General features: G+C 75.2%; 100 protein-coding genes, 1 pseudogene and 1 riboswitch (2 of these 102 running past the window's edge). Of the genes and pseudogenes, 49 read left to right on the forward strand and 52 right to left on the reverse strand.

Going from position 1 to position 114,211, the window contains the following annotated elements; translation table 11 throughout:
• Both K353_RS02275 and K353_RS33610 read left to right on the forward strand, forming a co-directional pair.
• Positions 1–1,351: RHS repeat domain-containing protein (locus K353_RS02275; RefSeq protein WP_305000279.1), on the forward strand; the 1,351-nt coding region annotated here is incomplete at its 5' end.
• Positions 1,352–1,483: 132 nt separating this feature from the next.
• The gene (locus K353_RS33610; RefSeq protein ID WP_146616374.1) at positions 1,484–2,140 is read left to right on the forward strand and encodes a hypothetical protein; all 657 of its coding nucleotides are present in this window, start codon (positions 1,484–1,486) and stop codon (positions 2,138–2,140) included.
• Here the strand turns inward: K353_RS33610 and K353_RS02280 are convergent.
• The 5 genes from K353_RS02280 to K353_RS02300 form a co-directional block, all read right to left on the reverse strand.
• A complete protein-coding gene (locus K353_RS02280) occupies positions 2,049–3,257 on the reverse strand; it encodes an XdhC family protein (RefSeq protein WP_111551875.1) in 1,209 nt (402 codons plus the stop codon). The two genes, K353_RS33610 and K353_RS02280, sit on opposite strands and share 92 nt — an antisense overlap.
• A gap of 297 nt (positions 3,258–3,554) precedes the next feature.
• Positions 3,555–5,015 carry an NCS2 family permease gene (locus K353_RS02285; protein ID WP_111551876.1) on the reverse strand — a complete coding sequence of 487 codons (1,461 nt, stop codon included), beginning with the start codon at positions 5,013–5,015 and terminating at the stop codon, positions 3,555–3,557.
• 186 nt (positions 5,016–5,201) lie between these two features.
• Positions 5,202–7,562 (reverse strand): xanthine dehydrogenase subunit D, encoded by a 2,361-nt coding sequence (gene pucD / locus K353_RS02290; RefSeq protein WP_199527959.1) that lies wholly within the window; start codon positions 7,560–7,562, stop codon positions 5,202–5,204.
• On the reverse strand, positions 7,559–8,053 hold the full coding sequence (locus K353_RS02295; RefSeq protein ID WP_111551877.1) for a (2Fe-2S)-binding protein: 495 nt from the start codon (positions 8,051–8,053) through the stop codon (positions 7,559–7,561). Before K353_RS02295 ends, pucD begins: the two co-directional genes overlap by 4 nt.
• The gene (locus tag K353_RS02300) at positions 8,050–8,937 is read right to left on the reverse strand and encodes a xanthine dehydrogenase family protein subunit M (RefSeq protein WP_111551878.1); all 888 of its coding nucleotides are present in this window, start codon (positions 8,935–8,937) and stop codon (positions 8,050–8,052) included. The genes K353_RS02295 and K353_RS02300 overlap by 4 nt, the downstream gene beginning before the upstream one ends.
• Before the next feature lie 301 nt (positions 8,938–9,238).
• On the opposite strand from K353_RS02300, the gene K353_RS02305 reads away from it, so the two are divergent.
• Positions 9,239–10,831 (forward strand): PucR family transcriptional regulator ligand-binding domain-containing protein, encoded by a 1,593-nt coding sequence (locus tag K353_RS02305; RefSeq protein WP_111551879.1) that lies wholly within the window; start codon positions 9,239–9,241, stop codon positions 10,829–10,831.
• Between the two features lie 52 nt (positions 10,832–10,883).
• Here K353_RS02305 and K353_RS02310 read toward each other — a convergent pair whose 3' ends face one another.
• The 3 genes from K353_RS02310 to K353_RS34150 form a co-directional block, all read right to left on the reverse strand.
• Complete coding sequence (locus K353_RS02310; protein WP_233533311.1) at positions 10,884–12,191, reverse strand: acyltransferase; 1,308 nt, start codon at positions 12,189–12,191, stop codon at positions 10,884–10,886.
• A gap of 1 nt (position 12,192) precedes the next feature.
• A complete protein-coding gene (locus K353_RS02315; RefSeq protein WP_370447554.1) occupies positions 12,193–14,280 on the reverse strand; it encodes a bifunctional polysaccharide deacetylase/glycosyltransferase family 2 protein in 2,088 nt (695 codons plus the stop codon).
• Positions 14,281–14,374: 94 nt separating this feature from the next.
• Positions 14,375–14,962 carry a hypothetical protein gene (locus tag K353_RS34150; protein ID WP_158585312.1) on the reverse strand — a complete coding sequence of 196 codons (588 nt, stop codon included), beginning with the start codon at positions 14,960–14,962 and terminating at the stop codon, positions 14,375–14,377.
• A 352-nt stretch (positions 14,963–15,314) separates the two neighbouring features.
• Here K353_RS34150 and K353_RS02325 point away from each other — a divergent pair, with 352 nt between their 5' ends.
• On the forward strand, positions 15,315–16,286 hold the full coding sequence (locus K353_RS02325; protein ID WP_111551880.1) for a glycoside hydrolase family 16 protein: 972 nt from the start codon (positions 15,315–15,317) through the stop codon (positions 16,284–16,286).
• 49 nt (positions 16,287–16,335) lie between these two features.
• Here K353_RS02325 and K353_RS02330 read toward each other — a convergent pair whose 3' ends face one another.
• Positions 16,336–17,457, reverse strand: a complete 1,122-nt coding sequence (locus K353_RS02330) for an esterase family protein (RefSeq protein WP_111551881.1) — start codon at positions 17,455–17,457, stop codon at positions 16,336–16,338.
• 237 nt (positions 17,458–17,694) lie between these two features.
• On the opposite strand from K353_RS02330, the gene K353_RS02335 reads away from it, so the two are divergent.
• Entirely contained in the window at positions 17,695–18,798 is a 1,104-nt protein-coding gene (locus K353_RS02335) for an ROK family glucokinase (RefSeq protein ID WP_111551882.1), read from the forward strand.
• Between the two features lie 37 nt (positions 18,799–18,835).
• Here the strand turns inward: K353_RS02335 and K353_RS02340 are convergent, their stop codons facing one another.
• The 6 genes from K353_RS02340 to K353_RS02365 all read right to left on the reverse strand — a co-directional run bounded on the left by K353_RS02340 (position 18,836) and on the right by K353_RS02365 (position 26,793).
• On the reverse strand, positions 18,836–21,196 hold the full coding sequence (locus K353_RS02340) for a family 43 glycosylhydrolase (RefSeq protein WP_111551883.1): 2,361 nt from the start codon (positions 21,194–21,196) through the stop codon (positions 18,836–18,838).
• The gene (locus tag K353_RS02345; RefSeq protein ID WP_111551884.1) at positions 21,193–22,704 is read right to left on the reverse strand and encodes a sulfatase-like hydrolase/transferase; all 1,512 of its coding nucleotides are present in this window, start codon (positions 22,702–22,704) and stop codon (positions 21,193–21,195) included. Before K353_RS02345 ends, K353_RS02340 begins: the two co-directional genes overlap by 4 nt.
• Complete coding sequence (locus tag K353_RS02350; RefSeq protein ID WP_111551885.1) at positions 22,701–23,717, reverse strand: aliphatic sulfonate ABC transporter substrate-binding protein; 1,017 nt, start codon at positions 23,715–23,717, stop codon at positions 22,701–22,703. The genes K353_RS02345 and K353_RS02350 overlap by 4 nt, the downstream gene beginning before the upstream one ends.
• A 34-nt stretch (positions 23,718–23,751) precedes the next feature.
• Positions 23,752–24,549, reverse strand: a complete 798-nt coding sequence (locus tag K353_RS02355; RefSeq protein ID WP_111551886.1) for an ABC transporter ATP-binding protein — start codon at positions 24,547–24,549, stop codon at positions 23,752–23,754.
• Positions 24,546–25,376 (reverse strand): ABC transporter permease, encoded by an 831-nt coding sequence (locus K353_RS02360; protein WP_111551887.1) that lies wholly within the window; start codon positions 25,374–25,376, stop codon positions 24,546–24,548. The genes K353_RS02355 and K353_RS02360 overlap by 4 nt, the downstream gene beginning before the upstream one ends.
• Positions 25,377–25,476: 100 nt before the next feature.
• Complete coding sequence (locus tag K353_RS02365) at positions 25,477–26,793, reverse strand: ROK family transcriptional regulator (RefSeq protein ID WP_111551888.1); 1,317 nt, start codon at positions 26,791–26,793, stop codon at positions 25,477–25,479.
• 292 nt (positions 26,794–27,085) lie between these two features.
• Here K353_RS02365 and ggt point away from each other — a divergent pair, with 292 nt between their 5' ends.
• Positions 27,086–28,891 (forward strand): gamma-glutamyltransferase, encoded by a 1,806-nt coding sequence (gene ggt / locus K353_RS02370; protein WP_111551889.1) that lies wholly within the window; start codon positions 27,086–27,088, stop codon positions 28,889–28,891.
• A 126-nt stretch (positions 28,892–29,017) separates the two neighbouring features.
• On the forward strand, positions 29,018–29,821 hold the full coding sequence (locus K353_RS02375) for an exodeoxyribonuclease III (protein ID WP_111551890.1): 804 nt from the start codon (positions 29,018–29,020) through the stop codon (positions 29,819–29,821).
• 7 nt (positions 29,822–29,828) lie between these two features.
• Here K353_RS02375 and K353_RS02380 read toward each other — a convergent pair whose 3' ends face one another.
• Positions 29,829–30,356 (reverse strand): hypothetical protein, encoded by a 528-nt coding sequence (locus K353_RS02380; RefSeq protein ID WP_111551891.1) that lies wholly within the window; start codon positions 30,354–30,356, stop codon positions 29,829–29,831.
• Between the two features lie 112 nt (positions 30,357–30,468).
• On the opposite strand from K353_RS02380, the gene K353_RS02385 reads away from it, so the two are divergent.
• From K353_RS02385 to K353_RS02400, 4 genes are all read left to right on the forward strand, one after another.
• Entirely contained in the window at positions 30,469–30,996 is a 528-nt protein-coding gene (locus K353_RS02385) for a PadR family transcriptional regulator (RefSeq protein WP_111551892.1), read from the forward strand.
• Complete coding sequence (locus K353_RS02390; protein ID WP_111551893.1) at positions 30,993–31,679, forward strand: ABC transporter ATP-binding protein; 687 nt, start codon at positions 30,993–30,995, stop codon at positions 31,677–31,679. The genes K353_RS02385 and K353_RS02390 overlap by 4 nt, the downstream gene beginning before the upstream one ends.
• Entirely contained in the window at positions 31,676–34,048 is a 2,373-nt protein-coding gene (locus tag K353_RS02395; protein WP_111552157.1) for an FtsX-like permease family protein, read from the forward strand. Before K353_RS02390 ends, K353_RS02395 begins: the two co-directional genes overlap by 4 nt.
• Positions 34,049–34,226: 178 nt before the next feature.
• Positions 34,227–34,817: a hypothetical protein gene (locus tag K353_RS02400; protein ID WP_111551894.1), complete on the forward strand. Its 591-nt coding sequence runs from the start codon at positions 34,227–34,229 to the stop codon at positions 34,815–34,817.
• A 108-nt stretch (positions 34,818–34,925) separates the two neighbouring features.
• On the opposite strand, the gene K353_RS02405 is transcribed toward K353_RS02400, so the two are convergent.
• The gene (locus K353_RS02405; RefSeq protein ID WP_111551895.1) at positions 34,926–35,588 is read right to left on the reverse strand and encodes a lysoplasmalogenase; all 663 of its coding nucleotides are present in this window, start codon (positions 35,586–35,588) and stop codon (positions 34,926–34,928) included.
• A complete protein-coding gene (locus tag K353_RS02410) occupies positions 35,585–36,487 on the reverse strand; it encodes a sterol desaturase family protein (RefSeq protein WP_111551896.1) in 903 nt (300 codons plus the stop codon). The genes K353_RS02405 and K353_RS02410 overlap by 4 nt, the downstream gene beginning before the upstream one ends.
• Positions 36,488–36,576: 89 nt before the next feature.
• Between K353_RS02410 and K353_RS36460 the strand changes: the two genes are divergently transcribed.
• Positions 36,577–38,079 (forward strand): DUF2398 family protein, encoded by a 1,503-nt coding sequence (locus K353_RS36460; RefSeq protein WP_111551897.1) that lies wholly within the window; start codon positions 36,577–36,579, stop codon positions 38,077–38,079.
• 43 nt (positions 38,080–38,122) lie between these two features.
• Here K353_RS36460 and K353_RS02420 read toward each other — a convergent pair whose 3' ends face one another.
• The 8 genes from K353_RS02420 to K353_RS02455 all read right to left on the reverse strand — a co-directional run bounded on the left by K353_RS02420 (position 38,123) and on the right by K353_RS02455 (position 44,270).
• Positions 38,123–38,338, reverse strand: coding sequence for a cold-shock protein (locus tag K353_RS02420; RefSeq protein WP_100839466.1), 216 nt, complete (start codon positions 38,336–38,338; stop codon positions 38,123–38,125).
• 69 nt (positions 38,339–38,407) lie between these two features.
• Positions 38,408–38,593, reverse strand: coding sequence for a hypothetical protein (locus K353_RS02425; protein ID WP_100839465.1), 186 nt, complete (start codon positions 38,591–38,593; stop codon positions 38,408–38,410).
• A 414-nt stretch (positions 38,594–39,007) separates the two neighbouring features.
• Complete coding sequence (locus K353_RS02430) at positions 39,008–39,637, reverse strand: TetR/AcrR family transcriptional regulator (RefSeq protein WP_158585313.1); 630 nt, start codon at positions 39,635–39,637, stop codon at positions 39,008–39,010.
• A 175-nt stretch (positions 39,638–39,812) separates the two neighbouring features.
• A complete protein-coding gene (locus tag K353_RS02435; protein ID WP_111551899.1) occupies positions 39,813–40,754 on the reverse strand; it encodes an acyl-CoA thioesterase II in 942 nt (313 codons plus the stop codon).
• Positions 40,755–40,812: 58 nt separating this feature from the next.
• Entirely contained in the window at positions 40,813–41,232 is a 420-nt protein-coding gene (locus tag K353_RS02440) for a hypothetical protein (protein WP_111551900.1), read from the reverse strand.
• A 288-nt stretch (positions 41,233–41,520) separates the two neighbouring features.
• Positions 41,521–42,804 (reverse strand): MBL fold metallo-hydrolase, encoded by a 1,284-nt coding sequence (locus K353_RS02445; RefSeq protein WP_370447547.1) that lies wholly within the window; start codon positions 42,802–42,804, stop codon positions 41,521–41,523.
• Positions 42,805–43,159: 355 nt separating this feature from the next.
• On the reverse strand, positions 43,160–43,618 hold the full coding sequence (locus K353_RS02450; RefSeq protein ID WP_199527960.1) for a MaoC family dehydratase: 459 nt from the start codon (positions 43,616–43,618) through the stop codon (positions 43,160–43,162).
• Positions 43,619–43,760: 142 nt separating this feature from the next.
• Positions 43,761–44,270, reverse strand: a complete 510-nt coding sequence (locus K353_RS02455) for a pyridoxamine 5'-phosphate oxidase family protein (RefSeq protein WP_111551902.1) — start codon at positions 44,268–44,270, stop codon at positions 43,761–43,763.
• 219 nt (positions 44,271–44,489) lie between these two features.
• On the opposite strand from K353_RS02455, the gene K353_RS02460 reads away from it, so the two are divergent.
• The 13 genes from K353_RS02460 (at position 44,490) to K353_RS36740 (ending at position 58,453) form a co-directional block, all read left to right on the forward strand.
• On the forward strand, positions 44,490–45,326 hold the full coding sequence (locus K353_RS02460) for a hypothetical protein (protein WP_111551903.1): 837 nt from the start codon (positions 44,490–44,492) through the stop codon (positions 45,324–45,326).
• A gap of 142 nt (positions 45,327–45,468) precedes the next feature.
• Entirely contained in the window at positions 45,469–46,089 is a 621-nt protein-coding gene (locus tag K353_RS34155; protein WP_158585314.1) for a hypothetical protein, read from the forward strand.
• Positions 46,083–47,015 carry a hypothetical protein gene (locus K353_RS02470; protein ID WP_146616375.1) on the forward strand — a complete coding sequence of 311 codons (933 nt, stop codon included), beginning with the start codon at positions 46,083–46,085 and terminating at the stop codon, positions 47,013–47,015. The genes K353_RS34155 and K353_RS02470 overlap by 7 nt, the downstream gene beginning before the upstream one ends.
• Before the next feature lie 99 nt (positions 47,016–47,114).
• Entirely contained in the window at positions 47,115–47,747 is a 633-nt protein-coding gene (locus tag K353_RS02475) for an SAF domain-containing protein (RefSeq protein WP_233533312.1), read from the forward strand.
• Positions 47,747–49,057, forward strand: coding sequence for a hypothetical protein (locus K353_RS34760; protein ID WP_199527961.1), 1,311 nt, complete (start codon positions 47,747–47,749; stop codon positions 49,055–49,057). The genes K353_RS02475 and K353_RS34760 overlap by 1 nt, the downstream gene beginning before the upstream one ends.
• Positions 49,047–50,606, forward strand: a complete 1,560-nt coding sequence (locus tag K353_RS02485; RefSeq protein ID WP_233533313.1) for a CpaF family protein — start codon at positions 49,047–49,049, stop codon at positions 50,604–50,606. The genes K353_RS34760 and K353_RS02485 overlap by 11 nt, the downstream gene beginning before the upstream one ends.
• Complete coding sequence (locus K353_RS02490; RefSeq protein ID WP_111551906.1) at positions 50,606–51,571, forward strand: type II secretion system F family protein; 966 nt, start codon at positions 50,606–50,608, stop codon at positions 51,569–51,571. The genes K353_RS02485 and K353_RS02490 overlap by 1 nt, the downstream gene beginning before the upstream one ends.
• Positions 51,568–52,455 (forward strand): hypothetical protein, encoded by an 888-nt coding sequence (locus tag K353_RS02495; RefSeq protein ID WP_111551907.1) that lies wholly within the window; start codon positions 51,568–51,570, stop codon positions 52,453–52,455. Before K353_RS02490 ends, K353_RS02495 begins: the two co-directional genes overlap by 4 nt.
• A 134-nt stretch (positions 52,456–52,589) precedes the next feature.
• Positions 52,590–52,853: a hypothetical protein gene (locus K353_RS02500; protein ID WP_111551908.1), complete on the forward strand. Its 264-nt coding sequence runs from the start codon at positions 52,590–52,592 to the stop codon at positions 52,851–52,853.
• An 80-nt stretch (positions 52,854–52,933) separates the two neighbouring features.
• Positions 52,934–53,296, forward strand: coding sequence for a TadE/TadG family type IV pilus assembly protein (locus tag K353_RS02505; protein WP_146616376.1), 363 nt, complete (start codon positions 52,934–52,936; stop codon positions 53,294–53,296).
• Positions 53,293–53,754 (forward strand): TadE/TadG family type IV pilus assembly protein, encoded by a 462-nt coding sequence (locus K353_RS02510; protein ID WP_111551910.1) that lies wholly within the window; start codon positions 53,293–53,295, stop codon positions 53,752–53,754. The genes K353_RS02505 and K353_RS02510 overlap by 4 nt, the downstream gene beginning before the upstream one ends.
• A gap of 80 nt (positions 53,755–53,834) precedes the next feature.
• Positions 53,835–54,230 (forward strand): hypothetical protein, encoded by a 396-nt coding sequence (locus tag K353_RS02515; RefSeq protein ID WP_146616377.1) that lies wholly within the window; start codon positions 53,835–53,837, stop codon positions 54,228–54,230.
• The gene (locus tag K353_RS36740; RefSeq protein ID WP_111551912.1) at positions 54,230–58,453 is read left to right on the forward strand and encodes a LysM peptidoglycan-binding domain-containing protein; all 4,224 of its coding nucleotides are present in this window, start codon (positions 54,230–54,232) and stop codon (positions 58,451–58,453) included. The genes K353_RS02515 and K353_RS36740 overlap by 1 nt, the downstream gene beginning before the upstream one ends.
• Positions 58,454–58,522: 69 nt before the next feature.
• On the opposite strand, the gene K353_RS02525 is transcribed toward K353_RS36740, so the two are convergent.
• Positions 58,523–59,002 (reverse strand): VOC family protein, encoded by a 480-nt coding sequence (locus K353_RS02525; protein ID WP_111551913.1) that lies wholly within the window; start codon positions 59,000–59,002, stop codon positions 58,523–58,525.
• A gap of 177 nt (positions 59,003–59,179) precedes the next feature.
• On the opposite strand from K353_RS02525, the gene K353_RS02530 reads away from it, so the two are divergent.
• Positions 59,180–59,971: a nucleotidyltransferase domain-containing protein gene (locus K353_RS02530; protein ID WP_199527962.1), complete on the forward strand. Its 792-nt coding sequence runs from the start codon at positions 59,180–59,182 to the stop codon at positions 59,969–59,971.
• 37 nt (positions 59,972–60,008) lie between these two features.
• Here the strand turns inward: K353_RS02530 and K353_RS02535 are convergent, their stop codons facing one another.
• Positions 60,009–60,572, reverse strand: coding sequence for a DUF4240 domain-containing protein (locus K353_RS02535; protein WP_158585315.1), 564 nt, complete (start codon positions 60,570–60,572; stop codon positions 60,009–60,011).
• A 188-nt stretch (positions 60,573–60,760) separates the two neighbouring features.
• Between K353_RS02535 and K353_RS02540 the strand changes: the two genes are divergently transcribed.
• Positions 60,761–61,708, forward strand: a complete 948-nt coding sequence (locus K353_RS02540) for a zinc-binding dehydrogenase (RefSeq protein WP_111551915.1) — start codon at positions 60,761–60,763, stop codon at positions 61,706–61,708.
• Positions 61,709–61,800: 92 nt separating this feature from the next.
• Positions 61,801–62,844, forward strand: a complete 1,044-nt coding sequence (locus K353_RS02545; protein WP_111551916.1) for a S66 peptidase family protein — start codon at positions 61,801–61,803, stop codon at positions 62,842–62,844.
• Between the two features lie 55 nt (positions 62,845–62,899).
• Here the strand turns inward: K353_RS02545 and K353_RS33615 are convergent, their stop codons facing one another.
• Positions 62,900–63,169: a hypothetical protein gene (locus K353_RS33615; protein WP_146616378.1), complete on the reverse strand. Its 270-nt coding sequence runs from the start codon at positions 63,167–63,169 to the stop codon at positions 62,900–62,902.
• 255 nt (positions 63,170–63,424) lie between these two features.
• On the opposite strand from K353_RS33615, the gene K353_RS34160 reads away from it, so the two are divergent.
• The gene (locus K353_RS34160; protein WP_158585316.1) at positions 63,425–65,542 is read left to right on the forward strand and encodes a hypothetical protein; all 2,118 of its coding nucleotides are present in this window, start codon (positions 63,425–63,427) and stop codon (positions 65,540–65,542) included.
• Between the two features lie 124 nt (positions 65,543–65,666).
• Positions 65,667–66,182, forward strand: coding sequence for a DinB family protein (locus tag K353_RS02560; RefSeq protein ID WP_111551918.1), 516 nt, complete (start codon positions 65,667–65,669; stop codon positions 66,180–66,182).
• Positions 66,183–66,203: 21 nt separating this feature from the next.
• Here K353_RS02560 and K353_RS34765 read toward each other — a convergent pair.
• The 4 genes and pseudogenes from K353_RS34765 to K353_RS02580 all read right to left on the reverse strand — a co-directional run.
• Positions 66,204–66,446: pseudogene (locus tag K353_RS34765) on the reverse strand (IS5/IS1182 family transposase); the annotation flags it as partial.
• A gap of 47 nt (positions 66,447–66,493) precedes the next feature.
• On the reverse strand, positions 66,494–67,252 hold the full coding sequence (gene fabG, locus K353_RS02570; protein ID WP_111551919.1) for a 3-oxoacyl-ACP reductase FabG: 759 nt from the start codon (positions 67,250–67,252) through the stop codon (positions 66,494–66,496).
• Between the two features lie 52 nt (positions 67,253–67,304).
• Positions 67,305–68,492: an acetyl-CoA C-acyltransferase gene (locus K353_RS02575; protein WP_111551920.1), complete on the reverse strand. Its 1,188-nt coding sequence runs from the start codon at positions 68,490–68,492 to the stop codon at positions 67,305–67,307.
• 95 nt (positions 68,493–68,587) lie between these two features.
• Positions 68,588–69,736 carry an acyl-CoA dehydrogenase family protein gene (locus K353_RS02580; protein ID WP_111551921.1) on the reverse strand — a complete coding sequence of 383 codons (1,149 nt, stop codon included), beginning with the start codon at positions 69,734–69,736 and terminating at the stop codon, positions 68,588–68,590.
• Positions 69,737–69,929: 193 nt separating this feature from the next.
• On the opposite strand from K353_RS02580, the gene K353_RS02585 reads away from it, so the two are divergent.
• Positions 69,930–70,562, forward strand: a complete 633-nt coding sequence (locus K353_RS02585) for a TetR/AcrR family transcriptional regulator (RefSeq protein ID WP_111551922.1) — start codon at positions 69,930–69,932, stop codon at positions 70,560–70,562.
• Positions 70,563–70,630: 68 nt separating this feature from the next.
• Here the strand turns inward: K353_RS02585 and K353_RS34770 are convergent, their stop codons facing one another.
• From K353_RS34770 to K353_RS02615, 6 genes are all read right to left on the reverse strand, one after another.
• A complete protein-coding gene (locus tag K353_RS34770) occupies positions 70,631–72,754 on the reverse strand; it encodes an aminoglycoside phosphotransferase family protein (protein WP_233533315.1) in 2,124 nt (707 codons plus the stop codon).
• Positions 72,755–72,840: 86 nt separating this feature from the next.
• The gene (gene egtD, locus K353_RS02595; RefSeq protein WP_111551924.1) at positions 72,841–73,827 is read right to left on the reverse strand and encodes an L-histidine N(alpha)-methyltransferase; all 987 of its coding nucleotides are present in this window, start codon (positions 73,825–73,827) and stop codon (positions 72,841–72,843) included.
• Positions 73,824–74,600, reverse strand: coding sequence for an ergothioneine biosynthesis protein EgtC (gene egtC / locus K353_RS02600; RefSeq protein ID WP_111551925.1), 777 nt, complete (start codon positions 74,598–74,600; stop codon positions 73,824–73,826). Before egtC ends, egtD begins: the two co-directional genes overlap by 4 nt.
• Entirely contained in the window at positions 74,600–76,006 is a 1,407-nt protein-coding gene (gene egtB / locus K353_RS02605; RefSeq protein WP_370447548.1) for an ergothioneine biosynthesis protein EgtB, read from the reverse strand. The genes egtC and egtB overlap by 1 nt, the downstream gene beginning before the upstream one ends.
• A 34-nt stretch (positions 76,007–76,040) precedes the next feature.
• Positions 76,041–77,312, reverse strand: a complete 1,272-nt coding sequence (gene egtA / locus K353_RS02610) for an ergothioneine biosynthesis glutamate--cysteine ligase EgtA (protein WP_233533316.1) — start codon at positions 77,310–77,312, stop codon at positions 76,041–76,043.
• Positions 77,313–77,362: 50 nt separating this feature from the next.
• The gene (locus K353_RS02615) at positions 77,363–78,562 is read right to left on the reverse strand and encodes an aminotransferase class I/II-fold pyridoxal phosphate-dependent enzyme (protein WP_146616380.1); all 1,200 of its coding nucleotides are present in this window, start codon (positions 78,560–78,562) and stop codon (positions 77,363–77,365) included.
• A gap of 374 nt (positions 78,563–78,936) precedes the next feature.
• Between K353_RS02615 and K353_RS02620 the strand changes: the two genes are divergently transcribed.
• The 3 genes from K353_RS02620 to crcB are packed head-to-tail and all read left to right on the forward strand — an operon-like array spanning position 78,937 to position 80,149.
• Positions 78,937–79,431: a CrcB family protein gene (locus K353_RS02620; protein WP_111551928.1), complete on the forward strand. Its 495-nt coding sequence runs from the start codon at positions 78,937–78,939 to the stop codon at positions 79,429–79,431.
• Positions 79,428–79,778, forward strand: coding sequence for a DUF190 domain-containing protein (locus tag K353_RS02625; protein WP_111551929.1), 351 nt, complete (start codon positions 79,428–79,430; stop codon positions 79,776–79,778). The genes K353_RS02620 and K353_RS02625 overlap by 4 nt, the downstream gene beginning before the upstream one ends.
• Positions 79,775–80,149, forward strand: coding sequence for a fluoride efflux transporter CrcB (gene crcB / locus K353_RS02630; RefSeq protein ID WP_100839432.1), 375 nt, complete (start codon positions 79,775–79,777; stop codon positions 80,147–80,149). Before K353_RS02625 ends, crcB begins: the two co-directional genes overlap by 4 nt.
• Positions 80,150–80,234: 85 nt before the next feature.
• Here crcB and K353_RS02635 read toward each other — a convergent pair whose 3' ends face one another.
• Positions 80,235–81,428, reverse strand: a complete 1,194-nt coding sequence (locus K353_RS02635) for a winged helix DNA-binding domain-containing protein (protein WP_111551930.1) — start codon at positions 81,426–81,428, stop codon at positions 80,235–80,237.
• 460 nt (positions 81,429–81,888) lie between these two features.
• On the opposite strand from K353_RS02635, the gene K353_RS02640 reads away from it, so the two are divergent.
• The 3 genes from K353_RS02640 to K353_RS02650 all read left to right on the forward strand — a co-directional run bounded on the left by K353_RS02640 (position 81,889) and on the right by K353_RS02650 (position 87,603).
• Entirely contained in the window at positions 81,889–84,120 is a 2,232-nt protein-coding gene (locus K353_RS02640; protein WP_370447555.1) for a glycoside hydrolase family 6 protein, read from the forward strand.
• Positions 84,121–84,508: 388 nt separating this feature from the next.
• Positions 84,509–85,315, forward strand: coding sequence for an SAM-dependent methyltransferase (locus K353_RS02645; protein WP_111551932.1), 807 nt, complete (start codon positions 84,509–84,511; stop codon positions 85,313–85,315).
• Positions 85,312–87,603 carry a bifunctional diguanylate cyclase/phosphodiesterase gene (locus K353_RS02650; protein ID WP_233533318.1) on the forward strand — a complete coding sequence of 764 codons (2,292 nt, stop codon included), beginning with the start codon at positions 85,312–85,314 and terminating at the stop codon, positions 87,601–87,603. The genes K353_RS02645 and K353_RS02650 overlap by 4 nt, the downstream gene beginning before the upstream one ends.
• 138 nt (positions 87,604–87,741) lie before the next feature.
• Here K353_RS02650 and K353_RS02655 read toward each other — a convergent pair whose 3' ends face one another.
• The gene (locus K353_RS02655) at positions 87,742–88,683 is read right to left on the reverse strand and encodes a phosphotransferase (RefSeq protein ID WP_146616381.1); all 942 of its coding nucleotides are present in this window, start codon (positions 88,681–88,683) and stop codon (positions 87,742–87,744) included.
• 478 nt (positions 88,684–89,161) lie between these two features.
• Between K353_RS02655 and K353_RS02660 the strand changes: the two genes are divergently transcribed.
• A complete protein-coding gene (locus tag K353_RS02660; RefSeq protein WP_111551934.1) occupies positions 89,162–89,560 on the forward strand; it encodes a hypothetical protein in 399 nt (132 codons plus the stop codon).
• Positions 89,561–89,691: 131 nt separating this feature from the next.
• Complete coding sequence (locus K353_RS02665) at positions 89,692–90,144, forward strand: DoxX family protein (RefSeq protein ID WP_111551935.1); 453 nt, start codon at positions 89,692–89,694, stop codon at positions 90,142–90,144.
• A 159-nt stretch (positions 90,145–90,303) separates the two neighbouring features.
• On the opposite strand, the gene ribA is transcribed toward K353_RS02665, so the two are convergent.
• On the reverse strand, positions 90,304–90,960 hold the full coding sequence (gene ribA, locus K353_RS02670) for a GTP cyclohydrolase II (RefSeq protein WP_111551936.1): 657 nt from the start codon (positions 90,958–90,960) through the stop codon (positions 90,304–90,306).
• 350 nt (positions 90,961–91,310) lie between these two features.
• Here ribA and K353_RS02675 point away from each other — a divergent pair, with 350 nt between their 5' ends.
• On the forward strand, positions 91,311–92,081 hold the full coding sequence (locus tag K353_RS02675; protein ID WP_111551937.1) for a VOC family protein: 771 nt from the start codon (positions 91,311–91,313) through the stop codon (positions 92,079–92,081).
• Positions 92,082–92,097: 16 nt separating this feature from the next.
• Here K353_RS02675 and lnt read toward each other — a convergent pair whose 3' ends face one another.
• On the reverse strand, positions 92,098–93,657 hold the full coding sequence (gene lnt / locus K353_RS02680) for an apolipoprotein N-acyltransferase (RefSeq protein WP_111551938.1): 1,560 nt from the start codon (positions 93,655–93,657) through the stop codon (positions 92,098–92,100).
• 92 nt (positions 93,658–93,749) lie between these two features.
• Positions 93,750–97,358, reverse strand: coding sequence for a cobaltochelatase subunit CobN (gene cobN / locus K353_RS02685; protein ID WP_111551939.1), 3,609 nt, complete (start codon positions 97,356–97,358; stop codon positions 93,750–93,752).
• A 186-nt stretch (positions 97,359–97,544) separates the two neighbouring features.
• Positions 97,545–97,609: riboswitch (cobalamin riboswitch) on the reverse strand.
• A 259-nt stretch (positions 97,610–97,868) separates the two neighbouring features.
• On the opposite strand from cobN, the gene K353_RS02690 reads away from it, so the two are divergent.
• The 3 genes from K353_RS02690 to K353_RS02700 are packed head-to-tail and all read left to right on the forward strand — an operon-like array spanning position 97,869 to position 101,382.
• Positions 97,869–99,158 (forward strand): hypothetical protein, encoded by a 1,290-nt coding sequence (locus K353_RS02690; protein ID WP_233533319.1) that lies wholly within the window; start codon positions 97,869–97,871, stop codon positions 99,156–99,158.
• Entirely contained in the window at positions 99,155–99,781 is a 627-nt protein-coding gene (locus K353_RS02695; RefSeq protein ID WP_111551940.1) for a precorrin-8X methylmutase, read from the forward strand. The genes K353_RS02690 and K353_RS02695 overlap by 4 nt, the downstream gene beginning before the upstream one ends.
• On the forward strand, positions 99,778–101,382 hold the full coding sequence (locus K353_RS02700; protein WP_111551941.1) for a precorrin-2 C(20)-methyltransferase: 1,605 nt from the start codon (positions 99,778–99,780) through the stop codon (positions 101,380–101,382). The genes K353_RS02695 and K353_RS02700 overlap by 4 nt, the downstream gene beginning before the upstream one ends.
• Before the next feature lie 19 nt (positions 101,383–101,401).
• Here K353_RS02700 and K353_RS02705 read toward each other — a convergent pair whose 3' ends face one another.
• Positions 101,402–102,160, reverse strand: a complete 759-nt coding sequence (locus K353_RS02705) for a cobalt-precorrin-6A reductase (RefSeq protein WP_111551942.1) — start codon at positions 102,158–102,160, stop codon at positions 101,402–101,404.
• Between the two features lie 125 nt (positions 102,161–102,285).
• Between K353_RS02705 and K353_RS02710 the strand changes: the two genes are divergently transcribed.
• Complete coding sequence (locus K353_RS02710) at positions 102,286–103,446, forward strand: cobalt-precorrin-5B (C(1))-methyltransferase (protein ID WP_199527964.1); 1,161 nt, start codon at positions 102,286–102,288, stop codon at positions 103,444–103,446.
• Between the two features lie 107 nt (positions 103,447–103,553).
• Here K353_RS02710 and K353_RS02715 read toward each other — a convergent pair whose 3' ends face one another.
• The 3 genes from K353_RS02715 to K353_RS02725 form a co-directional block, all read right to left on the reverse strand.
• Positions 103,554–103,964 carry a RidA family protein gene (locus K353_RS02715; protein WP_111551943.1) on the reverse strand — a complete coding sequence of 137 codons (411 nt, stop codon included), beginning with the start codon at positions 103,962–103,964 and terminating at the stop codon, positions 103,554–103,556.
• Between the two features lie 32 nt (positions 103,965–103,996).
• Positions 103,997–104,755 carry an IclR family transcriptional regulator gene (locus tag K353_RS02720; RefSeq protein ID WP_100839413.1) on the reverse strand — a complete coding sequence of 253 codons (759 nt, stop codon included), beginning with the start codon at positions 104,753–104,755 and terminating at the stop codon, positions 103,997–103,999.
• Positions 104,756–104,843: 88 nt separating this feature from the next.
• Positions 104,844–105,920: a sugar kinase gene (locus K353_RS02725; RefSeq protein WP_111551944.1), complete on the reverse strand. Its 1,077-nt coding sequence runs from the start codon at positions 105,918–105,920 to the stop codon at positions 104,844–104,846.
• 246 nt (positions 105,921–106,166) lie between these two features.
• Between K353_RS02725 and K353_RS02730 the strand changes: the two genes are divergently transcribed.
• The 3 genes from K353_RS02730 (at position 106,167) to K353_RS02740 (ending at position 109,910) form a co-directional block, all read left to right on the forward strand.
• Positions 106,167–107,576, forward strand: a complete 1,410-nt coding sequence (locus K353_RS02730; protein WP_111551945.1) for an alanine racemase — start codon at positions 106,167–106,169, stop codon at positions 107,574–107,576.
• The gene (locus tag K353_RS02735; RefSeq protein ID WP_111551946.1) at positions 107,576–109,198 is read left to right on the forward strand and encodes an amidohydrolase family protein; all 1,623 of its coding nucleotides are present in this window, start codon (positions 107,576–107,578) and stop codon (positions 109,196–109,198) included. The genes K353_RS02730 and K353_RS02735 overlap by 1 nt, the downstream gene beginning before the upstream one ends.
• Before the next feature lie 82 nt (positions 109,199–109,280).
• Complete coding sequence (locus K353_RS02740) at positions 109,281–109,910, forward strand: bifunctional 4-hydroxy-2-oxoglutarate aldolase/2-dehydro-3-deoxy-phosphogluconate aldolase (protein ID WP_111551947.1); 630 nt, start codon at positions 109,281–109,283, stop codon at positions 109,908–109,910.
• 16 nt (positions 109,911–109,926) lie between these two features.
• Here K353_RS02740 and K353_RS02745 read toward each other — a convergent pair whose 3' ends face one another.
• Positions 109,927–110,589 carry a peroxiredoxin-like family protein gene (locus tag K353_RS02745; protein WP_233533320.1) on the reverse strand — a complete coding sequence of 221 codons (663 nt, stop codon included), beginning with the start codon at positions 110,587–110,589 and terminating at the stop codon, positions 109,927–109,929.
• A gap of 65 nt (positions 110,590–110,654) precedes the next feature.
• On the opposite strand from K353_RS02745, the gene K353_RS02750 reads away from it, so the two are divergent.
• Positions 110,655–111,311 carry a TetR/AcrR family transcriptional regulator gene (locus tag K353_RS02750; RefSeq protein WP_111551948.1) on the forward strand — a complete coding sequence of 219 codons (657 nt, stop codon included), beginning with the start codon at positions 110,655–110,657 and terminating at the stop codon, positions 111,309–111,311.
• A 42-nt stretch (positions 111,312–111,353) separates the two neighbouring features.
• On the opposite strand, the gene K353_RS02755 is transcribed toward K353_RS02750, so the two are convergent.
• Positions 111,354–112,022, reverse strand: coding sequence for a TetR/AcrR family transcriptional regulator (locus K353_RS02755; RefSeq protein ID WP_111551949.1), 669 nt, complete (start codon positions 112,020–112,022; stop codon positions 111,354–111,356).
• Between the two features lie 174 nt (positions 112,023–112,196).
• On the opposite strand from K353_RS02755, the gene K353_RS02760 reads away from it, so the two are divergent.
• Positions 112,197–113,444 (forward strand): NAD(P)/FAD-dependent oxidoreductase, encoded by a 1,248-nt coding sequence (locus K353_RS02760; protein WP_111551950.1) that lies wholly within the window; start codon positions 112,197–112,199, stop codon positions 113,442–113,444.
• A gap of 28 nt (positions 113,445–113,472) precedes the next feature.
• On the opposite strand, the gene cobM is transcribed toward K353_RS02760, so the two are convergent.
• A protein-coding gene (gene cobM / locus K353_RS02765; RefSeq protein WP_111551951.1) for a precorrin-4 C(11)-methyltransferase crosses the window boundary here: on the reverse strand, positions 113,473–114,211 show its 3' portion. It continues 2 nt past the right edge of the window; the window shows 739 of its 741 coding nt (coding positions 3–741); only part of the start codon is in view: it crosses the right edge, with 1 base visible at position 114,211; it ends in the stop codon at positions 113,473–113,475.
• Positions 114,210–114,211: a 2-nt sliver of a precorrin-6y C5,15-methyltransferase (decarboxylating) subunit CbiE gene (cbiE, locus tag K353_RS02770; RefSeq protein WP_111551952.1), read on the reverse strand. It continues 1,354 nt past the right edge of the window; only 2 of the gene's 1,356 nt are visible here; the start codon falls outside the window, past its right edge — the gene reads right to left on this strand; only part of the stop codon is in view: it crosses the right edge, with 2 bases visible at positions 114,210–114,211. The genes cobM and cbiE overlap by 4 nt, the downstream gene beginning before the upstream one ends.

Consider the following 114,211-nt stretch of genomic DNA (forward strand, 5'->3'; position numbering starts at 1 on the left):
GACCCTCACCTGGGACAACGCCCATCGTCTCAGCAAGGTCAGCGGCCCGGCGGGCGACACGAAGTACGTCTACGACGCCGACGGCCAGGTCCTGCTCCAGAAGGACCCCACCTCCACCGTCCTCTACCTGCCCGGCCAACAACTCACCCTCACCGGAACGAGCGTGACCGGCACCCGCTACACCCCCCTGCCCGGCGGCGGCACCGTCGTGCGCACCGGCCTCGGCACCAACTACCGCTTCGAGATCACCGACCCCCACGGCACCGCCGGCCTGAGCCTGGACAACACCTGCCAGACCCCGACCTGGCGCCAGTTCACCCCCTACGGCACCCCCCGCGGCACCACCGTCAGCTGGTTCGACAACCGCGGCTTCCTCAACAAGCCCACCAACACCACCACCGGACTCACCACCCTCGGCGTCCGTCAATACGACCCCGGCACCGGACGCTTCATCAGCCCCGACCCACTCTTCGAATCGACTGACTCGCAGCAACTCGGCGGTTACAACTATGCCGGTGGCAATCCTGTGGTGCATAGCGACCCCACCGGCCTCAGCCGTAACTGCTACCAGGATGACGGAAACCTCTGCGGTGGGGTGTCGACCCCGCCCATCAGTACTCCGAGTGGCAACACGGGCACTCCGTCGACGCCAGGAAGCACTAACTCTACAGACGGCAAGGGGAAGTCCGGCAACAATAGGCCGCCGACAGACCCGCTCGCTCACTGTGTGACTAACACGTGCGCTGCCCAGGTGCAGGGACGAGAGGTCAAAGAATATTACAATATGACCGCACCTGCGATTCTCGGATCATGCGACAACGGCGTTCATCCTGAGTGGTGTGCGATCACTGAATTCAAGAGCGATGAGTATGGAGAAAAGCCGTACGAGGACTGGTCTCACGGGATCGTCGTCCTGAGTAATGAGTCGGTCGGCAGTGATGTCCAGTTCAATATCTCTGACAGCGTTCAGCAAGCGATTGCGGCAAAAGTCAGCGCTTCGATCGGAGTGAAGGTCGAAACCGGCGGTATTGAGCGGCTCATGATCGGCAAGATGGAGATCAATGCTCAGGTCTCTGGCGAACTTTCGAAGACCAATACGACCGGATGGGCATCGGCCACGAACCGGAGCCTAAAGGTCACCCCAGAAGAGGAAGGAAAGATGTGGGTCTGGGTGCCAATGGTCCAGAAGGTCACCACGATCCAGACGATCCGCTTCGCGAATCACACAGTTACCAATACTGAGGTCAGCTTCAACATTGTGGGCAGCGCTAAGCACTGGTGGTCGCCCAGTCAGATACCGAACGGAATGGTGCTAGTTCCGGGCGGCACCAAGTCTAGTGATTCCAAGTAAGGGAAGTGAAGGAGTAGGGGGATTGTAAGGTGGGTCCGCCCGGCCTCAGGGTCGGGCGGACCCACTCTCTGTATTTTTCGTCGGATCCCCGCAGTAGATGCGAGTGGCAAGATTTTCTATGGAGTTTACCCGGTGAAGCCAAGAGTTCAGATTGCTGCGGTGGCATCGGTATTGGTTGCCGCTGCGTTGAGTCTGGTGGAATTTTCGGAGAAAAGTGATGGGGGTAGTCGGCATCAAGGGGCGGGTATGGCGGTGGATGTAAGGGTGAGTTCTACCCCGCCGACTACCGAGAAGCCGACAGGTCTCGATAAAATCATCCAAAGGATGTCCGAGTCGGAATCGTCGATGATCAGCATCTATCCGCCCGATGGGGAAGTCCAAACCATTCGCGAGATGCAAAAATCGTGGCTTGTCGGATGGTTCTCGAAAGGGGGAAAGTATTGCTCCGGTTCAATCTCTCCGGATGTGCAGAAGGTTATTTGCAATGATCTCCCTTCGGGCAACCTGCTAGTGGGTGGAGCAGTACTCCCTGAGGCTGCCGGATATGTCATTACCGGTTATTTCCGGGCGCCTTTTTCTGTGCTGAAGGTGGTTGGCTCGTCAAAAATCTCGCTTGACATTTCATCGGAACCGGAGGGCGGGGCTAGGGGTACGTTCTTCTCTCTGCTAGTGCCGTACGGCGAATCCGTGGTCGGCGTCACCGTTGATGCCGAGGTTCCCGGGCAGGGATTTCAGGACAGCCGGCCGGTTCCTTTCCCCGGACCGTCGCTCTCGCCGGGAGAGGGCTGAGGTCGTGGTGGATCGGGCCGCCGGTGGCGGAGAGCGGGAGGCAGGAGCCGCCGCGGGTGAGGGAGACGAGTTGGGCGGCGATGGAGACGGCGGTCTCCTCGGGGGTGCGGGCGCCGAGGTCGAGGCCGATGGGGGAGTGCAGGCGGGAGAGTTCGGCCTTGGTGAGGCCGGCTTCGCGCAGGCGGGTCTCGCGGTCGCGGTGGGTGCGGCGGGAGCCCATCGCGCCGACGTAGCCGACGGGCAGGCGCAGGGCGCGTTCGAGGAGCGGGATGTCGAACTTGGCGTCGTGGGTGAGGACGCACAGCACGCTGCGGCCGTCGAGCCGGTCGAGCTGGGTGTCGAGGTAGCGGTGCGGCCAGTCGACGACGAGTTCGTCGGCCTCGGGGAAGCGCCGCGCGGTGGCGAAGACCGGCCGGGCGTCGCAGACGGTGACGTGGTAGCCGAGGAACTTGCCGATCCGGACCACCGCCGAGGCGAAGTCGATCGCGCCGAAGACCAGCATCCGCGGCGGCGGCACGTACGCCTCGACGAAGACGGTGACGGTGTGTTCGGCGGACGGGTCGCAGGGCCGTCCGTCCAGCCCGAGGACCAGGCGTCCGGTGCGGCCGGCGGAGAGCATCGCGCGGGCTTCGGCGACGGTGGCGCGCTCCAGCCGGAAGGAGGCGAAGGAGCCGTGGTGGGCGTCGGCGGTGACGGCGAGGGCGCCGCCGAGCAGGGCGGGCGGGCCGTCGACGATCCGGGCCACCGCGACGGGGGTGCCGGAGGCGGTGTAGGCGACGGCGGCGTCCAGGCCGGGGTCGGCGCCGGGGACGACCGGCTGGACGAAGACGTCGAGCAGGCCGCCGCAGGTCAGGCCGACGGCGAAGGCGTCCTCGTCGCTGTAGCCGAAGCGTTCCAGGGCGGGCGTGCCGGTGCGCAGCGCCTCCCGGCACAGCTCGTACACCGCGCCCTCCACGCAGCCGCCGGAGACCGAGCCGACCGCCTCGCCGTCCGCGTCGACGGCCAGGGCCGCGCCGGGGTCGCGCGGTGCGGAGCCGGAGACGCCGACCACGGTGGCCACCGCGAAGGGGCGTCCGGCGGCGTGCCAGGTGTGCAGCTGGGTGGCGATGTCGTGCACGGGGTTACTCCTCACGGACTCACGGACTCACGGGCTCACGAGCTCGAGGACTCACGGGCTCACGGGTTCACGGACGGCGGGTGCCGCCCCGCCGGAGGGTGCGGCGGGGCGGCGGGGAGGACCGGGCGGCGCCTAGGCCCGGTCCGGCCGGTCTTGCCGGGCGCGCGACGCCGGATCATCCCGGCTGGAAGCACCGGCGAAACACCCGAGTACACCCAGTACGAGGGCGTTCCGCCGGCACTCCCAGCCGGGCGCCCGACGCCGCGCGCCGATCCGACAAGACCGACCGGACAGGGCCTAGTGCACGCCCAGCCAGGATTTGATCGGAACGATCGTGAAGTACACGACGAACACGCCGGTCAGCACCCACATCAGCGGGCCGGGCTCCCGCCACTTGCCGGTGCCGGCCTTGATCGCGGTGTACGAGACGACGCCGGCCGCGACGCCCGCGGTGATGCTGTAGGTGAAGGGCATGACCACGCAGGTGAGGAACGCCGGGATGGCGGTCTCGCGGTCCGACCAGTCGATGTGCCGGGCCTGGCTCATCATCATCGAGCCGATCACCACCAGCGCGGCGGAGGCGACCTGCACCGGCACCACGGCGGCCACCGGGGAGAAGAACAGCATCAGCGCGAACACGCCGCCGGTGACGGTGGAGGCCAGGCCGGTGCGGGCGCCGTCGCCGACGCCGGTGGCCGACTCGACGAACACGGTCTGCCCGGACGCCCCGGCCAGGCCGCCGATCGCGCCGCCGGCGCCGTCGATGAACAGCGCCTTGGACAGGCCGGGCATCCGGCCCCTGTCGTCGGCCAGCCCGGCCTCGGTGCCGACGCCGATGATGGTGGCCATCGCGTCGAAGAACCCGGCGAGGACGAGGGTGAACACGGCGACCGAGGCGCTGATCGCGCCCAGCCCGTGCGAGCCGAACGCGCCGAACAGGTCGACGTGCCCGAACAGCCCGAAGTCGGGGGCGGAGACCGGCGAGCCGGGCCAGGTCGGCGCCGAGCCGCCCCAGTCCTGGTCGGTCAGCCCGGCGGCCTTGTCGACGACCAGGGCGACGACGGTGCCCGCCGCGATGCCGATCAGGATCGCGCCCCGGACGTTGCGGGCCAGCAGCACGAAGACGGTCAGCAGGGTGAGCGCGAAGATCAGCACCGGCCAGCCCTGGAGCTCGCCGAACGGGCCGAGCGAGAGCGGGGTGGGGCCGCCGGTGTGCACGAACCCGGCCTTGTAGAAGCCGATGATCGCGACGAACAGGCCGATGCCGATGGTGATGGCGTGCTTGAGCGGCAGCGGGATGCCGTTCATGATCTTCTCGCGCAGTCCGGAGACCACCAGCAGCACGATCAGCAGGCCGTAGATCACGCACAGGCCCATCGCCTGCGCCCAGGTGGTGTGCGGCGCGACCAGCGCCGATATCGCGCCGGAGACGGACAGCCCGGCCGCGACCGCCAGCGGCACGTTGCCGACCACGCCCATCAGGACCGTGGTGACGGCGGCGGCCAGCGCGGTGGCGGTGGTCAGCTGGGCGTGGTCCAGCTTGGCGCCGGTGACGTCCGCGCCGCTCAGGATGATCGGGTTGAGCAGGACGATGTAGGCCATCGCCATGAAGGTGGTGAGTCCGCCGCGGATCTCGTTGCCCAGGGTGGAGCCGCGCGCGGAGATCTTGAAGTAGGTGTCGAGGGCGCCGCGCGGGGGTGTGTCGGGCGCGGTGGGGGCCGCGTCGGTGGGGCCGGGCTCCGTGGAGGTCCGGTTCATGTCCACTCCCAAGGTTCATAGGGGGTTGGGGTGGGCGAGCCGACCTGAATGCCCGTCAGGGGGGTACGCAGGGGGACTGGTTCGACTCACGGGTGGGGGTGCTGCGGGGCCCGGCGAGACTCCGGCAGCGCCCCGGGGCCGGGGGAAGACTGGACACCGGCCCCGGGGACGTTCTCGAACGGGCCGTCAGAGCGTGTCGGTCAGGTGCTCGGGCCGCACCGGGATGCGGGTGAGCGCCTTGCCGGTGGCCTGGCGGATGGCCGCGACGATCGACGGGGTGGCGGAGACGGTGGGGGCCTCGCCGACGCCCCGCAGCCCGTACGGGGCGTGCGGGTCGGGCAGTTCGAGGATCTGCACCGGGATCGGCGGGGTGTCCAGGATGGTGGGGATCAGGTAGTCGGTGAAGGAGGCGTTGCGCACCTTGCCGTCCTTGACCACGATCTCCTCCATCACGGCCAGCCCCAGCGCCTGGGTGCAGCCGCCCTGGATCTGGCCGACCACCGAGAGCGGGTTGAGCGCCTTGCCGACGTCCTGCACGGCCGTCAGCTCGACCACCTTGACCAGGCCCAGCTCCACGTCCACGTCCACCACCGCGCGGTTGGCGCAGAAGGTGTACTGGACGTGGCCGAAGCCCTGCCCGGTCTCCTTGTCGAACGGGACGGTGGGCCGGTGGTGGTGCTCCCGGGTCTGCTCGATGGCGTCGTCCCCGAGCAGGTCGACCATCGGGATCAGCACGCCCGCCGAGGCCGAGACCACCTTGCCGCCGGCCAGCGACAGGTCGGTCTGCTTCCAGCCGTAGCGGTGGCGGCCCCGCTCCAGCAGCTCGTGCCGCACTGCCTCGGCGGCGAGCTTCACCGCGCCGCCGGTCATGTACGTCTGCCGGGAGGCGGAGGTGGAACCGGCCGAGCCGACCTCGGTGTTGGCCGGGTGGATGGTGACCTGCTCGACGCCCAGCTCGGTGCGGGCGATCTGGGCGTGCACGGTGACGCCGCCCTGGCCGACCTCGGCCATCGCGGTGTGCACCATGGCCACCGGCTCGCCGCCGATCACCTCCAGCCGGACCCGGGCGGTCGAGTAGTCGTCGAAGCCCTCGGAGAAGCCGACGTTCTTGATGCCCACCGAGTAGCCGACGCCGCGCACGATGCCCTCGCCGTGCGAGGTGTTGGACAGCGCGCCCGGCAGGGTGCGGACGTCCAGGTGCTCCAGGTCCAGCGGCGGCGGCAGCGGCATGTCCTTGACGCGCTGGAGCAGTTCGGCGACCGGCGCGGGCGCGTCGATCGGCTGCCCGGTCGGCATCAGGTCGCCCTGGGTGACGGCGTTCAGCTGCCGCAGCTCCACCGGGTCCATGCCGAGCGCCTCGGCCAGCCTGTCCATCTGCGACTCGTAGCCGAACGCGGCCTGCACCGCGCCGAAGCCGCGCATCGCCCCGCAGGACGGGTTGTTGGAGTACAGCGCGATCGCGTGCATCCGCACGTTCGGGATGACGTACGGGCCGTGGCCCAGCGAGGCGGCGTTGCCGACCACCGCGGGGGAGGCGGAGGCGTACGCGCCGCCGTCCAGCACGATCCGGCAGTCCGCGAAGACCAGTTTCCCGTCGCGGGTCGCGCCGTGCTCGTAGCGCATCCGGGCCGGGTGCCGGTGCACGTGCCCGAAGAAGGACTCGTCCCGGGCGTAGACGATCTTGACCGGCTTGCCGGTGTGCAGCGCCAGCAGGCAGGCGTGGATCTGCATCGACAGGTCCTCGCGCCCGCCGAACGCCCCGCCCACCCCGGCCAGCGTCAGCCGGACCTTCTCCTGCGGCAGGTCGAGGACGGGCGCCATCTGCTGGCGGTCCACGTGCAGCCACTGGGTGGCGATGTACAGGTCGACGCCGCCGTCCTCGGCGGGCACCGCCAGGCCGGACTCCGGGCCCAGGAACGCCTGGTCCTGCATGCCGACCTCGTACTCGCCGGACACGACCACGTCCGCCAGCGCCCGCACCTCGTCGGTCACGCCCAGGCCGGAGACCAGCTTCTGCTCGTGGCAGACGTTGCCGTACGCGTGCGACTTGTACTCGTGCGGCTCGTGCACGTAGCCGTGGGTCTCCGGGTCCAGGCACTGCTCCTCGGTGGTGATCGGGGTGAGCACCTCGTACTCGACCACGATCTTCCGCACCGCCCGGCGGGCCGTCTCCGGGTGGTCGGCGGCGACCAGGGCGATCGCCTCGCCGTGGTAGCGGACCTTGTCGATCGCCAGGGCCGGCTGGTCGGCGATCTCCAGGCCGTAGTACTTCTCGCCCGGGATGTCCTCGTGGGTGAGCACCGCGTACACCCCGGGCACCTTCAGCGCCTCCGAGACGTCCACGGACAGGATGTTCGCCCGCGGGTGCGGGGAGCGCAGCGCGGTGCCCCAGAGCATGTCCTCGTGCCACAGGTCGGAGGAGTAGGCGAACTCGCCGCGCACCTTCAGGTTGCCGTCCGGGCGCAGCGGGGAGCCGCCGATGCCGTCCTTGGACGCCTGGTTGATCTTCTGCAGGTTCTTCTGGCCCTGGATCGTCCGACCGGTCACTTCTCCAGCCCCTCGGCCGAGGCGGCGCACGTCCGGGCCGAGGCCAGCCGCACCGCGTCCATGATCTTCTCGTAGCCGGTGCACCGGCACAGGTTGCCCGACAGCGCCTCGCGGATGTCCGTGTCGGACGGCTGCGGGTCGGCGGCCAGCAGTGCGTCGGTCTGCACCAGCAGGCCCGGGGTGCAGAAGCCGCACTGCACGGCGCCCGCGTCCACGAACGCCTGCTGCACCACGCCCAGTTCGCCGTCCGGGCCGGCCAGGCCCTCCACGGTGCGCACCTCGCGGCCCTGCACCTGGCCCGCCGCCACCAGGCAGGAGCACACCGGCACCCCGTCCAGGTAGACCGTGCACGAGCCGCACTCGCCCTGCTCGCAGGCGTTCTTCGAACCCGGGAGGCCGACCCGCTCGCGCAGGACGTACAGCAGGGACTCGCCCTCCCACACGTCGTCGGCCTCCACCGGCTTGCCGTTCGCGCTGAACGTGACCCTCATGCCGCGCTCCTGATCTGCTTGCGATAGTCGTTCCAACACCACGTCAGGGTGCGCCGGGCCATCACGGCCAGCGCGTGCCGCCGGTAGTCGGCGGTGCCCCGGACGTCGTCGATCGGGGAGGCCGCGCCCTTCACCAGCTCGCCGAAGCGCTGCACCACCTCCGGGCCCAGCAGCCCGCCCGACTCCCACAGGCCGCGCCCGGCCAGCTCCCCGGCCAGGTACTCCTCGGCCGCCACCGCCCGGCGCGGCGTCGGCGCGGCCGAGCCGATGCCGGTGCCGACCGTGCCGTCCTTCGGGTGCAGCGCGAAGCCGAACGCGCAGACCGCGATCACCATCGCGTTGCGGGTGCCGATCTTCGAGAACTGCTGCGGCCCGTCCGCGACCGGGATGCGCACCGCGCGGATCAGCTCGTCCGGCTCCAGGCTGTTGCGCTTCACCCCGAGGTAGAAGTCGTCGATCGGGATCAGCCGCACCCCGCGCACCGAGTGCGCCTCGACCAGGACGTCCCGGCCGGCCGCCAGCAGCGCCGGGTGCGAGTCGCCGGCCGGCGAGGCCGCGCCCAGGTTGCCGCCGACGCTGCCCCGGTTGCGGATCTGCGGCGAGCCGACGGTGTGCGCGGCCAGCGCCAGGCCCGGCAGCGGACCGGACAGCTCCTCGATGATCCGGGCGTACGGCACCGCCGCGCCCAGCCGGACGGCGGCGCCGTCGCCGCTCCACTCGGTGAGCTCGGTGATGCGGTTCAGGTCGAGGATCGCGGATGGCCGGTGCACGTCGAAGTTCATCTCGACCATGACGTCCGTGCCGCCCGAGATGGGCAGCGCGGTGGGGTGCTCGGCCTTCGCCGCGAGTGCCTCGTCCCAGGTGGCGGGCCGAAGGAACTCCATGCGGGTAACTCCTCAAGTCGTCGCCGGCGGACGCGGGCACTGCGCCCTTGCCGGTGCCGGCGGGGCCCGCGGGCCCGACCGGTCACCGCGGTGCAGCCCGGCGGCGTGTTGGCAAGTGAACCGCTGTGACGGGGGCCACTGGCAGTCACCGATGGCATGAGGCCCGGCGGTGACCCGCAGCACCGTCCTGTACGTTCCTCTAAGGTGCACGATCCCCCCGCTCACCTCGTGCACACTGGGCCGTTCCGGCCCACCGCTCCCACCCTCACAGACCAACTCCCAGACCGAGAAGGGCCCGCCCATGCGCGTCCGTGACCTGCTCGCCCCCGGCGCCCCCCGACTGCGCCTGCTCGCCGGCGAGGACGAGCTCGACCGGCAGGTCACCGGAGTCATGACCACCGACCTCCAGGACCCGGGCCGCTACCTGCACGGCGGCGAACTCGTCCTGACCGGCATGCTCTGGCGCGCCGCCCCCGCCGACTCCGAGCGCTTCGTGCGCACCATCGTCGCGGCCGGTGCCGCCGCCCTCGGCGCCGGCGAGGTCGAGGTCGGCCCCGTCCCCGACGACCTCGCCGACGCCTGCCGCCGCCACCGGCTGCCGCTGCTCGCCGTCCCCGACGACGTGGCCTTCGGCGCCGTCACCGAGTACGTCGGCCGCCAGGTCTCCGCCGACCGGGCCGCCGACCTCGCCGCCCTGGTCGACCGGCACCGCCTGCTGGTCTCCGCCGCCGGGGCGGGCGGCCTGGACGCCGTCCTCGACCTGCTCGGCGGCGACCTCGACCTCGACTGCTGGGTGCTCACCCCCACCGGCCGCGTCGTCGCCGGGCCCGCCGACCACCTGCCGCCCGCCGACCGCGACCAGCTCGCCCGCGCCCACCTCGCCGCCCAGCGCCAGCGCCGCCGCCCCCCGCACCGGGCCCGCCTCGCCACCGGCACCTACTCGCTGCTGCCCGCCGCCGCCGACCCGGACGCCGACAGCCCGCTCGCCGACTGGATCCTCGCCGTCGCCGGCGACGTCACCGAGTGGACGCCCAAGCGCCAGCAGCTCGCCGAGAACCTGGCCCGCCTGGTCGCCGCCGAACGCACCCGCCGCGACGAGGGCCGCCGGCTGCGCCGCCGGATCGCCGACGAGGTCCTCGCCCTGCTCCGGCGCGACGCCGACCCGGCCGAGATCGGCCGCGCCCTCCAGGCATCCACCACCATGGCCACCCGCTACGAGGGCTCCACCGAGACCTCCGGCGACCAGCCGCAGTGGCTGGTGCTCTCCGCCGACGCCACCGGACTGCCCGACGGCGCGCTGCGCCCGATCCTGGAGGAGGCGCTGGCCGCCGCCACCGACCGGGCCCTGGTCGCCGCCACCGGCCCCACCGGCGCCGTCGTCGTGCTGCCCGCCCTGGACACCGCCGTCCCGGCCGACGCCGTCCGCGCGCTGCTCGCCCCGCTGGAGGCCGGCCTCGGCTCCGAGGGCCGGATCACCGTCGGCGTCTGCGCCCCCGCCGCCGAGTCCGGCGGCCTGCGCGGCGCCCTGGAGGAGGCCCGGCACGCCCGCCGGATCGCCGCCGCCCGGGTCGGCCGGGTCTGCGTCGCGGGCCCCGAGGAACTCGCCTCGCACGTCCTGCTGCTGGCCGCCGTCCCCGACGAGGTCCGCCGGGCCTTCCGCAGCCGCCTGCTCGACCGGGTCATCGCCTACGACCTGGAGCACCAGGCCGACCTGGTCCGCACCCTGGAGGTCTTCCTGCGCTCCGACGGCTCCTGGACCCGCTGCGCCGCCCAGCTGCACGTCCACGTCAACACGCTGCGCTACCGGATCGGCCGGATCGAGGAGCTCACCGGCCGCGACCTGTCCCGGCTGGAGGACCGGGTCGACTTCTACCTCGCCCTGGAACTCTCCTGAGACGCGGCCGGGGGCCCGCCGTCCGGCGGGCCCCCGGCGCGGGGCCCCCGCGTCACACGGCGCCGCGGCGCTTGCCCCGCTGCCGGCGCGGGTACGGGAACAGCCGCGGCGAGCGCTTGGCGGCCACGTCCTCGACCCAGCCGAAGACCAGCACCAGCAGGCCCAGCACCGGGACGCCCACCAGCAGGGTGAGCCACTGGCTGGTCAGCAGCCACCGCATGTGCGCGTAGAAGAAGTCGACGTCCCACAGGTGGTCGATCAGCGGGACGGCCAGCACCAGCGCGGTCACGTGCCACAGGTAGACGCTGACGGCCCGCGAGTTCAGCAGGCCGACCAGGCCGTTCCAGCGTTCCAGCGGGGCGGGCCAGCGCTCCCAGGACGGGCTGAGGTGCAGCAGCATGGCGACGAAGCCGAAGGACCACACCGCCTGGGCGATCGGCCAGGCCTCGATGTCGGTGGGCTGGCTCGGGTCGACCGGCCGGGTCTGCAGGTACCAGAACCCGACCACCATCACCAGCGGCGCGAGCGACGGCAGGACGTACTGCGGCAGCCGCTTGAGCAGCCCCTCCTGGTGCGCCATGCCGAGGATCCAGCAGGAGCCGAAGGTGGCGAAGTCGTTGACCGTCTCCCAGACCCGCTGGTAGACGAAGTCGTGCTCGAAGGCGAACCCGTTCATGGCGATCACCAGCGCCAGCGGGGCGCACAGCGTCAGCACCGGGAAGCGCCGCAGCATCCGCAGCATCAGCGGCGAGAGCAGCACGTACCAGAGGTAGGCCCGCAGGTACCACAGCGGCACCACGAGCTGGGTGGCCCAGCTGGACTCCAGGTGCAGGTGCAGGCCGTGCAGCCCGTCCTCCGCGTACGGGGGCGTGCTCAGCGGCAGCAGCCAGAACGCCAGCTTGCCCCACCACCAGCCGGGGTGGCCGTCCGCGTCCGGGCCGCCGCCGTCGACCACCTGGAGGGTGACCACGATCGCGCCGAACAGCCACATCGGCGGCAGCAGGCGGCGCAGCCGGCCGCGGATCACGCCGAGCGCGGGGCGGCCCAGCGAACGGGCCATCAGCGAGCCCGCCAGCGCGAACATCACGCCCATCGACGGGAACAGCAGCGGCAGCCAGAACCAGCCGAAGTTGTGGTAGAGCACCACGCGGACCAGGGCCAGCGCGCGCAGCAGGTCGAGGTAGCGGTCCCGGCCGCCCCTGCGGACCGGCGGCTCGGGCTCCGCGTGCTCCTCCAGCTGGCGGCGCATCTGCTCGGGGATGCGCAGCGCCATGGTGTCGTCGTGGCGGACGAAGTCGGCGGGGACGCGCAGCGCGATGGTGTCCTCGTGGCGTCCGCGCCGTTCGGCGGGGGAAGTCATGTCAGCCCTCCACCGGTGCCGCGGCGACCTCGCCGGTGCGCCGGAGCTTCTGCCAGCGCAGCCGGCCACCGGTGAACGCGGTGATCGTGGACTGCAACAGGACGATGTACATCAACTGCCGGTAGACCACTTGCTGGAGCGGCAGGCTGATCAGGTGCCAGGGCTTCTCCCGGTCGAGCCGGAAGGCGTACCAGGACAGCGCCGCCTGGAGCAGGATGAAGCCGCCCCAGCTGGCCAGGGTGATCGGGGCGTCGGTGAACAGGATGCCGTACAGCAGGAACAGGTCGACCAGCGGGGCCAGCAGCGGGGCGACCACGCCGAACAGCACGACCAGCGGCAGGCCGATCCGGCCGAACCGGCCGGCCGGGCCGCGGGCGGTCACCGCCCGGCGGTGCTTCCACATCGCCTGCATGGAGCCGTAGCTCCAGCGGTAGCGCTGCGACCAGAGCTGCTGGAGGCTGGCGGGGGCCTCGGTCCAGGCGCGGGCGCGCTCGGCGTAGACGATCCGCCAGCCCGCGGAGAGCACCGCCATGGTGATGTCGGTGTCCTCGGCGAGGGTGTCGTCGCTCATCCCGCCGACCGCCCGCAGCGCCTCCTTGCGGAAGGCGCCGACCGCGCCGGGGATGGTCGGGATGACGTTGAGCACGTCGTACATCCGGCGGTCCAGGTTGTGGCCCAGGACGTACTCGATGTGCTGCCAGGCGCCGATCAGGCTGTCCCGGTTGCCGACCTTGGCGTTGCCCGCCACCGCGCCGATCCGCGGGTCGGCGAAGGGCTGCACCAGCTCGCGCACGGTGGACGGCTCGAAGACGGTGTCGCCGTCCATCATCACGACGATGTCGTAGGAGGCGGCCGCGACCCCGGCGTTCAGCGCGCTGGGCTTGCCGCCGTTGACCTTGCGGATCAGCCGGACGAACGGCAGGGCCATCTCCTCGACGATGTCCGCGGTGCCGTCGGTGGAGCCGTCGTCGATGACGATCACTTCGATCGGGTAGTCGCTGGCGGCGAGCGAGTTGAGCGTGTTGGCGATGCACTCGCGCTCGTTGTACGCCGGGACGAGGACGGTGACCGGTTCGGTGACCGGCTCGCCCCAGGCGCCCTGCCGCTTGGAGCGGCGGGCGTGCACCGGCGCCAGGACGATCATCAGCGCGAACCGGCCGAAGTTCAGGAAGCCGACCAGGGCGAGCAGCCCGACCAGCACCGGCAGGGTGACCACGGCGAACTGGCTGGCCCAGATGAACACCTTGCCCGCCCACAGCTGGTAGCCGTGCACCGGCACCATGGCGGCGGGCGCGCCGAGCGCGTCGGAGATGGTGGTGAAGCGGTAGCCCTCGCCCTGGAGCTTGACGATGATCTGCTCCAGCGCCTCGACGGTCTCCGAGCGGTCGCCGCCCGCGTCGTGCAGCAGGACCAGCTCGCCCGCGCCGGGCTTGGCGGGCATCGCGGCCTTGACGATCTCCTCGACGCCGGGGCGCTTCCAGTCGTCGGTGTCGCGGTCGATGAACGCGGTCAGGTAGCCGTGCGCGCCCACGTACTTGATGACCGGGTAGTTCCAGTCGTCCATCGCGGAGGCGTCGGAGGAGTACGGCGGCCGGAACAGCGAGCTGTGCACGCCCGCGACGCCGGCCAGCGCGAGCTGGGTCTGCGCCAGCTCCCAGCTGATCCGGGCGTGCGACTGGAAGGCCAGGTCGGGGTGGGTGAAGGTGTGCAGGCCGATCTCGTGGCCGTCCGCGACGATCCGCCGGATCAGGTCGGGGTTGCGAGTGGTCATCGAGCCGGTGACGAAGAAGTCGGCCCGGACGCCGTGGTCCTCCAGCACCTTGAGGATCTTCGGGGTCCACTCCGGGGAGGGGCCGTCGTCGAAGCTCAGCACCACGGTCTTGTCCGGGATGCGGTAGCTGACCGGCTCGGCCTTCTTGTCGCGCGCGTCGATGACCGGGCCGCCCTTGAGCAGGTCCTCGGGCACGGTGGTCTTGTCGACCGACTGCGCGATCCGGGTGTCGTGGAACACCTCGTTGGTGGCCAGGCCGCGCAGCACGAGGAGCGCGAGCAGGCACGCCAGCAGGGACAGCGGCATGAAGAACCGCAGCGGCGGCGCGGCCAGTCGGCGCGGCCTCAGCAGGGACTGCCGGCGGCGCTGGTGGCGGGACAAGGGCGCTCCTGGAGATGGGCGGTGCGGAGGATCAGGGCTGCTTGGACGGGGAGGTGCCCGTCGGCGTCGAACCGTGCTGCCCGGAGGTGGACTTCGTCCCGGCGGAGGTGGCGGCCGTGCCCGCGGGGGTGGACCTGGTGCCGGCCGGGGTGGACTTCGTGCCGGTGGGGGAGGACTTCGTCCCGGTGGCCGCGCCCTTGGACGGGGTGGTGCCGGGCTTGGCGGTGCTCCGGGCCGACGGGGACGCCGACGGCGAGGGCGAGGCGCTGGGGGAGGGAGACACCGGGGCCGTCGCGGCCGGGGCCTGCGCGGGCTGCGGGGGGATCTCCAGCGCCGGGGCGTCGGCCTGCATGCCGATCAGGCTGCCGCCCATGGTGACCGCCAGGACCGCGCCGACCAGCGAGACCGGCCAGCCCAGTCCGCGCAGCAGCCGGCCGCGCAGGCCCGACTGGTCGACGAACACCGGTTCGGGCGGCAGTTCCTCGAACTCGTCGGACTCGTCGGACTCGTCGGGCCGGTCGAACTCCTCGAAGGCGTCAGGCCCTTCGAACTCCTCGAAGTCGTCGTCGGGGGCGGCGGATCGTGCCGGATGCGCCGGTCCGGGACCGGAGGGAGTCATGGCAGGGCGCACCTTGCGGGGCCCCTTTCAGTGCAGGGTGACGGGATACGCGGGAGCGTAGGCCGAACGCTAGTCCACCGGTCCGAACCGAATCTGCACTGATGTCCGTATTTGGTGCGTTCTGGCGCGGTGTTGTAATCGGATCGAGATCACCGGAGAGGTGTACTCGTGCGTACAGGTGTGCGGACCGTTGACCTTGGCTCATGTCCTTCAGGAACCGGCCCCCGTCCGGCGGGCCGCCCTTGCGGGCCTCGTTAGGATGACCGCCTCATATGATCGGCCGTTCGACCCCCGTGCTGCGCAGCCGCCGGACGTTCTGCCGCCGGACCGCCGCCACGCCCAAGGAGCCCGTGTGAGCCAGCCCCGCCGCGTCCCCCGTTCCCGCGCGTGGAGGGTGCTCGCGCTGCCGGCCCTGGTGTGCGTGCTCGCCGCCTGCTCCAGCACCCCCGCGCCCGGCGGCGGCGGCGGGACGGCCGCCGGCCCCGGGGCGTCCGCCGCCGGCGCCGCGCCGTCCCCGACGCCGACCGGCCCGCCCGGCACCCTGTTCGACACCTTCCACTACACCGGGGCCGACGACCCGGCGCTGGCCGCGCACGGCTGGGAGGTCCGGGACGGCGCGGGCGGCCCCGGCATCAAGGACACCTGGTCCGCCGCCGGCGCTGCCTTCCCCGAGGACGCCGACGCCCAGGGCGGCCGGGTGCTGCGGCTGCGCTCGACCACCGACGGCACCAAGCAGGGCACCGGGCAGGTCGAGGTCTACAGCACCGGGAACAACCTCTTCAACGGCACCTTCGCCGCCCGGGTCCACCTCGCCGACAAGCCCGCCGGCGGCCGCACCGGCGACCACGTCGTGCAGACCTTCTTCCCGATCTCCGCCGAGGACTCCTCGGCGGACTACAGCGAACTCGACTACGAGTACCTGCCCAACGGCGGCTGGGGCTCGGTCGGCCCGCAGCTGGACACCACCAGCTGGTTCAAGGCCGACCCGCCGGACCGGGTCACCCACGCGCTCAAGAAGAGCCTCGGCGGCTGGCACCTGATGATGATCACCGCCCTGGACGGCAAGGTCACCTACTCGCTGGACGGCAAGGAGCTGTTCACCAGCTCCGGCAAGTACGTCCCGCGCGAGAAGATGGACATCCACTTCAGCAACTGGTTCATCGACCTGCTGCCCTCCGTCGCCGGACCGCGCAGCTGGGACATGAAGGTCAACTGGTTCTACTACAAGGCCGACCAGGTGCTCTCCCAGACCGACGTGCAGCAGGCCGTCGACGGCTTCTACGCCGCGGGCACCGACTACGTCAACACCGTCCCGAAGTCCTGACCCGCGGCCGGACCGAGGGGACGCGGGCCGACCCGCGCCCCCGGCGGCGTCAGTGCCCGGCGGCCGGGATGACCGAGGTCAGCCAGGTGAACACGCCCGGGACCATCGGCTTCCAGACGTCGCTGCTGTGCGCGCCCGCGGTCTCCTGCACGGTGACCGTGGTCGGGGCCTTGGCCGCGGCCTTCAGCGCCTCGCCCGCCTCCAGGCCGTCGCCCTTGTTGCCGCTGACGTACAGCGCGGTCCTCGGCGGGGTCTTGGCGGCCTTCAGGATGTTCAGCGGATTGGAGACCTCGCGCAGGTGCGGGTCCTTGGCGGTCAGCGACTTGTCCTCGGTGCCCGGGTCGTTGTACCCGGACAGGCTGACCCCGGCCCGGTAGCGGTCCGGGTGCTCCAGGGCGAGCTTGGCCGCGCAGTGCGCGCCCGCCGAGTAGCCGGCCACCGCCCAGCGGTCGGCGGCCGGGTCGGCGCGGAAGTTGTCCAGCACCATCTGCGGCACGTCCCGGGCCAGCCAGGTGTCCGCGTTGACCTTGCCCGGGACGTCGGCGCAGCCGGTGTCGGTGTTGTCGCCCAGCAGGTTGGTGCGCGGCGAGACCAGGATGAACGGGGCGACCTGCCCGCTCAGCATCATCGGCTTCAGCTGCTCGGACACCCGCAGGGTGCCGAACCAGGTCTTCGAGGAGCCCGGCCAGCCCGGCAGCAGCTCCACCACCGGGAAGGTCCGGTCCTTGTACGCCGGGTCGTCGTACTGCGGCGGCAGCCAGACCAGCACCTCGCCGTCCACCCCGGAGACCTGCCCCTTGAGGTCGGTGGTCCGCACGTCGTCCGGCACCTTCCCGTCGCCGACCGGCTCGAACTTCTGGATCACCTTGGGGCGCTGCGCGTCGTTGCCCGGCCCGCCGTCGGTCTGCGCCTGCACGTTCGGCACCGCGCGGACGTGGTTGCCGGTGCCCAGCAGGTCGTCCCAGCCGCCGTAGATCAGGTTGGCGTTGTTCACCATGACGAACACCATCAGGACGGCTGTGAGCTGACAGAACAGCAGCATCACGATCCTGGACAGCGCCTGGAAGGGCTTCGGGCCGCGCACCCGGCCCCACAGCAGCAGGGCCACCGCGATCGAGACCGGCACCAGGACGATCGTGAGGAGGAGGAACGGGGTGCCTGTCAGCTGCATCGGGGTCTCTCGAATCGGGTCGTCCGGCCGTCCGGGGCAGGGTCCCCCGGTACGCGCATCACACTTGTCAGACTGCGTCATACGCACGGTCAGTTGCCGTCGACACTCGCGAGAACCTGAGAGGAACATCACGTTCTCATGAGAATCCGCTGTGTGATCCGGCCCCAGTCTGCCAGTTCGCCCACAGCCTTCCGCCCGCGGACCGTAACCTTTACCCGATCAAGGAGCATTCGTTCCGTGACCCGTACCAACGGCCCCGCCCGTCCCGTCCGCCCCGTCCTGCCCAGCCTGCTGGGCCTCGGCCCACGTGCCGAGCGCCGCCGCCGCACCCTGCCCGCCGGGGTGCTCAGGCTCCCCACCATCGGGGTGGACATCGGCGGCACCAAGGTGGTCGCGGGCGTCGTCGACGGCGAGGGGAACGTCGTGGACCGGCTGCGCACCGAGACCCCCGACAAGAGCAAGAGCCCCAAGGTGGTCGAGGACGTCATCGTCGACCTGGTCCTCCGGCTCGCCGACCGGCACGACGTCCACGCGGTGGGCGTCGGCGCGGCCGGCTGGGTGGACGCCGAGCGCTCCACCGTGCTGTTCGCCCCGCACCTGAACTGGCGCGGCGAACCGCTCCAGCAGGCGCTCAGCTCCCGGCTGCGCTTCCCGGTGGTGGTGGAGAACGACGCCAACGCCGCCGCCTGGGCCGAGTGGCGCTTCGGCGCCGGGCGCGACGAGGACCACATGGTGATGATCACCCTCGGCACCGGGATCGGCGGCGCGGTCGTCCGCGACGGCCGGGTCGACCGGGGCAAGTACGGCCTGGCCGGCGAGTTCGGCCACATGCAGGTGGTGCCCGGCGGCCACCGCTGCCCGTGCGGCAACCGCGGCTGCTGGGAGCAGTACTCCTCCGGCAACGCGCTGGTCCGCGAGGCCCGCGGGCTCGTGGCCGAGGAGTCCCCGGTGGTCCAGCCGCTGCTGGCCCGGGCCGGCGGCACCCCGCTGGGCATCACCGGCCCGCTGGTCACCGAGGCCGCCCGGGACGGCGACGCGGTCGCCGTCGAACTGCTCTACGAGGTCGGCCGCTGGCTCGGCGTCGGCCTCGCCAACCTGGCCGCCGCGCTCGACCCCGGGCGCTTCGTCGTCGGCGGCGGCGTCAGCGACGCCGGCGACCTGCTGCTCGGCCCCGCCCGGGACGCCTTCCGCCGCACCCTCACCGGCCGCGGCTTCCGCCCCGAGGCGGGCATCGTGCACGCCGCCCTCGGCAACGAGGCGGGCCTGGTCGGCGCCGCCGACCTGGCCCGCCAGGTGGCCCGCCGCTTCCGCACCGTCAAGCGCCGCCGGGTGGACGGCTGAGGACGCCCGACGGGGCGGGAGCGGCGGAGGGCGGTGCTCAGCCCGCGTAGGTGCGGACGTAGTCGAAGCGCGCCGTCGCCCCCGACTTGTTCATCGACACCAGGCCGATCTTCAGCGGGCCCTTCACCGGCAGCGTCCACACCCCGGCGTACGTCCAGGTCACGCCGTCGCGGCTGGTGACGGCCCGCACCTCGTGCTCGCCGTGCGCCGCGTCCAGGTGGTGCACCAGGCGCAGCCACATCGTGTCGGCCGTCGGGCCGCCGAACATCGGGCCGTTGGCCACCGCCGTCGGCGGGGTGGCGGTCGGCCGCTCGCCCTCCTTGCCGAACTCGCTGACCTGGAGCACCGCCCCGCCGCCGTTGTTCAGCGCCAGCACCGAGTGCACCAGCTTGAACCACCGGTCGTCGTTCTCGTACAGCACCAGGCCGGCCTGCTGCGAGGTCTGGCCCGGCGCGAAGACCAGCTTCGTCTCCACCGTGAAGTCCCCGTCCGGGGCCGGGCGCTGGAGCACCGAGGCGCTGTTGTCGCCCAGGTACAGCTCCGCGTTCTGGGTCGGCCAGGAGAGCGAGCCGCCGCCCGCCGCCACCCCGGCGGCGGGGCCGCGCACCCAGCTCCACGGCGAGCCGGCGGTGGTGCCCGGCACCGCCGCCGCGTCGAACTCGTCGCTGTAGCCGGGCAGGAGCGCGCCCGGCGCCGGGTCCGCCACCCGGGCGGTCACCGGGGTGTACAGCGCGGTGGCGCTCACGTTGTCGCCCGCCGCGCCCGGGCCCCGGGCGGCCAGCGCGACCGCGCCGGAACGGGCCGCCCCGGCGGGGACGGTGCGCTGCTGCACGGCCACCGGGTCGTGCAGCCGGTCGTGGCTGACCTCCACCGTCAGCGCGGTGCCGCGCAGTCCGGCGGTGACGGCGTGCCAGGTGTTCCAGGTGAACCCGGCGGGCAGCGCGGTCAGCTGCTCCCCGGCCGGGGTCCCGCCGACCACCGCCTCGGTGACCAGGGCGTTCCGGCTCCGGTCCAGCCAGGCGGTGATCCGGTCGCCCGGCCCGGCGTAGGCCAGTGCCAGCCCGGCCCGGCCGCCCGCCGCGGTGACCCGCAGGTCGGCCTCGGCGCGGACGTCCGCCGGGGCGGTGCCCGGGCCGACCGCGAACGCGGGCGCGTCCCCGCTGTCGGCGTGCGCCGCGTACCCGCCGGAGTCGGTCTCCACCGGCGCCGACCAGCCGCCGGTGCCGGCGCCCTCGGTGCGCCAGCCGGTCAGCGTCCCGCCGTCGAACGCGCCGCCGGCCGCCGGGGCGGTGACCGGCGCGCTCTGCGCGGTGTCGGACGGGCCCGCCCCGGCGCGCAGCACCGGCCAGCCGTCGATCCAGTCCAGCCGGTCGATCAGCAGCGGGCGGCGGGTCAGGTTCAGGGTGCCCCCGGCGGCGGGCGCCAGGTCGGGCGCCTCGGCCGGGATGCCGTGGTAGACCAGCCAGTCCTGCCCGGACAGGTCGGTCTGCACCGCGTTGTGGCCCGGGCCGATCCAGCGGTTCCCGTTCGCCCCGGCCACGATCCCGGCCTTGCTGGTGAGCGCCGTCAGGTCGGTGCCCAGCTCGTCGCGGAACGGCCCGGTCGGGCTGGTGGCCCGGCCGACCTTGACCTGGTAGCCGCTGAACGCCCCCGAGCAGCAGCCGCCGTCCGAGTAGAACAGGTAGTAGAAGGCGTCCCGGTGCACCACGAAGCCGCCCTCGACCCGCCGCCCCTTGGCGACCTGGGTCACCGCGCCCTGGGTGCGGGTGCGGTCCGGGGTCAGCTGGGCGACGCAGATGGTGTCGTAGCTGCCCCAGTACAGGTACGCCTGGCCGCCGGTGTCGGTGAACTGGGCCTGGTCGATGTTGCCGCTCGGGCAGCCGCTGGGGGAGGGCAGCACCGAACCCCGGTCGGTCCACGGGCCGGTGGGGGTGGGCGCGGTGGCCAGCGCGACGGTGCCCGCGCCCGGCACCGAGTAGTACAGGCTGTAGCGGCCGTCGAAGTAGCGGATGTCCGGCGCCCACAGCCGGGAGCCGTTCTCCCAGGCGGGCTGGGTGGCGGGCGTGAACACCTGGCCCGCGTACGTCCAGTGCACCAGGTCCGCCGAGCGCAGGATCGGCAGGATGCGCTCGCCGTCCTCGCCCCGGCTCTGGAAGACCGGGTTCTGAGTGCCGTAGGCGTACCAGAGGCCGTCCTTGCCGCGGATCGTCGACGGGTCGGGGAAGGTGTCCACCACCCCGGCGGAGACCGGGTTGGTGTAGGTCGCGGCCTGCGCGTCGGCGGCCTGCGCGCCGTCCGCGGTCGCGGCCGGCGGGACGGCCAGCAGCCCCCAGGCGAGCGCGCAGGCGGCCAGCAGGCGCGGGAGCAGTCTTCGGTGGCGCGGGGTGCGGGGGGTCATGCCGTCTCCCTGCTCGGGGTGGTGCCGGCGGTCGGCGCGGCGGGTGCCGTGCCGTCGGGTTCGAAGGCGCTGAGGGTGGAGTCCTCCAGGTGGGTGCCGATGTCGTACATCGGCGCCATCCAGTGGTGGAAGTTGTCGCCGCGCTCGCGCAGCAGGTCGTACAGCCGCCGGGTCAGCCGGGCCCGGACGTCCGCGTACGCCGCCTCGCCGTGCCGGTTGACCAGCTCGTGCGGGTCCTCGACCAGGTCGTACAGCTCGTTGACGGACTCCGGGTTGACCACCAGCTTGTACCGGTCGTCGCGGACCATCCGCTGCGGGTACGGGAAGTGGTGGCCGTGGAACTCGGCGACCAGCTCCTGCGGCCAGTCCGGCCGTTCGCCGCGCACCAGGGGCAGCAGGCTGCGGCTGTCGACCGCCGGCGCCGGGTCGGCGCCGGCCAGTTCGAGGATCGTCGCGGTGCAGTCGGTGAGCGAGACCAGCTCCTCGCGCACCTGCGGCGGCGCGCCCGGCACCCGGACGATGCCGGGGATGCGGTAGATGTCCTCGTACATCGCCGGGCCCTTGTCGTGCAGCCGGTGCGCGCCGGTGAACTCGCCGTGGTCGGCGGTGAAGAACACCGAGGTGGCGTCGGTCAGGCCGAGTTCATCGAGCCGGGTGAGGATGCGGCCGATCTGCTCGTCGATCAGGGTGACGTACCCCCAGTAGACGGCGATCAGCTTGCGGCTCACCTCGGCGGGCATCGTGTCGAACGCCCAGTGGTCGCAGTAGTTGCGCTGGACGGGCGGCTTGCCCTCGAAGGTCTCGGCCACCGAGGGCGGCAGCTCGACCAGCGCCGGGTCGTAGCGGTCGTAGTAGGCGTCGGGCAGCAGGTAGGGCAGGTGCGGCCCGAAGAAGTGCGCGGCCAGGAAGAACGGCCGCCCGTCCGCCGCGTACCGCTCCAGCTGCTCGATCGTCCGGGTGGCCAGGTAGTGCTCGAAGGTGGCCTCCACCGGCTGTTGGAGCCGGGCCGCCAGCAGGTTGCCCGGGTTGCCGTTGGGCGAGGTGCCGCGTACCGGATCGGTGATCCGGTACGGCGGCAGGCCGCGTTCGGCCAGGTAGGCCAGGTAGTCGGGGTGGTCGACCGGGTTGTGCCAGCCCGGCAGGTCGGGCCCCTCGAAGCCGTACGAGGCGGCGTTGCGCTCGGTGCCGCCGTGCCACTTGCCGACCAGGCCCATCCGGTAGCCGCGCTCCCGGAGCGCCTGCGGGAAGGTGAAGACGTCCGGCCGCAGGTCCTCCAGGTAGCCGACGTTGCGCTCCCGGTTGGCCAGCAGCCGGTGCCGGAACGGGTTCTGACCGGTCAGCAGGCTGGCCCGGGCCGGGGTGCAGATCGCCGTCGGGGTGTAGAACCGGTCGAAGCGGGTGCCGGACGCGGCCAGCCGGTCCAGGTGCGGGGTCGCCACGTGCGGGTTGCCGTACGCGCCGAGGGTATCCACCCGGTGCTGGTCGGTCATCAGGAACAGCAGGTTCACTTCCCGTACGCCTTCGCGTAGGCGTCGCCCGCGTAGTACTCGGACGGGGCCGGGGAGTTCTTCAACTGGCCGGTGGAGACGAAGAAGTCGCCCAGGCCCTTCAGCCAGCCGTCTACCGTGCCGTCCTTCGTCCTGGCCACCAGGTCCGCGGTGGACAGGGTCTGCACGTTGGCGGCGTCCGCCTTGACCTTGGCCGGGTCGAGCTTGAGCAGCGCGGCGGCCTCGGTGACCGACTCGTCCGGGTGCGCGGCCCGCCAGTCGTTGGCCGCCTGGAGCACCTTGACCACCTTCTCGGACAGCCCCGCGTCGGTCTTCGGGCCGGAGACGAACGCGGTCGGGAAGGCCCGGCCGGTGAAGTCCTTCGTCCCGGCGATCTCCACCAGGTCCGGCTTCTTCGCCTTGATGCTGTCGATCAGCGGGTACCAGATCCCGGCCGCGTCGATCTGCCCGCCCACGAACGCGGACACCACCGTCGCCGGGTCCATCGGCACCTTCTGCACGTCGCTGGGCGACAGCCCGGCCTGCTGGAGCGCCAGGTTGAGCACCATCTCGCCGGAGGTGCCGGCCGGCACGCCGACCTTCTTGCCCTTCAGGTCCTTGACCGAGGCGATGCCCGGCTGGGCGATCACGTGGTCGGCGTAGGTCAGGGTGTCGATCGCGACCACCTTGGCCTTGCCGGAGGCGGGCAGCCAGAGCGCGCCGGGGCCGATGTAGCCGAAGTCCAGGTCGCCCGCGCCGAGCGCCTGCACCTGGAGCGGGCCGTTGGTGAACACCTTCAGCTCCGGGTCGAGGCCCTGCTGCTTCCACAGGCCCTGCCGGTCGGCGATGGCCAGCAGGCTGGCGCCGTTGTAGTCGCTGATGTAGCCGAACCGCACCTTCACCGTCTTTCCCGCGGCGCCGGACGGGCCCGACGGGGCGGAGGAGGCGGAGGAGGCGGACGAGCAGGCGGTGGCGGAGAGCGACAGGACGGTCACGGCGGAGACGGCGAGGAGGGCGCGACGGAGTATGCGCATGGCGATGCGGTCCTTGGGGAGAGGTGACGGAACGTCAGGAAGCGGAAGGGGACTGGTGGTACACGGCGTGCCAGACCTCGTTGCGGAGGCGGGCGAACTCGGGGGAGAGCCGGATCTCCTCGGTGCGCGGGTAGGGCAGGTCGACCTCCACCACCCGGTGGATCCGGCCCGGGCGGGAGGCCATCACGACCACCCGGCGGGCCAGGTAGACCGCCTCGTCCACGTCGTGGGTGACGAACAGCACGGTGCGCCGCTCCCGGCTCCAGGTGTCCAGCAGCTGGTCCTGGAGCTGGATGCGGGTCAGGGCGTCCAGCGCCCCGAACGGCTCGTCCATCAGCAGCACCCGCGGGTCCACCGCGTACGCCCGGGCGATCGCGCAGCGCTGCCGCATCCCGCCGGAGAGCGTCTTGGGCAGCGCGTCGGCGAAGTCGCCCAGGCCCACCAGCCCGATCGCGTGCTCGGCCCGGCGGCGGCGCTCGGCGGCCGGCACCTTCGCCAGCCGCAACCCGAACTCGACGTTGCGGCGCACCGTCAGCCACGGGAACAGCGCGTACTGCTGGAAGATCACGCCCCGGTCGGGGCCCGGCCCGGTGACCGGCTCCCCGTCCACCAGCACCTCCCCGCCGGTCGGGGCGACCAGCCCGGCGGCCATCCCCAGCAGGGTGCTCTTGCCGCAGCCGGACGGGCCGACCACGGTGACGAACTCGTTGTCCGCGACGTCGAGCGAGACGCCGTCCAGGGCGGTGAACCGGCCGCCCTTCACCGGGTAGCTGCGCGAGACGGCGCGGAAGGAGATCTTGCTGAGGGAGGTGGAGGGCTCGTTGCTGGTCATCGGCGTTCCTGCCATCGGGTGAGGCGGCGCTCGGCGAGCTGGAGCAGCCGGTCCATGACCAGGCCCAGCACGCCGATGGTGATCAGCCCCACGAAGATCGTCGGGAGGTCGTAGTAGAGCTCGGCCTGCTGCATCCGGAAGCCCAGGCCCTCCTGGGCGGCGATCAGCTCGGCGGCGACCAGGGTGCCCCAGGCCGAGCCCAGGCCGATCCGCATGCCGACCAGGATGAACGGCGCCGCCGCCGGGACGACCACCCGCAGGAAGATCGCCCGGTCGTTCGCCCCCAGCACCCGGGCGGCGTTCACCAGCGTCGCGTCCACGTCCAGCACGCCCTGGAAGGCCGCCACCACGCTGGACAGGAAGGCCGCCAGGAAGATCACCACGACCTTCGGCACCTCGCCGATGCCCAGCAGCACCACCGCCAGCGGGATCAGCGCCAGCGGCGGGATGGTCCGGAAGAACTGCACGTACGGTTCCAGCAGGGCCCGGGCCGTCGGGTACCAGCCCATCAGGAAGCCGACCGGCACGGCCGCAAGGGTGCCGAGGGCGAAGCCGAGCAGCACCCGGCGCAGGCTGGCCAGCGCGTCGTCCAGCAGGGTGCCGTCGGCGATCAGCTCGCCCGCCCGGTCGGCGACCTCGCCGGGGCCGGGCAGGCCCTGGACGCCCGCCGCGGCCAGCAGCGACCAGGCGGTCAGGCCGACGGCGACCGCCAGCAGGTTCAGGGCGAGGGTGCGGGCCACCCGGCGGACGCCCGAACGGGACGCCGCCGCGGCGGGTCCGGTGGCGGACCCGGTGGGGGACTCGGTGGGGGGAGCGGTCACGGCCATGGCGTGACCGGTCTGCGACTGCCGTGCACGGGGACGTCCTCGGGGATGCGGGTACGGGTACGGGGGCGGAGGGGGGGCGGGAACGGGGGCGGTGCGGGGGTCACGGCGCCTCCTCGGGGTCGGGCCGCCGGTAGTGCGAGAGCAGCGGGGTGGTCTGGAGCACCAGGGCGATGCCGCCCAGCGCGCCGCCGTACTCGCCGAGCGCGGCCCGGCGCAGGTCCAGCCGGCTGCGGGCCAGCGGCAGCACCTGCGCGGCCAGCGCCTCCTGCACCGGGTCGAGCAGCAGCGGCCCGGCCCCGGCCAGTTCGCCGCCGACCACGACCACGCCCGGCCCGACCGCGTTGCACACGGCGGCCAGCACCGTGCCGACGTGGCCGCCGACCGTGCGCATCACGCCGAGCGCGGCCGGCTCGCCGCCGCTGGCCGCGGCCAGGAACTCCGCGAGGTCCGCGGACCGGCCGCCCGCCTCCCGGTGCGCGTCCAGCACCGCGCCGACGGAGGCCACCGTCTCCAGGCAGCCCCGGCCGCCGCAGTCGCAGGGCGGGCCCGCCGGGTCGACCGTGATGTGGCCGAGCTCGCCGGACAGCCCGTGCGCCCCGGCGTGCAGGGCGCCCCGGATCACCAGGCCGCCGCCGACGCCGTGCGACAGGCGCAGGTACAGCACGTCGCGCGCGCCGGTCGCCGAACCCCACACCGACTCGGCGAGCGCCGCCAGCCGGGTGTTGTTGTCCACCAGCACCGGCACGCCGAACGCCGCGCCGAGCAGCTCGCGCACCGCCCCCGCGCCGTCCGGCCGACCGCCCGGCGCGGCTGGCCCCGGGGCTGATCCTGCGTCGGTCGGCGGGTCGGACGGCGGGGCTGATCCTGCGTCGGACGGCGGGTCGGACGGCCGGGCCGACGACTCGTCAGCCGGTGCGTCGACCGCTCCGACCGGCCCGACCACGCCCACCCCGATGCCGGTGACCGAGCCCAGGCCGAACGCGCCGTCCGCGAGCCCGTCCACCAGCTGCCGGGCGAGGGCGATCCGCTCCGGCCACGGCAGGCCCGCCGGGTGCGCCCGGCTGGCCGAACCGACCACCTCGTGCGCCACGTTGACCGCCGCGACGTGCACCGCGCGCCGGGCGAAGTCGATCCCGACGGCCTGCCCGGCCGCCGGGTTCAGGCTCAGCGTCTCCACCGGCCGCCCGCGCCGCCCGGTGCCCGCCGCGGGCGCCGACGCCACCACCGCGCCGGCCGTGACCAGGCCGCCGACGATGTCGTACAGCGTGGTCCGGGACAGCCCGGTGTGGCTGCCGAGCCCGGCCCGGCTGAGCGGGCCGTGCCGCCGCAGCAGGTCCAGGACCAGCTTCTCGTGGCCCCGGCGCAGGCGGGCCAGCGGTCCGTCGTGGGGGTGCGGGGAGTGCATGGCCCCCAGCATGGAGAGCGGCCCGGATTTACGTCAATGAGCCGGATTAAATGTCATGCCGCCGCAACGCGCGGCAACACTGCGGCCCGCCGCGGCACCCGGACGGGTGGTCGGCGGGCCCCGCCCCGCGCCCCCCGCCGGACCGGCGGCCCGGCCCGTGAACGCCCGAACGGGCCTGTTGTTGCGGCGACTTGGCGCCCTGTCACGTATTCGACTTGTTTTCGGCCCAGCCCGGGGCGGCGCCTTGTCGCGTGCGCGACGGGTGTGGGAGAACGGGGGACCGACGCCGACCCAGGGAGGCCGCATGCGCGCCCGCGCCCGTCTCGTCCCCGCCCTCGCGCTCCTCACCGCCACCGGCCTGCTGGGCGCCGCCGCCCCCGCACGGGCCGATCAGGCCGGGCAGGCCCCGCCGGGCAAGCAGCCGGTCGCGGCCGGCTGGGGCGGGGCGGTGGCCAGCGTGGACGCCGACGCGACCGCCGCCGGGCTGGAGGTGCTGCGGCGCGGCGGCAACGCGGTGGACGCCGCCGTCGCGACCGCCGCCGCGCTCGGCGTCACCGAGCCCTACTCGGCCGGGATCGGCGGCGGCGGGTACTTCGTCCACTACGACGCCCGCACCGGCGAGGTGGAGACGATCGACGGCCGGGAGACCGCCTCCCGGCACGCCGACAGCTCGCTGTTCCTGGAGAACGGCACCCCGCTGCCCTTCGACGACGCCGTCACCAGCGGCCTGTCCGTCGGCGTGCCCGGCACCGCCGCGACCTGGGAGCAGGCGCTGCGCCGCTGGGGCAGCCGGAGCCTGGACCAGGTGCTGGAGCCCGCCGAGCGGATCGCCGAGCGCGGCTTCACCGTCGACCGGACCTTCCAGGACCAGACCGCCGCCAACCGGGCCAGGTTCCAGGACTTCCCGGCCAGCCGCGCGCTGTTCCTGCCGCACGGTCAGCTCCCGGCGGTCGGCTCCACCCTGCGCAACCCCGACCTGGCCGCCACCTACCGGGAACTGGGCCGCCGGGGCACCGACGCGCTCTACCGGGGCCCGATCGGGGCCGACGTCGTCCGCACCCTCCAGCACCCGCCGGTCGACCCCGCCTCCGGCCGCGACGCCCGCCCCGGCCGGGTCGACGCCGCCGACCTGGCCGCCTACCGGGTCCGCGTCCAGGACCCGACCCACGTGACCTACCGGGGCCTGGACGTGTACGGCATCGCGCCGTCCTCCTCCGGCGGGACGACCGTCGGCGAGGCGCTCAACATCCTGTCCGGCAGCAGCCCGGCCGACCTCGCCGACCCGGTCCGGTACGACCACCGCTACCTGGAGGCCAGCCGGATCGCCTTCGCCGACCGCAACCGCTGGGTCGGCGACCCGAGCGCCGTCCAGGTGCCGACCCGCCAACTGCTCTCCCCGTCCTACGCCGCCGCCCGGGCCTGCCTGATCCGCCCGGACCGCGCGCTGACCAGCCCGCTCGCCCCCGGCGACCCGTACCACCCGGCGGCCTGCGGCGGCAGCGGGCAGCCGGCCGCCGAACCGTACGAGGGGCAGAGCACCACCCACCTGACGGTCGCCGACCGCTGGGGGAACGTGGTCGCGTACACGCTGACCATCGAGCAGACTGGCGGCAGCGGCATCACCGTGCCCGGCCGCGGCTTCCTGCTCAACAACGAGCTGACCGACTTCGACTTCGCACCGCTCACCCCGGGCGTCCCCGACCCCAACCTGCCCGGCCCGGGCAAGCGGCCGCGCTCCTCGATCTCGCCGACCGTCGTGCTCAAGGGCGGCAAGCCGTACCTGGCGCTCGGCTCGCCCGGCGGCGCGACCATCATCACCACCGTGCTCCAGGTCCTCACCGGCCGGGTCGACCGCGGGCTGACGCTGGAACAGGCCATCGCCGCGCCCCGGGCCAGCCAGCGCAACACCGCCGCCACCCAGGCCGAACCGGCCTTCCTGGCCTCGCCCGAGGCGGCGCGGCTCCAGGCGCTGGGCCACGTGTTCGCCTCCACCCCGGAGATCGGCGCGGCCACCGGCGTCGAACGGCTCCCGGACGGCCGCTGGCTGGCCGCCGCCGAGCCGGTCCGGCGCGGCGGCGGCGCGGCGGGGGTGGTGCGGCCGGCGCGCTGAGCCCCCGTCAGTCCCCGTCGGCCGTCGGCTGCCGGACGCCGTCGGCGGCGGACGGTATGTTCGGACGGGGTGTCCGGCCCGCGCGCCGGGTGCCCCGTCCGTCCGCACCGCCGAGGGAAGGCCGCCGTGACCGTCCGCATCGCCACCTGGAACATCAACTCCGTCACCGCCCGGCTGCCCAAGCTGCTGGAGTGGCTGGAGTCCGCCGCGCCGGACGTGCTCTGCCTCCAGGAGCTCAAGTGCGCCACCGACGCGTTCCCCGCCGAGGCGGTCGCCGAGCTGGGCTACGCCTCCGCCGCGCACGGCGACGGCCGGTGGAACGGCGTGGCCCTGCTGTCGCGGATCGGCCTGGAGGACGTGGTCCGCGACCTGCCCGGCCAGCCCGGCTACCTCGCCGAGGACGCGCCGCTCCCGGTGGTCGAGCCGCGCGCCGTCGCCGCGACCTGCGGCCCGGTCCGGGTCTGGTCGGTGTACGTGCCCAACGGCCGCGAGGTCGACCACGCGCACTACCGCTACAAGCTGGAGTGGCTGGCCGCGCTGCGCGACGCCGTCCGCGAGGACGCCGCGGGCGGGCGCCCGTTCGCCGTGCTCGGCGACTTCAACGTCGCCCCCACCGACGAGGACGTCTTCGACGTCGCCGTCTTCGAGGGCCTCACCCACGTCACCGCCCCCGAGCGCGCCGCCCTCACCGCCCTCCGGGAGACCGGCCTGCGGGACGTCGTCCCACGCCCCCTCAAGTACGACCGCCCGTACACCTTCTGGGACTACCGGGCGCTGGCCTTCCCGAAGAACCGCGGCATGCGGATCGACCTGACGTACGCCAACGGGCCGTTCGCGGACGCCGTCACCGACACCTACGTCGACCGCGAGGCCCGCAAGGGCAAGGGCGCGTCGGACCACGCGCCGGTGGTGGTCGACCTCGACCTCTGAGCCCGGGTCAGCAGAGCAGCCCGCCGAGGACGGCCGACAGGAAGCCGCACAGCACCGGATTGGCGTTGGCGCGGTCCAGCCCCGCCCAGGTGTACACCGCCAGCGCGAGCACCCGCAGCGGGTCGGCCCCCTCCTGCTCCCACCCCCGGAAGGAACTGCGGGCCACCGTCCGCCCGTCCTCCAGCAGTTCGGCGCGGGCCAGCCCCCGGCGGACGAAGCACAGGGTGCGCCCGCCGCCGTGGAACTCCACCCGGCGGCGGGAGCGCCGGAGGCCGCCGCGCACGGCGATCCGCAGTTCGTCGCCCTCGAAGCTGCCCACCGCGCCCCGGCGCAGCTCGGCGCCCCGCCCCGTGTGCAGCGCGAACCCGGGCAGTTCGGCCAGCGGTCGGCCGGCCAGGTCCAGCGACCACGCCTCCGGGCCGTTGACCGCCGGCAGGCCGAAGGCGTCCTTCTTCAACTGCCGCCGGTGCAGCAGCAGTTCGCCGAGCGGCGTGTCCGCCTTCGTCGTGAGGTGTTCCAGTGGTCCGAACCGCACCGTGCCCCCTCATCGGTGAAACCCCAGGTGGAGGCTAGTGGGTCGAAGGTCCGTGCGTCAGTATTCTCCGAGTGTATAGACGCGGAGTGTACGCGCGGCGTACGCTCCGGCCATGAGCGTTCCCCTCACCCTGCTCGGGCTCCTCGAACGCGAGCCCAGCCACGGCTACGACCTCAAGCGCGACTACGACGCCTTCTTCGGGCGCGGGAAGCCGCTGCCCTTCGGCCAGGTGTACGCGACCCTCGGGCGGCTCGCCCGGGACGGGAAGGTGGTGGTCGGCGAGCCCGAGGCCGGCGACGGGCCGGACCGGAAGCGGTACGTGATCACCGAGGCCGGGGCCACCGAGTTCGAGGACTGGCTGCGCGAGCCGGTCGCCGCCGAACCCCACCTGCAGACCGTGCTGTTCAGCAAGGTCGTGCTCGCCCTGATGCTCGGCCGCGACGCCGAGCACTACCTCGACGCCCAGCGCGCCGCCCACCTGAAGCGGATGCGCGAACTCACCGAGGTCAAGCGCTCCGGCAGCCTGGTCGACGCCCTGCTCGCCGACCACGGCCTCTTCCACCTGGAGTCCGACCTGCGCTGGATCGACCTCACCGCCGCCCGGCTCGACGCCCTCGCCGCGGAGGTGGCCCGGCGATGACCGCCCCGCTGATCGAAGCCCGCGACGTCACCCTCTCCTTCGGCGAGACCCCCGCCCTGCGCGGCGCGAACCTGGCCGTCGGGGCGGGCGAGATCCTCGCCGTGATGGGCCCCTCCGGCTCCGGCAAGTCCACCCTGCTGCACTGCCTGGCCGGCATCCTCACCCCCGACGCCGGCGAGGTCCACTTCGACGGCCGCCGGATCGACCGCCTCGGCGAACAGCGGCGCAGCGCGCTGCGCCGCGAGAGCTTCGGCTTCGTCTTCCAGTTCGGCCAGCTGGTACCGGAGTTGACGGCGGAGGAGAACGTCGCCCTGCCGCTGCTGCTCGGCGGCGCCAAGCGTGCCGACGCCCTGGCCCGGGCCCGCGCCTGGTTCCCCCGGCTCGGCCTGGACGGCCTCGGCGGGCGCCGCTCCGGCGAGCTCTCCGGCGGCCAGGCGCAGCGCGTCGCGCTCGCCCGCGGACTCGTCGCCGAGCTGCGCGTCCTGTTCGCCGACGAACCCACCGGCGCGCTCGACTCGCTCACCGGCGAACACGTGATGGACCTGCTGGTCGACGCCGCCCGCGCCCAGGGCACCACCGTCGTCCTGGTCACCCACGAGGCCCGGACCGCCGCCTACGCCGACCGCGAGGCCGTCGTCCGCGACGGTCGCGCCACCTCGCCGACCGGGTGGGCCGCCGCGTGATCCGACTCGGCCTGCGCCTCGCCGTCAGCGGCGGGCGCGAAGCACTGACCCGCCTGCTGGTCACCGCCGCCGCCGTCGCCGTCGGCGTCGGACTGCTGCTCACCACCCTCGCGGCCGTCAACGCCGTGCACGCCCAGAACGACCGCTACGCCTGGCTCAACACCGGTCTCCCGGCCGCCCCCGCCGACCGGGAGGCGGCGGGGACGGCGGGGACGGCGGGGACGGCGGGGACGGCGGACGCCGACAGGGGCACGACGGGCCCGGGCACGGCGGTCGCGGGCACGGGCACGGCGGTCGCGGTCGCGGACGCGGACGGGGACCCGGGCCGGAACGCGCCGATGTGGTGGCTGACCCGGCGCGACAGCTTCCAGGGCCGGGAGATCGGCCGGGTCGACGTCGCGCTCACCGGCGCCTCGGCCGCGCTCGCGCCCGGCGTGGACCGGATGCCCGCCGACGGCGAGTACTACCTGTCGCCCGCGCTGGCGCAGCTGGTCGACGCCACGCCCCCCGAGCAGCTCGGCGACCGCTTCCCCGGCCGCCGGATCGGCGTCCTCGGCAAGGACGCGCTGCCCGCCCCCGACAGCCTGGTCGCCCTGGTCGGCCGGAGCCCGGACGCCCTGCGCGCCGTCCCCGGCGCGGTGCCGGTGGACCGGGTCGCCACCACCGCGCCGGACCGGTGCGACGACTGCGCGGTCGGCATCGAGTCCGACGGCATCGCGCTGGTCCTGACCGTCGCCACCGGCGCCCTGGTGTTCCCCGTGCTGGTCCTGATCGGCACCGCCACCCGCCTGACCGCCACCCGGCGCGAACGCCGCTTCGCCGCGATGCGCCTGGTCGGGGCCACCCCCCGGCAGGTCTCGGCGGTCTCCGCCGTCGAAGCGGTGATCGCGGCCGCCGGCGGCGTGCTGCTCGGCTTCCTGCCGTTCCTCGCGCTGCGCGGCCCGATCGCCGGGGCGTCGCTGACCGGCCGGCGGTTCTTCACCTCCGACCTCGCCCTGACCCCGCTCCAGGTCGTCGCCGTCGCCCTCGCCGTCCCGCTGGCCGCCGCCGTCTCCGCCCGGATCGCGCTGCGCCGGGTGCGGATCTCCCCGCTCGGGGTGAGCCGCCGGGCCACCCCGAAGCCGCCCCGGGCCTGGCGGGTGCTGCCGCTGCTGGCCGGGCTCGCCGAACTGGCGGTCTTCCTGCTCCGGCACCCCTCCTCGGTCGAGGGCCAGACCCGCGGCTACCTCTCCGCGTTCGCCCTGGTCATGCTGGGCCTGGTGCTCTCCGGTCCCTGGCTGACCGGGCGGGCCGCCGCCCTGCTGGCCCGGCGCACCCGGCGCCCGGCCGCCCTGATCGCGGCCCGCCGCCTCGCCGACGACCCGACCGCCGGGTTCCGGGCCGTCAGCGGCCTGGTGCTGGCCCTGCTGGTGATGACCGCGACGGTCGGGATCATCACCGCGATGACCGCCGAACGCGGCCGGGTCGAGGGCGGCCCGCAGTTCGACGGCGTGCTCACCAACAGCCTCGGCGACGGCTACACCGACGAGGGCGTCCCCGTGGGCTCCGGCCCGCCCGTGCCGTCCGGGCTGCTCGACCGGCTGCGGGCCGTCCCCGGCGTGCGCGGCGCCCTGCTGGTGCACCCGCTCGACGCGGCGGTGCCGGTCGACGCCGGCGGCGAGACCCGGGCCGCCACGGTGGTGGACTGCCGGGGCCTGGACGACGTGGCGGTGTTCGGCCACTGCGCGCCCGACGCGACCGCCGCCTACCTGCCCTCCGTGCTGGCCGGCGTCCGGGACTACTCCGCCACCGCGTGGCCCACCGCCCCCCATACCGCCGAGCAGCTCGCGGCGCTCCCGGTGGTGAACGTGGTGGTCGGCACCGACGGCTCGGCGTCCGCCGTCGAGCGGGCCCGGACGCTGGTGGACGCCGCGTACCCGGCGGTCCGGCAGGCGCTGACCCTGGCGGAGGGGCGGAAGCTGTCCGGCAGCGAGCTGGCGTCCTACCGGCAGCTCGCCGACGTGGTGATCCTGGCGACCTTCCCGATCGCGGGCTGCAGCCTGGCGGTCGGCGCCGCCGGGGCGCTCGGCGAGCGCAAGCGGCCGTTCAGCCTGCTGCGGCTGAGCGGAGTACCGCTGCCGATGCTGCGCCGGGTGGTGCTGATGGAGTCCGCGGTGCCGCTGCTGGCGGTCTCGGCGGTGGCGATCGGCGTCGGCCTGCTGGCCGCCGACCTGTTCCTGCGCTCGCAGCTGGGGTACACCCTGCACGCCCTCGACGCGGGCTACTACCTGGTGGTGGCGGCCGGGCTGGGCGCCGCGCTGGCGGTCATCGGCGCCACCCTGCCGCTGCTGCGCCGGATCACCGGGCCGGAGGCCGCCCGCAACGAGTAGCGCGCCCGCCGGGCCACCCGTCCCGAGCGGCCCGCGGGCCCCTGGCGGACGGGGGACGGACTCGAACGGCTGCACGGGTTCGCCGGGCCGGGTGGCACTGCCTAGCGTGGGCGGCAACTAGGAGTAGCGGGACGGACACCCGCCCGCTGCCCCCACTCCGACCCCCTGGAGGTACGGCATGCGCCCGACGCGCACCGCCGCCGCCGCACTGCTCGGCACCACCGTCCTGCTCGGCCTGGCCGGCACCGCTCCCGCGTCCGCGAAGGGCGGCGAACCCGCCTGGGTCAGCCCGGCGCAGGCCCAGCCCGGGCAGTCGGTCTCGGTCAGTGTCACGTGCGCGAGCAGCACGGAGAAGACCGTCACCGCGACCTCGCTGGCCTTCGCCGGCGGTTCCACCACGCTCAGCGTCGGCCCCGACGGCAAGTACTCGGGCAGCGCCACCGTCATCTCCGAACAGGAGATGGCCGCGGCCGCCGCCAAGCGCACCACCACCGACTCGTCCTGGGGCATCGACGGCAAGTGCCCCAACGGTGACGGCTTCGCCGGCGCGGTGGCCATCGCGGCCGCCGCCGCCAGCAGCGGCTCGGCCGCCGGGGCCGGGGTCTGGGAGGGCGCCCGGCTCCCGCACGGCGGGGTGGAGACCGGCCTGGGCGGCTCGGTCGGCGTGGACGGCGCCCGGCTGGCCGTCGGCGCGGGCCTGGTGGCCTCCGGCATCGGCGGGTTCTGGCTGCTGCGCCGCCGGGGCGCGGCCTCCGGCCGGGCCTCCTGAGCGGCCGTCCGGTACGAGCCCACCGTACCCGGCAGGCCGCGCGTCCCCCGCGGCCGACGGCACGGGGAAGGGCGGCACCCGCAGCGGGTGCCGCCCTTCCGCGCGCGTTCAGTCCGTCCGGGTGGTGCGCTCCAGCGTCCCGAGGGTCAGCAGGTACTGGCCGACCAGGTAGGTCAGCATGATCAGGAAGCCGTGCGCGGGCAGGTGCCGCCAGCCCGCCAGGTCGGTGGCGATCAGGGTGTCGGAGAACAGGAACAGCGCCCCGCCCAGCCCCGCCCGCAGGTTGACCTGCGAGGCGGTCACCGCGGTGGCGGCCAGCAGCAGGCTGTAGCACGCCACCGGGACGCGCATCCCGGCGTCCAGGCCGGGCCAGAGCAGCACGATCAGCGCCGCCCAGACCACCGCGTAGCAGCCCGCCACGACCAGCGCCCGGCGGCGGTCGGCCAGCGCGCCGAGCTTCACGAACATCGTCACGTAGCAGACGTGGCCGGCAGCGAACGAGCCCATCCCGGCCAGGAACGCCACCGTCCCGCCGATCTCCAGCAGGATGTCGCCGCCCGCGCCGAACAGCAGCGCCGGCACCAGCAGCCGCGGCGTGCCGGGCTTCGCGGCGGCCCAGACCCAGCCCGCCAGCAGCGGCATCAGCAGCGGCTTGGTGGCGTACTGCAGGGGCGTCAGGTGGACGGCGATCGCCAGCAGGTGCGCCACCGAGACGGCGGCGAAGGCGAACAGCAGGGCCCGCGCGGTGCGCGGGTCACGGGCGGGGGTCATGCGGTGGCACTCTCCGGTCCGGCGGCGGCGGCGGTGGCGGCGGCGGTGACGGCGCCGGGTTCGGTGCGCGGCCCGGGCTGCCAGCCCGGGCCCTTGGCCAGGTGGCGCAGCCGGTCCCCCCAGGTGGTCGCGGCGCGGACGTCCCGGGCGATCGAGGCGTACTCGTGGGTGGCGACCCGCAGCGGGTTGAAGGTGCCGATGTTCTTGGTCAGGCCGAACACCGGGCGCTCGGCCTCCGCCGCGAAGGAGCCGAACAGCCGGTCGAAGACGATCAGGATGCCGCCGAAGTTGCGGTCCAGGTAGCCGCCCTGCGAGGCGTGGTGCACCCGGTGGTGCGAGGGGGTGTTGAAGACGTACTCGACCGGGCGGGGCAGCTTCCCGATCCGCTCGGTGTGGATCCAGAACTGGTACACCAGGTTCGCCGAGGAGCAGAACGCCAGCGCCGCCGGGTGCACGCCCGCCAGCACCATCGGGACGAAGAACACCCAGCTGGTGGCCGAGGTCCAGGGCTGGCGCAGCGCGGTGGACAGGTTGTAGTGCCGGCTGGAGTGGTGCACCACGTGGCAGGCCCACAGCACCCGGATCACGTGGTGGCCCCGGTGCGACCAGTAGTAGAGGAAGTCCTGGGCGAGCAGCATCAGCGGCACCGTCCACCACAGCACCGGCACCCGCAGCGGCGTCAACTCGTAGAGGAACGAGTAGATCGCCACGATCGGGATCTTCCACCCCGCGTCGAACAGCAGCGAGCCCAGACCCATGGTCAGACTCGCCGCGGTGTCCTTCGCGGCGTAGCCCTGCTCGTCCTCGTCCGGATGGAACCGGTACGAGACGATCTCCAGGACCGTGAGCAGCACGAAGGCCGGTATCGACCAGAGCACGACATTGGGCAGGTGTGGCATGCCCGGAACCCTAGGCGACGGCGGCGGCCGGCGGAAGAGGTTGTTACCGGCGCGTAGCGAGCGGTGCGGCGTCTAGGCTTGGCACCGACATGGAGCGGCACGAAGCAGCCGCCGGCCTCGCCACGGCGACCGGCGGGACGGGGACGCGACGCACGGGCGGGGCAGGGCGGCTCGCCGCCCAGGCGCGCCCCGAGGCAGTCGTGGCCGTCCCGGCGCAGGCCGGGCCGGACGGTCGGCGGGTCGGCCGGCCGGCCGCCGAACCCGCCGCCGCGGCCGAGGAGTTGGCCGCCCGGTTCGCCGCCGCCGGACCCGCCGAGGCCGACCTGCTGGCCACCGCCGTGTTCGGCGCGTACGGGGCCCGGCACCTGGGCGGCGCACCCCAGCAGGCCGAACCCGCGCCCGGCACCAGCTGGTGGCACGGCCCCACCGTCCACCACAGCACCTCGCCGCTGTTCCGGCCGCTCGGCTACCGCCGGATACGCCGCGAGGCGCCCGCCCAGGCCGGCGCCCTCCCCACCGGCGGCGGCCGGCACCGCAAACCCGAACGCCCCGCCGCCGGCGCCCTCGCCGCCACCGCCGAACTGCGCACCGCCGCCCGGCTGCTGATGGCCCACCCGCTGGTCACCGCCGACGGGCCGCACGGCGCGGCGCTCCCGCTGATCCGGCGTCACGCCGAGGCGCTCGCCGAACACTTCCACGCCCTGCTCGGCTACCGGCTCACCCTCGGCCCCGCCCACGCCCGCCTGCACAAGGCCCCGCTGCCCGGCCGCGACCTGGCCGGACTCGACCCCGCCGGGTACGCGGCCCTCGCCCGCGCCCTGGCCGGTGGCTCCGCCGCCCCCGCCGCCTACGCCCCGGTCCCCGCCCCGGTCCGCGCCCTGCTCGACGCGTGGCGCCCGCCCGCCGAACTCGCCGCCGACCTGCTCACCGCGTCCCCGCTGCCCGCCACCGCCGGACCCGAGGTGACCGTCCGCCGCCTGCTCGCCGAGACCCCCGTCGTCCACTACGACGCACTCGCCCCCGCCGAACGCGCCCACCTGCTCGCGGCGGCCCCCGCCGAGACGGAACGATTCGCCGACTTCCTCGGTCTCACCGCCGAGATCCGCGCCGAGGGCGTCGCCCTGCTCGACCCCGCCGACGAACTCACCGACCTCGCCCTGCCCGGCCCCGGCACCCTCGCCCAGGCCGCCCTGCTGCTCGCCGAACGCCTGGTCGAGGAACTCTGCCCGGCCGCCACCGAGAACGCCCCGCCCGCCGTCCTCGTCCCCGACGCCCTGATCGATGGCGCCCTCGGCGACATCACCGACGACTACGGCATGAGCGCCGGCTGGGACGCGGGCTACCTGGCCGACCTCGCCGCCTTCCGCCGCGACGCACTCGACCTGCTCCACCGGATGGGCCTCGCCGCCCCGGCCGGCCGCACCTGGCTGCTGCTCGCCCCCGCCGCCCGCTACGCCCCCCGCGCCGAACCCGAGCCCCCCACCGGCACTGGCCGCCACTCCCGCCCGGCGACCGCCCCGGCCTCTGGCTCGGCATCTAGCTCGGCCTCTGCCTCGTCGGCCGGGCGGGGGCGGGACCGGCAGGCGGTGTGAGGGCGCCCCGGTCGGGGGTGATCGGTGAGTGGCCGGTGGCCGGTCAGTAGGTGAGCGGGCGGACGTGCTCGGCGACGGCGCGGGGCTCCTCCCGCATCATGTCGTACCGGACGCGCTGGCCCTGGTGCAGGAAGCGGTGCGCGTCGGTGTCGGCGATCACCGAGTCGTAGTAGACCGTGACGTCGGGGCCGCCCGCGTCCGGGGTGATGTAGCCGTAGCCGTGCTCGATGCCGAACCACCGTACGGTGCCGGTCTCCATGGTGGACTCCCTTCCGGCCGGGTCAGTCCCAGTATCGGATCCGGGCGCCGGGTCCACCACTCGTCCGGCTCAGCGGCCGGCCGGGGCCGCCTGCGCGGTCGGGGCCTGCTGCCGGACGGTCTCCACGGTGGCGCCGACGCCGAGCGAGCCCAGCGCCACCGAGGCCGCGACGGCGGCGCAGGCGAGCAGGCGGCGGTGGCGGCGGGGCAGCGGGAAGCGCGGGTCCTGGGCCGGGGGGACGGTGCGGGCGTTCATGGTGGAGAGCCTGGCAGCCGGGTGTTACGCGGTCGCGAAACGCGGGTGAAGTCTGGAAGGGATCTCGGCGTCGGAACCCCCGCTCCCGCATCCGCGCAGGTCGAACGCCTGACCGCCGGCACCACCACGAGCAGCAGGAACACGTCCGCGGCGACCACGAGCAGCCGGCCGAGGTTGTGCAGCACCCGGGCCGGCCCGGTGTCCGAGATCCGGCGCGGCGGGCTGACGGTCCGTCGAGGGGCCCGAAGGCGTGGGCATACGGGGCACCATGTCCGCAGTCGGGCCCGTGGAGGGGCACGGTGCGGCGGGGGCGCTGCGGGCCGCCGCAGGGCACGGCGGGTCGGCGCGGGGGCACCGGGGCACGGAGGCGCAGCGGGCGGCGCGTGGCGCGGGCGGCGCGCGGCCGACGGCGGGTCAGGCCGTCGGGACCGGGGGCGGCTCGTACGGCGTCAGCACCATCCGGACCATCTCCTCCAGCCGGGTGCGGGCGTCGTCCAGCGTGGTCCGCCCGGTCACCCAGGACGTCAACTCGCCCTGCCAGGCGTGCCCCACCATGTGCCGCACCAGCTCCCCGGGGGCCGGCGGGACCTCGGGCAGCACCGCCCCCAGCGCCGCCCGGTCCGCCCGGGCCAGGCCCTGCAGCGCCTCGCTGGCGAACGGGTCCGTGGAGGTGGCCACCGCCACCCGCAGCCGGGCCAGCTCCGGCTGCCGCTGGTACGCCCGCATCCCCCGCCGCACGAACCGCACCGCCCGCTCGGTCGGCGAGGCGCTGCGCCCCGCCCCCACCTCGCCGACCAGGTCGGCGAGCAGCAGCCGGTGCCAGTCCGCTATCGCGGCGGCGAGCAGGTGGTCCTTCGACGAGAAGTACCGGTAGGCGGTCCCGAGGGCCACGCCGGAGCGCTCCGACACCTGTTTCATCTGGAGGCGTTCCACGCCGATCTCGGTCACCAGGCCCAGGGCGGCGGACAGGAGGGATCCGCGGCGTTCCAGCTGACGGGGGGACATCGCCTCCACCGGACGAGGTGACAGGTCAACCTTGGTCACCCGAACCATGATACGTGGCGGCCCCGCACCGCGGTATGACGCGACGGGTCACCGGTGGGTGACGGGGACGCGCGACGGCTCGGGCGGTCTCGCGCGCGGTCTCTCGTCCGGTTCCGCGTCCGGTCTCTCGCGCGGCCCCTCGCACGGCCTTTCGGGGGGACGGTCCGGCGGCAGGTCAGGGGGTGGGCGGGGCCTGCCGCGCCTGCTTCGGCCGCAGCTCGCGCAGCAGGGTCTCCTGGACGGCGGAGGCCACCAGCACCCCGTCCCGATCGTAGAACTCGCCCATCGCCAGGCCCCGGCCGTCCGACGCGGACGGGCTGCGCTGCGCGAACAGCAGCCACTCGTCGGCGCGGAACGGGCGGTGGAACCACATCGCGTGGTCCAGCGAGGCCAGCGCCACCCGGGGCTCGGCGACCCGGTGCACCCGGTGCGGCTGGAGGTGCAGCGCCGTGGTCGAGGCCAGCGTCAGGTCGGACAGGTACGTCAACGCGCAGACCTGGAGCAGCGGGTCGTCCCCCGGCAGGGCGCTGCCCGTCCGCAGCCAGACGAACTGCTGCGGGACGCCCGGCAGTTCCGGCGGCATGCCGGGTGCACCGGCCGGGACGAAGCGCATCTCCAGGGCCCGGAAGACCGTTGCGCCCGCGAACTCCTCCGGCGCGTCCCGCTGCCAGGCCAGGTACGGGTCCGGCAGCTCCTCCGGGCCCGGGACCGGCGGCATGGTGCGCTGCCGGTCGCCGGACGCCTCCGGGCGCTTGAACGACGCCGACATGGTGAAGATCACCTCGCCGCGCTGGACCGCCGTCACCCGCCGGGTCGCGTACGAGCCGCCGTCCCGGGCACGGTCCACCTGGTAGACGATCGGGCGGCGCGGATCGCCCGGCCGCAGGAAGTACCCGTGCAGGCTGTGCACCCGGCGGGCCGGCTCCACCGTGCGCCCGGCCGAGGTCAGCGCCTGCGCCGCGACCTGCCCGCCGAACGCGCGCAGCGGCGCGCCCGCGTGGCAGTGGCCCCGGAACAGGTTCTCCTCCAGCTCCTCGATGCCGAGCAGCTCCGCGAAGGAGCGCAGTCCAGAGGCGGAGGCGGGCGTCGGGGCGGCGGGGGCGGTCACCCGGCCCATGCTAGAACACGTTGCAGTCGGCGGGAGCTGTGGTGCCCGTCACGTGCGGCGGGACGGGTCAGTGGATCGTGCCCGTGGCCTGCTGAGCGGCGACGTACGTGTCGAGGTAGGGCGCGCAGTTCGACCTCGGGTAGGCCGGCGGGATGGCGGCGGCGATGCCGTTCAGCACGGTCAGACGGGTCTGGGTCTCGCTGCCGAGGGCCTTCAGCTGGGCCGCGGTGGAGTGGACCTCGGCCTCGAGTGTCCGGGGTTGTTCCACGCAGCGGGCTGCCAACGCGGCGAAGGCCCGGTCGTACGCATCGGCGGCCTCGGTGGTGGCGCCCGCCGCCTGGTCCAGGGCGCGCAGCTCCTGGGCCGCAGCGGACAGGTCGGTCGCAGCGGGCGTCGGCAGGGGCTTGACGGTGACGGTGGTGCCGCTGCTGCAGGCGGCCAGCAGGAGAGCGGCGGTCGCGGCCGACGCGATTCGCTGAGCGTTCATCATGTCGCTTGACACTAGCCCGAGTTGACAGACAGGGCGACTGGTGCAGCCGATGTGGGGAGCTGGACCGCTCCGGTGGGTCTCGCCACGAAACACCCGTGCGGACCCGGAACGGGACCCCGTTGTCCCGTTGACCACCATCCGGTGATCGGTCCCACGTCCGCCACGGCGCCGGGTCTCCGGCGAGGTGGCGCCAGTTGCCCCCCACTCGCCGTCCGTGGGACCGCCCCGCCTCGCGACCAACGGAACGGTCCGCGCGAGGCGGTCACATGATCCGCCGGGCAGAGCCTAGGCCGGGCCGCCGGTCCGTTCGGCGGAGGGGGCGTCCGGGCGGGTGAGGGTGGCGGGGGTGTCGGGGACGGGGGAGAGGCCGTCGGGGAGCAGGAGGTCCACGCCGGAGGGGGGTGCGGCGACGGCGCGCCACCAGTGGGTGGCGGCGGGCGGGTCGGCGGGCTCGAAGGGGCGGCCGGGGCGGGGCATCGCCAGGGTGACGCCGGCGTCCTGGGCGGCGGCGAGGGTGCGCTCGGCGGGCTCCTCCCAGGGGTGCGGGGCGAGGTCGAAGGTGCCCCAGTGCACCGGGAGCAGCACGTCGCCGCCCAGGTCCCGGTGGGCCTGCACCGCCTCCTCGGGCGTCAGGTGCACCTCCGGCCAGTGCTCGGAGTACGCGCCGACCTGCATCATCGTCGCGTCGAACGGTCCGAAGCGGCGTCCGATCTCGGCGAACCCGGGGAAGTAGCCGCTGTCGCCGCTGTGGAAGATCCGGTGCCGCTTCCCCTCCACCACCCAGGACGACCAGAGGAACCTGCCGCTCGGGCGGGGCCCGCGCGAGCAGTAGTGGCGGGCCGGGGTGGCGGTCAGCCGCAGGCCGTCCAGTTCGGTGGACTCCCACCAGTCGAGGTCGACGATCCGGCGCGGCGACACCCCCCAGTGCTCCAGGTGCGCGCCGATGCCCAGCGGCACCGCGAACACCGCGTCGGCGGCCGCCAGCGCCCGGACGGTCGGCATGTCGAGGTGGTCGTAGTGGTCGTGCGAGATCACCACCACGTCCACCGGGCCGAGTTCGCTCAGCGGCAGCGGCACCGGGTGCAGGCGCTTGGGGCCGACCCAGTCGAACGGGGAGCAGCGCTCGCTCCACACCGGGTCGAACAGCACCCGGACCCCGTCCAGCTCGGCCAGCACGGTGGCGTGGCCCAGCCAGGTCAGCCGCAGGCCGGAGGCGGGCGGGGTGGCCAGCTCCACCGGGAGCAGGCGGTGCACCGGGACGGCCGCCGCCGGGGCGCGGCGGTTCGGGTCGACCGCGAGCTTGGTGCGCATCAGGGCCAGCGGGGTGTACGCGTACGCGAGGCGGCGGGTGGCCACCGGGTTGCGGAACGAACCGTCCACGAAGTGCGGCGAGTTGCGGACCCGGTGCAGGCGCCAGCCGGCCGGGTCGGCGCCGAACGCGTCGGTGCGCATCCGCTGCCAGGTCTCCCGGGGCAGCGTCCGGTACGAGCGTTTCGCGTCGCGCAGCGCGAGTCCGGCCTCGGCGGCCAGTTCACCGGCACGGAACAGCCAGGAGACGGGGCGGGACACGGTACCTCCACGGTCGGACACCCGAACGGCGGCGCACCGGGACGGCGGGACGCGGTGCGCCCCGCGGCATCGACGGCAGGCCGGAGGGCGACACCCGGGCAGCCGGAAGCCCCGGCGGCAGGCAGCGCATCTCGGACCTGGACATTACCGTCGAAAACCCTGCGAAGCAGGCATTCGGGCGGCGGCGCGCCGGGCGGCGCGGCCGGTGCGGGCCCGTCCGGTGCAACGAGAACGGACCGCCCCGGGGTACGGGACGGTCCGTGAAGAGGCCGTGGAGGCGGTGGGTGACGGGGGGCGGTGCCCGGTTCAGGCGACGGGCGCGGTGTCCGGTTCAGGTGGCGGCGCGGTGTCCGGTTCAGGCGGCCGGGTAGAAGCGGGTGATGGTCTCCGCGACGCAGTGCGGCTTGGCGCTCGCCTCGCTGACGATGGTGAACCGGACCACGGCCTGCACGCCGCCCGGCACCTCGTCCGCCGAGACCAGGACCGCCGTCGCCCGGACCGCCGTGCCCACCGGCAGCGGGGCCGGGAAGCGGACCTTGTCCGAGCCGTAGTTGAGGGCCATCGCGATGCCGCCCACGTCGTAGCACTCCTTGGCGAGCACCGGGAGCAGCGAGAGCGTCAGGTACCCGTGCGCGATCGTCCCGCCGAACGGCGTCTCCTTGGCGCGCTCCGGGTCGACGTGGATCCACTGGTGGTCGCCGGTCGCCTCGGCGAACAGGTTCACCCGGTCCTGGTCGACGGTGTGCCACTCGCTGGTGCCGAGTTCGGCACCGACCGCGGCGGTCAGGTCGGCGAGCGAGGCGAAGGTCGTCACGGTGCGCTCCACAGGTGCGTCGGGGCAGGGACGGCCCTGGCAGGGGCCGCCTCGCAGAGTATGCCTACTCGCCGGTCACATGTCAGTGGGGTGCCGTCCGGGCGACCCGGAGGTTCCGGACGTGCCGAGCGGATCGGGCGGGTCAGGCGGGGTGGTGCTCCGGGCGGGCTCCGGGGAGGGCGGCGGTGGCGAGGTCGTCGAAGCCGTCGAGGCCGTTCCGGTCCGCGTTCCGGCCCGCGTCCCGGTCCGGGAGGACGCGGCGGCCGGAGACCAGCTCGGGGCTGATCGCCACGTACTCCGGGCCCGGGTCCGGGATCCACGGGCGCAGGCCGCCGGAGCGCAGGGCGGCGCGCTCGCCCGAGTCCCGCACCACCTCGGCGCGGCCGTGCACCAGCACGCTCCAGCCGCAGCGCCCGGCCCGGTCGAAGTCGTCCACCTGGAAGGCGGCCACCGTGCCGTCCAGCGCCCGGGCCACCTGGGTGCCGGCGCGCAGGGCCAGGATCAGCCGCCCGTCCGCCGCCACCCGGAAGGCCACCGGGAGCACCGCGGGAAGCGCGTGCTCGGTGTACACCACCCGCCCCAGCGGCACGGTGCCGAGCAGCCGCAGGCACTCGGCCTCGCTGAGGTTCTCCACCCGGTCGTCACGGTCCATACCCACGATGGTGCCCCGCCGGTCCGGCCCCGAACAGGGTCCATGGTCCCTGAGCTGGGGCTCATCGGACCGATTCCGCCCCGCACCGACACCCCTCGGCGATACCTTGGCCTCCGGCGGCGCCCCGGCGCGGCGTCCAGGTGTCCCGGCACCCCGAGGGCGGGGCGGCGGGACGGGCGCGGCGGGCCAGGGGCGGTACGGCAGGAGGGGGCGGTACGGGTGAGCGGTGGCATCGAACTGGTGGTGATCGGCGCGGACGGCGGCCCCGAACGCGGCCACGGCGGCTCGGCCCGCGCCGCCGACGGCGCCCGCGCCCTCGCCGACGCCCTCCCCGGCCGCACCTTCGACGCCGGCACCCGCGGCAGCACCGTCACCGCCCCCCCGGCCGACGCCGACGCCAACGCCCTGCTCACCGCGCTCCGGCAGGCCGCCCAGCGCCCCGCCCGCTGGCTGGTGGTCTGCCTGGTCGGCCAGCTGGTCGCCGACCCGCGCGGACGCCGGGTCGCCCTGGTCACCGCCGGCTCCACCCCCGACAACGCCTACCGGCGCGGCCTCGCCTGGGACTGGATCACCAGCGCCATGGTGCACGGCGAGCAGGAGGAGACCCTGCTGATCGCCGACGTCGTCGCCGACCGCGACACCTGGGCCGCCCTCCAGCGCGAGGACGGCGCGGGCGAGCTGCTCGCCCACTCGCGCGTCCCGCTCTGGGGCCGGATCGGCCGCTGGAGCGCGGGCCGGCGCGGCCGGGACGGCGTCCTGCCCGGCGCGGAGGGCTCGTTCAGCTGGGCGCTCGGCCGGGTCCTCGAACACGGCGTGCCCGGCGCGCCCGCCGCCGTCGGACCGCTCGACCTCCAGCCCGCCGTGGAGGGGCAGTTGGGATGGGGGGACCCGGCCCATGCCGGGGAGGCCAGACTCCTGGTCCCGCGTGACGGGGGGAGACTCCTGATGCGCAATCGTGCCGCCGTGAGAGGGGCACTCGCCGGATTGCCGTTTTCCGATGAACTTTTGGCGGTTCTGTGGCGAGAAAGTGCCCCGACGGATCCGCCTTCCGCGTAAGGTCAGGACGCCCCGGGTGTTGCCGTGCCGGGGCGGGGTGGCGAAGAATCGACCTCCGAGCGACCTCAGAACGACACCGGGGACGGCAGACGACATCCGCGGTCCGGACCCACCACAGGTCCGGCCGCACCAAGGTGGGGCTATGCGGCAGCGCTCAATTCTGGTGCGCCCTGGGGCGATGGGGATCAGCGGGTGGCTCCTGCCATTCCTGCTGACGGCCTGTTCGGCCGGCGGCGCCGGGTCCGCGGACCGGCTCGGAACACCCTCCGCCACCCTCCCCCGGGCCACCTCCGACGCCACCACCGCCGACCTCGGCACCGGCAGCCCCGTCCCCCGGGAAGGCGCCCAGGCGCTGGACGGGAACGGCGCGGTGACGGCCTATCAGGGCTGGTGGGACATCCAGGTCAAGGTGCTCGGACGATCGGATTCGGACGGAACCCCGCTCCGGCAGTACGCCACCGGGGCGGCCTTCACCGACACCGTGATCTCGCTCACCCAGCTGCACGACAACGGACTCGTCATGGTCGGACAGCCGCGCACCTCACCCGTCCTCAAAAGCCTCGACCTACAGGCGAATCCGCCCACCGCGACGATCGGGGACTGCCTCGACGTGTCCGGCTGGCACCAGGCGGACGCCACCAGCAAGGAGATCAAGGATCCGCAACAGCGGCTGTCGCGTTATCCGGCGACCGCCGTGATGAAGAAATACGGAAACCGCTGGCTGATCGCCGACTTCACCCGTGAGGTGGACAAGACATGCTGAACTCCGCCTGGCGAACCGCTATTTGTACACTGATCGGAACCGGATTGGCGGCCACGGCCGTTCCGGCGGCGCGCGCCGACGACGGCGTGCCCGCCCCCTGTGCCGACCGCGTCATCTGCACCGGCACCCACCAGCCGGGCAGCACCCCGACCGGCGGCGGTGGGGGGACGTCCGGCGGGGGCGGGGGCGGTGGCAGCGACACGTGCACCTGGAACGGCAAGGACGTCCCCTGCTACGTGCCCCAGTGGGGCTGGTTCTCCGCGGGCTGCTACTACCAGCCGTCCAACCCGCAGCCGCTGGCCGGAGAGGCCGCCTGGCAGGGCCACAGCAGCAAGGACGGCGCGGTCTACGACATGGCCTGCATCGCCAACACCAACGAGATCCAGCCGCTCGGGCAGACCTTCCTCGCCCAGCCCCCCGGCGCCACGCCCCCCAAGACGCCCGCCCAGGTCGCCTACGACGCCCTGGTGTCGATCGAGGTCGCCGAGCCCGTCCTGCACGCCGCGCCCGCGGGGGACGCGGTGGTCGGCTCGCCGGTGTGGCTGTGGATCGACCCGGACCCGAAGGTCGTGGGGCCGCTGAGCAGCAAGCTGCCCGGGCAGGGGTTCGAGGTGACCACCACGATCACCCTCGCGGAGGTGGTCTGGCACGTGGACGACGGGCCGGGCGGGGTGCGGGAGTTCACCTGCAAGGACGCCGGGAACCCGTTCAGCCGGAGCGGGACGCCGACCTGCAGCCACGTCTTCACCGAGAGCTCGGCGCGGATGAAGGACAAGGCGTACAGCCTCAGCGTGACGCTGAAGTGGCATGTGACCGCGCGCAGCAGCGACCGCACCCCCATCGACATGGCCGACTACGACTGGTGGCCGACCTACACCCAGGCGGTGCTGAACGTGCCGGTCAACGAGGTCCAGGTGGTGAACTGACCCGGCGGCGGGCGCGACGAGGACGACGCGGCCGCCGACCGGGCCGGAGTCGACGTTCCATCACGAATGAGAGGCCGCAGAGCGGTGGAGAACCGAAGCATGCCGACCCCGCCGCGCCGACTCGGCGCACGACGGCGGCGACCCGCCGTGCTGGCGATGGCGGCGGCGCTGATCGCGGCCGGCGGCCTGGGCGGGGCAGTGCTGTACAACAGCAGCGGGCAGCGGATCGCCGTGCTGGCGCTGGCCCGGGACGTGCCGATGGGGCAGGTGCTCAGCTCCGACGACCTGGTGGTCGCGCACATCGCGGGCGACCCCGCGCTGCACCCGCTGGACGCCCAGGACCTGCCGCGCACCGTCGGCCTGCGGGCCACCACCGACCTCAAGCGCGGGGCGCTGCTGGTCAAGTCCGACCTGACCGGCGACCCGGCGACCCAGCCCGGGCAGCAGATCGTCGGCGTCTCCGCGAAGCGCTCCCAGCTGCCCGCCACCAGGCTCCAGCCCGGCCTGCAGATCCTGATCGTCAACGCGCCCGGCGGCAGCGGCGACGCCGCCACCACCCGCACCCCGGAGACGATGACCGCGGTGGTCGCCGCGGTGGGCAAGCCCGACACCGACGGCAGCACCGTGATAGACGTCGCCGTCGGCCCCGCCGACGGGCCCCGGCTGGCGCTCTGGGTGGCGGGCGGCAAGTTCCAGGTCATCCTGGCGCCCCGAACCGCCGGGGGCTCCTGATGACGGTGGTGGCCGTGCTCGGCGGGCCGGGCGCGCCGGGAGCCACCAGCAGCGCGCTCGCGCTGCTGCTGTCCTGGCCGCTGCGGCCGGGCCGCCGGGTGCTGCTGGTCGAGTGCGACCCGGACGGCGGCGCGGTGCTGGCCGGCGCGCTGGAGGGCCGGGTGGAGGCCGTGTACGGGCTGCGCAACCTGGCCGTCGCCGACCGGCGCGGGCTGCTCGCCGAGACGCTGTGGGAACAGCTGCTCGACGTCTCCCCGCAGGGCACCGGCGAACGCCTGCTGCTGCCCGGCCTCACCGACCCGACCCAGGCCCCCGGCCTGGCCTACACCTGGGAACCCCTGGTCGAGGCCCTGCACGCGCTCGAACCGCAGGGCTACGACGTGCTGCTCGACCTCGGGCGCTCCGGCGCGAACGGGGCGATGGCGGTGCTGCCCCGGCGCGCCGACGTGGTGGCCGCCACCGTCCGCACCACGCTGCGCGGCCTCTCCGCCGCCCGGCCCCGGATCGCCGCGCTGCGCGAGGACCTCGACACCCACGGCGCCGGCGCGGACGGCCTCGGCCTGCTGCTGGTCGCCGAGGGCCCCTACCCCGAGAACGAGGTCGCCCGGCAGTTCCAGCTGCCCGTCCTCGGGACGCTCGCCCACGCGCCGCGCACCGCCCGGGTGCTCTCCGACGGCGGCGACACCACCGACCGGCGCTTCATCCGCTCCGAGCTGATGCGCACCGCGCGCACCGCCGCCGACCGCATCCAGGACCTCGCCACCGGCCGCCGCCGACGCCTCAGCGGCCCGCAGCCCGCCGTCCAGCACGCGCTGCCCCCGCAGCAGCCCGGCCAGCCGCAACCACCGTTCGTGCAGCCGCAGCCCGTGCCGCCGCAGTTCGTCCAGCCGCAGCCCGTGCCGCCGGAGCAGGCCGCGTCCTCGCAGGTGCCGCCGGTGCAGGTCCAAGTTCCGCAGCCGGTACCGCCGTTCGCGGCGGGTCCGGTGGCCGGGCCGCCGTACCAGCAGGCGCAGCAATCGCAGCAGCCTTACCAGCAGCAGCCGTACCCGCAGCAACAGCAGCAGCAACAGCCCTACCCTTCGCAGCAGTTCCAGCAGCAGGCGTCGCAAGCCCCCTTCGCGGGAGGCCAGTTCACGGGGGAGTGGCCGGTCCGGACGGAGGCGCCGCAGATCTCGTACGCCGCGCCGCACATAGCGCCGCCCGCGGTGCCGCAGCCGCCCGCGCCCGCGCCGTTCCCGGGGCAGGCCATGCAAACCGGGCAGCCGGGGCAGGCGGAACAGGACGGCGAGGAGGTGTGGCGTGCGCGCTAGCCCGTACCAGGGGCCGCTGCCCCCGCAGCAGTCGGTGAACGGACAGGTGGTGCAAGGGGGTTCGGCCGATGCGGCGGGGCTGCCGTGGGCGAAGCCGCCGACGGCGGGGCCGGCCGGGCCGGTGGGGGCGGCGGGGGTGCCCGCGCTCTCGCCGGTCGGGGCGTCTCCGGCCGTGGACCCGCAGGTGGCGCGGGAGTTGAAGCGGCAGGTCGCGGCGGAGCTGCACCAGCAGCTGTCGCGGCTGTCCGAGGCGTCCGGGAGCGAGGCGGACCGGGCGACCCGGCGGCAGCGCGGACGGGCGCTGATCGAGGAGGCGGTGGCCCGCTGGTCGGACGCGTACGCGCAGACCCACGGCATCCCGCCGACCCGGGAGCAGGACCGGGTGCTCGCCGAGGCGGTGTACGACCTGCTGTTCCGGGCCGGGCGGCTCCAGCCGTACCTGGACGACCCGGAGATCGAGAACATCCTGATCAACGGGTGCGACGACGTCTGGGTCTCGCGGGTGCACCAGCCGCTGCGGCAGGTCCCGCCGGTGGCCGACACCGACGAGGAACTGGTCGAGCTGCTCCAGGACCTGGCGCGCCAGCACGGCGGCGGCGAACGCAGCCTGTCCACCGCCAGCCCGATGCTGGCGCTGCGCCTGGAGGGCGGGATGCGCCTCCAGGCGATGACCGAGGTCACGCCCCGCCCGTACGTGGCGATCCGCCGGCACCGGGTGGCCAGCGCGACGCTCAGCGACCTGGTCCAACTCGGCACCGTGGACACCACCTTGGCGGCGTTCCTGGCGGCCGCGATCCGGGCCCGGAAGAACGTCATGATCACCGGCACCCAGGGCGTCGGCAAGACCAGCCTGCTGCGCGCGATGGCCGCCGAGATCCCGCCGGACGAGCGGGTCGGCACCCTGGAGTCGGAGTTCGAGCTGTGGCTGCACACCCTGGGCCACCTGCGGCAGGTCGTCCCGATGGAGGCCCGCGAGGGCAACGGCGAACGCGTGGACGGCCGCCTGGCGGGCGAGTTGACGATCGGCGAGCTGATCCCGGCGGCGCTGCGGATGACGCTGTCGCGGATCATCGTCGGCGAGGTCCGCTCCGCCGAGGTGGTGCCGATGCTGCGGGTGATGACCAACGGCGAGGGCGGCTCGATGTGCACCCTGCACGCCCGCGGCCCGCACATGGTGGTCGACCGGATCGCCGAACTCTGCCTGGAGTACGGCGCGCACATGACCGACACCCTCGCCTACCGGCTCACCGCCAACGCGGTCGACTTCATCGTGCACGTCGCGATGGTCGACGAGACCGCGGTCGGCGGACGCCGGCACCGCTTCGTCTCGCACGTGCTGGAGGTGGCCGGCCTCGGCGAGTCCGGCCGCCCCGCGCTGAACACCGTCTTCGGGCCGCGCCCGGAGATCGGCGAGGTGCGGGCCGTCCCCGCCACCCCGCCGCACTGCCTGGACGACCTGCGCCGGGCCGGATTCGACGCGGGCCTGCTCGGTTCCCCGTACGGGGCCTGGAGCGCGCCGCTGTCGCTGCGGATCGGGGGGATGCGCTGATGCTGCTGTACGTGCTGTGCGGACTGCTGCTGGCCGGCGGGCTGGTGGCGCTGGCCGTCGGCCTGACCGGGCGGGCCGACGACGGGCCGGAGCGGGAGAACCCGCTGGAGGGGCGGCTGCACACCCTCTGGTACGGGGCGCCCGGCACCACCTCGCCCGGCATCGCCCGGCTGCGCCGCATCCAGCTGGCGCTGGCCCTGCTCGGCGCGCCGGGCGGCTGGCTGTTCACCGGCATCCCGCTGGTCGCGCTGCTCGTCCCGGCCGCCGTGTTCGGCCTGCCCTGGCTGTTCGACGCGACCCGCTCCGACACCCGGCGGATCGAACGGCTGGAGGCGCTCGCCGAGTGGACCCAGCGGCTGGCCGACGTGCTGCTGCTCGGCGTCGGCCTGAACCAGGCGATCGTGACCAGCCGGCGCACCGCGCCGATCGCGTTGGAGACCGAGATCGCCGACCTGGCGGCCCGGCTGCAGTCCCGCTGGCGGCCCGAGGACGCGCTGCGCGCCTTCGGCGACCAGGTCGCCGACTCGACGGCCGACAAGGTGCTGGCCGCCCTGGTGCTGCGGGCCGGCGACAGCGGGCCCGGCCTGGCCCGGGCGCTGGCCGACATGGCGGACTCGGTGCGCGAAGAGGTCCGGCAGCGGCGCGCCATCGAGGCGGACCGCTCCAAGCACCGCACCACGATCCGCTGGATGGTCGGCATCATCCTGCTGGTCATCGTGATCGGCGCCTTCAACTCCCGCTACACCGCGCCCTATTCGACGGTGCTGGGCCAACTGGTGCTGGCCGTCGTGGCGGTGGCGTTCGTGGCGGTGATCGCCTGGATGCGCTCGCTGGCCCGGCACACCCCGCTGCCCCGGCTGCTGGAGCCCGACCGCCGCTCCAAGACCGGCCGGCTGCCCGGCCACCGGGCCGCCGACGAGAGCGCCGCGGCCGAGGACGAAGCCCTGCTGAAGGAGGCCCGGTGATCTCCCCCTGGGCGGTCGTCGCCGGCGGCGCCGCGGCCGGCGGCGTGGCCCTGCTGCTGGCCGAACTCCGGCCCGCCCCACCGGACCTGGGCCAGGCCCTGGACCGGCTGCACCGCGTCCCCGAACCGCGCCGGGCCGAGGACGCCGACGTCGCGCTACCCTGGTACGACCGGGTCGGCGAACGCTCCGGGCGGCTGCCCGGGGTGCGCGTCCCGCACCAGGAACTCGCCCTGATCGGCCGCAGCCCGGCCCGGTTCATGGCCCACAAACTGCTGTTCGCCGCCCTCGGCCTCGCCCTGCCCGGCTACCTGTCGGTGATGGCCGCCGTGGTCGGCGACGGCCTTCCGCTCGCCGTCCCGCTGCTGGTCGGGCCGCTGCTGGCCGGACTGCTCTGGTTCGTCCCCGACGGCATCGTCTCCGGCGAGGCCAAGGAGGCCCGCACCGAGTACCTGCACGGCATCGCCGCCTACCTGGAACTCGTCGCGCTGGAACGGGCCGCCGACTGCGGGCCCGCCGAGGCGCTGCGCCGGGCCGCCTCGGTCGGGCGCGGCACGGTGTTCCGGCGGATCCGCGACGCCCTGGAGCGGGCCGCCACCGACCGGCTCCCGCCCTGGGACGGACTCGACGCGCTGGCCCGGGAGTTGGGCCTCACCCCGCTCCAGGACGTGGCCGACATCATGCGGATCTCCGGCGTCGACGGCGCCGCCGTCTACGACACCCTGCGGGCCCGCGCCAAGAGCCTGCGCGGCGAACTGCTCTCCGAGGAGCTGGCCAAGGCCAACACCGACAGCGAACGGATGGTGGCCCCCGGCTCCGCCCTGACCCTGCTGATGACCGTCCTGATCGCCTTCCCGGCGGTCTACCAGATGCTCAACAGCGGCTGACCGCACCACACCGCACCACACCGCACCACACCACCCCGTCCACCGATTCCAGACCCCAGACCCCAGACCGAGCAGCGAACGAACAGCGCCACCCGTACCGAAGTCCCTTCCCGTGAAGTCCTGGAGACCACACCATGGCCCGAATCCGCACCGTGGCGACCGCCCTGCGGCCGCTGCTCCCGCTCCATCTCGTCCGACCCGTCGTCGAGTACCGCCTCGTCAAGCTGCGCGCCGCCCGCGAGTCCGGCGACCGGGGCGCGATCAGCATCGAACTCGCCCTCGCGGTGATCGTGCTGGTCGCCATCGCCGGGACGGTCGTCTACGCGATCACCCAGCTCGGCCAGAAGGTCCAGGGCAACATCCAGAAGGACGTCCCCGCCGGCGGCACCGCGCCGTGATCCGCCGCCCGCACCGGCCCGCCGCCCGGCCCGCACCGGCCGGGTGGCTCGCGCGTGCCCGCAGGTCCGACCGGGGCGCGATGGCGATCAGCCTCGCCATCGTGTTCCCGGCCGTGCTGTTCGTGATCCTCCTGGTGGTGCAGGCCGGCCTGTGGTGGTACGCCGAACAGGCCGCGCTGGCCGCCGCCCGGGAGGGCGTGGAGGCCGGACGGATCAACGGCGCGCCGGCCGGTGCGGGCGAGCAGCGGGCGAGCGAGTTCGTCGGACGGCTCGGCGACGTGGTCGAGCTGGCGCAGCCGCCCCGGCAGACCGGCGGCGACCCGGACCTGTACCAGCTGTCCGTCACGGTGGAACCGCTCACCCTGTTCCCGTTCGCCGACCTGGCGATCACCAAGACGGCCACCGCGCCCCGGGAGAAGTTCGTCGCACCGGGGCAGCCGTGAGGGCCCGGGGGAGGACCGGTGGCCGGGGCGACCGCCTTGCCGGGGACCGGGGTTCGTTCGCGATCGAGGCGGCGGTCCTGGTGCCGGTGATCCTGAGCTTCGCGCTGATGGCGGTGGCCGCCGGACGGCTGCAGACCACCGGTTCGGTGGTCGACGCCGCGGCCCGCGCCGGGGCCCGGGCCGCCTCGCTGGCCCGCACCCCCGAGGGGGCCCGGCAGGCCGCCGCGGACGCCGTCGGGGCCTCGTTGGCCTCCCGGGCGGTGCGGTGCGAGGCCGAGCCGACCGGGGACCCGCAGTACGGCACGCTGGACACCGCCGGCGGCCAACTGGCCACCGTCACCGTCCGGGTGTCCTGCACGGTGCCGCTGTCCGACCTGATCGGGCTGGACGGCGTACCCGGCCACAAGACCGTCACCGGCACGTTCACCTCCGTGCTGGACCGTTATCGGGGAAACTGATGGAACGTCAACAGACCCTGGGGGGAGGGAACGTGGCCGAACGAGGCGTGAACGCCCGGGACCGGGGCAGCATTTCGGTCATGGTTGCCATCACCGCCGTCAGCCTGGTGGCCGTGGTCGGCCTGGTGCTCGACTTCGGCGGCCAACTGCGCGCCGTGGAACGGGCCGACGCGCTCGCCCAGGAGGCCGCCCGGGTGGCCGGACAGCAACTCGACATCGCCCGGCTGCGCGCCGACGGCGGCTACCAGGTGGACGCGGCCCAGGCCGAGTCCGCCGCCCGGGCCTACCTCGACGGCCAGGGCGTCTCGGGACGCGTCGACTTCCCCCGGTACCCCGACCTGAGCGAGATCAGCGTCACCGTCACCAGCACCTACCCGACCGCGCTGCTCGGCGTGATCGGCATCACCACACTCTCCGTGCAGGGGCACGGCAAGGCCACCCTGCTGCACGGCATCACGGAAGGGACGACCGGCTGATGGCCGCGCGCGGAGCCGACGACCAGCACCGCAAGGGCCGCCGCACCCGGCGGCCGGACCGCCCCGCCCCCGCCGACCGCGGCGGACGGCACCAGGCCCCGGCCCCCGTCGGGCGGGGCGGGCGGCGAGGCCGGGGCGGCTCGGCGCTGGCCGCGCTCGGCGCGCTGCTGGCACTCGTCCTGCTGCTCGCCGGGGTGCCCGCCCTGCTCGGCTACGGCACGCTCGCCGTCGCCGCGGCCGGCGACCCGGTCCACGGCGACCTGCTGACCGCGCTCACCAGCCCCGACGACGGCAGCCTGTTCCTGTGGCTGCTGGTGGGCGTCGGCTGGATCGGCTGGCTGTGCTTCCTGGTCTCCGTCCTGGTCGAGATCCCCGCCCAGCTGCGCGGCCGGGTCGCCCGCCGGATCCCCGCGTTCGGCTGGAGCCAGCGGATCGCGGCCGGCCTGGTCGGCTCCGTCCTGGCCCTGCTCCCGGTCGCCGGATCGGCCTTCGCCGCCACCCCGGAACTCGCCCAACGTCCGTCCGCAGTAGCCCAGTTGAACGCCGCCCCGGCGTACGCCGCGCTGCCCGCCGGAGCGCCCGCGGCCGCGCCCGCCGCCGACCCGCAGCAGCCGGGCTACACCGTCCGCGACGCCCGCCCCGCCGACAGCCTCTGGTCGATCGCCGAGCGCCAACTCGGCTCCGGCGAACGGTGGACCGAGATCGCCAAGCTCAACGCGGGCCGCCCGATGGACGGTTCGGGCACCCGCTTCGACGCCGACCGGCCGATCCAGCCCGGCTGGCAGCTGCTGATGCCCGCCGACGCCGCGCCCGACACCGGCCCGGCCGCCACCGCCCGCAGCACCACCGGCACCCCGCCCGCACTCCCCGCCGCCCCCGCCGCGCCCGCGCACGGCAGCGTCACCGTGCACTCCGGCGACTCGCTCTCCGCGATCGCGCAGCGGGAGCTGGGCGACGGCGACCGCTGGCCCGAGCTGTTCGAGGCCAACAAGGGCGTCGCCGCCCCCGACGGCGAGAAGCTCACCGACCCGGACGTGCTCGCCCCCGGCACGGTGCTCACCGTGCCCGGCGCGGCCCAGGCCCCGGAGAGCCCGGCACCGAGCGCACCGAGTACGCCGAGCGAGCCGACGACGCCGAGCGAGCCGACCGTGCCGAGCACGCCCGAGACCCCGGCGCCCGCGCAGTCGCCGCAGACGTCGCAGTCGCCGCAGGCCCAGCCGTCCGCCGCCCAGTCGCCCGCGCCGCAGGACTCCGCGTCCGCCACGAACCTGCCCGCCGTCCGCGAGCAGCACACCGCCGCCACCGGTGGCGACGACTACACCGTGGCGCTGGCGGCGTCCGGCCTCGGCGTGCTGATGGCCGCCGCGCTGATCACCCTGGTCGCCCGCCGCCGCACCGACCAGCAGCGGGCCCGCCGCCCCCGGCACCGGATCGCGCTGCCCTCGGCCGCCGCCGGCCGCTTCGAGGCGGAGCTGAAGGCCCGCCAGGACGAGCACGGCCTGGAACTGCTCAACCGGGCCCTGCGCACCCTGGGCCGCAACGCCGTCCGCGGCGAGAAGCGGCTGCCCGCCCTGGTCGCCGCCCGGATCACCACCGTGGGCACCGTCGAACTGCACCTGGCCGCACCGGCCGTGCCGATCGCCCCGTTCCGGGCCGCGCACGCCCCGAACGTGTGGTGGTGCCCGACCGACTCCACCGAGCTGCTGTCCGCCGGGCAGGCCGCCAAGCACGCCGCCCCCTACCCGGCGCTGGTCACCCTCGGCGCCACCCCGGACGGCTCGACCGTCCTGGCCGACCTGGAGACCGTCCGGCTGGTCCACCTCTCCGGCCACCCCGAGGACGCCGAGGACGTACTGCGCAGCCTGGCCGTCGAACTGGCCCACAGCCCGCTCGCCGACCGCCTGCACCTGCACCTGGTCGGCATCGCCCCCGACCTGCCCACCGCCGGCCCCGCCGCCGACCGGGTGCACCACCACCCCACCCTGGAGGCCGCGCTCGCCGCCCTCGGCCCGCGCACCGCCAAGGCCCGCGCCACCCTGATCGGCGCGAACGTCGGCAGCCCCCGCGAGGCCCGCAGCCGGGGCAGCGCGGACGAGGCGTGGCTGCCCGAGATCGTGCTGTCCGCGCAGCCGCCCACCGGCGGCGTGCCCGCCGAACTCGGCCGCCTGCTCGACGGCCGCCCCCGCACCTGCCTGGCCGTCCTCACCCGCGCCCCCGAGCGCGGCGCCGGCCCGGTCGCCCGCTGGACGCTCCCCGCCACCGGCCATGCCCCGCTGCCCGGCCTGCACCTCAGCGTCGAACTCCAGCGACTGAGCCGCGAACAGTACGCCCAGCTCGGCGAACTCGTCCGCGTCTCCGGCGACTTCACCCAGCACCCGGCCCCCGAATGGACCCTCGACGGCCCGCACAACGGCCCCGAGGACGAGCAGGAACTCCCGCTGCCCGTCCCCGCGCTGGCCACCGTCGGCGCCGCGATCGGTGCCGTCCCCGGCCCGCTCGGCAACGGCTCGGGCGACGGCTTCGGCGACGGCCCGGGTCACGGCTTCGGCGGCGACCTGCTGGGCGTCGGCCCCGGTCCGGCGGACCCGGACACCGACACGGGCGCGGGCACGGACACCGGCGGGCGGGCCGCGGGCACCCTCGACGCCCGCCTGATCGCCCTGCTCGGCGGCCCGACCGGCCCGGAGGCGAGCGCCGTCGGTACCGCGAGCGCTCCGCCGAAGCCCAGCCTGGCTAAGCCGGCCGGTGACGGTGGCGGCGATGGTGGCGGCGGTGGCGCGGGCGGGCGGTCGGACGGCGGCGAAGCGGCCGGGCCTCGGCTGCTGGCCCGGGTGGTGCCCACCGGCAGCAGCCCGTTCGCCGGGCTGGTCCCGACCGCCCCCACCAACCCGTACGCGGTCGTCCCGGTGACGCCCGTCCAGCCCGCCGCGCTGCCGCCCGCCACCGCTGAGCCCGCCGTGCCCGCCGCGCCCGTCGAGCCGCGGCACGCCGCCAACGGCCAGGCCCGCAAGGCCACCACCCCGCCGTACGGCACGCCCGTCGACCCCCGGATCGCCGCCGCGCTGCCGCAGGACGAACTCCCGCCCACGGCACCGCCGTTCACCGCGCCCGTACCCGCTCCCGCGTCCGAGCCCGCGTCCGAGGCCGTGTCCGAGGCCGAGAGCACCGCCGAACTCGGCCCCGTGTCCGATTCGGCGCCCGCACCCGCGCCCGAGTCCGCCTCCGTCCCGGACGGCGGCACCCGCTCCTTCGAACTCGCCGCCCCCGCCGCCGTCCCGGCGCCTCCCGCCCCGGTGGACGCGCCGCCGGTGGTGCCCGAGCCGCTGCCCACCCACGACCAGGCGGCGGCGCCCGACCCGCGTTCCCCGGCCCGGCCGTCCGCCCGGCCCGGGAGCGGTCCGGCCCGCACCGACAGCGACGACCTGCTGGCGATCCTGCGCTCCCCGGAGGCCCACCACCTGCGCTCCGCGCCGCGCATCCGGGTGCTCGGGCCGGTGGACGTGCTCGGCGCGGCGGGCAGCGCCGACCCGGCGGGCCGCCCCCGGCTGACCGAGCTCGCCGCGTACCTGGCGCTGCGCCCGGGCAGCGAGCACACCACCGTCGACCGCGACATCCACCCGGGTGCCGCGCACCTCGACCCGCGGGCCACCGCCGAGCGGCTGGCCGAACCGCTGCCGGTCAAGATCGCCGCGCTGGCGGGCTGGCTGGGCACCTCCCCGGAGGGCCGCGACTACCTGGGCGGCCGGCCCGCCGACACGTACAGCCTGGCTCCGACCGTCACCTGCGACTGGGACGAGTTCCGCAGCCTGTACCGGCGCGGCATGCGCTCCACCTCCGCCACCGCCGACGCCGCCCTCGCGCACGCGCTGGCCCTGGTCCGGGGCGCCCCGTTCGCCGAGGCCCCGGCCGGGACGTACGCCTGGGCGGAGGCCGAACGCCAGGACATGCTGGCCGCGATCGTCGACACCGCGCACGAACTCGCTGCCCGCCGCCTCCAGTACGGCGACCACCGCACCGCCGAGGCCGCGATCTTCCGTGCCCTCGCCGTCGCCCCGGAGGTCGAACTCCTGCACCGCGACCTCTTCTACGCCTACGCCTCGGCCGGCGCCCGCGACCAGCTCGTCCGCTCCGTCAACCGCCTCGACGCCCTCAGCCGCCGCACCGGCCGCGACCTCGACCCGGACACCGTGGCCCTGCTCCGCGACCTCCTCACCGGCAGCTGACCGGCCCCCGTCCCTCGTTCCCCGTCCCCCGCCCGGGGGACGAGGGGCGCGGGACGGGGGCACGGGGTGTCAGGTGCCGTCCGCGGCGGCGTCCAGGGCGGCAACGTCCAGTTTTCCCATGGTCAGCATCGCGGCGGTGGCCCGGCGGACGCGTTCCGGGTCGGGGTCGGTGAGCAGCTCGGTCATCCGGCGCGGCACGATCTGCCAGGACAGGCCGTAGCGGTCCTTCAGCCAGCCGCACGGGCCCGGCGCGCCGCCGCCGGCGGTCAGCAGCTCCCAGTAGCGGTCCACCTCGGCCTGGTCGGCGCAGTCGACCTGGAGCGAGACCGCCTCGTTGAAACGGAACACCGGGCCGCCGTTCAGGGCCAGGAACTCCTGCCCGAACAGGTCGAAGGACACCAGCATCACGCTCCCCGCCTCGCCCGGCCCGGCCTCCGAGTAGCGCTGCACCTCGGTGATCCGGCCGTGCTCGAACACCGTGGTGTAGAACTCGGCGGCCTGCTCGGCCTGGTCGTCGAACCACAGGAAAGTGGTGATCTTCTGTGCCATCGGAAGGGTCCTCCGTTCCCGGACGGTCGCCCGGCCGTACGGCCGGGCCATTTCGACGGTAGGGCGTGCCCGGCGCTTCCCGGCGGAGCCGCGCCCGGCCGTCCCGGGCGTGCCCGGGCACGTTCGGGTGGGCCCGGACGCGCCCCGGACGCGCCCGGGGGTGCCAGCATGGGGGGCATGACCTTCCCGGAGCCGCCGTTCCTGCCCGCAGATCACGACGATGAGCAGCAACGGGCGCTCTCCGCACCGCTGTTGGCGCGGTTCGCGGCCCGACTGGCGGACGCCGTACCGGTGGACGCGCTGTGGGTGCACGGTTCGCTGGCGTGCGGCGACTACCGGCACGGCCGCAGCGACCTCGACCTGGTCGCCGTGCTGCCCGCCGCGCCCGGCGGGCCGGTGCGGGAGCGACTGGCCGCGCTGCACCGGAAGTTGGGCGCGCGGGAGCCCGGCGCGGCGAAGCTGCACTGCTCGTACCTGCCGCGCCGGGGGCTCGGCGACCCGGCCGCCGCGCACTTCACCTTCGCCCAGGGCGAGCCGATGGAGCGCCCGGTCACGGTCATCGCCCGCCGCGAACTGCTGGACGCCGGAACGGTGTTGGCGGGCGAGCGGCCCGACGCGCTGCTGCCGCCGGTCTCCGACGCCGCGCTGCGCGCGCACCTCCGGGCCGACCTGCGCGACTACTGGTACCCGGTCACCGCCCGCCCCGAGCCATGGCGGCGCGACATCTGGGTGGACTTCGGCCCGGTCACCGCCGTCCGCGCCACCGTCGCGCTGCGCGAGGGCCGGCTGATCACCAAGCGCGAGGCGATCGCCCGCCTGCCCGCCCTGGACGCCCCGCCCGGCCTGGCCGAGGACATCGCCGCCCGCCGCTACGGCGTCCCGCCGGTCCTCACCCCGGGGGAGCGCGCCCAACGCGCCGAGCAGGCACGGCTGTTCACCCGGCTGCTGATCGAACGGGCGCTGGGCTGAAGGGGGTTCGAGCGGCGGGCAGCCCGGGCGCGGCGGGTCAGGCGGCGTCGGCGAACAGCGCGGTGAGGCGGGGCAGGCGGGCGGCGGTCTGTTCGGGCGTCCAGGCCGGGTCGGTGAACCCGGCGTCGCAGGGGCTGTCGTGGCCGACCGCCTCCAGCGCCTCCTCCAGGCCGTCCTCCTCGCCGGTGAGCTGCTCGTACGCCTCCTGGGCGCAGTAGTCGAGCAGTTCCCACTCCGGGAAGTCGTCGTCGTCCCACCGCTCGTAGGGGAGGGCGGCCAGGCGCCGGAGGGCGGGGTGGTCGGCGAGGGCGTCCGGATCGTGGACGGCCAGGCGGTGGGCGTCGCGGCCGAGGCCGATCAACCAGGCGTGGAAGTACCAGAGGCCGTCGTCACTGACCCAGCCGTCCTGCACCAGCCAGGCCAGCGCCAGCGTGCCCGCGGTGTCCAGCGGGGCGCGGGCCTCGTCCAGGCGGAGCTGGAACTCCAGCACCTCGGCCAGCGGCAGCCCGGCGAGGCGCGCGGTCAGCCGGTCGGCGCGCTCGCGGCCGGGGCCGCCCGCCGCGCTCGACTCCACCAGGTCCCAGAATCCGTCCGCGTCCATGCCGGGCATCCTGGCACCCGCCGGTGACACGCCGCCCGCCGCGCGAGGAAGCGCCCGCCGCGAGGAGAGGAAGCGTCCGCCGCGGGCGGGAGCGGCCGGGCCGCCGGTCGGCTTGACCTCAAGCGGGCTTGACGTCACAGGATGGGCGGCGGGCCGGAACGACCGGCCCGGGAACGGGCGGAGGCGTGATGCGTGCGGTGTGGCTGCGGGAGTTCGGCGGACCCGAGGTGCTGGTGGCGGGGGCCGCGCCCGATCCGGTGCCGGGGGAGGGACAGGCGCTGATCGCGGTCGCGCACGCCAACCTGACCTTCGTCGAGACCCAGTTCCGCGCCACCGGCCTCGGGCCGTTCACCGGCGCCCTCCCGATGGTCCCGGGCAACGGCGTCGGCGGCACCGTCACCGCCCTCGGACCCGGCGCCGACCCGGCCTGGCTGGGACGGCGGGTGGTCTCCTCCACCGGGGGCAGCGGCGGGTACGCCGAACTCGCCGCCGTCCCCGCCGACGGAATGCACGCCGTCCCCGACGGCCTCGCCCTGGACGCCGCCACCGCGCTGCTCGCCGACGGCCGCACCGCCCGCCTGCTGCTGGAGACCGCAGCGCCCGCACCCGGCAGCCGGGTCCTGGTGACGGCCGCCGCCGGGGGCGTCGGCACCCTGCTGGTCCAACTCGCCACCGCCGCGGGCGCGCACGTCGTCGCCGCGGCCGGCGGACCCCGCAAACTCGCCCTCGCCGCCGAACTCGGCGCCGCCGAGACCGTCGACTACCTGCGGCCCGACTGGACGGCCGCCACCGCCCCCGTCGACCTCGTCCTCGACGGCGTCGGAGGCACCCTCGGCCGGGCCGCCGCCGACCTGCTCCGCGACGGCGGAAAGCTGCTCAGCTACGGCCTGGCCAGCGGCAGTTGGACCGTGCTCCCGGACACGGAGGCCGCCGCCCGCGCCCTCACCGTGCTCACCCTGCGGCCCACCCCCGCGGGCATCCGCGCCGCCACCGCCCACGTCCTCGCCGAAGCCGCCGCGCACCGGCTGCGCCCCGTCATCGGCCGCCGCTTCCCGCTGGAGCGCGCCGCCGACGCGCACCGCGCCATCGAGTCCCGCGACACCCTCGGCAAGACCCTGCTGGACGTCGCTCCCTGAAGCCCTCAGGCCCTGAAGCCCCCAAGCCCTCAGGCCCCCGGAGCCCGGAAACCGGGTCGTGCCCGATGCGTCCGCGCCGCTAGCATCCCGGCATGCCAGACCAGCCGACGTACCCTCCCAGGCCCCGGCCCGGCGACCGGATCGCGATCGTCTCCCCCGGTTTCGCCGGCCCGGGCGCCTTCCCGCTGCCGCACGAACTCGGACTGCGCCGCCTGCGCGAGGAGTTCGGCCTGGAACCGGTCGAGTACCCCACCACCCGCAGGCTCGGCGCCACCCCCGCCGAGCGCGCCGCCGACCTGCACGCCGCGTTCGCCGACCCGACGATCGCGGCCGTGATGGCCACCCTCGGCGGCGACGACCAGATCACCCTGGTCCCGCACCTCGACGCCGCGCTGCTGCGCGCCCACCCCAAGCCCTTCTTCGGCTACAGCGACAACACCAACCTGCTCGACTTCCTGCACCGCCAGGGCATCGTCGCCTACCACGGCGCCTCCGTCATGACCCAGCTCGGCCGCCCGCACGCCGTCCACCCGCTCACCGCGGCCTCGCTGCGCGCCGCCCTGTTCGAGGGCGGCGCGTACGAACTCACCGCCGCCACCGACACCGGCACCGTGCAGGGCCGCTGGGAGGACCCGGCCACCTTCGACCGCGCCCCCGCCGTCGAACCCGCCACCGGCTGGCGCTGGCACCGCCCCGACCGGGTCGTCGAGGGCACCGGCTGGGGCGGCAACCTGGAGATCCTGCACTGGATGGCCGCCGCGGACCGGCTGCGCCCCGCCGCCGAGTACGCCGGCCGCGTGCTGTTCCTGGAGACCTCCGAGGAACTGCCCAGCGCCACCGAGGTGTTCCGGATGCTGCGCAACCTCGGCGAACGCGGCCTGCTGCGCCGGTTCCCCGCCCTGCTGGTCGGCCGCGCCACGGCCTGGAGCTTCGACCACCCGCACGACGCCGAGGCCCGCGCCCGCTACCGCGCCGACCAGCACGCCGCCGTCCTGCGCGCCCTGGACGCCTACGCCCCCGGGACGATGGCCGTCCTCGACGTCGACCTCGGCCACACCGAACCGCAGCTCGTCATCCCCTACGGCGGCCTGATCCGGGTCGACGGCCCGGCCCGCAGGATCACCGTCACCTACTGACGGTCACCCGCCGCCGCTCGGCCCGGTGCCGTTCTCCGGAAGGGGGGGGCGGGCGTCAGTAGGAGCCGCCGACGTGCCAGTCGTCGTTCGGCTCCGGGTCGGGTGCCAGGCCCAGGTGCAGGGTGACGGCGGCGGTCGTGAGCAGCGCCAGCGCCAGCACCGCGACGGTGACCAGCAGGGCCGCCGTCCCGTCGGACCGGTCCGCGTGCAGCGCCCGGGAGGGTCTCCGGGGCCGGTAGCGGACCGTCAGGACGTCGCCCGCGACCAGGTCGCGGGCCTGGAGGTGGGCGCGGTGCGCGGTGCCGTCGGGCGCGCGGACCGGCACCGGAGTCGCCCCAGTGTCCAGCCCGTGATCGTCCGCGCCAAGGGGCGCCCGACGGTCGGGACGATCCCGTGACGGGGCGGGGACCCGGCCGGGACGGACCGGAGCCGCCGTCAACCCTCCCGGGGCCCGGCCTGGCCCGGCCGCCCGCGGACCACGTATCGTGGCCGGGATCGGAGCGTGGTGCGGGACACCACGGCGTACAGGCACGACGTCGCACGGGCGACGGACGGGGGCGGTGACCGAACGGTGGCTGACGTGGCATCGACGACCGGGAACGGCCCCGCGGCCGATCCGGAGGGGACGCTCGAACTCCCCCCGAACGCGCCCGCCCCCGACCGGACGCCGGAACACCCGCCCGCCGCGGACCCGTTCGCCACCTCGATCAACCCGGTGGTCCCCGACGCCGCCCTCAGCTCCACCCGCACCATCCCGCTGCCCACCCCCACCCCCGCGGGCGGCACCCCCCTCCCGCCGCCGCCCGCGGCCCCGCCCGCCGCCACCGGCTGGACCGGCACCTTCCCGGTCGTCACCCTCCCGCCCCCCGCCGCCGACCCGCCGCCGCCCGCCACCGCGCCGACACCGGCGCCCGCGTCCGCGCCCGCCGCCCACGGCATCGGCGGCGGCCTGCGCGGACGCATCCTGGTCGTCGAGGGCGGCTACGGCGGCGGTCGCCGCTGGGGGCGCGGCGGCACCGCGAACGCCTCCGTGCTCTCCGCCGCGCTGGCCGGCGTCGCCCCGCAGGTCCTGCTCTCCGCCGGGCAGGTCGACGCCGTCCACCTGCCCGGTGCCAACGACCCGCAGACCGTCCTCGCCCACCTGCGCGCCGCCGCCCGCCACCCCGGACCGCTGCTCATCCACCTCGGCGGCCACCTGATCACCGACCGGCGCGGCGAACAGCTCTACCTCTCGCTGCGCGAGAGCAAGACCTCCGAGAGCCTGCCCTGGTCCGCGATCGCCACCGAACTGCGGCACCGCGGCACCGAGTTGGACACCCTGGTGATCGGCGACCTGAGCGCCGACCAGGTGGTCTGGCCCGGCCTCGCCGCCACCGCCGGAAAACAGCTCTCCGACGGCGTCCCGCTCTGGGCCGTCGTCAACCACGACCCCGACCAGCTCGGCACCTTCACCCGGGCCCTGATCGAGACGCTGCACCGCGGCCGCCCCGGCGCCGACCGGTTCCTCACCCCCGAACTCGTCCGCCAGCAGGTCCACTCGGTGCTGCGCCCCGACACCGTGGTGATCGCCTCCCACCCCGTCGACCGCCCCTACTTCCGCAACACCGCCCGGAAGGTCGACCCCGCGACCACCGCCCCGCCCGCCACCGCCGCCCGCCCCGGGAAGACCCCCGCCCCCGCCCCCGCCGCGCCCGAACCCACCCGCCCCCGGCTCGCCCCCGGGTGGACGCCGCGCGGCCTGGTCTCGCTGCGCAAGCCCGGCGTCCCGGCGACCCCGCCGCGCCGCACGATGATCGTCTCGCTGGTCAAGGGCGAAGCGATGGTCCCGGCGGAGCCGCTCGCCGCGACCGTCCCGCTCGGCAAGCCCGAACGCGTCGAACACGTCGAACGCGTCGAACTCGGCAAGGGCGCGCCCGTTCCCGGGGCTGTCGGTGCCCCGCCGGTGGCGCTCGAGAAGACGCTCGAACTCCCGGACCCGGCCGACCCGTCGGCCGCCACCCTCCCGCTGCCGGGCCCCGACCCGCTCGCCGCGACCGTCCCGCTCGGCAAGCCGGCCCCCGCCCCGTTCGTCGAACGCGCCCCCGAGCCGGACGCCCCGCCCCGGCACGACCCGCTCGCCGCCACCACCCCGCTGCCCGGGCCGGGCGTTCCGGCCGTGACCGCAGCCGCAGCAGCAGCCGAAGCCGCGAGCCCGACCGCGACCGTCCGGCTCGGCAAGGGGTCCGAGGCCCCGGCGGCCGACCCCGGGCAGGTGCCGCCCGGCGACTACCTGGAGACGATCGGCCACATCGTGCGCAACGCCGAGGCCGGCGACCACGACACCGCCGCCGCGCTCGCCCTCGCGCTGGAGGAGAAGGCCGTCGGCGCGTACGGTGCCCGCGCCCCCGTCGTGCTCCAGGTCCGCCAGGTCCGCGCCCACGTCTGCCGGGTCGGCGGACTCCCCTCGGTCGCCGCCGAGCTCTACCGCCAGGTCGCCGCGGCCCTCCTCCAGACCGACGGCCCCGACCACCCCGAGACCCAGCGCGCCGTCACCAACGCCGAGGCCTGCTGGCGCGCCGTGAAGGACCCCACCGAGGCCATCCGGATCGCCCCCGACATCATCGAGCTCCGCGCCCACCTCCCCGGCCCGGAGAACCGCAAACTCCGCGCCGCGGAACGCTACCTGCGCCAGCTCGCCGCAGCCAAGGCCGGCGGCTAGCCACCAGGGCCCGTCCGGCGGACCTTGCCGGGATCTCCCCGAGCACAGCCGCTGCTGCGGGCCTTGACGGCGCTTCCGATCAATTGGGTCGACACCCGTTCCGGGCTGCGGGAAACTCCTCGCGATGACTCAACGAACCGACACGCCTCCCGCGTGGGACGAGCGTACGCAGCTGGCCACTTTCCTGGACTACGCCCGTGACACCGCGCGAGCCAAGTGTGAGGGCGTGTCCGCCGAGGACGCCCGCAAGGCCCCGCTCTCGAGTTCACCGCTGATGACGCTGTGCGGGCTGATCAGCCATCTGCGGTGGGTCGAGTACCACTGGTTCCAAGTGGTGTTCCTGGGCGAGGAGCCCGCGGGGCCGCTCACCGAGGCGACCGACGACGATCCCGACCCCGAGATGCGGACGGCAGTCGACATTCCGTTGCCCCGGCTTCTTGCCGAGTACGAGGAGCAGAGCGCGCGCTACCGCCGCCTGGTGTCCGACCACGACCTGAACTCAACGGCCAGGCGCCCCATCAGGGACGGCCGCAACGTGGACCTCCGGTGGGTGATCCTCCACCTCATCGAGGAGACGTCCCGCCACAACGGCCACCTCGATGTCGTGCGTGAGCTGGTCGACGGGCGGACCGGCGCCTGAAACCGGTCGTGCGGGTTGCGGGCGGAGCCCCAGTCGGATCGCTGCCACGGTGGCGGTGCCGTGGAGGACGTGGGCCCGCTTGTCGAAGCCGGTCGGCCTGTCGCCTCGGCTGCCGCGGCGCTTGAGTGTGGCCCGCTGGTCCTTCGGCCCGGGGGTGGTGTGCTTGATCCGGCGTCTTCGCGGGTAGCGGCGGTTCCAGCGGGATGAGTGCGCCTCGTCGCCGCCGAGGTGATCGGGCCGGGTGAGGGGACGGCCGCCGGCCGGGAGACGGACGGTACGCACGGCGGCCCGGGCCGCCGTCAAGGGCCGCCTCAGCGGGCGCCGCCGTTGACGTACAGGGTCTGGCCGCTGACGTACGCGGCGTCCTCGCTAGCGAGGAAGGCGACCACGGCGGCGACCTCCTCGGGCCGGCCGACCCGGCGCAGCGGGGTGCGGCCGGCGACCTCGGCCTGGTGCTCCTCGGGGGTCGCGCCGACCCGCTCGGCGGTCGCGGCGGTCATCGAGGTGGCGATGTAGCCGGGGGCGACGGCGTTCACGTTGACGTTGTAGGGGCCGAGTTCGATGGCCAGGGTGGCGGTGAGGCCCTGGATGCCGGCCTTCGCCGCCGCGTAGTTGGCCTGGCCGCGGTTGCCGAGCGCGGAGCGCGAGCTCAGCGACACGATCTTGCCGTACTTCTGGGCCACGAAGTACCGCTGCGCGACGTGCGCGCAGTTGTAGGCGCTGGTCAGGTTGACCGCGAGCACGGTGTCCCAGTCCTGCTTGGGCATCTTGAAGAACAGGTTGTCGCGGGTGATCCCGGCGTTGTTGACCAGGATGTGCACCCCGCCCAACTCCTCGACCACGGTGGCGAACACGGCCGCCACCGCGTCGTAGTCGGCGACGTCGCACCCGTACGCCCGCGCACTGCCGCCCGCCGCGGCGATCTCCTCCACGGTGCCCTTCGCGCGCTCCGCCGTGAGGTCGACCACGGCCACCGTCGCGCCCTCCTCGGCCAGCCGCCGGGCGGTGGCCGCCCCGATGCCCTGCGCGGCCCCGGTCACCACCGCGATCCTGCCGTCGAACCTGCCCATCGCCGCACTCCGTTCCTGAGGTCCCGTCATGTCCGTTGAGAGGGAAGCTTGTTCAGTCGCGTTCGACCAGGACGGCGGAGCCCTGGCCGACGCCGACGCACATGGTGGCCAGGCCGCGCCGGTCGCCGGTGCGGCGCATCCGGTGCAGCAGGGTGGTGAGGATGCGGGCGCCGGAGCAGCCCAGCGGGTGGCCCAGGGCGATCGCCCCGCCGGAGGGGTTGACCAGCTCCGGGTCGATGCCCAACTCGCGCACCGAGGCCAGCGCCTGGGCCGCGAAGGCCTCGTTGAACTCGGCGGTGTGCACGTCGGTGAGCTTCCAGCCGGTGCGCTCCAGCACCCGCCGGGTGGCCGGTACCGGGCCGATGCCCATCACGTCGGGGTGCACGCCCGCCGAGGCGCCCGCCACGTACCGGCCCAGCGGCTCCAACTCCAGTTCTTGCAGCGCCTGTTCGCTGACCAGCAGCAGCGCCGCCGCGCCGTCGTTCATCGGCGAGGCGTTGCCCGCGGTGACCGTCCCGCCGGGGCGGAACACCGGCTTGAGGGCGGCCAGCTTCTCGGCGGTGGTGTCCGGCCGGATCGACTCGTCGCGGTCGACCGCCGTCCCGTCCGGGCGGAGCACGGGCAGCAGTTCGGCGTCGAAGTGCCCGGACTCCCGGGCGGCGGCGGCCAGTCGGTGGCTGCGCAGCGCGAACGCGTCCTGCTCCTCGCGTCCGATCCGGTGGCGGGCGGCGACCTCCTCGGCGGTCTCGCCCATCGACAGCACGCCGTGCAGCTCGTGCATCCGGGGGTTGGTCAGCCGCCAGCCGAGCCGGGTGTCGAAGGTCTCCATCCGGTGCGGCAGCGCCTCGTCCGGGCGGGGCAGCACGAACGGGGCGCGGCTCATCGACTCGCAGCCGCCCGCGACGACGACGTCCGCCTCGCCGGAGCCGATCGCCCGGGCCGCGGTGGTGACGGCCTCCATCCCGGAGGCGCACAGCCGGTTGACGGTCGCGCCGGGGACGGTCTCGGGCAGCCCGGCCAGCAGGACGGCCATCCGGGCCAGGTTGCGGTTGTCCTCGCCGGCCTGGTTGGCGGCGCCCCAGTACACGTCGTCGATCCGCGCCGGGTCCAGCGCGGGCACGTCGGAGAGCAGCCCGCGCAGCACGGCCGCCGACAGGTCGTCGGGCCGGACGGCGGACAGCGCGCCGCGCAGCCGCCCGATCGGGGTGCGGCGGGCGGCGGCGATGAAGACCGGAAGCACTTCGTCGGGCTCCTTGTCGGTGACTCGGTGGTCGGTGGTCGGTGGTCGGCGATCGGTGGTCGGCGATCGGTGGTGGGCGGTCGGCGGGGAGGGGGTCAGAACGCGTTGACGCCGGTCAGGGAGCGCCCGATGAGCAGCTTGTGGATCTGGCTGGTGCCCTCGTACAGGGTCATCACCCGGGCGTCGCGCAGGTACTTGCCGACCGGGTACTCGTCGATGAAGCCGTACCCGCCGAACACCTGGAGCGCGTTGTTCGCGCAGCGCACCGCCGCCTCGGAGGCGTACAGCTTGGCCACCGAGGACTCGGTGGCGAACGGCAGGCCGCGGTCGATCAGGTCGGCGACCCGCCAGGTCAGCAGCCGGGCCGCGTCCACGTCGACGGCGATGTCGGCCAGCAGCTCCTGCACCAGCTGGTGGTGGGCGATGGGCTTGCCGAACTGCTCGCGCTCCCCGGCGTAGCGCACCGCCGCCTCCAGGGCGGCCCGGGCGATGCCGACGCAGCCCGCCGCGACCGACATCCGGCCCTTGGCCAGGGCGGCCATCGCCACCGTGAAGCCCTTGCCCAGTTCGCCCAGGCGGGCGCTGTCCGGCACCCGGACCCGGTCGAGGGCCAGCTCGGCGGTGGCCTGCCCGCGCAGGCCCAGCTTGCCGTGCACCGGGGTGCGGGTGAGGCCGGGCGTGTCGGTGGGCACCAGGAAGGCGCTGACGCCGCGGTGTCCGGGCTCTCCGGTGCGGGCGAAGACCAGGGCGACGTCCGCCCACGTCCCGTTGGTGATGAACATCTTGGCGCCGGAGATCAGCCAGTGGTCGCCGTCGCGCTCGGCCCGGGTGGTCAGGTTCGCCGCGTCCGAGCCGGTGCCGGGCTCGGTCAGCGCGAAGCAGCCCAGCGCCTCGCCCGAGCACAGCCGGGGCAGCCAGTGCCGCTTCTGCTCCTCGGTGCCGAAGGCGTTGACCGACTTGGCGACCAGCCCCAGCGTCACCGACACCACGCCGCGCACCGAGGAGTCGCCGCGGCCCAGCTCCTCCAGCACCAGGCAGTACGCCAGGTGGTCGCCGCCGCTGCCGCCGTACTCCTCCGGCAGGGTCAGCCCCAGGAGGCCCAGGTCGCCGAGCTTCTTGACGACGCCCAGGTCGATGGACTCCGCCCGGTCCCACCCGGCGGCGAACGGCACGATCTCCCGGTCGGTGAACTCGGCCGCCAACTGCCGTACGGCGGCCTGCTCCTCGGTCAGTTCCAGGTCCACGCGGCGACACCCCGAACAAGTCGACGATCCTGACGGTTCCTGCGGTGCCCGTAAACTAGCACTGCAAGTTTTACGGTGACTGTAGCCCGCCCCGCCCGGAACCGGAAGAGCACCCGGCGGCCCCCCGCAGCCGCCCGCGGGCACCTGCGAGAATGACCCGGACCCCGCAGGCCCGCGCCCCCAGGAGGCGGAGATCGCCCGACCCCGCACCCCCCTGCTCAGCCGGGAGCGCATCATCGCCGCCGCCCTCGCCCTGGTCGACGCCGAGGGCCTGGCCGCGCTCTCCACCCGCCGCCTGGCCGCCGAACTCTCGGTCAGCGGCCCCTCGCTCTACAACCACTTCGCCACCAAGGACGACCTGCTCGACGCCGTCGTCGACAGTGTGATGGGCGAGGTCGACCTCACCATGTTCGACGCGCCGGACGACTGGCGCACCGCCCTGCACGCCTGGGCCCGCTCCTACCGCGCCGCCCTCACCGCCCACCCCCACCTCGTCCCGGTCCTCGCCCAGGGCCCCGGCCGCCGCCCGCACGCCCTGCGGCTGGCCGACGCCGTCTTCGGCTGCCTGGTCGACGCCGGCTGGCCCCGCGGCCAGGCCACCCGGATCGGCGCCCTGATGCGCTACTTCGTCACCGGCTCCGCCCTCGCCTCCTTCGCGGCCGGCTTCCCCGACGACGCCAGCCTCTACGCCGCCGCCGACTACCCCCACCTCGGCGACGCCCACCGCCTCGCCGAACACCGCCGCAGCATCGACGAGGGCGCCTTCGCCACCGGCCTCGACGCCCTCCTCGACGGCCTCGACCTGCGCTACCGCCGCCTGCCCTGAGCCCCCGGCCTGCCCCGGACCGCCGGGCCGCCGGACGTCGGGCCGGAGCTGCCGCCCGGCGGAAGCCGTCAGGGCCGCCGCCACCGGCTCCCGTGGTCGCGGCAGTCCGGCGAGCACCGGGCCGGCTCCGGCAGCGTCCAGGCGAACACCGCGAAGTCCGCCGCCCGCTGCGAGTCCGCCGCCAGCTCGGGCAGGCCCGCCGGGCGCCGCAGCAGACAGCGGTGGCGCAGCAGGTCCTCGGCCTCCGCCCGGGTCAGGAGGTCCTCGAGAGCGTGGTGGTCCGACAGCCGCTCGGGGGCGCGCACCACGTTCAGCCGGTCGCCGTCCGCCGTCCGGAAGTCCATCCGGTGGCGGGTGCTCCACTGCGAGTTCGACCCCCAGCCCTGCGCCAGGTCCACCGTCGGCCGGCCGCGCCGCCGGTGCGCCCAGTACAGCGGCGACCCGTCCGCCCAGCCCGGCTCGGCCACCCGCGAGCCGGCCCGGACCCGTACCCCGGCGCGGGTGAACAGCAGTTCGCCGAGGACGAACCCCGGCCAGAGCACCTCCAGCAGCTCGACCGGCGCGTCCGGGTCCCCGGCGGGCACCAGCTCGGCGATCTCGTGCAGGAACGGGTCGAAGCCGTCCGCCGCGCCGACCTCCGCCATCCCCAGCCGGGCGAAGAACGCCGCGTACCCCGCCCGGTCCAGGCCCAGCCGTGCCCCGTCCCGCACCGGCCCGTCGCCGTACGGCGGTTGGAGGTCCAGGGCCAGCACGTCCGCGACCCGGCCCAGCGCGTACAGCTCCTCCTCCAGACCGCGCCGCTCCTTCCGGGGCAGCCGGGTGAACGACGCGAACGCGGCCGCCGGGGCCAGCAGTTCCGCGTACCGGGGCAGTGCCCGCGGCGCCCAGGCGTCCAGCAGCCACGGTGTCACGCCCGGGTCGCCCAGCGCCATCAGCGCCCGGTGCAGCTCCCGGCCCGCGCCCCGCGGCTCCGACCCGCTCGTCGGGAACAGCGCAGGTCCCAGGGACTCCAGCGCCCGCCGCACCTCGTCGGCCGGGTCGCCCGCGTGGTACGGGCGTTCGCTCGGCTCGATGCCGTCCAGGAACTCCTGGTAGCGCAGCGCGGAGTGCACGTGCGCCAGCGGCGCCGCCAGCTCCAGGGCCCGCTCCGGGTTGCTGCGCGGTGCCAGCGCCCGCCAGGCCGCGACCCAGCGCGCGCGGACGTCCGCCCAGCGCTCCGGGGACAGGAACGCGGCGGGCCGCAGCCCGTCCAGCGCCGGGTGGCCCCAGACCGCGTCGGAGAAGTCCAGGACGGTGACTCGCTCGCCGTCGAAGCGCCAGTTGCCCGGGTGGAAGTCGCCGTGCACCAGTGTCGACGGCAGTCCGCAGTGGGCGAGTACGGCCGCGATGCCGGGCAGCAGCCCGGCCAGTTCCAGCGCCTTCGCGTACTCCGCGTCCGTCAGTTCCGGCCGCAGCCGCTCCAGCAGCGCCGGGAAGCGGGCGGCCAGTGCGGCCGGGGAGCGGTCCGGCAGCTCGCCCGGGCCGTCCGCGGCGACCGCCGCCTGCACCGCCGTCCACCGGTCGAGCACGTCCAGCATGCCGTCGGCCGGTACGCCCCAGCAGTCCACCCCGGGCACGTTCGCGAGCAGCACCCGCCGGCCGTCCGCCGCGAGCACCTGCGGCACCAGCTCCGGGTCGGCCTTCCCCGCCCGGGCGATCACCGCCGCCTCCGGCACCGCGAACGGCGGGGTGCTCTTCAGCCACACCGGGCCGTCCCCGGTCGGGAACCGCGAGAGCGCCGACAGGTTCCAGCTCCGCACCTGCTCCACCGGCCCCCGCCTGGGCCGCCCCAGCGCCGCCAACTCGCCGTCGGCCCAGGCCCATTCCGCGCCCAGCCCGTCCGCCGACGCCCACCGCAGGCGCAGCGGGTGGCCCGCGTCCGGCACCGCCCCGGGCGCGGCCGGGACGCCGGTCGGACGCCGCGCCGCCATCGCCAGGTACACCGTCCGGCCGCCCCGGCCGCCCGCGCCGCCCGTCACCGAGAGCAGCCGCAGCACCGCCAGCGGCACCCCCGCCGCCGCCGAGGCCCGCGCCGCGATCTCCCCGACCTGCGCCCAGAACGGCGAGTCCGTGGCGAACGGCCCCACCGCCCCGACGAGTTCGCCCTGCCACTCGACCATGACGGTCGCCGTCCGCTGCCCAGTCGTCTGCACCCGGGCATTCTCCGGACGACACCGGGCCCGCACCAGCGAATAACGCGGATCACCGCAGGCGGCGGGCCCGGTCCCCGACGGACCGGTCAGTCCGAGCTGTCCTCGAAGGGACGGGAGAGCGAGAGCCCGAAGCGGCCCTCGTCGTCGGTCCACCAGTCGGTCAGGCGCAGGCCGGAGGCGAAGAGTTCGCGTTCGACACGCTCGCGGCGGAACTTCGCGGAGACCTCGGTGTGCAGTTCCTCGCCGGCCTCGAAGTGCACGGGCAGGCCGAGGTCGGCGACCTTGACGGTCTGGTCGCGCAGGGAGCGCAGCCGCATCTCGATCCACTCGTGCTCGGCGTCCCAGAGCGCCACGTGCTCGAACTGCCCGGGGTCGAAGTCGGCGTCCAGCTCGCGGTTGAGCACCGACAGCAGGTTGCGGTTGAACGCGGCGGTGACCCCGGCGGCGTCGTCGTAGGCGGCGACCAGGACGCCGGGGTCCTTGACCAGGTCGGTGCCGAGCAGCAGCCAGTCACCGGGCAGGAGTTGGGCCCGCAGGCCGGTCAGGAAGCCGTGCCGTTCGGCGGGCAGCAGGTTGCCGAGGGTGCCGCCGAGGAAGACCACCAGCCGGGGGCCGCCGCCGTCGGGCAGGCCCAGGCTCCGGGTGAAGTCGGACAGCACGGCGGAGACGTCCAGCCCCGGGTACTCGGCGATGAGCGCCTTCGCGGCGGATTCGAGGGCGCTCTCGCTGACGTCGACCGGGACGTAGCGCTCCAGGGTGCCCGCGGTGCGCAGCGCGTCGAGCAGCAGGCGGGTCTTCTCGGAGGAGCCGGAGCCGAGTTCGACCAGGGTGCGGGCCCCGGTGGTGGCGGCGATCGTGTCGGCGCGGGCGGCCAGGATCTCGCGCTCGGCCCGGGTGGGGTAGTACTCGGGCAGCCGGGTGATCTCCTCGAACAGCTCGGAGCCGCAGGCGTCGTAGAACCACTTCGGGGGCAGCCGTTTGGGTCGGCCGCCCAGGCCCTCGCGGACGTCCGCGCGCAGCGCGTGGTGCAGGTGGTCGGCGGGCAGCAGACGGGTGAGCCGGTATCCGGTCATCGCGGGGCGTCCTCTCGAATGCGCGGGCCGACGGCGGCCAGCGGGGTCAGCGAGCTGCCGGCCGCGTCGGCCACCAGCAGGGTGCGGTCGGGGACTTCGGACCAGCCGGGCCCGTCGTCGAAGGGCTCGGAGGCGAGCAGCACCGAGCCGTCTGGGTCGCGGCGCTGGAACAGGGTGTCGCCCCACGCCGTGGCGGCGAGCGAACGGCCGTCGGTGGCCAGCAGGTTGATCCGGGACTCGGCCGACTCCGCGGCGAGCAGGCAGACTTCGGCCAGCGACTCGCCGAGTTCCGCGCCCGCGCGCAGCCGGTTCAGCACCAGGGCCCACAGCAGCGCCGAGTCGGTGCGCGCCTCCAGCTCCAGCAGCTCGGCGGCGGGCAGCAGCGCGGCCAGCGGGGCGAACGCGCCCGGCCAGCCGGGCAGGACGCCGTTGTGGCTGAACAGCCAGCGCCCGGCGGCGAACGGGGCGGCGGCCTGCGCCCCGGCGGCGCAGCCGGCGGTGGCGGAGCGGACGGCGCCGAGCACGGCGTGCGAGCTGACCACCCGGGCCAGGTCGGCGAGGTCGCCGTCGGCCCAGATCGGGCCCTCCCGCCGGTAGCGGGCCGGGCGTTCGTCGCCGGGCGCGTACCAGCCGACGCCGTAGCCGTCGGCGTTGACGGTGCCGTGGCGCTGGAGCCGGGGCGCCCAGGACTGGCGCAGCAGCCCGTACGGCGGGTCGAGCAGGACCGAGCGGATCGGGACCGGGCGCCCCAGGTAGGCGAAGTGGCGGCACATCAGGCGCGCGCCCCCGAGCCGCCGCGGCCCCGGTCGCCGCGGGGGCCGCCGGAGCCCGGTCCGGCGCCGTTCCCGGCGCCGTCCCCGGTGCGGGGCTCGGCGTCGCGGGCGGTGCGGAAGCCGGCGAAGATCTGCCGCCGCACGGGGTAGTCCCAGTTGCGGAAGGTGCCGCGGCAGGCGACCGGCGCGACCGCGAACGAGCCGCCGCGCAGCACCTTGTACTCGGGGCCGAAGAACACCTCCGAGTACTCCCGGTACGGCCAGGCCGCGAACCCCGGGTAGCCAGTGAAGTCGCTGGCCGTCCACTCCCACACGTCACCGATCAACTGCCGTGCGCCGTACGGCGACTCGCCCTCGGGGTAGGCGCCGACCGGGGCCGGGCGCAGGTGCCGCTGGCCGAGGTTGGCGTGCTCGGGGCCGGGCGCGGCGTCGCCCCACGGGAAGCGCCGGGAGCGGCCGGTGGCGGGGTCGTGCCGGGCGGCCTTCTCCCACTCCGCCTCGGTCGGCAGCCGCCGCCCCGCCCACCGGGCGTACGCGTCGGCCTCGTACCAGCTCACGTGCAGCACCGGCTCGTCCTCCGGCACCGGTTCGAGGTGGCCGAAGCGGCGGCGCAGCCACTGCCCGCCCTCCTGCCGCCAGAACAGCGGCGCCTCCAGGCCGGCCGACATCCGGTGCGCCCAGCCCTCGGGCGTCCACCAGCGCGGGTCCCGGTAGCCGCCGTCGGCGATGAAGCGCTGGTAGGCGCCGTTGGAGACCGGCGTGGTGTCGAGCCAGAACGCGGGCAGCTCGACCGGGTGGGCCGGGCGCTCGTTGTCCAGCGACCACGGCTCGGTGTCGGTGCCCATGGTGAACGGCCCGGCGGGGACCAGGACTTCGGCGGGCAGCGGGCCGGCGGCGGCGGGCGGCGGCGGGGCGTCCAGCACGGCCGGGCCGGTGCGCAGCTGGTGGGTGATCAGCATGGTCTCGTCGTGCTGCTGCTCGTGCTGGACGATCATCCCGAACGCGAACCCGGCGTCCAGCAGCGGCGCTCCCTCCAGCGGGGAGGCGGCCAGCAGGTCCAGCACCCGGCCGCGCACCTCGTGCGCGTAGGCGCGGGCCTCGGCGGGCGGCAGCAGCGGCAGCCGGGGCCGCTCGGCGCGCGGGTGCTCGAACGCGTCGTACAGCGGGTCGATCTCCGGGTGCAGCGGGTCGCGGCCGCCGACGTTGCGCAGCAGCCACAGCTCCTCCTGGTTGCCGATGTGCGCCAGGTCCCACACCAGCGGCGACATCAACGGCGAGTGCTGGGCGACGAGTTCGGCGTCGTCGACGGCCTCGGTGAGCTGGGCGGTGCGCTCCCGCGCGGCGAGCAGCTCGAAGGCGATCAGGTCGCGCAGCAGCGCGGGGTCGGTCCGGTCGGCGTTCAGCACGGGGCGTCCTCCAGCCGTACGAAAGGGGTGGCGGTCAGCACGGGGCGTCCTCCTGGAGGACGGCGGCTCCGGTGCGCAGGGCGGTCAGCTGGTCGTCGGCCGGGCAGCGGCCGCGGGCCGGGTAGCGCTCGGCGAACTCGACCAGCGGGGTGCGCAGTTCGCTGCCCCGGCGGGCCAGCGAGCGTTCGGCGGCGGCGAAGCACAGCAGGGCGGCGCGGCGCAGGTCCGGGTCGGCCATGCCGAGCGCGGCGGCGCGCCGCCACAGGCCCGAGCGCGGGGCGCGGCTGCCCGCGTGGCCGAGCCGCTCCAGCGCGGCGCGGGCCTCGTCGGCCGCCACCGGGTCGTCCAGCAGCGCGCTGACCAGGGCCAGCGGCACCCGCCAGCCCTCGGCGGGCTGGGCGTCCATCATCCGCAGCTCCAGGTGCCCGTGCGGGCGCACCGGCGGGAACAGCGTGGTGCGGTGGTAGTCCAGGTCGGCCAGGGTGGCGGGCCGCTCGCCCGCGCCGCGCAGCCAGCCGCGGAAGGTCAGCCGGGCCGGCGCGTCCCACGGCAGCCCGCCGGAGCGGCGCACGCACAGCAGCGCGGCGTCCAGCACGTACCGGGCCCAGGCGTCGCGCGGGTCGGCGGACGGCGGCGGGGCCAGCGTCCGGGAGGGGTCCATCCGGGACCAGACCAGCTGCCGGGTCGACTTCCATCCGGTCGGACGGCCCTCCAGCAGCGGCGAGTTGGCGAACGCGGCGACCAGCACCGGCCCCAACTCGTGCGTCAGCCGCCAGCGTTCGGCGCAGTCGGCCTCGGTGCCGGCGTCCACGCAGACCTGCACGGAGGCGGTGCCGGTCATCATGATCCGGCCCCAGGGCCCGCCGCGGTCGAAGTAGCGCCCCATCGCCCGGTAGCGCGGGTGGTCGGCCAGCATCCGCCGCTCGCGGTCCATCGGGTCGGTGCCGCTGCCGGTCAGCCGCAGGCCCTCGGCGGCCAGCGCCGCCCGCAGCACCGCCTGGTCGGCGCTCAGCCCGGCCGCGCAGCGGGCCGGGTCGGCGGCGGGCGGGGAGCTGAGCTCGACCTGCCCGCCGGGTTCGCGCGTCAGCCGCGAGCCGGCCGGGAGCACCGGGCCGTCGGCCGAGTCGGGCAGCACCGCCAGCGCGGCCGCCACCCGGTCGGGATCCACCGGGGAGCCCGGACATCGGGCGTCGTGGACGAACCACTCCGCCTCCACCCCGACCAGCGCCGGAGGACCGATCTTGAAGCAGATGGCGCCCAGGTGCCGTTCGGCCGACGCCTCGGTCAGCTCCGTCCGGAGCGTCACGCTGTGTACCGGATCGACGGCCGGAGCGGCCTGTTGCGGACGTACAGATGTCACCGGGTTTCACCATCCCTCGGTTCGCGACTTGAGCCCGGTTGTTCCTGCTCAGTCTGCTCCGGGGCAAACCTCGATGCCGCCCGAACGCCCTCCTCGCAGGTCAGCCGGGTGAGAGCGGTGCGCAGGCGGTCCAGTGGCAGGGCGAAATTCAGCCGCAGGCGCCCGGAACCGGCCGCTCCGAAATCCGTCCCGTCCGCCAGCTCGACATGACGCTCGGTGAGCAGCTCCTCCCGGGTGCCGAGCCCCGCCCCGTCCAGCCAGAGCAGGTACGACGCCTGCGGGCGGGCCAGCACCGCACCGCCCAGCGCGGCCGTCGCCAGCTCCCGGGCCCGCACCAGGTGCGCCAGCAGGGCGTCCAGCCACGGCCCGCCCTCGGCCAGCGCCGCCCGCTGCGCCACCGCGCCCAGCAGCCCTCCCTCCCACAGGCCGAAGCCCGCCATCACCGCCGCCAGCCGCTCCCGCAGCCCCGGGTCCGGCACCAGCGCGAAGCAACTCGGCAGGCCCGAGACGTTGAAGGTCTTGCCGACCGAGTTCAGCGTCACCACGTTCGGCGCCCCGCCGGTCACCGCCACCGCGACCGGCTGCTCCACGCCCGCGTCCGGGTGCCGCAGGTCGCCGTGCACCTCGTCCGAGACCAGCAGCCCCGGGGCGGCCGCCGCGGCCAGCGCCCGGACGTCCTCGGCCGGCCAGATCCGCCCGGTCGGGTTGTGCGGGCTGCTCAGCAGCACCAGGCCCGGCCGGGCCGCCGCGACCCCGGCCAGCGGCAGCCGGTACGGGTCGGCCGGGTCGCCGGTCGCCGACAGCGGCAGCTCCCGGGTGTCCACCCCCGCGGCCCGGCAGACCCGGGCGAAACCGCCCCACTCCGGCGTCACGAACACCGCCGGACCCGCCAGCGGACGCACCGCCTCCAGCAGCAGCCGCACCGCCGTGCCCGGCGCGAACGGCAGCAGCATCACCCAGCGCGGGTCCACCGCCACCCCGTGCCGCCGCCGGTACCAGTCGGCCACCAGCGCCCGGTCCGCGTCCTCCGCCACCGGGTACCCGAACGCCGGGTGACCCGCCCGCGCCCGCAGCGCCGCCGCCACCGCCGGCGGCCCCGGCAGGTCCATGTCCGCCACCCCCATGGCGATCCGCCCCGCCCCCGCCCGCGCCCACTTCGCACTGCCCGTCCCCGCCCGCGAGAACCGCTCGAACACCGGGTGCTCCCTCCGTCGCCGTCCCCTCACGCTAGGCCGGAACGGGCGCGGACGGGGGCGGACAGCACCGCGCCGGAGGGCAGCGCCGCCGCTCCTGACGCCCCGCCGCTCCTGACGCCCCGGAAGCCCCGCCCGCGACGCCCGCGACGCCCGCGACGCCCGCGACGGTCCGTGATCGGCGCAGGTGCGGCAGGGCCGCGGCCGGTTCCCCGGTTCGGCGGGGCGACCCGCCGGGGGTAGAGTGGGAGCGCGGCGCCTCCGGGCGCTGAACGGCGGTGGGGCCCGCCGGACCCGAACCGCGGCAGTGGCCGCCAACGGTCCCTACTTGTGACGGTCGCGCCCGCACGTCCGGGCGCCGCGCGAGTAGGAGACGCATGCCCGTGGAACGACCCCGCGCCGGAACGGCGGCCGAGCCCGTCGCCCCCGACCTCGAAGCCACCCCCGCCGAGCGGCCCGCCCGCAGCCGTGATCGCGGCCGGCTACCGGTCCTCGCCGTGATCGCGGTCGGCGGCGTGCTCGGCGCGAGCGCCCGCTACGCCATCGCGCTGGCCTGGCCCACCGCGCCGGGCGCCTTCCCGTGGAGCACCCTGGTGGTGAACGCGGTGGGCTGCGCGGTGATCGGCGTCTTCCTGGTGGCGATCACCGAGGCGTGGGCGGCGCACCGGCTGGTGCGGCCGTTCTTCGGCACCGGCGTGCTGGGCGGCTTCACGACCTTCTCCACCTACACGGTGGACGTCCAGCGCCTGGTCGAGGGCGGCCACGCCGCGACGGCGCTCGGGTACCTGGCCGCGACGCTGGCCGCGGCGATGGCGGCGGTGTGGGCGGGCGCGCAGGCGGCCCGCCGGGTGATCGGGCGGAGGACACGATGACCGGACTCACGGGCCCCGCGCTGCGGGTGACGGTGTACGTCGGGGAGGACGACCTCTGGCACCACCGGCCGCTGTACAGCGAGATCGTCCACCGGGCGCACGCCGCCGGACTGGCCGGGGCGAGCGTCTTCCGCGGCGTCGAGGGCTTCGGCGCCTCCTCGCTGGTGCACACCGCCCGGCTGTTGTCGCTCAGCGACGACCTGCCGGTGGCGGTCGTGATCGTGGACGCCGAGGAGCGGGTGCGGGCGTTCCTGCCGCAACTGGACGAACTCGTCACCGGGGGAATGGTGGTCCTCGACGCGTGCGAGGTCGTCCGGCACGTCGGCCGCGACAGGGGGAAGAAGTGAACTGGCTGCTGGTGATCGTCGGGGCGGCCGTCGGCGCGCCGCTGCGCTACCTGACCGACCGGGCGGTGCAGTCCCGCCACGACACGCTCTTCCCGTGGGGCACCTTCGTCGTCAACGTCGCCGGGTCGATGGTGCTGGGGCTGCTGACCGGCGCGGTGGCGGCCGGGGCGGCCTCCTCGCACCTCCAACTGCTGGTGGGGACCGGGTTCTGCGGAGCGCTGACCACGTACTCGACGTTCTCCTACGAGACGCTGCGGCTGGCCGAGAGCGGCGCCCGGTTCTACGCGGTGGCGAACGCGGCCGGCAGCGTAGCCGCCGGCCTGGGCGCGGCCTTCACCGGCAACGCGATCGCCCAGGCCCTGTGGGCGTGAACCCGGGCCCGGTGCCCGCCACCGCAGCCGAACCGGGCCGGGCTTGAGCCCTGAGTCCCGACCCCGGCGCTCCCGCCCCGGCGGGTCAGCCGGTGAGCCGCCGTTCGAGCGGGGTGCGGAAGCGCGGGGTGACCCGGGTCTCGGCCAGCAGGGCGCGCAGGGCGGCGACCTTCGCGGCGAGGGCCGCGCGGGCCTCGGGGCCGGGGTCGCTGAGGAGTTCGAACCGCACCTCGCCGTCGGGGTGCCGGCCCCAGCCGCCGACCACGCGGCCGTTCCACCAGGCGGTGGGGCCGAGGTTGCCGGAGCGGTCGGCCAGTTCGGAGCGGTGGCCGGGGGAGAGGTACCAGTCGCGGTCCTTCCAGCCCATCACGCTGGGGTCGAGGGCCGGGAGCAGGGCCGCCCAGGGGGCGGGTTCGGCGACCGGTTCGAGGTCGTCGGGCAGCACGAAACCGGTCGCGCCGTCGGCGAGTCCGACCTCGACGGCCGCGCACGCGGCCAGCGCGGCCCGCACCTCGCGGACGCCCCAGCCGGTCCACCAGGCCAGGTCCTGCTCGCCGGCCGGGCCGTACGAGGCCAGCCAGCGCCGGGCCAACTCGGCCTGCGCGGCTGCCCGTTCGGCGGCGGACGGGGCGGCGGGGACGGGCGGGCCGGGCACCCAGCGGTGCCGGCTGCTGGTCCAACCGCCGAGCGGGCGGCGGCGGACCACGGCGCCCTCCATGCCGAGCAGCCGCAGCAGCCGCATGCCGACCGGCTGGACGGTCTGGTAGGAGGTGCCGATGCCGTAGTCGATCGTTTCGCGCAACTGAGGTACCAGTTCGCTCAGTTGACTTCCCGTCAGGCCGTCCGGGGCGTCGGCGAGGGCGTCGGTGAGGGCGGCCAGCACGGCGTCCTGCGCGGCGGAGGTCCAGGCGGCGTCCCGGCCGGAGGCGGCGAAGTCCTTGAGCAGGCGGGTGCGTTCGGCGGCGCCGGCCTTCGCGGTGGTCGAGGCGTACAGCGCCGGTCCGAGCTCGGCAGGGATCGCGAAGAGGGTCTTGCGCGGGCCGTGGCGGCGCAGCACGGTGCCGTCGGCGTACAGGGCGCGCTCGGTGTCGGCGACGCCCGGGACGGCGAGCCGGGCCGCGACGGCGAGGAACACCGTGGCGGGGTCGGTGGCGTGCACGGCGACCAGGTCCGCCACCACCTGCTCGGCGCGGTCGGCCGCGGTGCCGGGGGCCAGCCGGTGCCGCCGGGCGAGCCGGGCGCGGCGTTGGTCGTCGTCGAACGTGGGGCGGGTGGGCACGGGACACCTCCTCCGGATCGGGGACAGCCTGCCACGTGCGGGCCGGCCGGGCGTGAAAGTTTCGGGTGGCGGCGGGGGTGTCCGGGGTGCGGGGGAGCGGCTGCCGGTCAGGCGCGGGCGCCGGTCGGGGCCGGGCGGGACGGGGCGCCGGCCAACCGCTCCGGTGCGGTGGTGAACGGTGGTGTTCAGCGGGCCTGTCGGGGCGACGGCGGTGCCCGCCCCGGGGCGGCGGCCGGACGGCCGAACGGCGACGGGCGGCGTCCATCGAGGTTGGCGGGAGCGCTCCCACGGGTTCTGTCGAACTTCTTGACGGGAGTGTGAGGTCATGGCTTCATATCGGTTGTCCCCGAGCTGAGTTGGTCTCAGCCCAGGCCAAGTATGGGAGCGCTCCCATTAGTTGGGAGCTCTTCCGTCGAGTCCGTCCCCCACCCGAAAGGACTCCCTTACCGTGTCGGCAAATCTGACGCGCCGTCTCCGGACGGCGGCAGCGGCCGCGGTGCTCAGCGCCGCGACCCTGCTCCCCCTTGCCGTGTCGACCACCGCCGCCCACGCGGCGACCCGCGTGGACAACCCCTTCGTCGGCGCCGGGGTCTACGTGAACCCCGAATGGGCCGCCCACGCCGCCGCCGAGCCGGGCGGTTCGGCCGTCGCCAACCAGCCCACCGCCGTCTGGATGGACCGCATCGCGGCCATCGCCGGCGGCAACGGCGTCATGGGTCTGCGCGACCACCTGAACGCCGCGGTGCAGCAGGCCGCGGGCAAGCCGTACGTGTTCCAGGTCGTCATCTACGACCTGCCGGGCCGCGACTGCGCCGCCCTGGCCTCGAACGGCGAGCTCGGCCCCACCGAGCTGCCGCGTTACAAGAGCGAGTTCATCGACCCGATCGCCGCGATCCTGGCCGACCCGGCCTACGCGAACCTGCGGATCGTCACCACGGTCGAGATCGACTCGCTGCCGAACCTGGTGACCAACGCGGGCGGCACCGCCACCGCCACCCCCGCGTGCGACGTCATGAAGGCCAACGGCAACTACATCAACGGCGTCGGCTACGCGCTGGCCAAGCTCGGCGCGATCCCGAACGTCTACAACTACGTGGACGCCGGCCACCACGGCTGGCTCGGCTGGGACTCCAACCTCCAGCCGGCCATCGACACCATCAAGCAGGCCGCCACCGCGTCCGGCTCGACGGTCAACAACGTCCAGGGCTTCATCGTCAACACCGCCAACTACTCGGCGCTGCACGAGCCCAACTTCACCGTCAACGACACGGTGAACGGCACCTCGGTCCGCCAGAGCAAGTGGGTCGACTGGAACTACTACGTCGACGAGGCGTCCTACGCCAAGGCGTGGCGCACCAAGGCGATCGCCTCCGGATTCAACGCGAACATCGGCATGCTGATCGACACCTCCCGCAACGGCTGGGGCGGCGCCAACCGCCCGACCGGCCCGGGCCCGAAGACCTCGGTCGACGCGTACGTCGACGGCAGCCGGATCGACCGCCGCTTCCAGACCGGCAACTGGTGCAACCAGTCCGGCGCGGGCCTCGGCGAGCGCCCGAAGGCCGCCCCCGAGGACGGCATCGCCGCGTACGTGTGGGTGAAGCCCCCGGGTGAGTCGGACGGTGCGAGCTCGGCCATCGCCAACGACGAGGGCAAGGGCTTCGACCGGATGTGCGACCCGACGTACACCGGCAACCCGCGCAACAACAACAACATGTCGGGCGCGCTGCCGAACGCCCCGGTGGCCGGCCACTGGTTCTCGGCCCAGTTCCAGGAGCTGCTGAAGAACGCCTACCCGGCGATCGGCACCGGCACCGCGGACACCACCGCCCCGACCGCGCCGACCAACCTCGCGGCGACCACCACCGCCAGCAGCGCCGCGCTGACCTGGACCGCCTCGACCGACAACGTCGGCGTGACGGGCTACAACGTGTACCGGGGCGGCACCCTGGTCGGGTCCACCAGCACCACCTCGTACACCGACACCGGTCTGAGCGCCTCCACCGCGTACTCGTACACGGTCAAGGCCAAGGACGCGGCCGGCAACCTCTCCGCCGCCTCCGCGGCGCTGAGCGTCACCACCGCCTCCGGCGGCACCTCCGACACCACCGCCCCGACCGCCCCGACCAACCTCGCGGCGACCACCACCGCCAGCAGCGCCGCGCTGACCTGGACGGCCTCGACCGACAACGTCGGTGTCACGGGCTACAACGTGTACCGGGGCGGCACCCTGGTCGGGTCCACCAGCACCACCTCGTACACCGACACCGGTCTGAGCGCCTCCACCGCGTACTCGTACACGGTCAAGGCCAAGGACGCGGCCGGCAACCTCTCCGCCGCCTCCGCGGCCGTCACCGCCACCACCCAGGCCGGCACCGGCACCGGCGGCGCCGGCTGCACCGCCACCTACAAGGTCAGCAGCGACTGGGGCGCCGGCTTCAACGCCGACGTCACCGTGACCGCGGGCAACACCGCGATCAAGTCCTGGAAGGTCACCTGGACCTACGCGGGCAACCAGCAGGTCACCAACCTGTGGAACGGCACCGTCAGCCAGTCCGGCAAGTCCGTGACCGTCACCAACACCGGCTACAACGGCGCGGTCGCCGCCAACGGCTCCACCAGCTTCGGCTTCGGCGCCAGCTACTCCGGCAGCAACGCCGTCCCGACCCTGACCTGCACCGCCACCAGCTGACGCCGGGCAGCCGGTAGCCCGCGGCGGGCCCGCGGCAAGCCGCTACCGGACCCGACCGACGCGGGAGAGAACCGCGAAGCACCACCCCGGAGGCACCGCCCCCGTGCAGGGTCTGCACGGGGGCGGTCGCCCGTCCACCGCCGTACGGACGCCGCCGCTCGTCCGCCGGCACCCGTCTACCGCCGCAGGGACGCCGCCGCCCGTCCACCGCCACTGCCCGTCCGCCGTCGCCGCACGGACGTGCCGTGGGCACGTGCCGCGCACACGTGCCGCGGCGCGCCGCCGTTCGGCTGCCGGCGCTTGCGACCCGGATCGGAAGTGTAGGAGGATCTTGTTGTCCTCTTGCCATTTTCGACTGCCGGGCCGGAAGGCCGGAAGGAGTGCCGTCATGGCGCGTCCGAACTGGGTGCCCGCGGGGACCGACCTCGACAAGCCGAACGCGGCCCGGGTGTACGACTACTACCTCGGCGGTTCGCACAACTTCGAGGTCGACCGGCAGATGGCGCGCAAGGCGATCGAGCTCTGGCCGGACCTCCCGATGATCATGCGGGCCAACCGGGCCTTCCTGCGCCGCGCCACCCAGTTCGCCGCCGCCGAGGGCATCAGCCGCTTCCTGGACATCGGCTCCGGCATCCCCACCTTCGGCGCCGTCCACGAGGTGGCCCGCGAGTACCGGCCCGACGCGCGCGTCGTCTACGTCGACATGGACCCCGTCGCGGTCGCCCACAGCCGCCTCATCCTGGCCGACGACCCGCTCTGCCCGGTCGTCGACGCCGACCTGCGCAACACCGACGACCTGCTGGCCCGTCCCGAGGTCGAGGAACTGCTCGCCCCCGGCGAGCCCGTCGCGGTCATCCTGAACGCCGTCCTGCACTTCGTCACCGACGACGACCACCCGGAGCAGATCCTCGCCAAGCTCCGGGAGGCCCTGCCCAGCGGCAGCATGCTGATCCTCTCGCACGCCTCCCTGGAGGGCCGCCCCGACCAGGCCGGCTCCCACCAGAGCCTGTACCGCTCCACCCCGACACCGCTCACCATGCGCAGCCGCGAGCAGATCGCCGCCTTCTTCACGGGCTACGACCTGGTCGAGCCCGGCATCGTCTACCTGCCCGAGTGGCGCCCCGACGACGCGGAGTCGGTCGGCCCGCACCCCGAGCGGATGACGGGGATGGCCGGCGTCGGGCGCCTGTCGTGAACCGGTCGCCCGGCGCGGACGAGCCCCCCGGCCCGGCCGCGGGGGGAGCGGCGGACGCACCGGGCGCGGCGGAGGCGGCGGGCGGGGCGGCGGGCACGGTGGGCGGGGCGGAGGCGGCGGGCGGGGCGGAGGCGAGCGCCGGGTTCCGCGACGCGTGGGCCGCGATGCTGCGGGCCGGGCACGGCGCCGCGGTGCGCCCCGGCGTGCTGAACCCGCTGATCGCCCGCACCGCCGAGCTGCTGCACCGCGCCTCCCGGGAGCAGCCGTTCCGCCCCGAACTGGCCAACCAGGCCGGGGCGCTGCTCATCGACAACCAGTTCACCGACCCGCAACTGCTCGCCGAAGCCGTCCAGTTGATCCAGCGGCAACCCGTCCCGGACGACCGCGGCCCGGTGCTCGGGGGCGCCTTCGCGGCCGGCTGGGCGGCCGCCCTGCGCGAGCGCACGCTGCGCGAGCAGGAGGCGATCCGGCTGGCCGCCGACACCGCCCGGCAGGAGGTCGAGAAGGCCCTGCGCGCCTCCGAGGCCCGCTTCCGCGCCCTGTTCGAGTCCGCGGCGATCGGCATCGGCCTCGGCGACACCGACGGCAAGATCCTGGCCGTCAACCGCGCCCTGGGCGACATCTTCGGCGGCGGCCCCGAGGACATGCGGGGCGTGCGGGTCGGCGACCTGGTCCACCCCGAGGACACCCCCGGCGTCTGGGAGGCGTACGAGGAGCTGATCGGCGGCAAGCGCGAGTACTTCCAGTTCGACAAGCCGTACTACCGGCGCGACGGCGAGGTGGTGTGGACCCACCTGACCGTCTCGCTGATCCGCGACGACGACGGCGTCCCGCTCTACCAGGTCGCCATGCTGGAGGACGTCACCGACCGCTACCGCCTCCAGGAGCGGCTGCGCCACCAGGCCACCCACGACCCGCTGACCGGCCTGCCCAACCGGGCCGCGTTCTTCGAACGGCTGGAGAAGCTCTTCGAGGACCCGGAGCCGGACGCCCGCTTCGGCCTCTGCTACGTCGACCTGGACGGCTTCAAGATCGTCAACGACAGCCTCGGCCACGACATGGGCGACCAACTGCTGACCGTGGTGGCCGGGCGGCTGGAGAGCGCGCTCAGCCCGCTCGGCCACATGGTGGCGCGGCTCGGCGGCGACGAGTTCGTGGTGCTGCTGGAGAACTGCCGCGGCGAGCAGGAGGCCGTGGCCGCCGCCAAGACCGTCCTCGCCGCGCTCACCAAGCCCGTGGTGATCGGCGACCACCGGCTGGCCGTCGGCGCCAGCGTCGGCGTGCTGGAGCGGCGGATCGCCAGCACCACGCCCGGCGCGGCCGTCCGGGCCGCCGACCTCACGCTGTACCGGGCCAAGGAGGCCGGGCGGGGCCGGTGGACGCTGTTCGACCCGGAGGAGAACGCGCGCGCCGTCAGCCGGTACGCGGTGTCCGTGCGGATGCCCGCGGCGCTGGACCGCGGCGAGTTCTTCATCGACTACCAGCCGATGGTCGACCTGGCCTCCGGCACGATGACCGGCGTCGAGGCGCTGGTGCGCTGGCGGCACCCGCAGCTCGGGGTGCTCGGCCCGGAGGAGTTCGTCGGCGTCGCCGAGGAGACCGGACTGATCATGCCGCTCGGCCGCTGGGTGCTGGAGCAGGCCTGCGAACAGGCGGCCGACTGGGTCGCCCGGTTCGGCGACCGGGCACCCCGGGTCAGCGTCAACCTGGCCGTCCGGCAGGCCCGCAGCGCCGGACTGGTCGGCGACGTCGAACGCACCCTGCGCACCACCGGCCTGGAGCCGTCGATGCTCCAACTGGAGATCACCGAGTCGACCGTGGTCGGCCCCGAGGACGAGGCGCTCAAGGCACTGCACGCCCTGGTCGACCTGGGCGTCTCGCTCGCCGTCGACGACTTCGGCACCGGCTGGTCCAACCTCGCCTACCTGCGCGACCTGCCGGTCTCCAACCTCAAGATCGCCGGGTCCTTCGTCGGCGACCTGCACGACCCCACCAAGGACACCCACCTCGGCTGGCGGATCGTCAGCGGCCTGGTCTCGCTCGCCCACACCCTGGGCCTGACCGTCACCGCGGAAGGCGTGGAGAGCCGCGCCGACGCCGAGCGCCTGCGCCTGATGGGCTGCGACCTCGCCCAGGGCTGGCACTTCGGACGGCCGGTGCGCCCCGCCGAGATCGCCCGGCGGATCGCCGAGACCGGGACCGAGACCGGCCTTGAGGACGCGCCGGAGGCGTGGGACGGGGACGGGGCCGGGGACGGGGCCGATTCGGGGTCCGGGGCCGGAGCCTGATCCTGGTCCGGGGCCTGATCCTGGCCCGGAGCCTGATTCGGAGCCGGCGAGTTCGCGCAGGACCGGGACGAGGACCTCGCGCAGCCAGCTGCGGTTGCGGGCGAAGCGGCGGGGCTGCTCCGGACGGCCCGAGACGTGTCACAGCCAGGCCGACAGGGCGCCGGAGAGCGGGAGTTCACCGGTCTCCGGGCGGTGCAGGCCACCGGTGCGCAGGGTGGTGACCAGCTGCTCGCCCCAGGAGCTGCCGTCCAGCAGGCGGCCCAGCTCCAGGGCGAGACTCGCGCGGTCGACCACGGCCGGGCCGTCGGCCAGGGACTCGCCCCAGCCGACCGGTCCTGTGACGGCCGGCGGCGGTCCGTCCCCGCCGGGGGAGCGCAGCAGCAGGTTGCCCGGGGTGAAGTCGCGGTGCGTCCGGGCCACTTGTACCGGTCGGCCGGTCAACTCGCGGCGCAGGAAGGACCGCAGGGCGAGCAGCCCGGCGGTGCCCTCCGCGCCACGGCACCAGCGCACCCGGTCCGAGAGCATCGCCAACCGGTGGCCCAACCAGCCGTCCACCAACCGCCCGTCCCGGCTCAACCCATCCGTCGCGCCGTGCAGTTCGTCCAGGACGCCGAACGCGGACGCGGTCAGCCGTCCGGCCGGCTCCGGTCGGCGGGACAGCAGGACGTCGCCCGGGACGCCCGGCAGCAGCCCCTGCACCAGCACCGGCGGCCGGCCGTCCAGCCGGGAGTCGACGGTCTCCGGCAGCAGGCCGCGCAGCCCGGGCGACCGCAGCTCCGAGGCCGGCACCGCGACCGCATCCCGCTCGCGCACCAGCGCCCGTACCGCCTCCCGGGTACGCGGGCACTTCACCGGCACCGGCGGCCCGCCGCCGACCGAGCGCCGCCGCGCCACCAGCACGTCCGAGGACCCCGGCGCCACCGCCTCCCACCGCCCGGGCCCCAACTCCCGTGCCACCAGCCGTAGTCGCAGCCCGTCCGCGACCCGCCCCGCCACCCTCGGCGACACCAGTACCAGCCCGCCCGCGACCTCCCGCACCCCCATCAACACGTGCAGCGGAGCACGACTGCCGACGTTCATCCCCACCCCCGCCCGCCCCCGGCTCCGACCCCCGACGTCCGGAGACCGACCCGCCACCCGCCCGACACCACCCGGCCGACGGTGCGCCGGTCCGGCGCGGCGGGGTGGTCCTCGGTGCCCGGGGGCCCGCTCGCCGCGACCACCGGGCGTGCGGGGCGGGTGGGGCGCGCGGGCGAGGTCCGGGCCCGGCCCGTCGCGGGTCCGGTCGTGGGCCGGGCGGAGCTGGTCGGACTGGTGGTCATGGCGCTCTCCGGGGGAGCGACGGGGTACCGGACGCGGATGCTTCCACCGTCCGCCCGGAACGCAACGCGGCCCGGGCGGATCCGGCTCCCGGTCGACCCGGCGTGTCCGGGCGGGGGCAGCGCGTCGGCGCTGCGGGCCCGGACGGCCACCGAACGGCCACCCGCCGTCACCGTCCCGCCGCGCCCGATCGGGCCGTCCCCGGGTGCGGTTCCGCGCCTTCCCCTAGGGTGGGGCGGTGTTCAACCGACTGGAGATCGAGATCCGGGCGACCGTCCGTTCACCCGCCCAGGTGCGGGTCCGCGTCGACGGCGAGGACCTGGTGGAGGCTGCGGCCGGGCCCGACGGTCTCGGCAGCTACGCCCCCCGATTGCTGCCGGCCGACGGGGACGGCCCGCTCCGGGCGACCGACCGGGCCCGCCGGGTGGAGCTCGGCGAACCCGAGTGCACGGGCGGCTGCTGCGGCTACCTGGCCGCCACCGTCCGGCGGTACGGCGAACTCGTGGTCTGGTCCGACTGGGAGACCCCGGACGACGGACCGCCCCTGCCCGACTTCCACTTCGACGCCCGGCAGTACGACGCCGAACTCGCCCGCGCCACGGCCGACCGCTGGTGGGACGCACCCCCGGCACCCTGAGCCTCCAGCGGCCCCGCCCCGGACTACCCGGCCGCGGGGCGGAAACTTTCCCGCCCCGCACCGATGAGTCCGGGCGGTCCCCTCCGTCGAAGCCGGTGAGAGCGACGACCACCGACCGGGGAGCACCTCAGATGTCCACCACCACGACCGCCACTGCCGCCACGACCGACACCGACACCGCCGCCACGACCGCCACTGCCGCGAAGCCCGGAAAGGCCGTCGTCCGGACGGTCTGGACGCTGCGCGTCCTGCTCGCACTGTTCTTCGCTCTGGCCAGCGCGCTGCCCAAGCTGCTGGCGCTCCCCGCCGCCGCCACCGTCTTCGACGCGATCGGGGTGGGCGACTGGTTCATGTACCTGACCGGCCTGGTGGAACTGGCCGGCGCCGTCGGCCTCCTGCTGCCCCGCCTGGCCGGGCCCGCCGCGACGGCGCTGATCGCCTTCCTGGCCTGCGCGTTCGTCACCCAGCTGACCGTCATGCACGGCGAGAACGCCGGCACCCCGTTCCTCTTCATGGTCCCGCTCGCCGTCATCGCCTGGCACCGCCGCACCGACACGACCGCCCTCCTCGGCCGCCGTCGCTGAACGTCCGCCGGAGCGCGTGGCCCGGGACGGGTCGAGACGCCGGGCCGGGCCGAGCAGGCGGCGGACGGCTCGCGCGTGTGGCTGTCCTTCCGCGGTCTCTTCGACCTGCGGCAGTGGAGGGTCCGTCACGTTCGGGGCGTTCAGGTGTCCCGTCTCCGGTCAGGCCGTGCTCACCCGCAGCATGTCGTGCGCGAGGGAGAGGGCCGTTCCGTCGGCCTTGGCGCGGAGGTAGCGGAGGTTGCTGGGGGAGAGGTGGACGCCGGTGGGGACGCGTTCGGTGATGGTGATGCCGAGGGCGGTGAGTTGGGCGGCCTTGTCGGGGTTGTTGCTGAGCAGGCGGATCGCGGGGGCGGCGAGGGTGGTGAGCATCTGGGCGGCGGGGGTGTAGTCGCGGCCGTCCTCGGGGAGGCCGAGGGCGGCGTTGGCCTGGTAGGTGTCGAGGCCGGAGTCCTGGAGGGCGTAGGCGTCGAGCTTGTTGTAGAGGCCGATGCCGCGGCCCTCCTGGCGGAGGTAGAGGAGGTAGCCGCCGGTCTCGGCGATCCGCTGGACGGATTCGCGCAACTGGGGGCCGCAGTCGCAGCGGGCGGAGCCGAAGACGTCGCCGGTGAGGCACTCGGAGTGCAGGCGCACGAGTGGGGCGGCGGTCGGGGACGGGTCGCCCAGGGCGAGGGCGAGGTGTTCGGCGCCGTCGGCCAGGCCGTGGAAGGTGTGGACGTCGGCCTCGACGCGGTAGCCGTCGCCGAAGGCGAGCGGGACGCGCACGCGGGAGCGCACGGTGGCGGCGGGGAGCTGTCGGCTGGTCTCGGGGTGCGTCATGTCGGGTCCCTCCGGGGCCGCGGGTGGTGGTCGCCTGCGCTCGCGGTCCGGTGCGAGCCGTCACCAGGTTGTTCAAATTCGAACCGAATCGTGCTCGCCCGACGCTACACCGTGGTTCCAATTTGAACAACCGGCGCTCCCGGCCGCATTCCCCCGTCCCGCCCGTCCCGTCCGTCCCGTCTCGTTCGTGCGCACGCGTCGCCCGCGCGGACGCGCCGCCCTCCCGTTCGGCCCACCAGCCCCCGGCTACCCGCCGGTATCCCGGCAAGGTGGAGGGGTGAGGCGGCGGGGCGGAGCGCGGGCCCGTCCGCGGCAGAGCGGTGCAGAGCGACCCTGGAGATGAACCGACCGTGAAGATCACCCGACCGAGCCCCGGCGCGCCCTGCTGGGTGGAGCTCGCCACCAAGGACCCGGCCGCCGCCAGGGCCTTCTACCACGAGCTGTTCGGCTGGCGCGCCGAGGCGGTGCCGGAGGAGGGGGCGGCGGGCTACACCCGGCTCTACCTGGGCGAGCAGCTCGTCGCCGGGCTCAGCGGCCTGACGCAGCCCGACCAGCCCACCGCGTGGACCATCGGCTTCCACACCGCCGACACCGACATCACCGCCGACGAGATCGCCGACGCCGGCGGCAGGCTGATCGCCGGGCCGACGGACGCCCTGGACTGGGGCCGGTTCGCGGTCGCCGCCGACCCGGTCGGCGCGGTCTTCTCCACCTGGCAGCCCGCCGCGATGCAGGGGGTCGACGTCCGCGACGAGCCCGGCTCGCTCGGCTGGGTCGAGCTCGCCACCCGCGACCCGCGGGCCGCCGCCGAGTTCTACGCCCGGGTGTTCGGCTGGAGCGTCAACACCGGTGAGATGTACACCGAGTTCGGCCTGGGCGGCCGGGACTTCGGCGGCATGATGGACATGTCCGACCAGTTCCCGGCCGAGGTCCCGCCCTACTGGATGCCGTACTTCGCGGTCGCCGACGCCGACCTCGGCGCCGAGCGCGCCGCCCTGCTCGGCGCCACCGTCACCCTCCCGCCCACCGACGTCCCCGACGGGCCGCGGCTGGCCGTCCTGCGCGACCCGCAGGGCGCGCTGTTCGGCATCCACGTGGTGGAGCCGGGCGGCGACGAGTAGCGCGGGCGGACGCGGCTCAGACCCGGGCCGGGGGCGCGCCGGCGGGCGCCGAGGACGGCGGCGGGCCCGGGCGGCGCCGTTCGCGCAGCAGCGGCCCGGCGGCGGTCCCGGCCGCCGCCAGCACCACCGCCAGCGCCGTCAGCGGCACCCAGTCGCCCAGCCGGACGTACCAGGTGCGGGCCGCCGGGTCGGCCAGCGCCAGCCGGACCGTCGCCGCGCCGGTCTCGTCGGTGCCCAGCCGCACCAGCCGCCGGCCCTGCGCGTCGTACGCCACCGACTCCCCGGTCAGCGCCGCCTGCACCACCGGCCGCCCGGTCTCCGCCGCCCGCAGCGCGCCCAGCGAGGCGTGCTGGGCCGGGGCCCAGGTGGACTGGAAGGTCGAGGTCGCCGACTGGTAGACGATCAGCGCGGCGCCCTGCTGCGCGCTGGTGCGCGACAGGTCGGGGAACGCCGACTCGAAGCAGATCAGCGCGCCCACCGGCAGCGGACGCCCCTCCCGGTCGGCCACCGGCAGCAGGTGCACCGAGCTGCCCGGGGCCCGGTTCTCGCCCGCCGCCGCGCTCACCCCGGCGATCCAGCCCAGCAGCGGGCGCAGCGGGATGTACTCGCCGAACGGCACCAGCCGGATCTTCCGGTAGCGCGCCACCAGGCCCGAACCGTCCACCAGCACCGCGTCCTTGGAGATCCGGCCGTCGGCCTTCCGGGCGTCCTCGCCGACCAGCAGCTGGGCGCCCGTGGTGCGCGAGAGCGCCGCCAGCCGCTGCACCGTCGCGGGGTCTCGGTCCAGGTCGTCGGTGGTCGAGCTCTCGCCCCACACCACCAGGTCCAGCGGGCTGCCGACCAGGCCGCGGGTGATCTTGACGTTCGCCTCCAGCCGGGCCTGCTCGTCCGCGGTCGAGCCGACCTGGACGAGCGCCACCGACGCCGAACCGGAGGTCGCCGGGGCGGCCTGCTCGGCGAACGCCAGCGGGCCCGCCAGGACGACGGCCAGCGCGGCCGCCCCCGCCGCCGCGCGCAGCCGCAGCTCGTGCGCGCACAGCAGCACCAGCAGCGCCGTGTTGACCGCGACCAGCGCCCAACTCACCAGCCACACCCCGCCGATCGAGGCCAGGCCGAGCACCGCCGGGTGCTCCCACTGGGTGGCGCCGAGCAGCGCCCACGGCCCGCCCAGCGCGCCCCAGGAGCGGACGAACTCGGCGCTCACCCACACCGCGGGCAGCACCGCGAGCGCCGCCGCCGCCCGGCGCGGCGCCGGCTCGCCGTGCAGCAGCCACCACGCGGCCAGGCCCAGCGGCGCCTGCAGCGCGCCGAACAGCACCGCCAGGACGGGCAGCGCCGGGCCGATCGACGGGATCAGCCAGTACATCCCGGTCAGGATGAACCCGGCGCCGAACCACCAGCCGCGCACCGCCGCCTCGCGCGGCCCGCCCGCCGCCCGCATCAGCAGCAGGCCGGGCACCAGCGCCGCCCAGGCCAGCCAGGCCAGGCCGACGCCGGGGAAGGTCAGGACGGGCAGGGCGCCCGAGGCCAGCGCGCCGTAGCGGGCCGGTCGGGTGAGTGCGGTTCGCAGGCTCATGCGGAGATTGTCCGCCCGGGAGGGCGGGAAGACACCCCTATTCGATCATCGGCATGTCAGGGACGCCCCCCTCATGCCCCGATCCCGCGGGCTCACTCGCCCTCCAGATCACCTTCCGTCTCCAGCAGCACCTGCCGCAGCTCGTCCAGCAGCGCCGCGTCCGGCTCCGCCCACAGGCCGCGCCCGGCGGCCTCCAGCAGGCGCTCGGCGATGCCGTGCAGGGCCCACGGGTTGGCCTCGGCGAAGAACTCGCGGTTGACCGGGTCGAGCACGTACTCCTCGGTCAGCTTCTCGTACATCCAGTCGGCGACCACCCCGGTGGTCGCGTCGTAGCCGAACAGGTAGTCGACGGTCGCGGCCATCTCGAACGCGCCCTTGTAGCCGTGCCGCCGCATCGCCTCCAGCCAGCGCGGGTTGACCACCCGGGCGCGGAAGACCCGGGCCGCCTCCTCGGTCAGGGTGCGGGTGCGCACCGTCTCGGGGCGGGTCGAGTCGCCGATGTACGCGGCCGGGCTGCTGCCGGTCAGCGCCCGGACGGTGGCCACCATGCCGCCGTGGTACTGGAAGTAGTCGTCCGAGTCGGCGATGTCGTGCTCGCGGGTGTCGGTGTTCTTCGCCGCCACCGTGATCCGCCGGTACGCGGTCTCCATCTCCTCGCGCGCGGGCCGCCCGTCCAGGCCGCGCCCGTACGCGTAGCCGCCCCACACCGTGTACACCTCGGCCAGGTCGGCGTCGGTGCGCCAGTCCCGGCTGTCGATCAGCTGGAGCAGGCCCGCGCCGTAGGTGCCCGGGCGGGAGCCGAACACCCGGACGGTGGCCCGGCGTTCGTCGCCGTGCTCGGCCAGGTCGGCCTGCACGTGGGCCCGGACGAAGTTCTGCTCGTCCGGCTCCTCCTGGCGGGCGGCCAGGCGCACCGCGTCGTCCAGCAGCGCCACCACGTGCGGGAAGGCGTCCCGGAAGAAGCCCGAGATGCGCAGCGTCACGTCGATCCGCGGGCGGCCCAACTCGGCCGCCGGGATCGGCTCCAGGCCGGTCACCCGGCGCGATGCGTCGTCCCACACCGGGCGCACGCCCAGCAGGGCCAGCGCCTCGGCGATGTCGTCGCCCGCGGTGCGCATCGCCGAGGTGCCCCAGAGCGAGAGGCCCACCGACGGCGGGAACTGCCCGTCGTTGTCGGCCCGGTAGCGCTCGACCAGCGAGGACGCCAGCGCCTGGCCGGTCTCCCAGGCCAGCCGGGACGGGACGGCCTTCGGGTCCACCGAGTAGAAGTTGCGGCCGGTGGGCAGCACGTTGACCAGCCCGCGCAGCGGCGAGCCGGACGGGCCGGCCGGGACGAAACCGCCCTGGAGGGCGTGCAGCACCGCGTCCAACTCGTCGGTGGTGGCGGCCAGTCGCGGCACCAGCTGGGCCGCCGCGAAGTCCAGCACGTCGGCGACGGCGGACGGCAGCCCGGCGGCGACCTTCTCCACCGCGGCCGGGTTCCAGTCCTCCGCCTCCATCGCCTCGACGAGGGAGCGGGCCCGCGCCTCGGCGGCGTCCGTCGCGCCCAGGGTGAGCGCCGCCTCGTCCAGGCCCAGCGCCTCGCGCAGGCCCGGCAGCGCGCGCACGCCGCCCCAGACCTGCCGGGCCCGCAGGATCGACAGCACGATGTTCACCCGGTCGGTGCCCGCCGGGGCCTGGCCCAGCACGTGCAGGCCGTCGCGGATCTGCGCGTCCTTCACCTCGCACAGCCAGCCGTCCACGTGCAGCAGGAAGTCGTCGAAGCCGTCGTCCTCCGGGCGCTCGTCCAGGCCCAGGTCGTGGTCGAGCTTGGCGGCCTGGATCAGCGTCCAGATCTGCGCCCGGATCGCCGGGAGCTTCGCCGGGTCCATCGCCGCGATGTTCGAGTGCTCGTCCAGGAGCTGCTCCAGGCGGGCGATGTCGCCGTAGGAGTCGGCGCGCGCCATCGGCGGCACCAGGTGGTCGACCAGGGTGGCGTGCGCCCGGCGCTTGGCCTGGGTGCCCTCGCCGGGGTCGTTCACCAGGAACGGGTAGACCAGCGGCAGGTCGCCGAGCGCGGCGTCCGGGCCGCACTCCGCCGACAGCGCCGCCGTCTTGCCCGGCAGCCACTCCAGGTTGCCGTGCTTGCCCAGGTGCACCACCGCGTGCGCGCCGAAGCCGCCGTCCGCGCGGTCCGCCGCGATCCACCGGTAGGCCGCCAGGTAGTGGTGGCTGGGCGGCAGGTCCGGGTCGTGGTAGATCGCCACCGGGTTCTCGCCGAAACCGCGCGGCGGCTGGATCAGCACCAGCAGGTTGCCCGAGCGGATGCCCGCCAGCACGAGGTCGCCGTCCGGGTTCTGCGACCGGTCCACGTACAGCTCGCCCGGCGCCGGGCCCCAGTGCTCCTCCACCCGCTCGCGCAGCCCCTGCGGGAGGGTGGCGTACCAGCGCCGGTAGTCGGCGGCCGGGATGCGCACCGGGTTGCGCGAGAGCTGGTCCTCGGTCAGCCACGCCTGGTCGTAGCCGCCCGCCTCGATCAGCGCGTGGATCAGCGCGTCGCCCTCGTGGGCCCGGTCGGTCCCGGTGTGCAGGCCCGGCAGGTCGTCGCCCAGGTCCATGCCCTCCGCGCGCAGCCGCTCCAGCAGCCGGATCGCCGACGCCGGGGTGTCCAGGCCCACCGCGTTGCCCACCCGGGCGTGCTTGGTCGGGTACGCGGACAGCACCAGGGCGAGCCGGCGCTCGGCCGCCGGGGTGTGCCGCAGCAGGGCGTGCCGCACCGCGATGCCCGCGACCCGCGCCGCCCGCTCCGGGTCCGCCGCGTAGACCGTCAGGCCGTCCTCGTCGACCTCCTTGAACGAGAACGGGACGGTGATCAGCCGGCCGTCGAACTCCGGCACCGCGACCTGCGTCGCCGTGTCCAGCGGCGACAGGCCGTCGTCGCTGGACTCCCACTGCGCCCGCGACCAGGTCAGGCAGAGGGCTTGGAGGATCGGACGGTCGAGGGCGGCCAGCGCCCCGGCGTCCCAGGCTTCCTCGTCCCCGCCCGCCTGCGCGTCCGCCGGGCGGGTGCCGCCCGCCGCCAGCACGGTCGTCACGATCACGTCGGCCGCGCCCAGCTCCGCCAGCAGCTCCGGCTCCGCCCCGCGCAGCGACGCGCAGAAGTACGCCCTGGCCCGGGCGCCCCGGTCCTCGACCGCCCGGCAGAGCGTCTCGACGAACGCCGTGTTGCCGCTCATGTGGTGCGCCCGGTAGTACAGCACCGCGACGACCGGGCCCTCGGCGGTGCGCGCCTCCCGCGCCAGCGGACCCCAGGCCGGGGCCGAGGCCGGGGGCGCGAAGCCGTGGCCGGTCAGCAGCACCGTGTCGGAGAGGAACGCGCCCAGCTCCGCCAGGTTCGCCGGACCGCCGTGCGCCAGGTACGCGTGCGCCTCCGCCGCGATGCCCGCCGGGACGGTCGACAGCTCCATCAGCTGCGCGTCCGGCGCCTGTTCGCCGGTCAGCACCACCACCGGGCGCGGCCCCGCCAGCAGCGCGTCCAGCCCCTCCTGCCAGGCCCGGCGCCCGCCCAGCAGGCGCACCACCACCAGCTCCACGCCCTCCAGCAGCGCGGGCAGCTCCTCGGGCGACAGCCGCGCCGGGTTGCCCCAGCGGAACGGCACCGGGCCGCTCGACGCCCGGGCGCTCAGCAGGTCGGTGTCGGACGTGGACAGCAGCAGGATCATGCGGAGGCCCTCCCGGGCGTCTCGGACGGCTCGGACAGCGCGGGGCGGACGGCGCGGGGCAGCCCGGCACGGGCGGCGTGGGACGGCCCGGCGACGGCGGGCGCCCGCCGGGGCACGGGCATGCGGCAGCGCATGGAACAGCCTTCCTCGGGGTCCTCGCCCCGGGCGGTGGAGGACGGCCGGAGTTCCTGGCTCCCGCGGCTCACTGAGCCGCGGTCACAGTGGCGGGACCGCCCCGGATTCGCACCGGACTTCCTCCGCTGTGCCGTCGCTGGCAGCGGACGCCCCGAGAGGCGCCCGGCAGCATCGTACGGGGTGATCGGCCCCCGGGGGAGTGTGACCTGTGACGCTGACCGAAACCCGACCGTCCGCACCCCCGCCCCCTCCCCGCCCCGCCCTGAGCTGCGCAATCGCCGGCCCGGCCGGACCGCGGGCCGGACGCCCGGGCGGACCCCGGGTGTGACGCACGAGGCGGTGGCGCGCCCGCACCCGATGGGTATGCTCGCCGCCATGCCACCCACACCCGACGCCGCCCAGGCACCCTCCGTCGGGCCCGACCGAGGCCGCGCCGACGCCTGCCCCGGCGCGCTCCGCCTGCACCCCGCCGAGGACGGCAACCTCGCCCGACTCCGGCTGCCCGGCGGGTTCCTGACGCCCCGTCAGCTGCTCGCGGTCGCCGACGCCACCGACGCCCTCGGCGACGGCGAGGTCGAGATCACCTCGCGCGGCAACGTCCAGCTGCGCGGCCTCGCCGACGGCTGCGCCGCCGACCTCGCCGAACGGCTGCGCGCCGTCGGCCTGTTGCCCTCCGACACCCACGAGCGCGTCCGCAACGTGGTCGCCTCGCCGCTCGCCGGGCTCGACGGTCGGGGCGTCGGCGGAGACGGGATCGCGCCCTGGGTACGGGAGTTGGACCGGGCGCTGTGCGCCGCGCCGTGGGCCGCCGGGCTGTCCGGCAAGTTCCTGTTCGCCCTCGACGACGGCCGCGGCGACGTCGCCGCGCTGAACGCCGATGTGACCTTGATCGCAGTCGGCGCCGGCCGCGCCCTGCTCCGCCTCGGCCGGGCCCGCCGCGCCACCGCCGTCGACACCCCCGTCCCGGCCGCGCTCGACGCCGCCCGCCGCTTCCTCGACCTCGCCGCCGGCCGGGCCTGGCACCCGCGCGAGCTCCAGGCCGAGCTGCCCGAGGGCGACGTCCCGCTGCCCCCGTTCGCCGGGGAGCCGCCCGCGCTCGGCGCGGTGGGGGCGGCAGGTGTGGCGGGCGCGGCGGGCGCGGTGGGGGCGGCGGTCGGCGGCCTCTCGGTCGGCCTGCGGTTCGGGCGGGCGGGCAGCGCGCAGTGGCGGCTGCTCGCGGCGGCGCTGGGCGAGGGGGCCCGGGAGGGCGAACGCGGTGCGGGCCCGCGGGCCGCCCGGCTCACCCCCTGGCGCGGCGTCGTGCTGCCCGGCGCCGACGGCTCCTGGCTGCCGCGGCTGGCCGACGCCGGATTCCGCACCGTCCCCGGCGGCCCCTGGGAGGGCGTCACCGCCTGCACCGGCCTGCCCGGCTGCGGGAAGTCCCTCGCCGACGTCCGCGCCCAGGCCGCCCGGGCCGTCGCCGACGTCCCCGCCGAGGGGCTGCCCGTCCACTGGTCCGGCTGCGCCCGCCGCTGCGGACACCCCGCCGGCCGCTGGGTCGACGTGCTGGCCACCGCGGCCGGACACCGCGTCACCGTCGACGGCGCCGCGCGCGACACCGAAGAGAACGAAACGGCCGAGGCAGTCGCCGAAGCCCGGAACACCCCATGGCGGAGGCCCAAATGATCGACTACGAGAAGGACGGCGCGGCCATCTACCGCCAGTCCTTCGCCACCATCCGGGCCGAGGCGGACCTCGCCCACCTGCCCGCCGACGTCGCCCGGGTCGCCGTCCGGATGATCCACGCCTGCGGCATGACCGACCTGGTCGACGACCTGCTCTGGTCGCCGAACGCCGTCGCCGACGCCCGCCGCGCCCTGCTCGACGGCGCGCCGATCCTGTGCGACGTCAACATGGTCGCCAGCGGGGTGACCCGCAAGCGGCTGCCCGCCGGCAACGAGGTGCTCTGCACCCTCACCGACCCCGCCGTCCCCGAACTCGCCCGCGCCATGGGCACCACCCGCAGCGCCGCCGCGATGGAACTGTGGCTGCCCCGGCTGGAGGGCGCGGTCGTCGCCGTCGGCAACGCCCCCACCTCGCTGTTCCGCCTGCTGGAGCTGGTCGAGGCGGGCGCGCCCCGGCCCGCCGCCGTGATCGGCGTCCCGGTCGGCTTCATCGGCGCCGCCGAGTCCAAGCAGGCCCTCGCCGACCACCCCTCCGCCCTGGAACACCTGGTGGTCCGGGGCCGCCGCGGCGGCAGCGCGATCGCCGCCGCCGCCATCAACGCGATTGCGAGCGAAGAAGAATGACGGACAGTCAGCAGAGCGGCCGCGGCGTCGGCCGGCTGTACGGCGTCGGCGTCGGACCGGGCGACCCCTCGCTGGTCACCGTGCGCGCCGCCGAACTCATCGGCAAGGCCGACGTCATCGCCTACCACTGCGCCCGGCACGGCCGCTCGCACGCCCGCGCCATCGCCGAACGGTACCTGACGGGCGGTCAGCTCGAAGAGCGGCTGATGTACCCCGTCACGGTGGAGACCACCGACCACCCCGGCGGCTACCGCGGCGCGCTCGACGACTTCTACCAGGAGGCCGCCGCCCGGCTCGCCGCCCACCTCGACGCCGGACGCGACGTCGTCGTCCTCGCCGAGGGCGACCCGCTGTTCTACGGCTCCTACCAGCACATGCACAAGCGGCTCGCGCAACGCTACCCGACCGAGGTCGTCCCCGGCGTCACCTCGATCAGCGCCGCCGCCGCCCGGCTGGGCACCCCGCTGGTCGAGGCCGAGGAGATCCTCACGATCATCCCCGGCACCCTCCCCGAGGAGGAGCTCGCCGCCCGCCTCGCCGCCACCGACTCCGCCGTCGTCATGAAGCTCGGCCGGACCTTCCCCGCCGTCCGCCGCGCCCTGGAGCGCACCGGCCGGCTGGCGGACGCCCGCTACGTCGAGCGCGCCACCATGGACGGCGAACGCACCGGGGCGCTCGCCGGGATCGACCCGGAGAGCGTGCCGTACTTCTCGGTCGCCGTGCTGCCCAGCAAGGTCGCCGCGCTCGACTCCGCCGGGCGGCCCTTCGCGGCCCCGGCCCAGGACGGTCCGGAGGTGCAGGACGGCCCGGAGGTGGTCGGCGAAGCGGTCGGCGAAGCGGTCGGTGAGCCGGTCGGCGAGGTGGTGGTGGTCGGGACCGGTCCCGCCGGGCCGCTCTGGCTCACCCCCGAGGCGCGCGGCGCCCTCGCGAACGCCACCGACCTGGTCGGCTACACCACCTACCTGGACCGGGTGCCCGTCCGCGCCGGGCAGGTCCGGCACGGCTCCGACAACAAGGTCGAGGGCGTCCGGGCCGAGTTCGCCCTGGAGCTGGCCCGCCGGGGCCGCCGGGTCGCCGTGGTCTCCTCCGGCGACCCCGGCGTCTTCGCGATGGCCACCGCCGTCCTCGAAGCCGCCTGCGAGGACCCCTACCGGGACGTCCCGGTGCGGGTCCTGCCCGGCATGACCGCCGCGCACGCCGCCGCCTCCCGGGCCGGGGCGCCGCTCGGCCACGACTACGCGGTGATCTCGCTCTCCGACCGGCTCAAGCCCTGGGAGGTGATCGCCCGCCGGCTGCGCGCCGCCGCCGAGGCCGACCTGGTCCTCGCGCTGTACAACCCCGGCTCCAAGTCCCGCACCACGCAGGTCGGTTCGGCCCGCGACCTGCTGCTGGAGTACCGCTCCCCGGAGACTCCGGTGGTGCTGGCCCGGGACGTCGGCGGTCCCACCGAGCGGGTCCGCACCGTCGAACTCGCCGCGCTCGACCCGGCGGACGTCGACATGCGCACCCTGCTGCTGGTCGGCTCCACCCAGACCCGGTGGGTGCGGCGCGGCGGCGGGGCCGAGGTGGTGTGGACGCCGCGCCGCTACCCCGAGGAGTAGCGGGGTGGTCGCCGGTGCGTCAGGCCGGGCGGGCCCGGCAGCGGTCCAGCCGCCGCACCCAGTCGGCCGCCCCGGCGACGTCCGGGGCGGTGCGCACGCCCTCCGGGGCGGCCGGGCGCTGCACCACGACCACCGGCAGGCCCAGTTCGCGGGCGGCGGTCAGCTTGGGGGCGGTGGCGGCGCTGCCGCTGTCCTTGGTCACCAGCACCTCGATGCGGTGCGCGCGCAGCAGCGCCCGCTCCCCGTCCAGGGTGAACGGGCCGCGCTCCAGCAGCACGTCGGTGGCGGCGGGCATCGGCGGTTCGGGCGGCTCGACCGAGCGGGCCAGGAAGGTCAGGCCGTCCAGGTGCGCGAAGGCGGCGATGCCCTGGCGTCCGGTGGTCAGGAACACCCGGGTGCCGAGCGCGGGCAGCGCCTGCGCGGCGGCGGCCAGGCTCGGCACCGGGTGCCAGCGGTCGCCGTCCTGCGGGTCCCAGCCGGGGCGGCGCAGCGCCAGCAGCGGGGTGCCGGTCTCGGCGGCGGCCAGCGCCGCGTTGCGGCTGATCCGCTCGGCGAACGGGTGGGTGGCGTCCAGCAGCGCGTCCACGGCGTGCGCGCGCAGCCAGGCGGCCAGGCCGGACGGGCCGCCGAAGCCGCCGATCCGGACCTCCCCGACGGGCAGCCGGGGCCGGGCCACCCGCCCGGCCAGCGAACTGGTCACCCGCAGCGCCGGGTCGGCCGCCAGCACGTCCGCCAGCCGGCGGGCCTCGCTGGTGCCGCCGAGGATCAGGACGTGCATGACGGGCTCCCGGGGCCGCTGCGGTCAGGACACACCACCCTAACCGGGCGGTCGGGACGGCCGGCGTGGGACGGTGGGGCGGCAGGAGCGGGGCAGGCCGGACGAGTCGACGAGGGCGGACAGCGGTGAGCGGTGAGGTGCGGGACGGCGCTCCGGCGGCCGGGGGCGGAGCGGCCGGGGGCGGGCGCCGGGGCCAGTTGCGCAGCAGCGGGCTGCGACCCGGCTGGACCACGGGGGCGTGCGCGACGGCGGCGACCAAGGCGGCGTACACGGCCCTGCTCGGCGGCGGCTTCCCGGACCCGGTGGTGATCACGCTGCCGAAGGGGGAGCGGCCCGCGTTCGCCCTGGCGGTGGAGGAGGTCGCGGCGGGCCGGGCCAGCGCCGGGGTGGTGAAGGACGCGGGCGACGACCCGGACGTGACGCACGGCGCGCTGGTCCGCGCCACGGTGCGGCCGGGCCCGGCGGGCAGCGGGGTGGTGTTCCGGGCCGGCCCGGGGGTGGGGACGGTCACCAAGCCGGGCCTGCCGCTGGCGGTCGGCGAACCGGCCGTCAACCCGGTGCCCCGGCAGCTGATCCGCGAGGTGGTCGCCGAGGTGGCCCGGGAGTTCGGGGCGTCCGGCGACGTGGAGGTGGAGCTGTCCGTCGACCGCGGCGAGGAGATCGCCCGGCACACCTGGAACCCGCGGCTGGGCATCCTCGGCGGCCTGTCCATCCTCGGCACCACCGGCGTCGTCGTCCCCTACTCGTGCTCGGCCTGGATCGACTCGATCCGCCGCGGCATCGACGTGGCCCGGGCCGCCGGGCACACCCACGTCGCGGGCGCGACCGGCTCGACCTCGGAGAAGGTGGTGGCCGCCGAGTACGGCCTGCCCGAGGACGCGCTGCTCGACATGGGCGACTTCGCCGGGGCGGTCCTGAAGTACCTGCGCCGCCACCCGGTGCCCCGGCTGACGGTCTGCGGCGGCTTCGCCAAGCTCTCCAAGCTCGCCGACGGCCACCTCGACCTGCACTCCGGCCGCTCCCAGGTCGACAAGGGCCGGCTCGCCGCGCTGGCCCGGGAGGGCGGCGCGACCGAGGAGCTGGCCGCGCGGGTCGCCGCCGCCAACACCGCCCTGGAGGCGGTGCAGTCGTGCGCGGCGGCGGGCGTCCCGCTCGGCGACCTGGTGGCCGAACGGGCCCGCGCCACCGCCCTCGGCGTGCTGCTCGGCGCGCCCGTCACGGTCGACGTGATCTGCGTCGACCGGGCGGGCGCGATCGTCGGCCGGGCCGCCCCCGCCGGGCCCTGAGCGGAACCGACGGGCCGTCGGTTCCCGTTCGGCGCGCGGTGCCCGCGTACCGCCGCGCGAAGGCCCCCGGTCCGCGCGGGACCGGGGGCCTTCGTGCGGCGCCGGGGTCAGCCGGTGACGACCGCCTGGGCGTCGATCTCCACCAGCATCGGCTCCTGCGGGAGTTCGACGAAGATCGTGGTGCGGCAGGGCTTCACGCCGCCCGGCGCGATGTTCTCCTCGATGAACTGGGCGTACACCTCGTTCATCAGCGGGAAGTCGGCCCGCTTGGTCAGGTAGACGCGGAACATCACCACGTCCTCGATGCTCGCGCCGCCGGCCTCGACGATCGCCTTGACGTTCTCCAGCGTCCGCCGGGTCTGCGCCTTCACGTCGCCGTGGTACAGGTACGCGCCGGTCGCCGGGTCCTGCGGGCCCTGGCCGGAGACCTGGAGGATCGGGCCCTTGCGCACGCCCTGGGAGAACATCCAGGCCGGGGCGGGCGCGCCGTCGGTACGGACCTCGGTCTTGTCGCTCATGCGTCTTGCTCCAGAAGGTTGGTGACGGTTCGTCAGTGGACGGTGCCGCGGGCCGGGAGGCCCGCGTCGGCGGAGATCGCCCGGGTGCAGGCGAGCAGCTGGGGGAGCAGGTCGAGCACCTGCTCGTAGCGGAGGACCACGTCCGGCACCGAGATCGACGCGGCGGCCACCACCCGGCCCGAGGCGTCCCGGATCGGCGCGGCCACGCAGTTGATGAACGCCTCGTGCTCGGCGTGGTCCTGCGCCCAGCCCTGCGCGGCGACCTGGTCCAGCTCGGCCAGCAGCGCCTGCGGGCTGGTGATCGTGCGCGGGGTGTGCACGGTGAACTCGATGCCGTCGACCACCCGGCGGCGCTCGACCGGCGGCAGGTCGGCCAGCAGCACCTTGGCCACCGCCGTGTTGTGCAGCGCCGCCCGCAGCCCGATCCGCGAGTACATCCGCACGGGGTGCCGGGAGTCGTACTTGTCGATGTACACCACCTCGCCGCCCTCGTACGCGGCCAGGTGCACGGTCTGGCCGGTCGCCGCGTTCAGCTCGGCGAGGTGCGGGGCGGCGGTGCGCCGGATGCCGCGCTGCTCCAGGGCGAGGCTGGAGAGCGCGAACAGGCCCGCGCCGAGGTGGTAGCGGTACTGCGCGTCGCGGTGGACGAAGCGCTCCTCCTCCAGGCTCTGCAGCAGCCGCAGCACGGTGGTCTTGTGCACGCCGATCAGGTCGGCCAGCTGGTCGAGGGAGCGTTCGCCCTCGCCGAGTTCGGCGAGCAGGCGCAGGGCGCGGGTGACGGTCTGGCTCATGGGTGTCCCGAGTGTTCTTCGAGGGTGCCGGGAGGGGGTGCGGGCGGTCGGCGGGTCGGCGGGTCGGCGGACCGGCGGGTCGGCGGGGTCAGGGCGCGGGGACGGGCCGGGCGGCCGGGGCGGGCAGGGCGGGGGAGTCGATGCCGGACGCGGAGACCCGGGTCGCCGCCCAGTCCCGCTCGTCGGCGGCCAGCAGCGCGGCCACCGTCCGGGCGTCCGGCAGCGCGCCGTGGTCGGTGGGCGCGGTCAGCGCGCCGGCCGCCGCCAGGTGGCCCAGCCGCAGCCGGGAGCGCTGGTCGAGGCCGCGCAGGGTGCCCGCCAGGTAGCCGGCCGCGAACGCGTCGCCCGCGCCGGTGGGCTCCACCACCTCGACCCGCAGCGCCGGTTCGGTGACCGCGCCGCCGTCCCGGTCCAGCGCGGTGACCAGGTGCCCGGAGTCCTTGACCACCAGCGTGGCGGGGGAGGGGAAGCGGCGGCGCAGCGCCCGCGGGTCGCCGGTGCCGAACGCGTCCTCGGCCTCGTCCGCGCCGAGCAGCAGCACGTCCGCGGCGTCCAGCAGCTCCGGCAGCACCGCCGGGTCGCGCAGGCGCCACAGCGCGGGGCGCCAGTTGAGGTCGAAGGAGACCAGCCGGCCCGGGCGGCGGCGGGCCAACAGGGCGCGCACCAGGGCCAGGCAGCCGTCCGACAGGGCGGGCGTGATGCCGGTCAGGTGCAGCAGCGGCGCGGCGTCCAGCAGGGCGGCGGCGGCCGGGTCGTCCAGCAGCGCGGGGGAGAGCGCGGAGGCGGCCGAGCCGGTGCGGTAGTAGTGCAGCCGGGAGCGGCCCGGGCCGAGGTCGTGCGGCAGGCCGGAGCCGCCGGTCTCCTTCAGGTACACGCCGGTGGGGCGGTGCGGGTCGACCGCGACGGCCGACACGTCCACGCCCGCCGCGGCCAGGTCGCCCGTCAGGCGGCGGCCGAAGCCGTCCGCGCCGACCCGGCTGATCCACGCCGTCGGCACGCCCAGCGCGGCCAGCGCCGCCGCCACGTTGGACTCGGCGCCGCCCACCGAGGGGCGGAACGCGCCGACGGCCTCGAACGGCCCCGGCCGGTCGGGCAGCAGCACCGCCATCGACTCGCCCAGGCACACCGCCCGGGCGGCGGCCGCCGCACCGCCTTGATCCGCCATCAATCCCGCTCCCTCGCCCTCGGGCCCGTGCCCCGCTCCCGCCGCCGGCGGCCCGCGCGGACCGGCGCTCGGCGGTGAGCCCGGTGCTGCGTGCCTGGTGGGAGGGGTGGACGGGCCGCGTCGCGGTCCGTTGACCGCCGTCCGGCGTGAATGCTAGAACCGTATCACCAACATGCGCAATAGAGGTTGCACATGTTGCAACTCCCCAGCTCGCAGGCGGGTCGGGGTTCGAGCGGAGGTACGGCGATGGGCGAGACGGTGGACCGGGCGGACGCGGAACGGCGGCCGGGCGCGGAACGGCGGCCGGGCGCGGCGCGGGAGGCGGGCGCGGCGCGGGAGACGGGCGCGCGACGGCGGTACTTCGCCGACCCCGCCCAGGGCCCCGGCATCGACCCCGCCGCCGTCGCCGCCCTCGCCGACGAGGCGCTCGACTTCCGCTTCAAGGCCGTCCCCGCCGCCGCCCACGGACTGACCGTCCGCGACTGGCTCGCCACCCGCCCCGCCCTCGACGGCCTCGGCACCCCCCTGCTCACCCTCGACGCCGCCGCCCTCGACCACAACCTGCGCACCATGGCCGCCTGGTGCCGCGACGCGGGCGTGCTGCTCGCCCCGCACGGCAAGACCACCATGGCCCCCGCCCTCTGGCAGGCCCAACTCGCCTCCGGCGCCCACGCCGTGACCCTCGCCAACCTCCCCCAGCTGCGGGTCGCCCGCGCCTTCGGCGTCCGGCGCCTGCTGCTCGCCAACACCCTGCTCGACCCCGCCGGCCTCGCCTGGATCGCCGCCGAACTCGACCGCGACCCCGGCTTCGCCTTCACCTCCTGGGTCGACTCCGCCGACAGCGTCCGGCAGATGGACGCCGCCCTGCGCGCCGCCGGAGCACGGCACCCCGTCGAGGTGCTGGTCGAACTCGGCGGCCCCGGCGGCCGCACCGGCGCCCGCGGCGTCGACGCCGCCCTCGACGTGGCCGCCGCCGTCCTGGCCGCCCCCACCCTGCGGCTGGCCGGCGTCGGCGGCTACGAGGGCGCCCTCGCCCACGACGCCTCCGCCACCGCCCTCGCCGCCGTCCGCGGCTACCTGCGCGACCTCGCCGACCTGCACCGCCGCCTCGCGCCCGACTACCCCACCCGCACCCCCGTGGTCACCGCCGGCGGCAGCGCCTACTTCGACACCGTCGCCGAGGAGTTGACCCCGCTGGCCGAGCAGGTCCCCGGCACCGCCGTGATCGTCCGGGCCGGCGCCTACCTCGCCCACGACGACGGCTTCTACCGCGGCATCTCCCCGCTGGCCCGCGCCACCGGCGCCACCCCGCTGCGCTCCGCCCTGCACGGCTGGGCCCGGGTCGTCTCCCACCCCGAACCCGGACTCGCCCTGCTCGACGCCGGGAAGCGCGACCTCCCCTTCGACGAGGGCCTGCCCGAACCCCAACTCGTCCGCGGCGGCGGCCCACTGGACGCCACGGCCGCCGTCACCGCCCTCAACGACCAGCACGCCTTCCTGCGCGACGCCGGACCGGCCGCCCCCGTCGGCGCCGTCCTGCGGCTGGGCCTGTCCCACCCCTGCACCGCCTTCGACAAGTGGAGCCTCATCCCCGTCCTCGACCACGCCGACGCCGAGCGCCCCCGCGTCGTCGACCTGGTCCGGACGTACTTCTGATGGCCGACCTGCTGCTGCGCGCCGCCACCGTGGTCGACGGCACCGGCGCCGACCGCTACCGCGCCGACGTCACCGTCACCGACGGCCGCATCGCGGAGATCGACCGGGCGGGAAAAGAGCTGACGGGACGTCAGGTGATCGACGCCGACGGGCTGGTGCTCGCCCCCGGCTTCATCGACATGCACGCCCACTCCGACCTGCGGCTGCTCCTCGAACCCGACCACCCCTCCCGGATCACCCAGGGCGTCACCCTGGAGGTCCTCGGCCAGGACGGCCTCTCCTACGCCCCCGTCGACGACACCACCCTCGCCGCGCTGCGCCGCCAACTCGCGGGCTGGAACGGCGATCCCGCCGACGCCGAGTTCGACTGGAACTGGCGCACCGTCGCCCAGTACCTCGACCGCCTCGACGCCGGAGCCGCCGTCAACACCTGCTACCTCGTCCCGCACGGCACCGTCCGGATGCTCGCCATGGGCTGGGACAACCGGCCCCCCACCGGGTCCGAACTCGCCCGGATGAGCGAGCTGGTGGACCGGGCGCTGGCCGACGGCGCGGTCGGCATGTCCACCGGCCTCACCTACACCCCCGGCATGTACGCCGGCACCGCCGAACTCGTCGCGCTGTGCACCGTCGTCGCCGCCCGCGGCGGCTTCCACGCCCCGCACCAGCGCTCCTACGGGGCGGGCGCGCTGGAGGGCTACGCGGAGATGGTCGAGATCTCCCGCCGCTCCGGCTGCCCGCTGCACCTCACCCACGCCACCATGAACTTCGGCGTCAACGAGGGCCGGGCCGGCCAGTTCCTCGCCCTGGTCGACGCCGCCCTCGCCGACGGCGTCGACCTCACCCTCGACAGCTACCCCTACCTGCCCGGCTCCACCACTCTGGCCGCCCTGCTGCCCAGTTGGTCCACCGAGGGCGGCCCCGAAGCCACCCTCGCCCGGCTCGCCGACCCCGCCGCCCGCGAGCGCATCCGCGCCGACGTCGAGGAGCGCGGCAGCGACGGCTGCCACGGCGTCGTCACCGACTGGGACACCATCCAGGTCTCCGGCGTCCGGCACGGCGCGCTGTCCGCCGTCGTCGGCCGGAAGGTCTCCGAACTCGCCGCCGAACAGGGCCGCACCGGCACCGAGGTCTTCTTCGGACTGCTGCGTGCCGACCGGCTGGGCACCACGATCCTCCAGCACGTCGGCCACGAGGAGAACGTCCGGGCCATCATGCGCCACCCCGTGCACACCGCCGGCAGCGACGGACTGCTGGTCGGCGCCCGCCCGCACCCCCGGGCCTGGGGCACGTTCCCCCGCTACCTGGCCCGCTACGGCCGCGAGTTGGGCGTCCTCACGCTCGAACAGGCCGTCGCCCGGATGACCGGCCGCCCCGCCCGCCGCCTCGGCCTCGACCGGCGCGGCCTGATCCGCCCCGGCCACCACGCCGACCTGGTCCTGTTCGACCCGGACACCGTCCGCGACACCGCGACCTTCGACCGGCCCCGGCAGCCCGCCGAGGGCATCCGGCACGTCCTGGTCAACGGCGTCCCCGCGCTCACCGACGGCGAACCCACCGGCGACCTGGCCGGCCGGGCCCTGCGGCGCGGCGCCGACCGCAAGGTCCGGGCCGTGACCTGACACACCGTCACCTTTAAGGGCGGGAAGCCTCCTTCGGCCACCGCCACCCCCAACGACCAGCACGGAAAGAGGAATCGCCAGCATGGGAACCGAAACGACCGAACTGCGCGCGGCCCTGGCCCGGCAGCCGGTGATCGCCGTGGTGCGGGCCCCCGTGATCCCCGACGCGGTCGCGCTCTGCGAGGCGCTCGCCGAGGGCGGCATCGCCTGGACCGAACTCACCTTCACCACACCGGACGTGACCCGCCACCTGGCCCGCGCCGCCGGGGCCGGCTGCCGGATCGGCGTCGGCACCGTGCTCACCGCCGACCAGGCCCGGGCCGGGATCGCCGCCGGGGCCGGCTTCCTGGTCACCCCCGGCCTGCGCCCGGCCGTCGCCGACACCGCCCGCGAGGCCGGAGTCCCGGTCGTGATGGGCGCGTTGACGCCCAGCGAGGTCGCCGACGCCGTCGACCTCGGCGCCGCCGCGGTCAAGATATTCCCCGCGAAGGCGTTCGGCCCCGGCTACTTCAAGGACCTGCGCGGCCCCTACCCCGACGTCCCGCTGGTCGCCTCCGGCGGCGTCAACGCCGGCAACGCCAGGGCCTTCCTCGACCACGGCGCGCTCGCCGTCTGCGCCGGGACCGACGTCGTCCCGCCGCAGGCCGTCGCGGACGGCGACTGGGCCGGGATCACCCGCCGCGCCAAGGAGTTCACCGCCTCGCTCGGCTGAGTGACGTCACGTGCGGTCACTCGCGGTCGGCCGTGGAGGCGGCGGGGGCGGCGGGTGCGGTGGGGGAGGCGGGTGCGACGGGGGCAGTGGGTGCGGCGGGTGTCGCCGGGGCGGTCGCCGGACGGTGCTCGGCGGCCAGGGCGAGCACCCGGTCCACCGTCCAGTGGTCGGCCGCGTGGGTGCCGTAGTGCGCGGCCAGGACCAGGCCGTCGGGGGCGAGCAGGAAGTCGGCGGGCAGGCCCAGCCGCCCGCCGACCGGGCGGGAGGACGGCGGCCGCTCCCGCCCGCGCAGCACCAGCGGCACGCTGCGGGCCACCCCCCGCGCCATCGACGGCCACGCCCGGGGGTCGAGCAGCGCCCGCGCCCCGCGCTCGACCCCGTACGCGCGGTACAGCCGCCGCTCCGGATCGGCCAGCAGCGGGAACGGCAACCCGTCGGCGTACGGCCGCAGTTCGGCGGCGGGCGAGTGGAACGCGACCAGCTCCCGCACCCCCGCCGCGCGCAGCTCCGGGTGACGGACGGCGAAACCGCGCAGGTGCAGGTTGCAGATCGGGCAGCCCGCGAAACGGCGGAACTGCAGGTGCGTCAGGCCGCCCGCCGGCACCGGCGGCAGGGGCGCGTCGGCGGCGTCGGTGGCGGGCAGGGCGGGGGCGGCGGTACCGGTCCGAAGTCGGGACACGTGGGCTCCTCGTAGGTGTAGACCGTACGCCAAAACTGTAGGCGTATGCCGTACGCTGTCAACCCGTGCCCCGCCCACGCTCCCTGACCACCCGCCAGATCGCCGCCGCCGCCCTCGCCGTGATCGACCGCGACGGCCTGCCCGCCCTCTCCATGCGCACCGTCGCCGCCGAACTCGACCGCCGCACCATGGCCCTCTACCGCTACGTCGAGGACCGCGAGGAACTGGAGTGCCTGGTCGTCGACCTCGCCCTCGGCCCCGTCCTCGACCGCGCCGCCCGCGAACCCGCTCCGCCCTCCCCACGGGCCCGGCTGCTCGCCCTGCTGGACCTCATGCGCGAGGCCGTCGGCGCCCACCCCGGCGTCCTGCCGCTGGCCGTCCGGCACCACGGCGGCTGCCTGCCCGCGCTGCGCTGGCGCGAACGGCTGCTGGAGGCCCTGGCCGACGCCGGACTCGACGCGCCGCGCCGCGCCGCGGCCCTGCACGCCCTGGTCGCCTACGTGATCGGCGAACTCGAACTGGAGCACCAGGCGGCCGTAGCCACCGCCACAGCCACAGGCGCAGGTGTCGCGGCCGACCCCGGCGGCCCGCTCGTCCCCGAGACCTTCCCCCTGCTCTCCGCCGCCCTGGCGGCCCGCGCCGCCACCGACCCCGCCCGGGCCTTCACCGACGGCGCCCGGACCGTCCTCGACGGCCTCGGCGTCGGTACCGGCATCGGCTGATCCTGTGCCCGGGTGGCGGTCCGTCGGTCGCGGGCGGGGGTCTCAGCCGAGGGCACCCCAGCCGTGGTCGAGGAGGTCGAAGGCGCGGACGATGGCGCCCCGGACGTCGGGGTGGGACTGGACCGCCCGGGGTGCCTCCAGGGCGAAGTGGGCCAGGGCGGTGCAGGCCGGGTCGTCGGCGGGGCGGCCGCTCTGCTCGGCGATGACCGCGGCGAGCGCGGCGGTGTGGCGCAGCCACATGGCCTGCTGGTAGTCGCGCAGGGCCGGGGTGGAGTCCACCAGGGCGGCGAACGACGGGAAACGCGGGTCGCCGCCGGCGCCGGCCCGGCGGTGGCGCAGGGCGTGGTCGCACAGGGCGGCCGGGATCGACCGGCCGGGGGGCCGCTCGCGCACGGCGGCGAGCAGGTCGGCCTCCAGGTCGGCCTCCTCGTCGAAGACCAGCGCCTCCTTGACCGGGAAGTGCTTGAACAGCGTGGTGGTGGAGACGTCCGCGGCGTCCGCGATCTCGCGGATGCCGACGTCGTCGTAGCCGCGCTCCAGGAACAGGCGCAGCGCGGCGTCCGCGATGGCCTGGCGGGTGGCGGCCTTCTTGCGCTCGCGGCGCCCCGGCGGGGCTGGGGACGGGGCCGGTGGCGGGGGCGGCGACGAGGGGCTGGGCGGGGGCGCGGGGCTCGGTGCGGGCGGCGGCGGAGGCGGTGGGGTGTCGGGCATGGGGGCATCCTACCTCCTGGGTTCACTCGGTTCAAAAGTTGAGTCGTTGCACTTTTGTACTCGGTGTGGTCTGCTGGAGCTGCGGCCCCGTGGAGCGTGAACGCCCCGGCCGCCCCCACACCCCCTGCCCGGTCGCCCGGCACCGCCGTGCGCCCGTCCGGAAGGAGCACCGCCATGACCACCGCACCCGCCTCCACCACCCCGCCCACCCCGTCCGGCCCGCCCGTCCCCCGCATCGCCGTCGTCGGCGCCGGGCCCGGCGGCCTGACCTGCGCCCGCATCCTGCAGCGCCACGGCATCGCCGTCACCGTGTACGACCACGACGGCGGCCCCGACGCCCGCGACCAGGGCGGCACCCTCGACCTGCACGAGGACAACGGCCAACTCGCCCTGCGCGAAGCCGGACTGCTCGACGACTTCTTCCGCCTCGCCCGCGCCGAAGGACAGGAGATGCGCCAACTCGACGCCCTGACCGGGGAGATCGGCTTCCACCACGTCCCCGAGGACGGCGAACGGTTCAAGCCCGAGATCGACCGGGGCCAGCTGCGCGACCTCCTGCTGCGCTCGCTCGCCCCGGACACCGTCCGGTGGGGCCGCACCCTGCGCTCGGTCGAGGGCCCCGCCGGCGGCCCCCGCCGCCTGCACTTCACCGACGGCACCGCCGTCGAGGCCGACCTGGTGATCGGCGCGGACGGGGCCTGGTCCAGGGTCCGCCGCGCGCTCTCCCCGGCCACCCCCCGCCACACCGGGATCAGCTTCCTCGAAGCCTGGTTCCACGACGTCGACCGCCGCCACCCCGAACTCGCCGCACTGGTCGGCCCCGGCAGCGCCTCGGCGGCCGACGGCGAACGCGGACTGTTCGCCCAGCGCAACAGCGGCGACCACATCCGGGTCTACGTCATCCAGCGCGCCCCCGCCGACTGGATCGCGCAGGCCGGCCACACCGTCCAGGACACCGACGCCCTGCGCGCCCTCCTCCTGGACCGCTACCGCCGCTGGTCGCCCGCCCTGCGCCGACTCCTCACCGACAACGACGGCCCCTACGTCGACCGCCCGATCCACGCCCTGCCCGTCCCGCACACCTGGACGCACGACCCCGCCGTCACCCTGCTCGGCGACGCCGCCCACCTCATGCCCCCGCTCGGCGTCGGCGTCAACCTCGCCATGCTCGACGCCTGCGAACTCGCCCTCGCGATCGCCGGACACGACACCCTCGCCGGGGCCGTCCGCGCCTACGAGGCGACCATGCTGCCCCGCTCCGCCGACATGCAGCGCCTCCTCGACGGCGCCGCCGACGGCCTGCTGTCCGACGAACCGCACCAGGGGGAGCTGCACCACGGTGAGCCGGACCGGGATGAGCCGGCGCCGGAGCCGCGGCCGCGGCCGTCCGGCGGCGCGGCCGAGCCGTCCGGCGCTCGCTGAGCCGTCGCCGGACGGGGAGCGGCCCCGGTCAGCGGGCCCGGGTGGTCGAGTACAGGTGGCTGTCGCGGAACTCCGTCGCGGCCAGCGTCCGGCCGACGATGATCACCGCGGTGCGCAGCACGCCCGCGGCCTGGACCTGGACGGCGATGTCGCCGAGCGTGCCGCGCAGCACCAGTTCGTCCGGGCGGCTGGCCATGGCGACCACCGCCGCCGGGCAGTCCGGTCCGTAGTGCGGCAGCAGCTCCTCGACCACGCTGTCCACGTAGCGGGCCGCCAGGTGCAGCACCAGCAGCGCGCCGCTCCTGCCCAGCACGGAGAGTTCCTCACCGGGCGGCATCGGCGTCGCCTGCCGGGCCACCCGGGTCAGGATCACCGTCTGGCCGACCGTCGGCACCGTCAGCTCGCGCTTCAGCGCGGCCGCCGCCGCCGCGAACGCGGGCACCCCCGGCACCACCTCGTACGGGATGTCCGCCGCGTCCAGGCGGCGCATCTGCTCGGCCATCGCCGAGAACACCGACGGGTCGCCGGAGTGCAGCCGGGCCACGTCCTGGCCCGCGCGGTGCGCGCTGACGATCTCGGCCAGGATCTGGTCCAGGTCGAGGTTCGCGGTGTCGACCAGCCGGGCGTCCGGCGGGCAGTCCGCCAGCAGCTCCGGCGGCACCAGGCTCCCCGCGTACAGGCACACCCCGCAGCGGGCCAGGGTGCGCTGGCCGCGCACCGTGATCAGATCGGCCGCGCCCGGACCGGCACCGATGAAATAGACCGTC

The organism is Kitasatospora sp. SolWspMP-SS2h (assembly GCF_003259315.1).
GTDB classification, from domain to species: Bacteria; Actinomycetota; Actinomycetes; order Streptomycetales; family Streptomycetaceae; genus Kitasatospora; species Kitasatospora fiedleri.

What these genes read in the sequence shown, in the direction of transcription:
- K353_RS02285 (WP_111551876.1), bottom strand. Translation starts at nt 5,015, where the DNA reads ATGAACCGGACCTCCACGGAGCCCGGCCCCACCGACGCGGCCCCCACC.
- K353_RS02295 (WP_111551877.1), bottom strand. Translation starts at nt 8,053, where the DNA reads ATGAGGGTCACGTTCAGCGCGAACGGCAAGCCGGTGGAGGCCGACGAC.
- K353_RS02300 (WP_111551878.1), bottom strand. Translation starts at nt 8,937, where the DNA reads ATGGAGTTCCTTCGGCCCGCCACCTGGGACGAGGCACTCGCGGCGAAG.
- K353_RS02305 (WP_111551879.1), top strand. Translation starts at nt 9,239, where the DNA reads ATGCGCGTCCGTGACCTGCTCGCCCCCGGCGCCCCCCGACTGCGCCTG.
- K353_RS02310 (WP_233533311.1), bottom strand. Translation starts at nt 12,191, where the DNA reads ATGACTTCCCCCGCCGAACGGCGCGGACGCCACGAGGACACCATCGCG.
- K353_RS34150 (WP_158585312.1), bottom strand. Translation starts at nt 14,962, where the DNA reads ATGACTCCCTCCGGTCCCGGACCGGCGCATCCGGCACGATCCGCCGCC.
- K353_RS02330 (WP_111551881.1), bottom strand. Translation starts at nt 17,457, where the DNA reads ATGCAGCTGACAGGCACCCCGTTCCTCCTCCTCACGATCGTCCTGGTG.
- K353_RS02340 (WP_111551883.1), bottom strand. Translation starts at nt 21,196, where the DNA reads ATGACCCCCCGCACCCCGCGCCACCGAAGACTGCTCCCGCGCCTGCTG.
- K353_RS02350 (WP_111551885.1), bottom strand. Translation starts at nt 23,717, where the DNA reads ATGCGCATACTCCGTCGCGCCCTCCTCGCCGTCTCCGCCGTGACCGTC.
- K353_RS02355 (WP_111551886.1), bottom strand. Translation starts at nt 24,549, where the DNA reads ATGACCAGCAACGAGCCCTCCACCTCCCTCAGCAAGATCTCCTTCCGC.
- K353_RS02360 (WP_111551887.1), bottom strand. Translation starts at nt 25,376, where the DNA reads ATGGCCGTGACCGCTCCCCCCACCGAGTCCCCCACCGGGTCCGCCACC.
- K353_RS02365 (WP_111551888.1), bottom strand. Translation starts at nt 26,793, where the DNA reads ATGCTGGGGGCCATGCACTCCCCGCACCCCCACGACGGACCGCTGGCC.
- ggt (WP_111551889.1), top strand. Translation starts at nt 27,086, where the DNA reads ATGCGCGCCCGCGCCCGTCTCGTCCCCGCCCTCGCGCTCCTCACCGCC.
- K353_RS02385 (WP_111551892.1), top strand. Translation starts at nt 30,469, where the DNA reads ATGAGCGTTCCCCTCACCCTGCTCGGGCTCCTCGAACGCGAGCCCAGC.
- K353_RS02390 (WP_111551893.1), top strand. Translation starts at nt 30,993, where the DNA reads ATGACCGCCCCGCTGATCGAAGCCCGCGACGTCACCCTCTCCTTCGGC.
- K353_RS02400 (WP_111551894.1), top strand. Translation starts at nt 34,227, where the DNA reads ATGCGCCCGACGCGCACCGCCGCCGCCGCACTGCTCGGCACCACCGTC.
- K353_RS02405 (WP_111551895.1), bottom strand. Translation starts at nt 35,588, where the DNA reads ATGACCCCCGCCCGTGACCCGCGCACCGCGCGGGCCCTGCTGTTCGCC.
- K353_RS02410 (WP_111551896.1), bottom strand. Translation starts at nt 36,487, where the DNA reads ATGCCACACCTGCCCAATGTCGTGCTCTGGTCGATACCGGCCTTCGTG.
- K353_RS36460 (WP_111551897.1), top strand. Translation starts at nt 36,577, where the DNA reads ATGGAGCGGCACGAAGCAGCCGCCGGCCTCGCCACGGCGACCGGCGGG.
- K353_RS02420 (WP_100839466.1), bottom strand. Translation starts at nt 38,338, where the DNA reads ATGGAGACCGGCACCGTACGGTGGTTCGGCATCGAGCACGGCTACGGC.
- K353_RS02425 (WP_100839465.1), bottom strand. Translation starts at nt 38,593, where the DNA reads ATGAACGCCCGCACCGTCCCCCCGGCCCAGGACCCGCGCTTCCCGCTG.
- K353_RS02435 (WP_111551899.1), bottom strand. Translation starts at nt 40,754, where the DNA reads ATGGGCCGGGTGACCGCCCCCGCCGCCCCGACGCCCGCCTCCGCCTCT.
- K353_RS02440 (WP_111551900.1), bottom strand. Translation starts at nt 41,232, where the DNA reads ATGAACGCTCAGCGAATCGCGTCGGCCGCGACCGCCGCTCTCCTGCTG.
- K353_RS02455 (WP_111551902.1), bottom strand. Translation starts at nt 44,270, where the DNA reads ATGGACCGTGACGACCGGGTGGAGAACCTCAGCGAGGCCGAGTGCCTG.
- K353_RS34155 (WP_158585314.1), top strand. Translation starts at nt 45,469, where the DNA reads ATGCGGCAGCGCTCAATTCTGGTGCGCCCTGGGGCGATGGGGATCAGC.
- K353_RS02470 (WP_146616375.1), top strand. Translation starts at nt 46,083, where the DNA reads ATGCTGAACTCCGCCTGGCGAACCGCTATTTGTACACTGATCGGAACC.
- K353_RS02475 (WP_233533312.1), top strand. Translation starts at nt 47,115, where the DNA reads ATGCCGACCCCGCCGCGCCGACTCGGCGCACGACGGCGGCGACCCGCC.
- K353_RS34760 (WP_199527961.1), top strand. Translation starts at nt 47,747, where the DNA reads ATGACGGTGGTGGCCGTGCTCGGCGGGCCGGGCGCGCCGGGAGCCACC.
- K353_RS02490 (WP_111551906.1), top strand. Translation starts at nt 50,606, where the DNA reads ATGCTGCTGTACGTGCTGTGCGGACTGCTGCTGGCCGGCGGGCTGGTG.
- K353_RS02500 (WP_111551908.1), top strand. Translation starts at nt 52,590, where the DNA reads ATGGCCCGAATCCGCACCGTGGCGACCGCCCTGCGGCCGCTGCTCCCG.
- K353_RS02505 (WP_146616376.1), top strand. Translation starts at nt 52,934, where the DNA reads ATGGCGATCAGCCTCGCCATCGTGTTCCCGGCCGTGCTGTTCGTGATC.
- K353_RS02515 (WP_146616377.1), top strand. Translation starts at nt 53,835, where the DNA reads ATGGTTGCCATCACCGCCGTCAGCCTGGTGGCCGTGGTCGGCCTGGTG.
- K353_RS36740 (WP_111551912.1), top strand. Translation starts at nt 54,230, where the DNA reads ATGGCCGCGCGCGGAGCCGACGACCAGCACCGCAAGGGCCGCCGCACC.
- K353_RS02525 (WP_111551913.1), bottom strand. Translation starts at nt 59,002, where the DNA reads ATGGCACAGAAGATCACCACTTTCCTGTGGTTCGACGACCAGGCCGAG.
- K353_RS02530 (WP_199527962.1), top strand. Translation starts at nt 59,180, where the DNA reads ATGACCTTCCCGGAGCCGCCGTTCCTGCCCGCAGATCACGACGATGAG.
- K353_RS02535 (WP_158585315.1), bottom strand. Translation starts at nt 60,572, where the DNA reads ATGGACGCGGACGGATTCTGGGACCTGGTGGAGTCGAGCGCGGCGGGC.
- K353_RS02540 (WP_111551915.1), top strand. Translation starts at nt 60,761, where the DNA reads ATGCGTGCGGTGTGGCTGCGGGAGTTCGGCGGACCCGAGGTGCTGGTG.
- K353_RS02545 (WP_111551916.1), top strand. Translation starts at nt 61,801, where the DNA reads ATGCCAGACCAGCCGACGTACCCTCCCAGGCCCCGGCCCGGCGACCGG.
- K353_RS02560 (WP_111551918.1), top strand. Translation starts at nt 65,667, where the DNA reads ATGACTCAACGAACCGACACGCCTCCCGCGTGGGACGAGCGTACGCAG.
- fabG (WP_111551919.1), bottom strand. Translation starts at nt 67,252, where the DNA reads ATGGGCAGGTTCGACGGCAGGATCGCGGTGGTGACCGGGGCCGCGCAG.
- egtD (WP_111551924.1), bottom strand. Translation starts at nt 73,827, where the DNA reads ATGACCGGATACCGGCTCACCCGTCTGCTGCCCGCCGACCACCTGCAC.
- egtC (WP_111551925.1), bottom strand. Translation starts at nt 74,600, where the DNA reads ATGTGCCGCCACTTCGCCTACCTGGGGCGCCCGGTCCCGATCCGCTCG.
- K353_RS02620 (WP_111551928.1), top strand. Translation starts at nt 78,937, where the DNA reads ATGCCCGTGGAACGACCCCGCGCCGGAACGGCGGCCGAGCCCGTCGCC.
- K353_RS02625 (WP_111551929.1), top strand. Translation starts at nt 79,428, where the DNA reads ATGACCGGACTCACGGGCCCCGCGCTGCGGGTGACGGTGTACGTCGGG.
- K353_RS02645 (WP_111551932.1), top strand. Translation starts at nt 84,509, where the DNA reads ATGGCGCGTCCGAACTGGGTGCCCGCGGGGACCGACCTCGACAAGCCG.
- K353_RS02655 (WP_146616381.1), bottom strand. Translation starts at nt 88,683, where the DNA reads ATGAACGTCGGCAGTCGTGCTCCGCTGCACGTGTTGATGGGGGTGCGG.
- K353_RS02665 (WP_111551935.1), top strand. Translation starts at nt 89,692, where the DNA reads ATGTCCACCACCACGACCGCCACTGCCGCCACGACCGACACCGACACC.
- ribA (WP_111551936.1), bottom strand. Translation starts at nt 90,960, where the DNA reads ATGACGCACCCCGAGACCAGCCGACAGCTCCCCGCCGCCACCGTGCGC.
- lnt (WP_111551938.1), bottom strand. Translation starts at nt 93,657, where the DNA reads ATGAGCCTGCGAACCGCACTCACCCGACCGGCCCGCTACGGCGCGCTG.
- cobN (WP_111551939.1), bottom strand. Translation starts at nt 97,358, where the DNA reads ATGATCCTGCTGCTGTCCACGTCCGACACCGACCTGCTGAGCGCCCGG.
- K353_RS02690 (WP_233533319.1), top strand. Translation starts at nt 97,869, where the DNA reads ATGCCACCCACACCCGACGCCGCCCAGGCACCCTCCGTCGGGCCCGAC.
- K353_RS02695 (WP_111551940.1), top strand. Translation starts at nt 99,155, where the DNA reads ATGATCGACTACGAGAAGGACGGCGCGGCCATCTACCGCCAGTCCTTC.
- K353_RS02700 (WP_111551941.1), top strand. Translation starts at nt 99,778, where the DNA reads ATGACGGACAGTCAGCAGAGCGGCCGCGGCGTCGGCCGGCTGTACGGC.
- K353_RS02705 (WP_111551942.1), bottom strand. Translation starts at nt 102,160, where the DNA reads ATGCACGTCCTGATCCTCGGCGGCACCAGCGAGGCCCGCCGGCTGGCG.
- K353_RS02715 (WP_111551943.1), bottom strand. Translation starts at nt 103,964, where the DNA reads ATGAGCGACAAGACCGAGGTCCGTACCGACGGCGCGCCCGCCCCGGCC.
- K353_RS02720 (WP_100839413.1), bottom strand. Translation starts at nt 104,755, where the DNA reads ATGAGCCAGACCGTCACCCGCGCCCTGCGCCTGCTCGCCGAACTCGGC.
- K353_RS02725 (WP_111551944.1), bottom strand. Translation starts at nt 105,920, where the DNA reads ATGGCGGATCAAGGCGGTGCGGCGGCCGCCGCCCGGGCGGTGTGCCTG.
- K353_RS02730 (WP_111551945.1), top strand. Translation starts at nt 106,167, where the DNA reads ATGGGCGAGACGGTGGACCGGGCGGACGCGGAACGGCGGCCGGGCGCG.
- K353_RS02735 (WP_111551946.1), top strand. Translation starts at nt 107,576, where the DNA reads ATGGCCGACCTGCTGCTGCGCGCCGCCACCGTGGTCGACGGCACCGGC.
- K353_RS02740 (WP_111551947.1), top strand. Translation starts at nt 109,281, where the DNA reads ATGGGAACCGAAACGACCGAACTGCGCGCGGCCCTGGCCCGGCAGCCG.
- K353_RS02755 (WP_111551949.1), bottom strand. Translation starts at nt 112,022, where the DNA reads ATGCCCGACACCCCACCGCCTCCGCCGCCGCCCGCACCGAGCCCCGCG.
- K353_RS02760 (WP_111551950.1), top strand. Translation starts at nt 112,197, where the DNA reads ATGACCACCGCACCCGCCTCCACCACCCCGCCCACCCCGTCCGGCCCG.